The 100109-nt window shown below is 39.4% G+C and carries 93 protein-coding genes and 2 pseudogenes; 39 read left to right on the plus strand and 56 right to left on the minus strand.

All coding sequences use genetic code 11. The features are described from left to right. Positions 1-104: 104 nt before the first annotated feature. From MMP72_RS10635 to gloB, 5 genes and pseudogenes are all read right to left on the minus strand, one after another. Positions 105-710 (minus strand): annotated as a pseudogene (locus tag MMP72_RS10635) (16S rRNA (uracil(1498)-N(3))-methyltransferase); the annotation flags it as partial. A 22-nt stretch (positions 711-732) separates the two neighbouring features. Next, a complete protein-coding gene (gene metF / locus MMP72_RS10640) occupies positions 733-1569 on the minus strand; it encodes a methylenetetrahydrofolate reductase [NAD(P)H] (protein WP_241317103.1) in 837 nt (278 codons plus the stop codon). 74 nt (positions 1570-1643) lie between these two features. Next, entirely contained in the window at positions 1644-3026 is a 1383-nt protein-coding gene (gene ahcY, locus MMP72_RS10645) for an adenosylhomocysteinase (RefSeq protein WP_241317105.1), read from the minus strand. 293 nt (positions 3027-3319) lie between these two features. Next, positions 3320-3526 (minus strand): hypothetical protein, encoded by a 207-nt coding sequence (locus MMP72_RS10650; protein ID WP_004670577.1) that lies wholly within the window; start codon positions 3524-3526, stop codon positions 3320-3322. Positions 3527-3825: 299 nt separating this feature from the next. Then, positions 3826-4557 (minus strand): hydroxyacylglutathione hydrolase, encoded by a 732-nt coding sequence (gene gloB / locus MMP72_RS10655; protein ID WP_241317107.1) that lies wholly within the window; start codon positions 4555-4557, stop codon positions 3826-3828. A gap of 444 nt (positions 4558-5001) precedes the next feature. Here gloB and MMP72_RS10660 point away from each other — a divergent pair, with 444 nt between their 5' ends. Further along, the gene (locus MMP72_RS10660) at positions 5002-5985 is read left to right on the plus strand and encodes a hypothetical protein (RefSeq protein WP_241317109.1); all 984 of its coding nucleotides are present in this window, start codon (positions 5002-5004) and stop codon (positions 5983-5985) included. Next, positions 5979-6845, plus strand: a complete 867-nt coding sequence (locus tag MMP72_RS10665; protein ID WP_241317111.1) for a histone deacetylase — start codon at positions 5979-5981, stop codon at positions 6843-6845. The genes MMP72_RS10660 and MMP72_RS10665 overlap by 7 nt, the downstream gene beginning before the upstream one ends. 56 nt (positions 6846-6901) lie before the next feature. On the opposite strand, the gene MMP72_RS10670 is transcribed toward MMP72_RS10665, so the two are convergent. From MMP72_RS10670 to MMP72_RS10710, 9 genes are all read right to left on the minus strand, one after another. Continuing rightward, positions 6902-7597, minus strand: coding sequence for a methionine ABC transporter permease (locus MMP72_RS10670; RefSeq protein WP_241317112.1), 696 nt, complete (start codon positions 7595-7597; stop codon positions 6902-6904). Next, a complete protein-coding gene (locus tag MMP72_RS10675) occupies positions 7594-8619 on the minus strand; it encodes an ATP-binding cassette domain-containing protein (protein ID WP_241317114.1) in 1026 nt (341 codons plus the stop codon). The genes MMP72_RS10670 and MMP72_RS10675 overlap by 4 nt, the downstream gene beginning before the upstream one ends. A gap of 75 nt (positions 8620-8694) precedes the next feature. Beyond that, positions 8695-9570 carry a MetQ/NlpA family ABC transporter substrate-binding protein gene (locus tag MMP72_RS10680; protein WP_241317116.1) on the minus strand — a complete coding sequence of 292 codons (876 nt, stop codon included), beginning with the start codon at positions 9568-9570 and terminating at the stop codon, positions 8695-8697. Positions 9571-10180: 610 nt separating this feature from the next. Further along, on the minus strand, positions 10181-11467 hold the full coding sequence (gene purD, locus MMP72_RS10685) for a phosphoribosylamine--glycine ligase (RefSeq protein WP_241317118.1): 1287 nt from the start codon (positions 11465-11467) through the stop codon (positions 10181-10183). Between the two features lie 110 nt (positions 11468-11577). Beyond that, complete coding sequence (purH, locus tag MMP72_RS10690; RefSeq protein WP_241317120.1) at positions 11578-13152, minus strand: bifunctional phosphoribosylaminoimidazolecarboxamide formyltransferase/IMP cyclohydrolase; 1575 nt, start codon at positions 13150-13152, stop codon at positions 11578-11580. An 81-nt stretch (positions 13153-13233) separates the two neighbouring features. Continuing rightward, positions 13234-13503, minus strand: a complete 270-nt coding sequence (fis, locus tag MMP72_RS10695) for a DNA-binding transcriptional regulator Fis (RefSeq protein WP_001086304.1) — start codon at positions 13501-13503, stop codon at positions 13234-13236. Positions 13504-13879: 376 nt separating this feature from the next. Continuing rightward, positions 13880-14743 (minus strand): zinc-ribbon and DUF3426 domain-containing protein, encoded by an 864-nt coding sequence (locus tag MMP72_RS10700; RefSeq protein ID WP_241317122.1) that lies wholly within the window; start codon positions 14741-14743, stop codon positions 13880-13882. A 14-nt stretch (positions 14744-14757) separates the two neighbouring features. After that, entirely contained in the window at positions 14758-15663 is a 906-nt protein-coding gene (gene prmA, locus MMP72_RS10705) for a 50S ribosomal protein L11 methyltransferase (RefSeq protein ID WP_241317124.1), read from the minus strand. A gap of 193 nt (positions 15664-15856) precedes the next feature. Continuing rightward, positions 15857-16252, minus strand: coding sequence for a hypothetical protein (locus MMP72_RS10710; protein WP_241317126.1), 396 nt, complete (start codon positions 16250-16252; stop codon positions 15857-15859). 250 nt (positions 16253-16502) lie between these two features. On the opposite strand from MMP72_RS10710, the gene mnmG reads away from it, so the two are divergent. Both mnmG and MMP72_RS10720 read left to right on the plus strand, forming a co-directional pair. Continuing rightward, the gene (gene mnmG / locus MMP72_RS10715) at positions 16503-18383 is read left to right on the plus strand and encodes a tRNA uridine-5-carboxymethylaminomethyl(34) synthesis enzyme MnmG (protein WP_241317128.1); all 1881 of its coding nucleotides are present in this window, start codon (positions 16503-16505) and stop codon (positions 18381-18383) included. Between the two features lie 111 nt (positions 18384-18494). Beyond that, the gene (locus tag MMP72_RS10720; protein WP_241317130.1) at positions 18495-18827 is read left to right on the plus strand and encodes a multidrug efflux SMR transporter; all 333 of its coding nucleotides are present in this window, start codon (positions 18495-18497) and stop codon (positions 18825-18827) included. Positions 18828-18908: 81 nt separating this feature from the next. Here the strand turns inward: MMP72_RS10720 and MMP72_RS10725 are convergent, their stop codons facing one another. From MMP72_RS10725 to MMP72_RS10735, 3 genes are all read right to left on the minus strand, one after another. Further along, a complete protein-coding gene (locus tag MMP72_RS10725) occupies positions 18909-19532 on the minus strand; it encodes a sterol desaturase family protein (protein WP_241317132.1) in 624 nt (207 codons plus the stop codon). A 96-nt stretch (positions 19533-19628) separates the two neighbouring features. After that, complete coding sequence (locus MMP72_RS10730; RefSeq protein WP_241317134.1) at positions 19629-20624, minus strand: AraC family transcriptional regulator; 996 nt, start codon at positions 20622-20624, stop codon at positions 19629-19631. A 114-nt stretch (positions 20625-20738) separates the two neighbouring features. Then, a complete protein-coding gene (locus tag MMP72_RS10735) occupies positions 20739-21626 on the minus strand; it encodes a DUF4198 domain-containing protein (RefSeq protein WP_241317261.1) in 888 nt (295 codons plus the stop codon). Positions 21627-21726: 100 nt separating this feature from the next. Here MMP72_RS10735 and MMP72_RS10740 point away from each other — a divergent pair, with 100 nt between their 5' ends. From MMP72_RS10740 to MMP72_RS10750, 3 genes are read left to right on the plus strand one after another with little or no spacing between them, the layout of a single operon-like run. Then, positions 21727-23298, plus strand: a complete 1572-nt coding sequence (locus tag MMP72_RS10740; RefSeq protein ID WP_241317136.1) for a DUF2271 domain-containing protein — start codon at positions 21727-21729, stop codon at positions 23296-23298. A gap of 34 nt (positions 23299-23332) precedes the next feature. Continuing rightward, on the plus strand, positions 23333-23923 hold the full coding sequence (locus MMP72_RS10745; RefSeq protein ID WP_241317138.1) for a PepSY-associated TM helix domain-containing protein: 591 nt from the start codon (positions 23333-23335) through the stop codon (positions 23921-23923). A 9-nt stretch (positions 23924-23932) separates the two neighbouring features. Further along, a complete protein-coding gene (locus MMP72_RS10750) occupies positions 23933-25411 on the plus strand; it encodes a sulfite reductase flavoprotein subunit alpha (RefSeq protein ID WP_241317140.1) in 1479 nt (492 codons plus the stop codon). 17 nt (positions 25412-25428) lie between these two features. On the opposite strand, the gene MMP72_RS10755 is transcribed toward MMP72_RS10750, so the two are convergent. Together MMP72_RS10755 and MMP72_RS10760 are read right to left on the minus strand one after the other, a co-directional pair. After that, positions 25429-25650 (minus strand): DUF6500 family protein, encoded by a 222-nt coding sequence (locus MMP72_RS10755; protein WP_241317142.1) that lies wholly within the window; start codon positions 25648-25650, stop codon positions 25429-25431. A gap of 132 nt (positions 25651-25782) precedes the next feature. After that, positions 25783-27846, minus strand: coding sequence for a TonB-dependent receptor (locus tag MMP72_RS10760; RefSeq protein ID WP_241317144.1), 2064 nt, complete (start codon positions 27844-27846; stop codon positions 25783-25785). A 542-nt stretch (positions 27847-28388) separates the two neighbouring features. On the opposite strand from MMP72_RS10760, the gene MMP72_RS10765 reads away from it, so the two are divergent. From MMP72_RS10765 to MMP72_RS10780, 4 genes are all read left to right on the plus strand, one after another. Beyond that, a complete protein-coding gene (locus MMP72_RS10765) occupies positions 28389-30602 on the plus strand; it encodes a TonB-dependent siderophore receptor (RefSeq protein ID WP_241317146.1) in 2214 nt (737 codons plus the stop codon). Positions 30603-30931: 329 nt separating this feature from the next. Continuing rightward, positions 30932-31117 (plus strand): hypothetical protein, encoded by a 186-nt coding sequence (locus MMP72_RS10770; RefSeq protein WP_241317148.1) that lies wholly within the window; start codon positions 30932-30934, stop codon positions 31115-31117. Positions 31118-31442: 325 nt separating this feature from the next. Next, a complete protein-coding gene (locus tag MMP72_RS10775; RefSeq protein WP_241317150.1) occupies positions 31443-32762 on the plus strand; it encodes an NCS2 family permease in 1320 nt (439 codons plus the stop codon). 124 nt (positions 32763-32886) lie between these two features. Then, positions 32887-33885 carry an adenosine deaminase gene (locus tag MMP72_RS10780; RefSeq protein ID WP_241317152.1) on the plus strand — a complete coding sequence of 333 codons (999 nt, stop codon included), beginning with the start codon at positions 32887-32889 and terminating at the stop codon, positions 33883-33885. 41 nt (positions 33886-33926) lie between these two features. Here MMP72_RS10780 and MMP72_RS10785 read toward each other — a convergent pair whose 3' ends face one another. Then, positions 33927-34481 carry a cytochrome b gene (locus MMP72_RS10785; RefSeq protein ID WP_241317155.1) on the minus strand — a complete coding sequence of 185 codons (555 nt, stop codon included), beginning with the start codon at positions 34479-34481 and terminating at the stop codon, positions 33927-33929. Between the two features lie 221 nt (positions 34482-34702). Here MMP72_RS10785 and MMP72_RS10790 point away from each other — a divergent pair, with 221 nt between their 5' ends. Next, positions 34703-35086, plus strand: a complete 384-nt coding sequence (locus MMP72_RS10790) for a hypothetical protein (RefSeq protein ID WP_241317156.1) — start codon at positions 34703-34705, stop codon at positions 35084-35086. A gap of 41 nt (positions 35087-35127) precedes the next feature. Then, positions 35128-35697 carry a ribonuclease HII gene (gene rnhB, locus MMP72_RS10795; RefSeq protein WP_241317158.1) on the plus strand — a complete coding sequence of 190 codons (570 nt, stop codon included), beginning with the start codon at positions 35128-35130 and terminating at the stop codon, positions 35695-35697. A gap of 77 nt (positions 35698-35774) precedes the next feature. Here rnhB and csrA read toward each other — a convergent pair whose 3' ends face one another. The 3 genes from csrA to alaS form a co-directional block, all read right to left on the minus strand. Continuing rightward, positions 35775-36044 (minus strand): carbon storage regulator CsrA, encoded by a 270-nt coding sequence (gene csrA, locus MMP72_RS10800; protein ID WP_241317160.1) that lies wholly within the window; start codon positions 36042-36044, stop codon positions 35775-35777. A 236-nt stretch (positions 36045-36280) separates the two neighbouring features. Further along, on the minus strand, positions 36281-37561 hold the full coding sequence (locus MMP72_RS10805; RefSeq protein WP_241317163.1) for an aspartate kinase: 1281 nt from the start codon (positions 37559-37561) through the stop codon (positions 36281-36283). Between the two features lie 63 nt (positions 37562-37624). Continuing rightward, positions 37625-40315 (minus strand): alanine--tRNA ligase, encoded by a 2691-nt coding sequence (gene alaS, locus MMP72_RS10810; protein ID WP_241317164.1) that lies wholly within the window; start codon positions 40313-40315, stop codon positions 37625-37627. A gap of 223 nt (positions 40316-40538) precedes the next feature. On the opposite strand from alaS, the gene MMP72_RS10815 reads away from it, so the two are divergent. The 5 genes from MMP72_RS10815 to MMP72_RS10835 all read left to right on the plus strand — a co-directional run bounded on the left by MMP72_RS10815 (position 40539) and on the right by MMP72_RS10835 (position 45199). After that, a complete protein-coding gene (locus tag MMP72_RS10815) occupies positions 40539-41561 on the plus strand; it encodes a glyceraldehyde-3-phosphate dehydrogenase (RefSeq protein ID WP_241317166.1) in 1023 nt (340 codons plus the stop codon). 42 nt (positions 41562-41603) lie between these two features. After that, entirely contained in the window at positions 41604-41909 is a 306-nt protein-coding gene (locus MMP72_RS10820; protein ID WP_241317168.1) for a hypothetical protein, read from the plus strand. Positions 41910-42266: 357 nt separating this feature from the next. After that, positions 42267-43433, plus strand: coding sequence for an ATP phosphoribosyltransferase regulatory subunit (locus MMP72_RS10825; protein WP_241317171.1), 1167 nt, complete (start codon positions 42267-42269; stop codon positions 43431-43433). A gap of 58 nt (positions 43434-43491) precedes the next feature. Further along, entirely contained in the window at positions 43492-44811 is a 1320-nt protein-coding gene (locus tag MMP72_RS10830) for an adenylosuccinate synthase (RefSeq protein ID WP_241317173.1), read from the plus strand. An 82-nt stretch (positions 44812-44893) separates the two neighbouring features. Beyond that, entirely contained in the window at positions 44894-45199 is a 306-nt protein-coding gene (locus MMP72_RS10835; protein WP_241317175.1) for a putative quinol monooxygenase, read from the plus strand. A 339-nt stretch (positions 45200-45538) separates the two neighbouring features. Here MMP72_RS10835 and MMP72_RS10840 read toward each other — a convergent pair whose 3' ends face one another. Beyond that, positions 45539-46471, minus strand: coding sequence for a hypothetical protein (locus tag MMP72_RS10840; RefSeq protein WP_241317177.1), 933 nt, complete (start codon positions 46469-46471; stop codon positions 45539-45541). 105 nt (positions 46472-46576) lie between these two features. Continuing rightward, positions 46577-47581, minus strand: coding sequence for a WYL domain-containing protein (locus MMP72_RS10845; RefSeq protein WP_241317178.1), 1005 nt, complete (start codon positions 47579-47581; stop codon positions 46577-46579). Between the two features lie 212 nt (positions 47582-47793). Between MMP72_RS10845 and MMP72_RS10850 the strand changes: the two genes are divergently transcribed. The 4 genes from MMP72_RS10850 to MMP72_RS10865 all read left to right on the plus strand — a co-directional run bounded on the left by MMP72_RS10850 (position 47794) and on the right by MMP72_RS10865 (position 51566). Beyond that, complete coding sequence (locus MMP72_RS10850) at positions 47794-49344, plus strand: circularly permuted type 2 ATP-grasp protein (RefSeq protein WP_241317180.1); 1551 nt, start codon at positions 47794-47796, stop codon at positions 49342-49344. A 92-nt stretch (positions 49345-49436) separates the two neighbouring features. After that, positions 49437-50039, plus strand: coding sequence for an alpha-E domain-containing protein (locus tag MMP72_RS10855; RefSeq protein WP_241317182.1), 603 nt, complete (start codon positions 49437-49439; stop codon positions 50037-50039). Next, entirely contained in the window at positions 50036-50815 is a 780-nt protein-coding gene (locus tag MMP72_RS10860) for a transglutaminase family protein (RefSeq protein WP_241317184.1), read from the plus strand. Before MMP72_RS10855 ends, MMP72_RS10860 begins: the two co-directional genes overlap by 4 nt. Before the next feature lie 16 nt (positions 50816-50831). Further along, on the plus strand, positions 50832-51566 hold the full coding sequence (locus tag MMP72_RS10865) for a proteasome-type protease (protein ID WP_241317186.1): 735 nt from the start codon (positions 50832-50834) through the stop codon (positions 51564-51566). A 57-nt stretch (positions 51567-51623) separates the two neighbouring features. On the opposite strand, the gene MMP72_RS10870 is transcribed toward MMP72_RS10865, so the two are convergent. The 14 genes from MMP72_RS10870 to ppsA form a co-directional block, all read right to left on the minus strand. Further along, the gene (locus tag MMP72_RS10870; protein WP_241317188.1) at positions 51624-52091 is read right to left on the minus strand and encodes a DoxX family protein; all 468 of its coding nucleotides are present in this window, start codon (positions 52089-52091) and stop codon (positions 51624-51626) included. 68 nt (positions 52092-52159) lie between these two features. Beyond that, entirely contained in the window at positions 52160-53233 is a 1074-nt protein-coding gene (gene alr / locus MMP72_RS10875; RefSeq protein WP_241317190.1) for an alanine racemase, read from the minus strand. Positions 53234-53291: 58 nt separating this feature from the next. Then, positions 53292-54737 carry a replicative DNA helicase gene (dnaB, locus tag MMP72_RS10880; RefSeq protein WP_241317191.1) on the minus strand — a complete coding sequence of 482 codons (1446 nt, stop codon included), beginning with the start codon at positions 54735-54737 and terminating at the stop codon, positions 53292-53294. Positions 54738-54914: 177 nt separating this feature from the next. Next, positions 54915-55232 (minus strand): TM2 domain-containing protein, encoded by a 318-nt coding sequence (locus tag MMP72_RS10885; protein ID WP_241317192.1) that lies wholly within the window; start codon positions 55230-55232, stop codon positions 54915-54917. Positions 55233-55366: 134 nt separating this feature from the next. Further along, entirely contained in the window at positions 55367-55813 is a 447-nt protein-coding gene (gene rplI, locus MMP72_RS10890) for a 50S ribosomal protein L9 (protein ID WP_241317193.1), read from the minus strand. A 9-nt stretch (positions 55814-55822) separates the two neighbouring features. Then, positions 55823-56050, minus strand: coding sequence for a 30S ribosomal protein S18 (gene rpsR, locus MMP72_RS10895; protein ID WP_004648825.1), 228 nt, complete (start codon positions 56048-56050; stop codon positions 55823-55825). An 11-nt stretch (positions 56051-56061) separates the two neighbouring features. Next, positions 56062-56445 (minus strand): 30S ribosomal protein S6, encoded by a 384-nt coding sequence (gene rpsF, locus MMP72_RS10900; RefSeq protein WP_241317194.1) that lies wholly within the window; start codon positions 56443-56445, stop codon positions 56062-56064. A gap of 203 nt (positions 56446-56648) precedes the next feature. Further along, positions 56649-57527 (minus strand): heme o synthase, encoded by an 879-nt coding sequence (gene cyoE, locus MMP72_RS10905; RefSeq protein ID WP_241317195.1) that lies wholly within the window; start codon positions 57525-57527, stop codon positions 56649-56651. Positions 57528-57537: 10 nt separating this feature from the next. After that, a complete protein-coding gene (locus MMP72_RS10910; protein ID WP_004670633.1) occupies positions 57538-57867 on the minus strand; it encodes a cytochrome o ubiquinol oxidase subunit IV in 330 nt (109 codons plus the stop codon). After that, positions 57867-58487, minus strand: coding sequence for a cytochrome o ubiquinol oxidase subunit III (gene cyoC, locus MMP72_RS10915; protein WP_004670634.1), 621 nt, complete (start codon positions 58485-58487; stop codon positions 57867-57869). The genes MMP72_RS10910 and cyoC overlap by 1 nt, the downstream gene beginning before the upstream one ends. Before the next feature lie 4 nt (positions 58488-58491). Beyond that, positions 58492-60474, minus strand: coding sequence for a cytochrome o ubiquinol oxidase subunit I (cyoB, locus tag MMP72_RS10920; RefSeq protein WP_241317196.1), 1983 nt, complete (start codon positions 60472-60474; stop codon positions 58492-58494). A 3-nt stretch (positions 60475-60477) separates the two neighbouring features. Next, positions 60478-61521 (minus strand): ubiquinol oxidase subunit II, encoded by a 1044-nt coding sequence (gene cyoA / locus MMP72_RS10925; RefSeq protein ID WP_241317198.1) that lies wholly within the window; start codon positions 61519-61521, stop codon positions 60478-60480. 299 nt (positions 61522-61820) lie between these two features. Then, positions 61821-62597, minus strand: coding sequence for an RDD family protein (locus tag MMP72_RS10930; RefSeq protein WP_241317200.1), 777 nt, complete (start codon positions 62595-62597; stop codon positions 61821-61823). Positions 62598-62663: 66 nt separating this feature from the next. Further along, positions 62664-65042, minus strand: a complete 2379-nt coding sequence (gene ppsA, locus MMP72_RS10935; RefSeq protein WP_241317201.1) for a phosphoenolpyruvate synthase — start codon at positions 65040-65042, stop codon at positions 62664-62666. Between the two features lie 158 nt (positions 65043-65200). Between ppsA and MMP72_RS10940 the strand changes: the two genes are divergently transcribed. Further along, entirely contained in the window at positions 65201-66037 is an 837-nt protein-coding gene (locus tag MMP72_RS10940; RefSeq protein ID WP_241317203.1) for a pyruvate, water dikinase regulatory protein, read from the plus strand. A 335-nt stretch (positions 66038-66372) separates the two neighbouring features. After that, on the plus strand, positions 66373-68424 hold the full coding sequence (locus tag MMP72_RS10945; RefSeq protein ID WP_241317205.1) for a bifunctional diguanylate cyclase/phosphodiesterase: 2052 nt from the start codon (positions 66373-66375) through the stop codon (positions 68422-68424). Positions 68425-68492: 68 nt separating this feature from the next. Here the strand turns inward: MMP72_RS10945 and MMP72_RS10950 are convergent, their stop codons facing one another. Together MMP72_RS10950 and MMP72_RS10955 are read right to left on the minus strand one after the other, a co-directional pair. After that, positions 68493-69494 (minus strand): LLM class flavin-dependent oxidoreductase, encoded by a 1002-nt coding sequence (locus MMP72_RS10950; protein WP_241317263.1) that lies wholly within the window; start codon positions 69492-69494, stop codon positions 68493-68495. A 140-nt stretch (positions 69495-69634) separates the two neighbouring features. Beyond that, positions 69635-70123 (minus strand): hypothetical protein, encoded by a 489-nt coding sequence (locus tag MMP72_RS10955; protein ID WP_241317207.1) that lies wholly within the window; start codon positions 70121-70123, stop codon positions 69635-69637. 250 nt (positions 70124-70373) lie between these two features. Between MMP72_RS10955 and MMP72_RS10960 the strand changes: the two genes are divergently transcribed. Next, positions 70374-71078, plus strand: a complete 705-nt coding sequence (locus tag MMP72_RS10960; protein ID WP_241317209.1) for a pseudouridine synthase — start codon at positions 70374-70376, stop codon at positions 71076-71078. 7 nt (positions 71079-71085) lie between these two features. On the opposite strand, the gene MMP72_RS10965 is transcribed toward MMP72_RS10960, so the two are convergent. The 3 genes from MMP72_RS10965 to MMP72_RS10975 form a co-directional block, all read right to left on the minus strand. Further along, complete coding sequence (locus MMP72_RS10965; protein ID WP_241317211.1) at positions 71086-71529, minus strand: GNAT family N-acetyltransferase; 444 nt, start codon at positions 71527-71529, stop codon at positions 71086-71088. Positions 71530-71628: 99 nt separating this feature from the next. Next, a complete protein-coding gene (locus MMP72_RS10970) occupies positions 71629-71937 on the minus strand; it encodes a type II toxin-antitoxin system RelB/DinJ family antitoxin (RefSeq protein ID WP_241317213.1) in 309 nt (102 codons plus the stop codon). Between the two features lie 109 nt (positions 71938-72046). After that, positions 72047-72955, minus strand: a complete 909-nt coding sequence (locus tag MMP72_RS10975; RefSeq protein ID WP_241317216.1) for a pseudouridine synthase — start codon at positions 72953-72955, stop codon at positions 72047-72049. Positions 72956-73071: 116 nt separating this feature from the next. Here MMP72_RS10975 and tsaE point away from each other — a divergent pair, with 116 nt between their 5' ends. From tsaE to MMP72_RS11010, 7 genes are all read left to right on the plus strand, one after another. Further along, positions 73072-73548, plus strand: a complete 477-nt coding sequence (gene tsaE, locus MMP72_RS10980; protein WP_241317218.1) for a tRNA (adenosine(37)-N6)-threonylcarbamoyltransferase complex ATPase subunit type 1 TsaE — start codon at positions 73072-73074, stop codon at positions 73546-73548. After that, positions 73538-75484, plus strand: coding sequence for a DNA mismatch repair endonuclease MutL (gene mutL / locus MMP72_RS10985; RefSeq protein ID WP_241317220.1), 1947 nt, complete (start codon positions 73538-73540; stop codon positions 75482-75484). The genes tsaE and mutL overlap by 11 nt, the downstream gene beginning before the upstream one ends. A gap of 6 nt (positions 75485-75490) precedes the next feature. Next, a complete protein-coding gene (gene miaA / locus MMP72_RS10990; RefSeq protein WP_241317222.1) occupies positions 75491-76435 on the plus strand; it encodes a tRNA (adenosine(37)-N6)-dimethylallyltransferase MiaA in 945 nt (314 codons plus the stop codon). Between the two features lie 90 nt (positions 76436-76525). Further along, positions 76526-77050, plus strand: a complete 525-nt coding sequence (gene hfq, locus MMP72_RS10995) for an RNA chaperone Hfq (RefSeq protein WP_241317224.1) — start codon at positions 76526-76528, stop codon at positions 77048-77050. An 84-nt stretch (positions 77051-77134) separates the two neighbouring features. After that, a complete protein-coding gene (locus MMP72_RS11000; RefSeq protein ID WP_241317226.1) occupies positions 77135-77992 on the plus strand; it encodes an EamA family transporter in 858 nt (285 codons plus the stop codon). Between the two features lie 42 nt (positions 77993-78034). Next, the gene (locus tag MMP72_RS11005) at positions 78035-78631 is read left to right on the plus strand and encodes a TetR/AcrR family transcriptional regulator (RefSeq protein WP_241317228.1); all 597 of its coding nucleotides are present in this window, start codon (positions 78035-78037) and stop codon (positions 78629-78631) included. Between the two features lie 68 nt (positions 78632-78699). After that, on the plus strand, positions 78700-79326 hold the full coding sequence (locus tag MMP72_RS11010; protein ID WP_241317230.1) for an NAD(P)H-dependent oxidoreductase: 627 nt from the start codon (positions 78700-78702) through the stop codon (positions 79324-79326). A gap of 112 nt (positions 79327-79438) precedes the next feature. On the opposite strand, the gene nfsB is transcribed toward MMP72_RS11010, so the two are convergent. The 3 genes from nfsB to MMP72_RS11025 form a co-directional block, all read right to left on the minus strand. After that, on the minus strand, positions 79439-80092 hold the full coding sequence (gene nfsB, locus MMP72_RS11015) for an oxygen-insensitive NAD(P)H nitroreductase (RefSeq protein WP_241317231.1): 654 nt from the start codon (positions 80090-80092) through the stop codon (positions 79439-79441). 170 nt (positions 80093-80262) lie between these two features. After that, complete coding sequence (locus tag MMP72_RS11020; RefSeq protein ID WP_241317233.1) at positions 80263-80979, minus strand: UDP-2,3-diacylglucosamine diphosphatase; 717 nt, start codon at positions 80977-80979, stop codon at positions 80263-80265. Between the two features lie 21 nt (positions 80980-81000). Further along, entirely contained in the window at positions 81001-81510 is a 510-nt protein-coding gene (locus MMP72_RS11025; protein WP_121929691.1) for a peptidylprolyl isomerase, read from the minus strand. A 167-nt stretch (positions 81511-81677) separates the two neighbouring features. Here MMP72_RS11025 and MMP72_RS11030 point away from each other — a divergent pair, with 167 nt between their 5' ends. Beyond that, entirely contained in the window at positions 81678-83405 is a 1728-nt protein-coding gene (locus tag MMP72_RS11030) for a glutamine--tRNA ligase/YqeY domain fusion protein (protein ID WP_241317235.1), read from the plus strand. 459 nt (positions 83406-83864) lie between these two features. On the opposite strand, the gene MMP72_RS11035 is transcribed toward MMP72_RS11030, so the two are convergent. From MMP72_RS11035 to MMP72_RS11040, 3 genes and pseudogenes are all read right to left on the minus strand, one after another. Then, a complete protein-coding gene (locus MMP72_RS11035; RefSeq protein WP_241317237.1) occupies positions 83865-84578 on the minus strand; it encodes a glutamine amidotransferase in 714 nt (237 codons plus the stop codon). 111 nt (positions 84579-84689) lie between these two features. After that, positions 84690-84836 (minus strand): annotated as a pseudogene (locus MMP72_RS15915) (ethanolamine ammonia-lyase); the annotation flags it as partial. Positions 84837-84963: 127 nt separating this feature from the next. Continuing rightward, a complete protein-coding gene (locus MMP72_RS11040) occupies positions 84964-86475 on the minus strand; it encodes an aldehyde dehydrogenase family protein (RefSeq protein WP_241317239.1) in 1512 nt (503 codons plus the stop codon). Between the two features lie 142 nt (positions 86476-86617). Here MMP72_RS11040 and MMP72_RS11045 point away from each other — a divergent pair, with 142 nt between their 5' ends. Continuing rightward, positions 86618-87808 carry a transcriptional regulator gene (locus tag MMP72_RS11045; protein ID WP_241317241.1) on the plus strand — a complete coding sequence of 397 codons (1191 nt, stop codon included), beginning with the start codon at positions 86618-86620 and terminating at the stop codon, positions 87806-87808. Here the strand turns inward: MMP72_RS11045 and MMP72_RS11050 are convergent. Both MMP72_RS11050 and MMP72_RS11055 read right to left on the minus strand, forming a co-directional pair. After that, complete coding sequence (locus tag MMP72_RS11050) at positions 87805-88776, minus strand: alpha/beta hydrolase (RefSeq protein WP_241317243.1); 972 nt, start codon at positions 88774-88776, stop codon at positions 87805-87807. The genes MMP72_RS11045 and MMP72_RS11050 overlap by 4 nt on opposite strands. 197 nt (positions 88777-88973) lie before the next feature. Beyond that, positions 88974-90146, minus strand: a complete 1173-nt coding sequence (locus tag MMP72_RS11055; RefSeq protein WP_241317245.1) for an iron-containing alcohol dehydrogenase — start codon at positions 90144-90146, stop codon at positions 88974-88976. Positions 90147-90373: 227 nt separating this feature from the next. On the opposite strand from MMP72_RS11055, the gene MMP72_RS11060 reads away from it, so the two are divergent. Both MMP72_RS11060 and MMP72_RS11065 read left to right on the plus strand, forming a co-directional pair. Then, entirely contained in the window at positions 90374-92086 is a 1713-nt protein-coding gene (locus MMP72_RS11060) for an AAA family ATPase (RefSeq protein WP_241317246.1), read from the plus strand. A 9-nt stretch (positions 92087-92095) separates the two neighbouring features. Further along, a complete protein-coding gene (locus tag MMP72_RS11065; RefSeq protein ID WP_241317249.1) occupies positions 92096-92458 on the plus strand; it encodes a 5-carboxymethyl-2-hydroxymuconate Delta-isomerase in 363 nt (120 codons plus the stop codon). A 104-nt stretch (positions 92459-92562) separates the two neighbouring features. On the opposite strand, the gene MMP72_RS11070 is transcribed toward MMP72_RS11065, so the two are convergent. The 3 genes from MMP72_RS11070 to MMP72_RS11080 all read right to left on the minus strand — a co-directional run bounded on the left by MMP72_RS11070 (position 92563) and on the right by MMP72_RS11080 (position 95369). After that, on the minus strand, positions 92563-93285 hold the full coding sequence (locus tag MMP72_RS11070; protein WP_241317250.1) for an AAA family ATPase: 723 nt from the start codon (positions 93283-93285) through the stop codon (positions 92563-92565). An 81-nt stretch (positions 93286-93366) separates the two neighbouring features. Next, complete coding sequence (gene thiM / locus MMP72_RS11075) at positions 93367-94191, minus strand: hydroxyethylthiazole kinase (RefSeq protein ID WP_241317252.1); 825 nt, start codon at positions 94189-94191, stop codon at positions 93367-93369. Between the two features lie 17 nt (positions 94192-94208). Beyond that, on the minus strand, positions 94209-95369 hold the full coding sequence (locus MMP72_RS11080; protein WP_241317254.1) for a hypothetical protein: 1161 nt from the start codon (positions 95367-95369) through the stop codon (positions 94209-94211). A 273-nt stretch (positions 95370-95642) separates the two neighbouring features. Here MMP72_RS11080 and MMP72_RS11085 point away from each other — a divergent pair, with 273 nt between their 5' ends. Together MMP72_RS11085 and MMP72_RS11090 are read left to right on the plus strand one after the other, a co-directional pair. After that, a complete protein-coding gene (locus MMP72_RS11085; RefSeq protein ID WP_241317255.1) occupies positions 95643-96119 on the plus strand; it encodes a DUF2147 domain-containing protein in 477 nt (158 codons plus the stop codon). Between the two features lie 154 nt (positions 96120-96273). Continuing rightward, the gene (locus MMP72_RS11090; RefSeq protein WP_241317257.1) at positions 96274-96735 is read left to right on the plus strand and encodes a DUF2147 domain-containing protein; all 462 of its coding nucleotides are present in this window, start codon (positions 96274-96276) and stop codon (positions 96733-96735) included. Positions 96736-96805: 70 nt separating this feature from the next. Here the strand turns inward: MMP72_RS11090 and MMP72_RS11095 are convergent, their stop codons facing one another. Further along, positions 96806-97063, minus strand: coding sequence for a hypothetical protein (locus MMP72_RS11095; RefSeq protein ID WP_004671629.1), 258 nt, complete (start codon positions 97061-97063; stop codon positions 96806-96808). A 333-nt stretch (positions 97064-97396) separates the two neighbouring features. Between MMP72_RS11095 and pepN the strand changes: the two genes are divergently transcribed. Continuing rightward, the gene (gene pepN, locus MMP72_RS11100; RefSeq protein ID WP_241317259.1) at positions 97397-100003 is read left to right on the plus strand and encodes an aminopeptidase N; all 2607 of its coding nucleotides are present in this window, start codon (positions 97397-97399) and stop codon (positions 100001-100003) included. The last annotated feature ends 106 nt before the right edge of the window (positions 100004-100109 follow it).

Consider the following 100109-nt stretch of genomic DNA (forward strand, 5'->3'; position numbering starts at 1 on the left):
CTGGAAAGCTGCAATGAGCCGTTTTAGCATCTTGTTTGAACAACGTATGGCTGACTATATCTAAGGTGTGTTTACACAGAATTATTTACAACCTCTGCAGTTTCGATTTCTGCCTCACTAAGACCACCTTCAGGGCCGATTAATAATGCTAAATCGGGAGGGCTATCCAATAATACATTTTCTTGCGTTTTGTTTGGTGCGAGAACAAAACGTGATGGGGGGAGTTGTGCTGATTTGACCCAATCCGTTAATGCGATCGGCGCTAAAACCTCAGGAACTCGGTTCATGCCACATTGTTCACATGCCGCGATTGCGACAGATTGCCAGTGATCTAATTTCTTTTGATCGCGATCATACTTGAGTCGCATCTCGCAGCGTTCGCTGGTCAAGAGTTGAATCGTTGTAACACCCAGTTCAGTCGCTTTTTGAATCGCATAATCCATGCGATCACCTTTGCTCATCACTTGACCTAAAACAATTTGAAAAGGAGCTGTACGATCTATTGGATCAAATTGATCAATCGATACAAATGCATTTTTCTTGTTGATTTCAGTGAGTGTTACCACGTGTTCACCACCTTTTCCATTGAAAAAGATAGCTTGTTCTTGCGCTTTTGCACGAAGTACCCGTACCCAATGATGAAACACCGATTCTGTTAATTCAATGGTATGGCCAGTATTTAATTCAGTTTCGATATAAAAACGATTCATGCTTGGATAGGGCTCGTACAAATTAATTTAAACCAAGGTCAACTACAAGTTGTCGCGTCGGTTCTATTTGGTTCATTGTATAGAAGTGAAGTGTAGGTGCACCACCTGCGATTAAACGTTCGCAGAGTTTAACAATCACTTCATGACCGAATGCTTTGATACTTTTGCTGTCATCGCCATAAGCTGCAAGCTGCTTACGAATCCAACGTGGAATTTCTGCCCCTGTGCCATCAGCAAAACGAATCAAGTTACTTGCATTGGTAATCGGCATAATACCGGGAGCAACAGGAATATTCACACCTGCTTTGTCAAGACGCTCCATGAAGTAAAAATAAGCATCGGGATTAAAGAAGAATTGGGTGATCCCTGCGTTTGCACCAGCATGTACTTTTTCAACAAAACGTTGAATATCGACATCAAAGCTTTCGGCTTGCGGATGCATTTCAGGATAAGCAGCGACTTCGATATGAAAGTGATCGCCTGAATATTCACGGATAAAGCGAACCAGATCTTGTGCATAAGGAAGCTCACCTAGACCCACTTGACCAGAAGGTAAATCACCACGCAATGCCACAATACGATTAATGCCTTGAGATTTATATAAATCTAAAAGCTCGGCGATACGCGCTTTATTATCACCAATACATGAAAGGTGAGGTGCAACTGGCGTACCTTTACCATTGAAGTCATTAATCGCGGCTAAAGTACGTTCACGTGTAGAACCACCAGCACCATAAGTAATCGAGAAAAACTCAGGATTCAATAGTTGTAATTCTTGGTGGACAGTACGTAATTTTTCTGCACCAGCATCAGTCTTAGGTGGGAAAAACTCAAAAGAAATAGGAACACGTTTCGTCATTTCAAATCCTTTTTAAAATCGCGTAGAAATTTTTAGAAAAAAGGGCAGTCCGTAAAACGTCTGCCCTGATTTTCTTAGTATTTATAAGCGTCAGATTTGAACGGACCTTCAACAGGAACGCCAAGGTAATCTGCTTGTACTTGAGTCAATTGTGTTACCACACCACCAAAGCCAACAACCATCGCAGCAGCAACTTCTTCATCTAATTTCTTAGGAAGTACTTCTACACGAATCGCTGCTTGTTTTTGATCAGCAGGTAAATCTGCAAATTTCTCAGCGAATAAATGCATTTGACCTAATACTTGGTTTGCAAAAGAACCATCCATTACACGTGATGGGTGACCTGTGGCATTACCAAGGTTCACTAAACGACCTTCAGAAAGAAGGATCAAGTAGTTGTTTTCATCTTCTGAACGATATACTTGGTGTACTTGTGGCTTCACTTCAACCCACTTGTAGCCACGTAAGTATGCTGTGTCGATTTCTGTATCGAAGTGACCGATGTTACACACTACTGAACCTGCTTTTAAGCTATCGAGCATCGCAGCATCACATACATGGTAGTTACCTGTTGTGGTCACAACGAGATCAGTATTTGCTAACAAATCGTGGTTGATGTCTTCTTTTTTGCCTGTTTGTACGCCATTTTTATATGGAGAAACGACTTCATAACCGTCCATACATGCTTGCATCGCACAGATTGGATCAACCTCAGTCACACGAACGATCATGCCTTCTTGACGTAATGATTGTGCTGAACCTTTACCCACGTCACCGTAGCCAATCACAAGGGCACGACGACCAGAAAGTAACATGTCTGTACCACGTTTGATTGCATCATTTAATGAATGACGGCAACCATATTTGTTGTCATTTTTAGATTTGGTGATTGAGTCATTGACGTTGATCGCTGGAACTTTAAGTGAACCATCTTTCCACATTTCTAAAAGACGTTGAACACCCGTCGTTGTTTCTTCTGTAATCCCGTGGATACGCTCTAAAAGCGCAGGGTATTTTTCATGAACAAGAGCAGTTAAGTCACCGCCATCGTCCAAGATCATGTTGGCAGCCCAAGGCTGACCATTGACATTGATTTGCTGCTCTAGACACCAAACATATTCTTCTTCAGTTTCACCTTTCCAAGCGAATACAGGAATACCACGCGCAGCAATTGCAGCAGCAGCGTGATCTTGAGTTGAGAAAATGTTACATGACGTCCAGCGAACTTCAGCGCCTAATTCAATTAATGTTTCAATTAAAACGGCTGTTTGGATTGTCATATGGATACAACCCAAGATTTTTGCACCAGCAAGCGGTTTAGCCGCTGCATAACGCTTACGCAAACCAATCAAAGCTGGCATTTCAGCTTCAGCAAGTTTGATTTCTTTACGGCCGTAGTCAGCAAGGGAAATATCGGCAACTTTATAATCTGTAAATGAAGCATTCACCGCGTTCATCAGGATCTCCTAGAAAAAATAGTATGGATCATTTTGTTCGCGGATGCCGTTGTCTTGGAAGCATTGCTTCTTACGCCGAGCCTAGCAAATTGATCTTTAGTGCCGATCAATTGTCGCAGCATCCCTCGACTAGGGCATTATCATACTTGGAAATCAGTTGAGTTCCAATGAAATTTTGTGTGAGATGGTGAGAAAATGAGGGATTAAATAAAGGCAAATAGATCAGTAAAAATTTTATATGGATGTTTTAGGATTTCTTCTCCATTTGAAACCCTAAATTCTCAAAGTTAACATTATGCTTTCAAGTGATCTTCAAATTCTTCACCAAGTTGCATTGCTAAAGAATTTCCAGATAAATCACAAGTTACTAAACCATATTCTTTTTTAAAGCTAAAAGTGAAACCGCGGTTATCTGTCAGATTTTTAACTGAATATCCTAATTTTTCCAACCAAATACGAAAAGCCAATAAATTTTTTGCTTTAACAACTCTGTTTTTCATAGTGAGACTCCTTGTGAACCTGTATTCATTAATAAGGGTTGGTTAAATTTTTTTAAAGGGCGATTACATAGATTTATTTTGCTGCGTGTAACTAATGTAAAAATAGAGTAATTTTAAAGTGATATGTTTTTTATTTGGTTTTCTTATATGATTGTATTTTATATGAAAAAATAGATTTGTTTATTTGAGTAAGTCGTTTTAAGCTTAAAAATAATTTAATTATAAATGTAAAAAATGATTTCAGTTTCCAACTTGGTTCAGTGTGGGAAATGAAATCATTTTCGATTTGATCGAATTGGTTAAAACTGATCTTTTAGGCTACGGATTCGAGCAAAGTCCTCGGCACTTTCAGTTCGGAGAAATGGATTGGTTTCGAGCTCTAATTCAATACTACTAGGTAGCGTGATTTGATCTGCTTCTCTTAATCGTTTGACCTGTTTGATGCGCTCTTGCAGCGCTACATTGTGAGGCTCAATGGTTAAAGCAAACTCAGCATTTGCGAGTGTGTATTCATGGGTACAATATACTTTGGTTTGGATGGGTAAGGCCGCCAGTCTATTCAAAGAATGATACATTTGTTCGGCAGTTCCCTCGAACAGACGTCCACAACCCATTGCAAATAGTGTGTCACCACAGAATAAACTATCAATCTCTTCAATAAAATAAACAATATGCCCTAAGGTATGCCCCGGTGTTGCAATGATTTCAACCTTTAAATCATTGAAATGGAAATGATCATTGTGTTGTAGTGGATTTGAAATATAAGTAATCTTACTCAATTCGTCACGTGGTCCATATACCGTAAGATTCTGGTCTGCTAACAGCTCAGGAACACCACCCGTATGGTCGGGATGCCAATGGGTGAGCCAAATTTGTTTGAGTTTTAATTGATGTTGTTCGCAGAAGTCAGTCACTAGACTCGCCTCAGTCGGGTCAATTGCAATAACTTCATTTGAGCGAGTATCTTCCAATAACCAGATATAGTTTTTTAAGGCATTTTTTACGTCAATGACATGAATCTTATAATGCATAGCCGATTCCTAAATCTTGTTGTCGTGCAGTTATTATAAAGGTACTGATAACTGCTTTTGAGGATTCCTAGTGTAAGTGTAAATGAGTAACAGTGCAAAATGCCTGCTGCTGATCATCGCAGAAACATGACTTTTTAGGGCAGATTTTGACAGCTTACATCAGGCATATTTTTATGATTGACAATAACGCTATTTTCCATAAAGATGAAATAAAAGTTTTATAAGTTAATACTTTATCGTATTTTAATTCGCATTAAACAGAGAATAACTTAAAAGTGAAATCATCAAAATGATGGGGTCAACTTGTCTACTTTGCCGAATGTTGCTATAGCGTTGGATGTTAATCATTTGAGGGCAGTGTTTAAAATAGATAAATCATTGTAAATAAATATAATTTACTCAGAGTAAAGCGAAAACAAATCACAATAAGACAGAGAGGGAATTATGTCAGATCTGGTCGATCATGAAGTGGTCGTTATCTTTAGAAAGTACTTATATCCTCTATCTGCCAAGCTTACAGAAATGCTCAATGAGCATTTTAGCCATCAAACAGAGCGGCGGGGTTGTGGGTATACTCAGGCGACACGTGTAATCGCAGAGTTTGTTTCGCAAGCTCGAGATGCGCTTGGTTTTCAGGATTTACGTATCTTTGATGATTATGAAACCAAAGGACTCAAGAATATTCTCAATCAAAGTTCATCTTATGGGCTGGAGCTGACAACTTGGCGAAATCTAGATATTAATGCTGAGGTACAACAATGTTTGCAGCAGCTAAATTTGCAAGAAACCTTTGTGCAGAATTTGCAACAAGAAGTCGATTTTCAAGCCAAACTTAGAACAATCTATCAATATGCAGAGCTTGAAGAAAGTGTGCTGATCTGTCAGTTACTTGCAGATATTATTCTTCCTCAAAGTGCCAAGAATGGCATGATTAAATGTAATGCTTTGTTAGAAAAGCCTAAGGTTGGTTCTTGTCCAATGGCAGAAAAGTTCTTTCTGCGAATTGCGCATCATCGCTTGCTTAGACAAGGCGAAATTAATATTTTTGTCGATGAACATGAACAACCGATAATGATGGAAAAAATGAATATGGGAGACAATCACTCCTGTATTAGCCTCGTTCCATTATTGATGAATGGTGTGCGTTTACCCGCAGGAAGTCTTTTTTCTGCAAATTATGAAATTGAGCAACTCGAAAAGCATCAGAATAAACACTATAAGGGCTATGTCATTCCCATTTCAGCGATCAATGGTTTCTGGTTTTTAAGATTAACCACGTTAGCGGTTTCACCCAAAAATCGTGCCCGCGCATTTGGCTATCATTTTAAGCAACAGGTGGATAATGGATTATTTAGACCTGATATCACTGAACTGAATCAGCTTATGGAAATAGCACAAGATCAAATCTATGTAGGACATCCATGCTAAAAGCCTGTTATTCGCCACGCTATTATGCGCAAACGCATACCAATAGTATGGAAAAACTCACTGCCGTTGCTGATGTTCTACGTGTGAATCAAATGGTCGAGTTGATTGATCCGGGCTTAATTGACGTTGAAATTCTTAAAAAGTTACATAACCCTCAATACGTTGAGGCTTTTCTTTCAGGTGAGTCAGCATTTGCAACTGTTCAGGGTTTTAAACCGTGGAATGCACAATTGCGTGATGCAATTTTATCGGTGCAAGCAGGGCAGTTGATGGGCGCTGAAATTGCTTTTCAAGAGGGCATCGCTGCCAATATTGCACAAGGTTTTCATCATGCCAGTTATGAATCGGGTGCTGCCTACTGCACTTTTAATGGTTTGGCTTTGGTCGCAAAACAATATCCTGAAAAACGTATTTTTATTTTAGATTGTGATCAGCATGGTGGTGACGGCACAGCTATATTTGCCAATCGAATGACCAATCTGATGAATTTTGGAATCTTCGGTATCCGTTTTGGCTGTAAAGCCAGTGAGCGCAGTGTGACGCGTTATATTCATCCCAAGCAAGGGAATTTTGATCTGTACCGAGAGGCCGTTTTAGAGGCATTTCAATACGCCACACGTTGGGAAGCCGATTTAATCATTTATCAAGCGGGGATGGATTGTCATCAGCATGATAAATATGGATCGAAGTGGTTTACGACTGATTTGTTGTTTGAAAGAGATCGCTTGGTGTTTGAAATGGCGAAGAAAATGAAAATTCCTTTGTTATTTGTACTAGCGGGAGGGTATCAGCCTTTGCAAGATTTGGTCCCTTTGCATGTCAATACTTTTAAAGCTGCGAATGAAATCTATTTTCCTTAGCTAAAATGATCGAAATAAAAAAGCCCTCAAATTGAGAGCTTTAAATTTGGGGAGGATTAGCGCAGTTTTGCTAACCAATCGCCTAAGGTTTGAACAAACTGAACCAAGAGTAAGAGCACGATCACGGTCAGGATGACCACACTACTATCAAAACGTTGATAACCATAAGAAATCGCGAGATCACCAATTCCTCCTGCGCCAACAGCACCCGCCATTGCAGTTGCACCAATCAAACTGATCGTTCCTGTGGTTAAATTGAGGGTAAGCGAACTGCGTGCTTCAGGAACAATAAACTTAAATACGATTTGCCAAGGTGTTGCACCCATCGCTTGTGCTGACTCAATGATTCCTTCATTCACTTCGAGTAGGGAAGTTTCAATCAAACGCCCTAAATACGGACCGACATAAATCGTGAGAGGAACAATAGCAGCCCACGTCCCGATAGATGTGCCAACGAGGAATTTAGTAAATGGAATGACGGCGATCAGCAAAATGATGAAAGGAATCGAACGTAATGCATTGACGATCGGATTTAGAAAATAATAAATCGCTCGATTTTGTAGAATACCACCTGTACGTGTCACCACTAAGGTGATGCCTTGGATGAAGCCCCAAATACAACCAAAAAGCAGTGAGAAAAATACCATTTGCAAGGTTTCTTGCAAGGCTGTCACAAATTGATCCATCGACAACGAACTTTGCCAAAAAGGCGCAGTGATTTCAGTCAGCCACTGTACGATTAAGTCTCTCATTGGCTTACTCCAGACTGTTCAACTTTGACACCTTGTTGTTCTAGAAATTGGATTGCTGCTTGAATCGTGTGTGGCTCACCTAACAATTGAATAAACATTTGCCCAATCACCGTTCCATTAATTTCGGTCATGTTGGCAAAGAGGATATTTAAACTAATATCAAACTGTTTAATCACAGATTGAATCACAGTTTCTTGAGCCGATGTTCCTAGAAATTGCAAGTTGTAGATACTGTTATGGTGCTTATGTTCGAGATTATTCAGAATATTGATCGGCAGTTGTTGCTGTAATACGGTTTGGATAAATGTCTTGGTAGTTGCATGTTGAGGTTGGCTGAAAATGTCCAAGGTCGAACCTGACTCAATCACGTGACCTGCTTCCATAACCGCAACATAATCACAAATGGATTCGATCACATCCATTTCATGGGTCACCATCACGATGGTAATATTTTGTTCTTGGTTAATTTTTTTCAGCAATGCTAAAACAGACTTGGTGGTTTGTGGATCTAAAGCAGAGGTTGCTTCATCACAAAGTAAAATTTTAGGATGACTGGCAAGTGCCCGTGCTATACCAACACGTTGTTTTTGCCCGCCCGAAAGCTCATCTGGATAAGCATCTTTTTTATGTTTGAGGTCAATGAAATCAAGCAGTTCTGCTAAACGCTTTGCTCGCTCAGCTTTACTATGACCAAGCAATTTAAGTGGCATTTCAATATTTTCAGACACAGTTTTGGTCTGTAATAAATTAAAGTGCTGAAAAATCATGCCGATATTTGCACGTTCTTGACGAAGCGTACGCGCATCCATAGCAGTAAAGTCTTTTTGATGAATAATCACTTGTCCCTGAGAAGGGCGCTCAAGCAAATTAATCATACGAACGAGTGTACTTTTACCTGCACCACTATAACCAATAATGCCAAAGATACTGCCTTCTGGGATCTCTAAATTGATTTGATCCAATGCATTAATGGTTTGGCCATTGAGCTGATAGTGTTTGGAAATATTTTTAAATTCGATCATATCGTCAATACTAAATTAAAAAGAAAAACAGGCAAAATCATTTGCCTGTTTTGTGGAGCGCCGGAGCGTAGTATATTACGAATTCGCTTCAGTGAGATAGCTTGTCGGTTTGTTTACATCAACCTTAGTGCCATCAAAGTGCTCTTGTACATATTTCTTCACTGCTTCTGTATGATAAAGCGCACCAACTTTTTGTAGCACAGCATCATCTTTACGTGATTCAGCAGTCGCTAAAACATTGACATTAAGTTTGGTGCTTTGATCAACAGGTTCATAAAAGACAGCATCTTTCAGAACGTTTAAACCACCTTCCATTGCCAGTGTATTACCCAATAAAATCGCATCTACTTCGTCTTTAACACGTACAGCAGTTGCCATTTGAATTGGTTTAATCACGATTTTTTTGCTGTTTTCAATAATATCAGCAGGCGTGCCTTTTACTGGATCAAAGTCAGCTTTTAACTTGATTAAACCAGCACTTTGTAAAAGTAATAACGCACGAGATTCATTGGCACCGTCATTTGGAATCGCAATGGTTGCGCCTTCAGCAAACTCTTCAACGGTTTTCACTTTGCTTGAATAGATACCCATTGGCTCTAAATAAGTCGTTGAAACAGGTGCAATCTTATCTTTATTTGCAGCATTGAATGCAACAAGGTAAGCGTAAGATTGGAAAGCATTCAGGTCAACTTCTTTATTCGCTGCTGCTGTATTCATTGCAACATAGTCAGTGAAGTTTTTAATTTCTAGTTTAAGGCCAGCATCTTTGGTTTCAGGTAAGGTTGCAATATAACGCCAGATGTCAGCGTCAGAACCTGTAGACGCGATGACAACAGTTTGTAATGCAGCAGCATCACCTTTTTGCTCGGTTGATGCGGTATCTGGTTGTTTACTGCAAGCTGCAAGTAATAACACCGATACACTTAAAAAAAGACTAATCAGCTTTTTCATGTATAAATCCTAATCGGAATAATGTCGAGAAAATCATTATTTCTCTAGCATTAATGATTGCAATAGGTTTGTATGTTGTAAATTGGCAGCATACTCAAACAACCCATAAATTATTTTTGAGGCTTGAATGCGTGTGATGTCTACAACATAAGATAAAGTAGATGAATATTCATGTTCCAATTCAGTATATACATATGGGAACGAATGGTTCATCTCATTTTCAAATCAAATTTGGATTTAGCTGCAATTTGTTTTGTTAGGGTAAATATTCCAGTCATTTCAAAATAATGAAAAAGAATATGGAGTTAACATAAAAACAACATCTAAAATTTCGGCAATCATAACAACAATTTGGGGTGGGTTATAGTAGGACAAATTGTCCTTTGGCGGTTGAAAGGCTGATTTTTTGTAATAAATTACATTATAAGTAAATATAAATGAATGATAGTTTTATGAATTTTTAAAAAAAGATAGTGAGATGAATCAGTTGAATAGTAAATATATATTTTTCTGAATTTTATATTTAAATAATGAATATAGAAATCATATTTATGCAATTTATGGAATAAAAAAGCCTTCCGAAGAAGGCTTTCATTTTTAGTCAAAAAACTTATTCAGCTTTTTCACGTGCAATTGCACGATAGCCAATGTCACTACGGTATTGCATACCAGTGAAAGTCACCTGACCACAAACTTCTAAAGCATTGATTTGGGCTTCAAGAACGGTATCGCCAAGTGCGGTAACACATAGCACACGACCACCCGCAGTTACAATATGCCCATCATCGGTCATCGCTGTACCCGCATGAAAGATTTTGGTGTCTTCAGGAGATTGACCGATACCCGAAATCACGTCACCTTTGCGTACGGTTTCTGGATAACCCTCGGCAGCCAGAACGATACCGATGGATTTACGCTCATCCCATTCTGCTTTGTTTGGTAAGTTGCCTTCAATACCTGCTTCAACCAAATCAACGAGAGATGATTTCAAACGCATCATGATCGGCTGCGTTTCAGGATCACCAAAACGGCAGTTGAATTCAATAACACGCGGTTGACCTTGTTCATCGATCATTAGACCCGCATATAAGAAACCTGTATAGACATGACCATCTGCAGCCATACCGTCAACAGTCGGACGCATGACTTCATTCATGACACGTTCGAAGACTTCTGTAGTCACGACTGGAGCAGGTGAGTATGCACCCATACCACCTGTGTTTGGACCTTGGTCACCTTCAAAAATACGCTTATGGTCTTGTGAAGTTGCCATTGGCAAGATGTTGTTACCATCAATCATACAAATGAAAGAAGCTTCTTCGCCAGCAAGGAATTGTTCAACCACAACACGTGAACCTGCATCACCAAACTTATTGCCTGCAAGCATGTCATCGATTGCAGCAAACGCTTCTTGGTTGGTCATGGCAACGATCACGCCTTTACCCGCAGCTAAGCCATCTGCTTTAATAACGATCGGTGCACCATTTTTCTCAACGTAGGCCTTGGCAGCATCTACTTCGGTAAATACATCATAAAATGCAGTCGGAATGTTATGGCGTTTTAAGAAATGCTTTGCAAACGCTTTTGAACCTTCAAGTTGTGCTGCGTATTGTGTTGGCCCCCAAATTTTTAGACCTGCTTCACGGGCAGCATCTACCACACCATTGACTAATGGTGCTTCTGGACCAACAATCACCAATGCCACATCATTTGCTTTTGCAAAAGCAATCACTGCTGGATTGTCTAAAATATCGAGTTCGACGTTTTTACATTTATCTTCTGTTGCTGTGCCTGCATTACCCGGAGCAACAAAAACTTGAGTCACTTTTGTATCTTGTGCGATTTTCCATGCAAGTGCATGTTCACGGCCACCGCTACCCAAAACTAAAATATTCATTATTAAGTTATTTCCTTTTTCAGTATTTAAGAATATACCTGTTCAGAATAAAAAAGTCCCCCTGAGATACGATGATTAAGGCATCGCAAAAAAGGGAGACTTGGGTGTTCTTAATGACGGAAGTGACGCATGCCTGTAAAGACCATTGCGATGCCAGCTTCATCGGCCGCTGCAATTGTTTCTTCGTCACGCATTGAACCGCCCGGTTGGATGATGCATTTGATACCTGCTTTGGCAGCATTATCAATACCATCACGGAATGGGAAGAATGCGTCAGATGCCATGACAGCACCTTCAACCACTAAACCTGCATGTTCAGCTTTAATTGCTGCAATACGTGCTGAGTTAACGCGGCTCATTTGACCTGCACCAATACCTACGGTTTGGCGATCTTTTGCATAAACAATCGCATTAGATTTCACATACTTCGCTACTTTCCAAGCAAAGATTAAATCATCAATCTCTTGTTCAGTTGGCGCACGTTTAGTCACAACCTTAAGATCATCTTTGGTGATCATGCCCAAGTCTTGGTCTTGAACCAATAAGCCGCCATTCACGCGCTTATAGTCAAGTTGTGGTGCACGTGCGTCAATTGCTGGAAGTTCGCCGCATACCATGACACGTACATTCTTCTTCGCGCCAGTCACCTCAAGCACACCATCTGCAATACTTGGTGCAATAATCACTTCAACGAATTGACGATCCACAATCGCTTGTGCAGTTGCAACATCTAATTCACGGTTGAATGCGATAATGCCGCCGAATGCAGATTCAGGATCCGTTGCATAAGCGAGGTCGTAAGCCGCTTTGATACCATCCAGTGAAACCGCAACACCACATGGGTTTGCATGTTTAACGATGACACAAGCAGGTTTCACAAATGATTTCACACATTCAAGTGCGGCATCTGTATCTGCAATATTGTTATAAGAAAGTTCCTTACCTTGTAGCTGTTTCGCCGTTGAAACAGATGCTTCTTGTGCATTTGCTTCTACATAGAACGCTGCGTTTTGGTGTGGATTTTCACCATAACGTAAATCTTGTGCTTTATTCAGTTGCGTGTTGAATGTGCGAGCGAATCTATCCGCATCACCTTCAGTTTTACCCACTCGTGCGCCCAAGTAAGATGCAATCATGCCATCATATTGTGCTGTATGTTCATATGCTTTTACAGCTAAGTCGAAACGAGTGTCGTAAGAGAGCGTTCCATTTGCTTTTAATTCAGCAACGACCGTATCGTAATCCGAGGCGTTTACAATAATACCCACTGATGCGTGGTTTTTTGCAGCGGCGCGAACCATCGTTGGGCCACCGATGTCGATATTTTCAATCGCATCAGCAAGTGAACAATTTGGTTTTGCTACGGTTGCCGCAAATGGATAGAGATTTACCACAACGAGATCAATTGGATCGATATCGTGTTCTTGCATCACAGCTTCGTCTAGACCACGACGAGCCAAGATACCGCCATGAATTTTTGGATGCAGTGTTTTGACACGACCATCCATCATTTCAGGAAAACCAGTATGTTCAGAAACTTCTACAACGGCGATATTGTTGTCTTTAAGCAACTTATATGTACCGCCAGTAGATAAAATTTCTACCCCTAGAGCTGCAAGATTTTGAGCAAATTCAACGATTCCAGTTTTGTCTGAAACAGAGATTAAAGCACGTTTGATAGTCATGATTTTAGTCAACAGTTTGAAGTCTACAGATTAAAACAAAGGCATAAAAAAATGCCCACGAGAACGTGAGCATTTTATCAATTATTCACTCATTAAACCGTGAGCTTTTAACTTTTTGCGTAAAGTTCCACGGTTAAGGCCTAGAATCTCAGCAGCACGTGTTTGGTTGCCACGAGTATATTCTAAGACCACAGATAAAAGAGGTTTCTCCATTTCTGCTAAAACCATGTCATACACTTGAGATGGTTGCTCACCTTGCAATTGTGCAAAATAATGACGAACTGCGCGATCTACATGGATGCGAAGAGCGACATCAGATTGAGCCGTAAAAATAGGAGATTTGCTATTCATGCGTTTTAATCCGAAAAATAAAAATATCACTTGGATAAAGTGATATATAAATGTGGTCTGAATTACTGAGCCCTGTTTTAGATCCTAAAACAGTGACTCTAAAACAATGCGACTATTAGCTTGCCACAAATCCTCGAATTGTGTAAAAAATAAGCGTAACAATAGTTAAATATTTGTTACAGCCTACTTTCAAAAACAAAAAAACCGACAATGCGCTTATGGGGTAGAAGCACAGTTCGTTTAACTATATTTTGTCTTTAAATAACGAGGAGTATGTAGGTCAAAGCTTTCGTGGCGCGTATCATACCACTGTCAGCGAAAAAGTGAGCAAATTAACTGCACTTTTTTTATATTTTTTTGTCTTTTTTTTACGTTTTTAGGGTTGTACAATTTCTAAACTATAGTCATTAAAGCTATTTTTACTATTTTGGATGGTAAATTCAAATCGAAATGGATTATTGCTTGGGATGCGTTGAATGGTCTTTAAACTATCAACCAAATAGTTTTGTGGTGTTAACACCGTATTTGAAATGACTTCGCCATTGTTTTTCAAAGTGACTTTAATGGCTGGCAGCACAACACTGTTTTGGTGTCGATTGACGAGCGTACCTGAAAAACGTGTTGAATCTCGATCGGCAGATCTAACGTTCACTTTCTCAAAGTTTAAATATTTATACGGCTCATCTCTTGTTTTACATGTCAAAACACCACACGCATAATTAAAGATTCGGTTTAACGCAGGGCTTTCATGCATTAAGTTGGGGTTGAACCATAAAATTTGGAAGGCAAATACCAATATAAGGGTGATATTACCTAATCCCCAAAGGGTGTAATACAGCCAACCATGTTGTTTTTCATTTGAGCTCTCATCAATGATAAGCGTGTCTTCTGAAAGGTTTAAGTTAGGTAAAGCTGTTACAGGCTCGGTATTAAAATAATTCAGGTTGTTTAAATAAGTCAGTAGATCGATATTTGAGTTTTCAATTTTCTGATCAAAGATACTTAAAATTTGCATTTGCTTTTCTGCAAATGAGCTATTGGGCTGGATCGAAGAAAATAATGAGCGACTTGCAGGCGCTACAATGGTCTCATCTTGTTCAGACGCTAATAAATTCGTGAGTGCATTAAAATTAATCACACATTTTGGACAACAAACCATACCCTGTGCAACGCTGAGTTGTGAAAGGGTCACTTTGTACACGGTTGAGCATTTAGGGCAGCGGGTTTGTTTTTCACTCATAAGTTATAGAGATCTCAAGTTGTTGTTTTGCGTTTTCCTGAAATACGACACCAGTTTTCTTCACGCTTTTCAATCTCTAATATATCAAAAAACTGCGAGTAAACACTAGAAACATCAGCAACTTGCTCTTCTATTACGCCAGCAAGTGCGAACTCGCCCTCGTTTTTTAATAAAGTTGAGAATTCAGGCGCAAGTGCCATTAACGGTGCTGCCAAAATATTTGCAACCAGTACATCAGCGTGTTGTTGTTTAAATTCTTGATCAAACTCTTCTGGTAATCCTACATAAAGGCGATCCAGTACACCATTCAATTCTGCATTTTGTTTGGTTGCCAATACGGCTTGTGGGTCAATATCGGTTGCATAGACTTTCTTTGCACCGAGTAACAATGCTGCCACACCTAAAATCCCTGAGCCACACCCATAGTCAATCACGACTTTGTCTTTGACATCGGTTTTGCCTAACCATTGTAAGCATAGGAATGTACTGGCATGGTTGCCTGTACCGAAAGCTAAACCTGGATCAAGTTTGATATTGGTTGCATCTGCCTCAGGTGGTTCTAGCCATTCAGGTACGATCCAGTATTTTTCACCGATTTGGATTGGCTCGTAATAATCCATCCATGCTCGTTCCCACACTTGGTTTTCTAGATATTCATGACGCATCGGAACATCAGGAAGTTGTGCTTTTAAGAATGCTTCTAAAGTATCAACATCAATTGGATCATTTTCTTCTTGCTGATAGATGCCTGTAACAATGACTTTATTCCAAAGCGGTGTTTCACCTGGTAATGGTTCAAGTAAAGCCTGATCTTCGGCATCATCTAAGGTTACACTTACCGCGCCTAAAGATAAGAGTAGGGTTTCAGTAAGTTCAACTTGATCTTGATCGACAGTAATATGAATTTGTAGCCAGTTCACAGGACAACCTAAGTAAATGTATTTGGGAATATTGTAATGGATTCAGACTTATTAAAGGGCCTATAAAATAGACAGATTACAATTTTAAGATGAAATCTATGTGGTTTTTTGGAATTCAGTATTTAAAAATAAGAAAGGATGCCACATAACGCGGCATCCTTTCTTGGATATTCATTCAAGCACTTGAATAGATTTAAGGTGCTTCTTGGTTCAGAATTGGTTGTTCGGTATTTTCGATTGGCGCAGCAAGTTCGGCTGGTACTGCTTCTACTGGTATTTCATCCGTAGGTGAACTGACAGGGCGTGGTTCAGATTGAGTTTCTGAAATTTTACTTTGTGTTTCTGGTGGTGCTTCTGATGCAGGAGTAGGAGGCTGGAAGCTTAACTTGCCATTTTCATCACTTTCACAAGCGCCGTTAAAAACAACACCTTTGTAGGCAAATGAAATCGCATCACCTTGTTTTTTACCTTTACACACTTGCTGATACTTTTGAGTCAGTTGATCAGCAGAAGTTTTGGCATTTGCTTGAGCCGTTACAGTAAAACATAAACTACAGATGAATGATGTTAGTAAGAGCTTCGAGTTCATTTCATTTTCCTAAGTATTTGTTCTGTATGTTTAGGATAGAAATATTCTGAGATAAAACAGTGGTGATCAGGTTAGCGATTTTGGAGCACTTTGTTAAAAGTACAGGGAAAATGCAACATAAAGTTTCTTTTTGTGTCTTCTGTAGTCTTATCAATCTTTTGTAAGCAGTAACAATCTCACTGCTTTTTTTCAAATAACAGGGAAAATCCTGTATAATGCTCTGTCATTTTTTGAATACACATTTACCACTATGCACTATCCTAAAGTTTACGACGTTATCGTAATTGGTGGCGGTCACGCTGGTACGGAAGCGGCGCTTGCGGCTGCACGTATGGGAAGACAAACATTATTGTTGACGCATAATATTGAAACTTTGGGGCAGATGAGCTGTAACCCTGCGATTGGTGGTATTGGTAAATCACATCTGGTCCGTGAAATTGATGCGCTGGGCGGTGCAATGGCACTGGCTGCGGATAAAGGTGGTATTCAATTCCGTATTTTAAATTCTCGTAAAGGTGCAGCGGTTCGTGCTACACGTGCGCAGGCTGACCGAGTACGTTTTAAAGCTGCGATTCGTCATATTTTAGAAAACCAAGCGAACTTGGATATTTTCCAGCAAGCGGCAGATGATCTGATTGTTGAGGGTGATACGGTTAAAGGTGTCGTCACGCAAATGGGGATTCGTTTTGATACCAAAACGGTGGTATTGACGACAGGAACTTTCTTGGGTGGTGTGATTCATATTGGTTTACAAAACTCAAGTGGTGGCCGCGCAGGTGATCCGCCATCAATTGCATTGGCACAGCGTTTACGTGAACTTAAATTACCAGTAGGTCGTTTGAAAACAGGTACGCCACCACGTATTGATGCGCGTACAGTTGACTTTTCTGTTATGACTGCGCAACCGGGCGATTTCCCATCTCCTGTGATGTCCTTTATGGGTGATGTGTCGATGCACCCAGAACAAGTGAATTGTTATATTACGCATACCAGTGAAAAAACCCATGAGATTATTCGTGGTGGTTTGGATCGTTCACCGATGTATACAGGTGTGATTGAAGGTGTTGGGCCTCGTTACTGTCCATCGATTGAAGATAAAATTCATCGTTTTGCAGATAAAGATTCACATCAGGTTTTCTTGGAGCCTGAAGGCTTGGATACCCATGAGCTTTACCCAAATGGTATCTCGACTTCATTGCCTTTTGATGTTCAGTTCAATTTGGTTCGTTCGATTCGTGGTATGGAAAATGCGCATATTTTGCGTCCTGGTTATGCGATTGAATATGACTACTTTAATCCACAAGCATTGAAATTTACCCTTGAAACCAAAGCCATCCAGAACTTGTATTTTGCGGGTCAGATTAACGGTACAACAGGTTATGAAGAAGCTGGCGCACAAGGTTTGCTTGCCGGCTTAAATGCGGCACGCCGTGCTTGGGAACAAGAAGAATGGACACCAAAACGTGATCAAGCCTATATGGGGGTATTGGTTGACGACTTAATCACTTTAGGTACTAAAGAGCCATATCGTATGTTCACCTCACGCGCGGAATATCGTTTGATGTTGCGTGAAGACAATGCGGATCAACGTTTAACGCCGATTGGTCGTGAACTTGGTTTGGTGGATGATGAGCGTTGGGCTGCATATAGCGAGAAAATGGAAGCAGTTGAACGTGAAACTTCTCGTTTACAGCACTTATGGGCAGCACCAAATAACCCAATGGGTAAAAAATTCGTTGAGATGACGGGTGCTGATTTGAGTAAAGAGTGCAGCGCAATTGATTTACTGAAACGTCCAAATATTGATTTCAGCCAAATTGCAGAATTGACAGGCTCGGATGTGGCTCAGCATGTGGGTGAGCAGATCGAAATTGCGGTAAAATATCAAGGCTATATTAATCGTCAACATGAAGATGTTGCACAGTTAAAACGTCTTGAGGAAACCAAGATTCCTGCTGATTTTGATTATGATATTGTCTCGGGCTTATCTCGTGAAATTACCCAGAAATTGAAAACCGTTCGTCCCGAAACATTGGCTCAAGCCAATCGTATTCCGGGCGTGACCCCAGCCGCAGTTCAGTTGGTGATGATCACCATTCGTAAAAATAATATGGCGAAGAAATCAGCGTAATTTTTTGCTATAAAAGATAGATACTAAAAACACCCTTTTACCAAAAAGGGTGTTTTTCTTTGAGTCTCATATCTTACTATTCAATATGTGCTGGGCTAGGTATATAAATTAATGAAGAATTGGATGTTTTTATTCATCGCAATTATTGCAGAAGTGATTGCAACTTCAGCCTTAAAAAGTAGTGAGGGTTTTACTAAACCGCTTGCTTCAATTGTGGTTGTTTTGGGTTATATGATTGCTTTTTATTGTTTGTCTTTGACTTTAAAAACCATTCCAGTTGGTATTGCTTATGCGATTTGGTCTGGGTTGGGAATTGTCCTCATCTCAGCTGTGGCTTGGATCGTATTTGACCAAAAACTAGATGTCTGGGGTATAGTGGGTATTGTATTGATTATGAGTGGCGTACTGATATTAAATTTGCTGTCAAAAACGAGTGCACATTAGTTGAATAAAAAACCGAGCTAAAGTGATAGCTCGGTTTGATAAAATATTTTCTAATCAACAGTCAGGCCAATACACCGACATTTATAAAGCCACTTCAATCCCTTGACGTAAATTGCATTGGTCAAGTTTAGAATTCGCATCAATTTTTGCATAGGCTTTAGGCAGTAAGCGACGTGCTATTTTATTCACTCTTTTCTCTAACCACAGCGGCATTTCTATTCCGAGCGGATTTGTTTCTGTGACAGAGGCATCGGTCATCACGCGTGTTCCCATGATGTAATCGAACCAAGGGCGAGTTACGCACCAGTTTGCATTTTGGTTGCTGGTCATGTGGTGATCATAGTGCCAAGGGATGCGTTTTTGGGCGTACTCTGGATCTAAATGTGATTTGGCGTGGACGCTCCAATAATTCCAAATGCCGTAGTACAAACCTGCTGTAAAGAAGGGTGCAATGGGTAGAAAAATAGTTGATGCAGCAGCTAGGCCTATTAATGCTGATTTTTCATTATACATTTCAGAATTTTTAAACATCGACTCAGCGTAGCCTTCGTCATGGAAGCCATTTAAACGCGCACGTTTATGATGTGCAATATGTGTAAAGAATGGACTGTTTCTATTTTTACTTGGGAACTCATGTAGCCATACTTTATGAAAATACCATTCCATGCCATTTGCAACAAAAATACCTACTGGAAAACCGATCATGTGAGGTTACCTCATAAAACATGAATCAGATTTTATAAACTTAATGATGAATTTTTTTGACTGAACTGGCAGATTTAATCTGCCGATCAAATCAAATTATTGTTGTTTTCGTTGTCGATAGGCAGTAGGTGTTTCACCAGTCCAGCGTTTAAATGCTCTGGAAAAAGCAGATGGTTCAGAAAACCCCGTGAGATACACAATTTGATCAATTGACTCTTGGGTCTGAGAGAGTAAGCGTCGAGCAAGTCGTTCACGATATTGTGCAATCACTTTTTCATAGCTGGTATTTAAAAGCTGTAAATCTGCTCTTAAACTACGGGCACTACGGTTTAATCGTCTAGCAACAATATTCTGATCAAATTCACCGGATTCCAATAAGCCACTGGCTAAAATCTTTTCTATTTCATCTACAAGTTGGTGTTTCTGTAACAGTTCAAGTTGTGAGGCGGCATGGTGTTCATGGATTTTGAGTAGTTCGGGTTCATAAGCAGGTGAGGGATAGTTTAATAATCTTGCATCAAAGCAAATACGACCTTCCGTTCCAAGTTTGACATTACATCCCCAGACTTTTTGATATTCTTCATGCTTGGCACCTTCAGTGTAAGGGAGCCAAATTTCAGAAGCTGTAAAAGTATCGTCACTGATATATTTAAAGAAATTAAGCAAAATACCAATCGCACATTCTAAATAATGTCTGACAGGGTGATTGAGTCCTGAAATTGAGACCGTCTTTTCGTCAAATTCCAGTTTAAAAGACATCGCATCGGTGAGTAATGCTTGATAGCGAATAGTGCGTTGTAATCCCTCACCAAAGGTCGGGCTACTGAGAAAAAGATATTCAATCACTTGTCCCCGAAAGGGCGGAACATTGCTACCTACATGTAATCCAATATCCTGATCTTGACTAAAATGCTCCGCAGCGCGCCAAAAGCGTTGTTGAGTAGCATTATCACGACGGACGAATTTATCAGGTGGTTGGTCAGGTAAGTGAACGCTGGCAAAGATAGCGGCTGCATCTAAATTCATCTTTTGCATGGTTTGATAAACCATCCATAAAAAGATGCCTGCATCACTGGTTTTTCGAGAAAGCATATAAACAAAGTAAATATAAGTTTTAAAACAATATACGCTGTTCTTTTTAGGATAGAAATGGAGAATATCGAATAAAAGGAAAGGCACTCACAATCAAGTAAGTGCCTGATGTGCTTATTCAGTCACTTCTACTGTCACGCTGTAGGTATAACTTTCAGCGATAGGCGGCTTAGTGTTATCACTATTTGCTTCAGGATAAGCTGTGGTAATTAAATAGATACCCGCTTGTTCTAATTTAATGTCTAATTCACCTTTTGCATTGGTTTTAACATGTGGAAGTTCACGTCTTTCATTTGCCGTGTAATTGCTTGCACCTTTGAAAATATCAAATTCAACGTTCGGTACTGGTTTACCATTCATTAACACGACTGCTTTTAATGCTTCGCCTGCATAAAGTTCATTTGGATGTGTAATAAATTTAAGCTCGAAACCTTTGTTGCTCACTGCTGGAATAGCGCTCGGCTTGCCTTTAGTGACAAAGCTTTCAGCAATATAATGATTGATCGTTTGTGCTGTTTTCGCTTTTGCTGGGATTTTATCTTCGGTAATGAAGCGAGGTGGTTGATTGCTTGGTGCTTGAGCAGGAGCTTTTTGTTCAGTATTTGCTTGTTGTGGCATTGGGTTGGCATTGGCAGGGCGAGGTGCGCGAACACGTAACCAGCGACCATCAACCAGTGCATATTTGCTTGGGTTGCCAGTGGCATTTTGTGTGCGAATACGATATGTCCCTTCGCCATCAAGACTAAATTCAGCAATATTAAAAGCTTTAAGTTCGGCAGCTGCGTTCACTTGCTGAGTATGACCATTGGGTGCTGTTATTTGATAGCTCGTTTTAAAATTACGGCTAGGCACAAAGAACTTTTCTATAGTTATACCACTTTGGAAACTGACGTTATCGGATTTACTATCGAATACTTCTGGTAATATAAATGGGCTAGCCGTATGGGCATGGCTTAAAATAGGTAACACAGATAATAACGAAATGGTCAGTAAATGACGCATCATATACCTCAGCTTACAAATAGATAAAAGATTTTAACAATCTACTTGATAACGAGTATCAATTGCAATATTATTTTTACTAAATTTGGGAGTTAAAGCTATGTCATCAGGTGTTGTATTACTTCGTCCAATCAATTTGGTTTTTCGTTTATCTCCACTGATGGCTGCAATGGCAATAATGGTTTCTCCCGTACAGGCGACTGTACCTACAACTGATTCAGCAATCACCCCACAGGTTATTACTACAGATGCGCAAGCACCAAGTTATCGTTTTCACCAAGACCATATCTTAGGAACTTCACTCGATGTGATTGTGACCACATCTGAGCAGCAGGATGCAGAAAAAGCTTTACAAGCCATTCAAATAGAGATTGCTCGATTGGATCAAATTTTATCAGTGTGGCGTGATGATAGTGAAATCAGTCAGTTGAATCGTGAGCGACAAATTTCTGCTTCATCAGAACTTTATGATGTAATTGCTGCTTGTGAGCAATGGCGTAGTGCAACATGCGGTGGTTTTGATGCACGTTTAGGGCAATTGATCCAACTCTGGGAACAAAGTAATGATGTTCAACGCTTGGATGACAATACCCAAGAAACATTACTACAGCAGCTTAAGACGCAAAGTATTGAATTAAATCCACACACCAAACAGATAATCACAAACTCAGCCATTGATATTGTTCCAGATGCATATGCAAAAGGTTATGTAATTGATCGTGCTTTAATTGCTGCAAAACAAGCCGTGCCACATTTACAAGGGATCTTGATTGATATTGGTGGGGATATGCGCGTTTGGGGGCAATCACCAAACCAAACTGCTTGGAAGATTGGAATACAAAATCCAAATGAACATTTTGATAATGCGCCACCTGCACAAATTCTAAATATTAAAGATCAGGCTGTCGCATTTAGTGGTCAGGGCTATCGCCAACTTGCTGGACAGTCACATTTGCTCAATCCACAAACGGGTATGCCAATACAGCAGGTCGAACAATGTGTCGTTGTTGGACAATGTGCTGCCGATTCAGATGCATTAGCAACAGCTTTGACGGCAATGGCACCGCATGATGGCATGCAATTGATTGAGCAGTTAGTTGGCTATGAAGCGCAGCTTGTCACACGTGATGGTACACATTATCAAAGCTCAGGTTGGTCATCGTTATTGGATGCAAATCAACCTGCAATCATGCGTCATGTGGCTGCCAGCGGTGATGCGACAGCTTGGCCAAAAGGCTATCAGGCACAGTTGGAAGTAAATATTCCAAAGCTTGCAGTCGAGAAATACCGAGCGCCTTATGTTTCGATTTGGGTGACTGATGTTGATAAAAAGTTGGTACGTACACTTGCTGTATGGGGCAATGATGAAAAATGGATCAACTCTAATTATGTGTGGTGGCGTCGTTATGGTCGTCAGATGCAAAATTTAGATGCAGTTGCCAAACCATCTCGTCAACCAGGACAATATAAATTAGCTTGGGATGGAAAAGATGATCAAGGAAAAGTGGTTAAGGCTGGGCAGTATGTGATTCACATCGAAACTTCACGTGAGCATGGTGATCGTTCATATCAAACTTTTGAATTGGATGTTGCGCCAAAAGCCGTCAATAAGACACTGCCAGCTCAAGCTGAAATTGGTACACTTAAACTGAATTTCCAACGTGGTATCTAAGTCGATTCACCACTAAATCAATGGGGCTTGTCTCTTGTATCAACGCCGTGATTTTTACCGCCATGCACGTTATGTGCATGGCTGGCTCTCCGCTTTTGCCTTTATTGCGCTTATTTTCTTCTCAGTGACAGGGCTGTTATTAAATCATCCAGAGTGGTTTAAACCTGCACAACAGGAACAAAGTAATACCATTATTTTACCTGAACCGTTGATGCAGACAATTGTTGAGCAAGAAAACCCCACGCAAATCATCCTAGATTATTTACGCCAACAGCAGTCTTTGGTTGGGCGTTATCAGAGCAGTGAAATATTGGACGGTGAAGTGATGATTCGTCTCGATAGTCCTGCGGGTTCAACTGATATCTGGGTACTTTTGGATACAGCAGAAGCTGAAATCACGATGAAGCCAGCATCGACAGTTTCATTGTTGAATGATTTACACCGTGGTAAGAATGTCGGGGCTGGATGGAGCTGGTTAATTGATATTAGTGCGGTAATCATCGTGTTATTATCGCTGGCTGGGTATATTCTGTTTTTAACTTTAAAAACTCGCTTGTTGACGCATTTAACGCTCACGGCTGTGAGTTTAGCGCTCATTACTCTGCTTATTTGGTCAGCGGTGTAATGTGGTAGCATGACTCAGGCATTGTTCTTGGTAATGTGTGCATTACTGTTTCTATTGTTACTGCATCTATTCATTATTATTTATTTATTCTGGCGGCAGTTGTCGAGTCGTATCGATACTGACGTCACAGCACAACAATATTTAGTCGTTTATGCCAGTCAAACTGGCCAAGCAGAGACTTGGGCTAAACATACTGCTGAACAATTAAAAATCATCCATGAAGAAAAAGTTGAGTTGTTGGATATTCAGCAACTCAATCAGCAACATTTACAGCAGCCGAGTACGATATTGTGGGTGGTGAGTACGTATGGAGAGGGTGATGCACCTGACACTGCTCAAGATTTTGTACATAAAATTCTTGCTCAGTCTCTAGATTTATCGCATTTATCTTTTGCCGTCTTGGCTTTGGGTGATAGACGTTATTCAAATTTCTGTCAGTTTGGAAAAAGACTTGAACACTGGTTATTGCAGCGCGATGCCCACGTTTTATTTCCGACAGTATTGGTCGATCAACTGAATAGCGATGATTTAGAACAATGGCTATGCGGTTTAGAGCAATTAACTTCAACGAAATTCAAGACAATTCAGACCGAGAAAGCAAGAGTTGCATTAAAATTCGCCCATCGCCAGTGTTTAAATGAAGGTGGAACTGGCGAAGCAATTTATAAAGTTCAGTTGATTGCTGATCAAAATTTGCAGTGGTCATCGGGTGATATTTTAGAAATCCAGTGTGAAAATGACAGTGCGGAAATTCAGCACTTTTTAAAATCTCAGCAGCAGCAGGAATGCTCAGATGATTTTGTTGCTAAATTACGTAAATTAAATTTAAGAAAATGTCCCAGCCGAGAAGATCGTCCATTTGCTGAGTGGATCGAACAGTTTGAGTTACTCCCTCAGCGTGAGTATTCAATTGCCAGTTTAGCTGAACAAGGTCTGATTGAATTGGTGGTGAGACAACAACGTTCTGAAGCTGGTTTTGGTTTAGGCTCTGGTTGGTTAACGATCGGTTTGGAGCAAGATCAACTTGTTCAAGCATCTATACACAATAATCCAAGTTTCCATTTGAGACAGGATGACAAACCCTTAATTTTAATCGGTAATGGTACAGGTATTGCGGGTTTGGTTGCACATTTGCGTCAAAGAGAATATTGGGGGCATCAGAAAAATTGGCTTATTTTTGGTGAGAGACAACAGCAATTTGATCATTTATATCATGCTGAAATAGAGTATTGGCAGCAACAAGGTTTCTTAGCACAAGTTGATTATGCCTTCTCTCGTGATCAATCAGAAAAGATCTATGTACAAGATCGTTTAAGACAACAATCATCTCATTTACAAGAATGGATTGCACAAGGTGCAGCGATTTACGTTTGTGGTAGTTTAAAAGGGATGGCGAGCGGTGTTGATCAGGTACTACAAGAGATTCTAGGTACTGAGCAATTACAACAACTTAAACGGGAACAACGCTATCAACGTGATGTTTACTAGGAGCTATATTCTGGATTCTAAGTTGACTGTTTTAAGATCAGCGCTTTGATCTTTGTGGCTTTCTCAAAATGATCTAATTTATGTTCCATAATCCACCAGTGCGCTGCTTCCATCAGGCGCTCAGGATCATCATTTTTGTTGGCGAAAAAAGCATAGAAAGATAGTCCAACATTACTGCCTTTTTTCTCAATTTTCTCATCGCAAATCTGCAAGATTTTTGCTTTTAGTTCAGCTCTCATTTAGCGCTCTCGCATTTTCACGAAATAAATCGCATCTATCATATCAGTCAATCGTTCTTATATTTGAAAAATGCCAGTGTTTTTTGATCACTGGCATTGAGTTATCAAGCTACTTTTAGGATAAGGTTCATATTAGAACTTTTTTTCAAGTGTGAATTGAAAGCTAGGAATATTTTCGTTGCTTCTTGCTTGATATAGGCGACCATCAGATTGATGGGTTAAGCGTTCTTTATAATCTGTGCTGAGCACATTGTTTAGGTTTAAACTTGCTGCCCAACCCTCTGTAAAACGTTTGGTTGCACTTAGATTCAGACTAAAACGTTCATTGGTGGTTCGATCATAAGGTTGACCATCTAAAGCACGTGTAAATTTTGGCGTGTAGCTGACATTGGCACTGCTAGAAACTTGCCAAGGTTTAAAACTATAAGACAAACCTGTGGTTGCGTTGTACGGTGCAACATCACTTACCAGACGTTCATTTTGCTGTCCATCTTCGATCTTGGCGCGGATGCTAGACACTTGTCCATTCAACATAAATGAATGACCTGCATCAGTTTGTTTTAATGCATAGCGTCCAGAAAGTTCAATCCCATAGGTCGTGGCTTTATCTTGGTTTTGTGGGCGCTCCACATAGCGAGTGTCTTCAAGCGCGATGACTCTTTCGATATAGTCTTTAATTTCACGATGATAGGCCGTGAAACTCACGCCACCACTAGCAGAATCGTATGCAAGTGTTGATTCAACAGCACGGATTTTTTCTGCTTTGAGGTTCGGATTCCCCCCGCGATCAGGATTGTTTAATGAGCCTGCATCACTATCTGTTGAAACAGTTACATTAGAAATCAAACGGTCTGATTTGGGACTACGGAAAGCTTGACTTAAATTACTTTGAATCGACCACTGATCGGTTAGGTTAAGTCGATAGGCGAGTACAGGACTTAAATGTTGATCTTGATAATCAACTAAACCTGAACGATTTACCCACTCTTGTCTTGCCCCTAAAGTAATCGTTTGGTGGTTGGTAAAACGCCAGCTTCCTTCGCCATAAGCAGCATAACGTTGTTCATTGAGGCTTTTACTAACATTGCTATCGAGTTCATTCAGACGAGAATCAAAGCCAAATTTGATTTGACGATTTGCATCCAGTTTTCTTACGCCATCATAAGCCAGACCATATTCATTAATGCTTTCATCCGTATAAATTCGATCTTGAGTGGAACGTGTTAGCTGAGTTTCTGTTTGACGTTCTACAGATAAGCGGATTTTGTCACTGAGGTCTTTGTCTTTACGCTCATAGCGCGTATTCAGACGAATACTGTCATTTTTATCATCTTGTATTTGATTAGCTGAGTATCCTTCCATTTTGGTATTGCGATAAAATAACTCAGCAATTAATTTTTGTTGATCGTCTAAATCATATTGTAAACGTGGTGAAAACATTTGCATGCTGCGATTTACAGTGCGTAAATTTTCGCGTGTCCCCGTTTCAGATTCGGTTTTTGAAATTGAGGTGTTATCAATCCACATTTGATTGGCGGAGATACTATAAGACCACTGGTTTTCACGACCATCTGCTTGGATATTGATTTGCTTTCGTTCGGATTCTTGCTGCTCACTATCGCGTAAGCCATAACCTAATTTAACCGTACCATTTAAGCGAGTGTTCAGCGGTTCTTTTAAAATAATATTAATGACTGCTGAAGAAGCGACTGAAGATTGAGCAACACTTGGTTGTTTTATAACTTCGATCCGTTCAATCATTTCAGACGTAATGGTGTCAATAACAGACATACCACCACGTGGTCCACCTTGTACAGGTTCACCATTAATCAAAAATGTTGGTGCGCCACCCCCACGAAAGCGCATACCTGAAGCACCACCGCCACCGCGGGGACCTTGACCAAAGCTTGGTAATTGAAAACCCGCAGCACGACGTAATGCATCCATAACCGTTTGATCACCATATTGGAGCATTTCTTCACGGCTGATAATTGTTTTTGGTACCGCACTCATATCATCGTCTTGTTGTTTTTGAGGATCTACGGTGGCATGAATGCTCAGTGCTGGTAGTACATGAGTTACTGGTTCCACAGAAGTGGCAATGGGATCAACATCATTTGCAAAAAGAGGGGTACTCATACTGAATAGCGCAGAACTGAGAACACTTAGTTTTCCATAATCGCGTGGATGCTTCATTTTCAATACCCCAAAAGAGACCAGATCAAATTGTTTTGTGTAGCTTAATGTAATATTGTGTAGAAAAATGGAATATTGAATGGATAAACATTTGAATTCATCTTTTTTTACGCACATAAAAAGTTGGGGTACATCTAAATGCACCCCAAACAAGATTAGAAATAAATAGTTAAGTTCTAGTCATCATCTGTAAGATCTCTGTCCCCAGATAAAATCTCTTTTCCTCAGTGTCCAATTTGTTCGAGTGGAGTTTGTGGCGGAGGTGTATAGGTGTGTTTTATTGAGAATAAGTAGGGATGTGATATAGACCAAAATACTCTAGAAAATTAATTGAATGAGAAAGTATTAATCAACGTAAAAATACAAAATTGAGCCTTAATAGCGTTCACTAGACTTTTTAATCTTGAATGGATGAAAAACAATCCGTAGTTTGAAAATTAATACGAAATATGATGAAAATGAGAATTATTTTTATTAAAATTGTATCGTTTTTTTTAATATTTATTTTTTTAATTTTTGTCTGAACTGTTTTTTGGAATTTTATGAGTCTTTTACCTTCGAATATGTATCGCAAGCCGATCTTCAAATTTAGCTTGTTAACCATGATGGTGTTTCAAGCGCAGTATGCAGTTGCTAATGATGTGAATGTAGCACCGACAGCCGTGATGCCAACCATCAAGATTGAAGCGATGAGTGAACTTGATCCAATCAAAAGCTATATTGATTATGATCAGGCAAGTGTGACGCGCAACGGTTTAAAGAAAAAAGATATTCCCCAAACTATTGATACGATTGATGTTCAAAAGTACAAAATCTATGGTTCAAATGATTTAAGCGTCATGTTACAGGGTACGCCAGGCGTATCAACAAATTATGATACTCGTGGAGATGGTATTTCACTTCGTGGTTTTAAAGCTGATGAAGGTGATATTTATCGCGATGGAGTTCGTGAAAGTGGTCAATTGCGTCGCAGCACCGCTAATGTAGAGCGTATTGAAATTTTAAAAGGACCAGCTTCTGTACTTTATGGACGTGGTGCAGGTGGTGGTGTAATCAATATGGTCACCAAGTTTGCCAATTTTGATTCTAAGAGTTCGGTTGGTATCTATGCAGGTTCATACGAAAATATTGGTGGGACTTTAGATTTAAATCAAGTTCTTACAGATAATTGGGCTATACGTTTGACCGGAGAAAAAGCTGATACCAATAGTTTCCGTAAAGGTATTGGTTCACAAATAGAAATGATATCTCCTAGCGTGACATATCGTAGCGATGATGAAAAGTTACTTTGGACGACTCAATATACCTACGATAAATTAGATCGGACACCAGATCGAGGTCCATCATATGAAAATTTGCCAAAGGGAGTTTCGATTAAAAATGCCTTTGCTCGGAGTACAGATTTTATTGAAGACGAATTACAGACAGTTCGTACAGATGTGAAATATGAGTTTGCGCCTGATTGGAAATTCCACTGGGCTGCTAGCTATCGTCAAGCCTATCAAAATTTTGATAATTTTTTTGGTGGAACGTATTGTGATAATAATTTAACTTTAGAAAGCAAACCTGTTGCATGTGAGTGGAATGGTTATCTTCGTCAAAGTTATGCTTGGCAAGAAACCATGAATAAAACTGTGATGAATACTTTTGATATTACAGGTAAATTCAAAACTGGCTCATTTGAACATAATATCATGGTGGGAAGTGACTGGACTCACGAAGACCGTGATCCAAAACTAGGAAACTATTCTAGTGGTCAATATGCTGGTAAATATTACGGATATATTAATCCATACAATCCCAATGATAATTACGTGTCTGAGTCATTTAGCCTAGCGACTGGTCGGACACCAATGACCTCCTATAGTCAGCATAATGCAGAAAATAGGGCTATTTTTATTCAAGATTTAATTAGTCTAACCTCAACCATTAAAATGATGCTTGGAGCGCGTTATGACCAATTTGAGTTCAAAACCCGTAACATGATGACTGGTATAGAAAAGTCATACGATGGTGAAACTTTTAGTCCAAATATAGGATTCGTATGGCAACCTGTAGAGAGTCAGAGTTTTTATGCTTCTTATAGTAAGAGTTTTGCGCCGTATGGTGGTCGAGGAATGATCAGTATTGATCCAACTTTAAATCCAAGTGTTTATGACGCTGAGCCACAATACAATGAACAATATGAAATTGGTGTTAAAAGTGATTGGTTTAATGAGAGGCTAAATACTCAATTCTCTATTTATGATATTACGAAGAACAATATTCGCTATCGTCCAAATGCTACAGAATTTCCTGAAAATTGGGAAGTTGGTCAGCAACAACGTTCTAAAGGGGTGGAGTTCAGTTTCATTGGCAGAGTCCTTGATAATTTATTTGTTCGGGGTGGCTATGGTTATACCGATGCGAAATGGACGAAAGATGTGCGAAGTAATGTAGCAGAAGCATCTCGTTTGAAAGATAACCAATTGGCTAAAGTTTCAGAAAATACAGGTAATTTATTTATCCGATATTTACCTATAGAGAAAGTGTATGGTGAGTTAGGTGCAACATATGTTGGTTCTTTTTATACAAATGATGCAAATACAGCCAAAATTGATAGTTGGACACGTTTAGATGCAGCAATTGGTTATAAAGATGAACGTTGGGGAGCAACTCTCGCTGTAAATAACATTACTGATAAGGAATATTGGAGAGATCCAACTATGCCAGGAACGCCACGCAATTTCTTGCTACGTTTAAATTACCAGTTCTAATAAGTTAATTTAATACCATTAAAGAGCACCTTAGATTACGCAAAGGTGCTCTTTTTAATATGTAACAGTGTATAAGTCGGGAAATACCTCGAGTATTGTTCATTTGAACTGAAATAATAAAACTTATAGTTTCTATATAATTGAAAATCATAAATATAAAAACTCCGTGCTAATTATCTTATTGTGTATAAGCACAATGATAAGGTCGTAAAATTGCGATAATGAATGACGTTGTAATGACGTTAAATTCGCCATTTATCCTTAAAAGAGTATAATGTTTCACATTCTTTGTTAACGTTAAAGAAAACTGTGAAGCAGAGATAATAATAATGAAGATACTACTTATACTATTACTCATATTCGCCATCGGTATCTTGGGTTATTCAACATATGTTGATGCCCAAATGAAGAAACGCCAAGAGCTTATGAAAATTGTTCATGATGCTGAGCATAGTTTGAATGAGATTCAGCATAGTCCACATACAAATTTACCTACACTAAAACCGAGTCATTAGTGTCTGAATATCGTGATGCTTAGATGGTCCAATTTGATGCATTGTAGCTTGTGACCAAATGTTCTTTTTTAATTTTTGATAGTCAAGTTTTCAATAGAATCTGTTAAAATATTTACCATTAAATAAAAAGCTGCATCTTCTCATGCGGCTTTTTATATTTTTGATTGCGGAATTCGATTTTATCCATGTTTTAGATGTAACACGTATCAAGCTGGCATATAGATTGCTTTTAGCTTTGTATACCTTTTGGTTTAAATTCAAAAAATATTTGAAACACAAAGGTATATTTCATCTCCTACGATCTTAGATTTTGACAGGTGCTATTATGGCAATGCCTAATGCTTCGGCTGGTTTGTTAGAACGCTTATTTAAATTAAGTGAAAACAAAACCAACTTTAGAACGGAAGTTCTAGCAGGTGTAACTACATTTTTGACCATGTGTTACATCATTATTGTAAATCCAATGATTCTTTCTGAAACAGGAATGGATCATGGTGCCGTATTTGTTGCTACCTGTTTGGCTGCTGCAATTGGCTGTTTAGTGATGGGGTTAATTGCAAACTATCCAATTGCACTCGCACCTGGTATGGGGTTGAATGCATATTTTACCTATTCTGTTTGTTTAGGTATGGGCGTTCCTTGGGAAACTGCTTTGGCTGCGGTGTTTATTTCAGGGATCGTATTTTTAGCGATTAGCTTTATGAAGATTCGTGAAGCGATTGTGAATGCAATTCCGATGTCACTGAAGTTAGCCATTGGTGGTGGTATTGGTTTATTCCTTGCCTTAATTGCGCTAAAAAATGCAGGTATTATTGTTGATAATCCAGCAACCTTGGTGGGTTTAGGCGATATTAAGCAACCGTCTGTATTGTTGGCTTTATTTGGCTTTTTAATGATTGTGGTGTTACACCAGTTTAAAATCCGTGGTGCGATCATCATCAGTATTTTAGTCATTACTGCGATAGCAACCGCTTTGGGCCTAAATGAGTTTAAAGGTGTTGTTGGTCAAGTTCCGTCTCTAGCGCCGACCTTTATGCAAATGGACTTTGAAGGCTTATTTACTGCAAGCATGATTGGGGTTATTTTTGTTTTCTTTATTGTTGACTTATTTGACAGTACGGGAACTTTGGTCGGGGTTTCTCATCGCGCTGGTTTGTTGAAAGATGGTAAATTACCACGTTTGAAAAAAGCATTGTTTGCTGATTCTAGTGCGATTGTGGCGGGTGCGGCATTGGGTACTTCATCAACGACGCCTTATATTGAATCGGCTTCTGGTGTAGCAGCGGGTGGACGTACAGGTTTAACGGCTGTTGTGGTTGCTGTATTATTTGTCGGATGTTTATTTCTAGCGCCACTTGCGCAATCTGTACCAGGTTTTGCGACTGCACCAGCATTATTATTTATTGGTGTGTTAATGATTCAGGGCATCACTCATATTGATTGGGATGATATCACTGAGGCTGTTCCAGCATTTTTAACCATTGTATTTATGCCATTTACCTATTCAATTGCGGATGGTATCGCAATGGGTTTTATTAGCTATGCATTGGTTAAACTACTTACTGGCAAGGCAAAAACAGTTCCGTATATGGTTTGGATCATTGCTGCACTATGGGTATTTAAGTTTGCTGCATTTGGCGGTTAAGCTCAGTATTTTTAACATTCTCTTTTTTGAGCTGCTTTTATCGCAGCTCATTTTTCAAAGAGAATCATAAAAAGGGGTGTACCCATTTTGGCAACACCCTTTTTTCTTTAGACGTGGAGTTAATATGAATCAAGTCGAGCTGATTCGTGCTTTACCCAAAGCCGAGTTGCATGTGCATATTGAAGGGACTTTTGAACCAGAACTGATGTTTGCAATTGCACAGCGTAATCAGATTCAGATTCCTTACCAATCTGTTGAAGAAGTGAAGCAAGCTTATAACTTTCATAATCTTCAATCATTCTTAGATATTTATTATGCAGGCGCAAATGTGCTTGTGCATGAACAAGATTTTTATGATTTGGCTTGGGCATATTTTGAAAAATGTGCTGAAGATCGTGTGGTTCATACAGAAATGTTCTTCGACCCACAAACGCACACTGAGCGTGGTGTCGAGTTTGCGATCGTCATTGCAGGTTTAAAACGTGCTTGTACAGATGCAAAAGAGAAACTAGGGATTAGCTCACAGTTAATCATGTGTTTCTTACGCCATTTAAGCGAAGAGAAAGCCTTTGAGACGCTTGTGCAAGCATTGCCATTTAAAGATGACATTATCGCAGTGGGGCTAGATTCAAGTGAAGTTGGGCATCCGCCAGCGAAATTTGAGCGCGTGTTTGCCAAAGCACGTGAAGCAGGTTTCTTGATTGTTGCACATGCCGGTGAAGAAGGACCTCCAGAATATATCTGGGAAGCCCTGGATTTGCTCAAAGTCAATCGTATTGATCATGGTGTACGTTCTGAAGAAGATGAGCTGTTAATGGCTCGCCTAATTGACGAGAAGATGCCTTTAACGGTTTGCCCACTCAGCAATTTAAAGTTGTGTGTGGTCAATGATATGAAAGAACACAATATCCGTCGCTTACTGCAAAAGGGCGTTCATGTGACAGTAAATTCAGATGACCCTTCGTATTTCGGTGGTTATATGAATGATAACTTCGTTGCGATTCAACAGGCTTTAGACTTAAGCCATGATGAATTAAAACAACTCGCAATCAACTCTTTTGAGGCTTCATTTATTTCTGATGAAGACAAGCAAAAGTGGATTGAAGAAGTAAAGAAAATCTAAATTAAAAAAACCGCGTAAAGCGGTTTTTTTATGATCAATCTTTACTTCGGGCGACGTAACATACTCAGTAAGACGTTATCTTTATCAATAAAATGATGTTTAATCGCTGCTAAAGCATGTCCAACAATGAGTAAGCCAGCAAACCAAGAGATATAAATATGTAAGGGTTTGACGATTGCCAAAAGCTCAGGATTGTCTTGAACTAAGCGGGGTATTTCAAATAAATATAAAACTGGGGCAGGGTGTCCAGCACTCCAACTAAATAAACAACCTGTAATGGGTAGAGTCAAAAGCATTAAATAAAGTAAGAAATGCCCAACATGCGCCAGAGTTTTCATCATCGGTGACATGGTGTTTGGTAATTGTGGGACGGGATGGGTGTAACGCCAAAAAATACGAATGACAACTAAGAAGATAATTATAGTTGCGATATTTTTATGTAATGTAATTACGCTTCCTTTAAAACTACCATCAACGTCATAGCTGAGAAAATTGCCGCTATAAAAGCCGATAAGCCAAGCGACAATAAAAATAGCAGCCATGAGCCAATGCAAAACTTGTGCTGTGCGTGTGTAGTATTGTGCTGAGGTTGACATCGCAACATCCTAGCTGTGATATATGAGTCATTTGATTTTAATTATCACTATTTATTCCTCATACAGTGTAAATGTAACAGAGCGTTTTATAGTTAGAACGGTCAAGCCGAAAATAGAAAATGATAACTGTTATATTATGTAAAGTGCTCGTTCAGTCATATCATAAAGTTTTTCATTTAGGCACAATACGCCTGCCAAAATTTAGATACAGGTTAGAAATCATGAAAAAGTTGGTGCTTATTGTTGCCCCTATTGTTTTAGCCTTAACAGGATGTGTTACCCCAGATGGGAACAACTCGGTTGGAACAACGTCTCAGCAATTGGGTATGGCTGCGTTAAAGGTTGCTGTAAATGCAAAATGTATAAATGAAATTAATGCTTTACCAGCATGGAAAACTGCAACTCGTTTAATGACTACAGAACAACGTGAAAATATTCAGACTGAGGTTTGTGGTTGTGTAAGTGAAAAAGCACCGAATAGTGTTACTGCAATAGAATTAGCAACAGCAGCAATTGATCCCACTGCACGTGCTACGATTGTGACTCAAATTGTTTCACAAACAGTAAATGCATGTGTTGCTGAAACCTTAAAGAAAGCAGGTTAAAAAGATAAGGCTGATTCATCAGCCTTTTTGAGAGTTTGAATATGTTTATTGCTGGTGTCGATGAGGCGGGGCGTGGGCCACTTGTGGGTTCTGTCGTCGCTGCTGCTGTGATCTTGGATCCGAACAATCCAATTGAGGGTCTAAATGACTCTAAAAAGTTGACGGAAAAAAAGCGCGAAAAACTTTTTTTAGAGATACAAGAAAAGGCGATTGCGTGGTCAATTGCTGAAGCAAATCATCATGAAATTGATGAGTTTAATATTTTACAGGCAACTTTTTTGGCGATGCGCAGAGCCGTTGAAACGTTAACAACGCAGCCGATGAAAGTTATTGTAGATGGCAACCAAATTCCGAAAGGAATCACCATTCCATGTGAAGCAATTGTGGGCGGTGATGCGAGTCATGCAGAAATTAGTGCAGCCAGTATTCTGGCGAAAGTTACCCGTGATCGCCAAATGCATGTCTTAGATCAGCAATATCCTGCTTTTGGTTTTGCCAAGCATAAGGGATATCCAACCAAAGCACATTTTGAGGCAATTGCGGCTCACGGTGTTATTGATGAACATCGTCGCAGTTATGGGCCTGTTAAAAAAGCTTTGGGCTTAGCTTAAATGAAGAATACGTAGCGTAAAAATAATTAAAGCGACTCAGATGAGTCGCTTTAATTATTTGAGAAGAGTTTTTCATATCAACGATTAAAATTATTATGTTGAGTGAAATCGGTAGTATTCTCTTCTTCATAAGAAGGATGTTGATAGTCTTGATCAAGATGTTGTAAATGCTCATGCATGGCACGTTCATGTTGGATACGTTGGTAAATTTCCTCACGATGCACAGAGACTTCTTTTGGAGCATTTACACCAATACGCACCTGATTGCCTTTTACGCCAAGCACAGTAACACTGACTTGATCCCCAATCATTAATGTTTCTCCGACACGACGGGTCAGAATCAGCATGTTTATCTCCTTGCTAAACGCTTAAAACTTGCGACAGGGAATTCATTGTTTGAAAGCACAGCCTAATATACAGAAAATTCTAACAAAAATATGTAAAAAAATTTTTTTCGTAAGTTTTGTGAGAACTTTCTTAAAAACCTCAAGGCTAATATAACAGAGCCACTATAAAAAAAACTATAGTGGCTCTGTTTTTTTTACTATTTACATGAAAGTAAATATGTTTAACTAGCTATTAATTAAGCACGTACACTACTTTCGCCGTGTTCGCGGTCTAAACCAAAAGCTGTATGTAAACAACGAACTGCTAACTCAAGATAGTTTTCTTCAATGATGACAGAAACTTTAATTTCTGAGGTAGAAATCATGAGAATATTAATGCTTTCTTCAGCCAATGCTGTGAACATTTTGCTTGCAACGCCAGCATGAGAGCGCATGCCAACACCAACGATAGATACTTTAACAATATCATCACGCGTTACAACTTCACATCCTTCAATGCTACTCGCTGTTTGATCTAAAATAGCTTTAGCTTTAGCAAGATCATTACGGTTCACAGTAAAAGTAAAATCAGTTGTTCCATCTTCTTCTACATTTTGGATAATCATATCCACTTCGATATTGGCATTACTGATTGGTGACAAGATTTTAGACGCAATACCTGGTTCGTCAGGAACACCCAAAATCGTTAATTTTGCTTCGTCACGGTTAAATGCAATACCTGCGATAATTGGTTGTTCCATATCGTCTTCCGCCTCAGTGGTAATTAGTGTGCCTACATTTTGTTTGAATTCTTCATCAAAAACACCATCATCATCATTGTCAAAACTTGATAATACGCGCAATGGAACTTGATATTTACCTGCGAATTCAACAGAGCGAATTTGTAAAACTTTTGAACCTAAAGATGCCATTTCCAGCATTTCTTCAAAAGAAATACGATCAATTTTCTTTGCTTTAGGTGCAACACGAGGGTCAGTGGTATAAACACCATCGACATCGGTATAGATTTGGCATTCATCAGCTTTTAATGCGGCAGCAAGGGCTACACCAGAAGTATCTGAACCACCACGACCTAAAGTTGTGGTATTGCCATTCGCATCAAAACCCTGAAAACCAGCGACAACCAATACACGACCAGCATCTAGGTCTTGGGTCATGATATCGGTATCAATTGATTCAATACGCGCCTTGGTAAATGCGCTATCCGTTTTAATACCAACTTGACGACCAGTATATGATTTAGCGTCTACACCAATTGAATTTAGTGCCATAGCTAACATGGAAATCGTTACTTGTTCACCCGTTGACACCATCTGATCAAGTTCACGAGGGTCAGGGGTGCTGGTAATGGCTTTTGCAAGCGCAAGTAAGCGGTTGGTTTCACCACTCATTGCAGACACGACCACGACCACTTTGTGACCATGATCATGCCAACGCTTGACACGATGAGCAACATTTAAAATGCGCTCAGGAGTACCCATCGAAGTACCGCCATATTTTTGAACGATTAAAGCCATAGTTATTCCATATAAGCCATGACCCTGAGAGGCATCAGGGTCAGTTACACAAAAGTGAAGTTTTTATTGCTCAAGCCAAGCAGGCAGTGCTGCAATCACTTGATCAAACTTCTCGTTTAGTGGCGCGCCACCTTGTGCTAAGTCAGGTTTACCACCACCTTTACCACCCAGCTCTTGAGCCAAGTGTTTGATGATGTCACCTGCTTTTAGGTTTGCAGCATGTTGTTTAGCGACAGAGGCGATTAAACTCACTTTATCACCATCAACGCCAGCTAAAATAATGACTGCATCTTCCAGTTTTGATTTTACGCTGTCATGTAGATTGCGTAATGATTTGGCATCCAAACCTTTTACCGTGGTGATCAGCGTTTGACGACCCGCGATCTCTTTCACTTGATCCAGTAAATCAGCAGCTTGGAAGCTTGCTAATTTTTGATTTAATTGCTCGATTTGCTTTTGCAGACTTGAAGCCGTTTCAACAATTGCTTCAACTTTCTCGACGGTTTGATCTTTTTGTGCTTTTAACAAGCTGTTGATCGTTTGAATGTCATTATCTGCTTTTTGCACGGCTTCAACTGCTTGAGTACCTGTGATTGCTTCAATACGACGAATACCCGCAGCGACACCACCTTCGGAGGTGATTTTAAACAAACCAATATCGCCAGTACGTTTAACATGAATACCGCCACAAAGTTCGATTGAGAAATTCTTTTCATCAATCACAGAACCCATTGAAAGTACACGAACTTCATCACCATACTTTTCACCAAAAAGCATCATTGCGCCTTTTGATTTAGCCGATTCAATATCCAAAAGCTCAGTGCTGACAGGGGTGTTGGCAATCACTTCAGCATTGACTAAACGTTCGATCTGTTGAAGTTGTTGAAATGAAACTGGCTGATCATTGGCAAAGTCAAAACGTAAAATATCGCTCGCAACCAAAGAACCTTTTTGCTGTACATGCTCACCAAGAATTTGACGTAAAGCAGCATGTAGAAGGTGGGTAGCAGAGTGATTACGTGCTGTTGCTGCACGAATGTCTGCTTTAACGGTTGCTTCAACACTTTGAGTTGCTTTGAGGCTACCCATGGTGACGATACCTTGATGCACAAATGCGCCACCAGATTTCTTGGTATCTTGTACTTCGAAAATACCAGTATCGTTTTTGAAGATACCTGTATCACCGATTTGACCACCGCTTTCAGCATAGAAAGGAGTTTGGTTTAAAAGAATAAGTGCTTCATCGCCTTCATTGATTGCATCAACTTGAACGCCATCTTTGTAGATTGCAACAATTTGACCTTGACCCTGAGTTGCATCATAGCCATCAAATTGAGTTTCACCTTCAACTTTGACGATGCTGTTGTAGTCAACTGCGAATTTGCCAGCATCACGCGCACGTTGGCGTTGTGCTGCCATTTCAACTTCAAAACCAGCTTCATCAATGGTGAGATCACGTTCACGTGCGATATCAGCAGTTAAGTCTGTTGGGAAGCCATAAGTATCGTAAAGTTTAAATACGGTTTCACCCGCAATCACGTTCCCTTTAAGTTGAGTCAGTTCAACTTCTAATAACTTCAAACCTTGCTCTAGTGTCTTTGCAAATTGCTCTTCTTCTTTGAGCAGTTGTGCTTCGATACGTGCTTGTTGTGCAGCAAGCTCTGGATAAGCTTCGCCCATCACTTCAATGAGTGGCTGTAACATCTTGTAGAAGAATGCACCTGTTGCACCCAACTTGTTACCATGACGTACCGCACGACGAATGATGCGACGCAATACATAGCCACGACCTTCGTTTGAAGGATTTACACCATCCGCAATTAAGAATGAGCATGAACGTGCATGATCGGCAATCACTTTTAATGATGCTGGATATTCGACAGGTTTATTATTTTCTTTCGCTTCAGTTTCGATCGCTGTGGTATCTAAACCAATGATTTCAGCAGCAGCTTTTAATAAGTGTTGGAACAGGTCAATTTCGTAGTTTGAATTAACGTGTTGTAAAACAGCAGAGATACGCTCCAAGCCCATACCTGTATCAACAGAAGGTGCTGGAAGAGGGTGCATCACGCCATCCGCAGTACGGTTGAACTGCATGAAAACGTTATTCCAAATCTCAATAAAGCGGTCGCCATCTTCTTCAGGTGTACCCGGTAAACCACCCCAAATATGATCGCCATGATCAAAGAAAATCTCTGAACAAGGACCACAAGGACCTGTATCGCCCATTGCCCAGAAGTTATCTGAAGCGTATTTTCCGCCTTTATTATCACCAATACGGATAATACGGTCGGTATCTAAGCCAATTTCTTTATTCCAAATATCAAAGGCTTCATCATCAGTATGATAAACCGTCACATATAAGCGATCTTTAGGGAGAGCTAACCATTGTTCGCCAGTCAAGAAATCCCAAGCAAACTTTAATGCATCACGCTTGAAATAATCACCAAAAGAGAAGTTACCTAACATTTCAAAGAAGGTGTGGTGACGTGCGGTATAACCGACATTATCAAGGTCGTTATGTTTACCACCTGCACGGACACATTTTTGTGATGAAACTGCACGCACGTAGTTGCGCTTTTCTAAGCCTAAGAAGCAATCTTTAAACTGGTTCATACCAGCATTGGTAAACAGTAAAGTTGGATCGTTGGCGGGAACGAGTGAGCTCGAAGCGACACGTGTATGCCCTTGCGATTCAAAGTAACGCAAAAATGCTTCACGGATTTCAGCGGATGTCATAAAACGAGTACTCACAACCAAGCGTCCATAATTTTGAAAGTGCTAAATTATAACGGAAAATACCTGCCCGACCAACGATTTTACAAGCAATATCATATAAAACTGTGATTAAGCTAAAAATCTATATTCAACAATGCCATTCATGTTTTACCATAGAGGCGTTTGTTGATACTTAATAAATAGAGTGTCAGTAGATATTGATACACTAAGATGATGTTTTGATGAATAAGGGTTCTACATGCAACGTATCGCGATTAATGGCTTTGGAAGAATTGGTCGGAATGTATTACGTGCTTGGTTTGAAAACCCTAAACAATTTCAATTTGAAATCGTAGCGATTAATGATATTGCTGACGTACAAACTTTAGTGCATTTGTTTAAATATGACACCACACATGGGCGTTTTGCTGGGCAAGTCGAAATTCAAATTGAAAATGAACAGATTTTTCTCAATATTCAGTCCAACCAACGTCAGTTAAAATTACAAATATTTAAACAAGCCGAGCCAGAATTGTTGCCGTGGGCGTCTCTAAAGATTGATGTGGTGCTTGAGTGTACTGGCTTATTTCGTTCAAGAGCGGATGCAACTCGTCATATCGAGGCGGGGGCAAAGCGAGTCATCATCGGCGCTGCTCCATTTGACTCTGTGGACGCTGCGATTGTGTATGGTGTCAATCATGCCGAAGTAAAAGCAACAGATCAAATTATTTCCAGTGTGTCGTGTACTACGCAAGCCTTGGTTCCATTGGTCAAAATTATCGATGATGCCTTTGGAATCGAAACTGCATTAATGACTGAAATTCATGCGGTAACAGCAGATCAATCGGTACTCGATCATGCGCATCGAGATTTACGTCGTGCTAGAGCTTCGGGACAAAATATCATTCCAACCACATCCAGTGCATTGGGTGCGCTCAAACGTGTCATGCCGAAAATGGAAAATCGAATCGATGGTTATTCGATTCGTGTGCCCACGATAAATGTCGCGGCTATTGATTTAACCTTTATATCTCAATCTCCGATTACCGTGCACAAGGTCAATGAAGTATTAAATAAGGCAGCACAATTTGATTATGCACAGATTATGCAAGTCACGGATGAAGACCTTGTATCAAGTGATTTTAATCATTCGCCTTATTCTTTAATTGTTGATTTAACTCAAACCATCGTTGTTGGTCATCAAGCTAAAGTTTTTGCTTGGTATGATAATGAGTGGGGATATGCAAATCGCTTGCTGGATTTGTGCGAATCATTTGTGTGAATCGTTTAATTTAAAACTTATAAAATTAATTTGGGGATTTAAATGACATTGATGTTGATTTGGGGATTTATTGTACTGCTATTATTGGCGGTTATTTTCTTATTTTGGTTTCAGTTTAAAAACAACGAAGCGCCAAATTATGATGCTCAGGTTTTACAAGTAGAAGAAAAAGTTTTGCATTTAGAGCTACATCTTAAAAAGAGTTTGGAAATTATGCAGGACTTAGCCAAGAAAATGCATACTCAGCAAGAAGTGCTAGATAAGATGATTGCGAATGTTGCTGCGTTGGAAAAACAAAATGTTGAGTTGGTTAAAGTATTGGAGACTTTGGTCAGTTATCGAAAATAATTATTCATCACAAACGTTTCCATTTGGTGAGGAAATGGAAACGTTATTTTGTGTTCAGTATTCAGGTTATTCAAAATTAAATAACAAGGCGATAGTTCAGGTATTGGGCAGTTCTTTGGGCTGCGAACTTTGCTTTTTGAGCCAAATGTATAATATTAATCTATTGAAATTATTGGTTAATTATATAAAATCTGTTTGATTTTTAGAGAGTGGAATAAGCAGTTTTTATTCAAATTCTCAGGTGCATCGCATAAATCTTCATGCTACACTACGCTGAATCGGGCATTCACCCGATTTTTTTATGTGGCTGCTTTTTGTGTGGATGCTTCCACGGTGAACAGATTTTAGGTTTGAAACATGACCATTTCAGAGACATGGTTGCTCCCTGACGGGGTGGCAGATGTATTACCCGAACAAGCGCAAGTGGTTGAAACACTGCGCCGAGAAGCTTTAGATTTCCTTGCAGTTCGAGGTTATCAATTGGTCTATACGCCATTTATTGAACACATCGAATCGTTGTCCTCACTTTCCGAATCCAATCAAGATTTAGATTTAGTTACTTTCAAAGTAATTGATCAACTATCTGGTCGTTTGCTTGGAATTCGTGCAGATATGACACCGCAAGTTGCACGTATTGATGCACATGTTCTTCCAGTTGAAGGCGTTGCGCGTTATTGCTATGCAGGCACAGTATTACATACAAAACCACAGAACTTTAATGCCACGCGTGCACCTTTACAGTTAGGTGCGGAATTGTATGGTCATGATAGCATCGAAGCTGATGTTGAAATGATCGATGTAATGTTGGCTTTGATAGAGCACACGCATAATCTAGATGGTGTTCACTTAGATTTAGGGCATGTTGGTTTATTCCGCAGCTTGGTCAAACGAGCAGGGTTAAATAAAAATATTGAAAACCAACTGTCAGATTTATATCAACGTAAAGCTTTGCCTGAGTTAGAAGAATTTACTCAAGATTTGGCAATGGGCGCTGACTTTTATGCGCTTGGGCGTTATGCAAGTGATTTAGATGCATTACAAACGCATTTAAGCCAAGATATTTTAAATGATGTTGATTTTAAAAATGCATTTGATGCATTAAAAACAACATTTGCTCAAATTCAATCACAGTGGTCTAACCTGAATATTGGGATAGATGTGATCGAATTACGCAGTTATCACTATCATACAGGTTTAATGTATGCCATTTATGCGCCTAATCGTGCTGCACCACTGGCACAAGGTGGGCGTTATGATGGAATAGGTGAGCATTTTGGACGTGCACGTCCAGCAACAGGATTTAGTTGTGACTTATATGCTTTAGGCGCGGCACAGTTTGTAGCAATAGAAACTGTGGTTGCACCTAAGGGTTATGAGCATGAGTTATTAAAGGCAATCGCAGATGCACGAAGCCAAGGTCTACGTGTGGTGCAATTGTTAGGTAATGATGATCTAAGCTCGGTACCTTATGCGACCCATCAAATGGTGTCGCAAAATGGACAATGGGTGATTGAAAAAATTTAATTGCTAGGTTGTAACAGCTTAGTTTCCAATTTTAACAGCATGATGTAATGAGGCTATTATGGGCAAAAATGTTGTGGTACTTGGTACCCAATGGGGCGACGAAGGCAAAGGCAAGATCGTCGACCTGCTCACAGATCAAGCGGCTGCGGTCGTACGCTATCAAGGTGGACATAACGCGGGTCATACGCTTGTGGTCGGTGGTAAGAAGACTGTATTACACCTCATTCCATCAGGTATCTTACGTGAAAACGTATTGTGCTTAATCGGTAATGGCGTAGTTCTATCTCCTGAAGCATTAATCAAAGAAATGGCGATTTTGGAAGCGGAAGGCGTACCTGTTAAAGATCGTCTACGTATTTCACCAAACTGTCCGTTAATTTTGCCAAACCACATTGCACTTGACCAAGCACGTGAGAAAAAACGTGGCAATGCCAAAATTGGTACAACAGGTCGTGGTATTGGTCCGGCTTATGAAGATAAAGTTGCACGCCGTGCTGTGCGTGTAGCGGACTTGATTCGTGGCGGTGCATTGCTTGAAGAAAAACTTCAGGAAATGCTTGAGCTGCATAACTTCCAACTTTCTCAATTCTATGGTGTTGATGAAGTTAAGTTCGAAGACGTACTTGCACTTTGCAATGAATGGCGTGAAGTGCTTGTACCATTAGTGATTGATGTAACCAAAGTGTTACATGATTACCGCAAAGAAGGTAAGGCAATCATGTTTGAAGGTGCGCAAGGTTCATTGCTTGACATCGATCATGGTACTTATCCGTACGTAACCAGTTCAAACACAACTGCTGGTGGTGTGAGCTCAGGTTCTGGTATGGGACCACTTCATTTAGACTATGTACTTGGTATTACCAAGGCTTATACCACTCGTGTTGGTGCAGGCCCATTTCCAACTGAGTTGCACTATGATGCAGTGACAGATCAAGGTGATGCGATTGGTCGTCATTTGGGTACGGTTGGGCACGAATTCGGTGCATCTACTGGTCGTCAACGTCGTTGTGGTTGGTTCGATGCTGAGATTTTACGTCGTTCAGTTGAAGTCAACTCATTGTCTGGTATTTGCTTAACTAAACTTGATGTTTTAGATGGTTTGGAAGAAGTGAAGATCTGTGTTGGCTATGAAGATGTAGATTCTGGTTGTGTTGGTTCATCTGATGCGATTTCATTTGAAAGCTTAAAGCCGATTTATGAAAGCATGCCCGGTTGGAGTGAGTCTACCGTTGGCTTAACTCAAATTGATCAACTTCCAGCGAATGCATTGGCTTATGTGCGTCGTATTGAAACGTTAATTGGTTGCCCAATTGATATCGTTTCAACTGGTCCTGACCGTGCAGAAACAATCGTATTACGTCATCCATTTTCAGCATAAGCTGAATCGGTGATAAAAAAGCTCTCAAATTTGTTTTGAGAGCTTTTTTTATGGAAAATTTTTGAAAAAGAGAGATGATTGCATGACTTTAAAACTGATAGCTGAGGACTTTATTCAACCAGATAAAATTGAAATCGTTTTACCGCTTTATCAGGAGCTTGTTGAGAAAACAAAAGCTGAAGTAGGATGCATCGCCTATGATCTTTATCATGATATAAAGCAGAAAGGGCATTTTGTTTTTATTGAAGAATGGGTTGATCGAGCTGCTTTAGATCAGCATGTTCAATCAGAGCATTTTCAAAGGCTTGTAGATCAAATTGATCTATATCAAGTTCGTGCAGGTCGTTTTACTCATTTACATGGTTTTGAGACATTATTACAAGAATAGTTTTTTGTGCATTTAATATATTGATCAAAGCGGCGACGATAGCAAAAAATCAGATTTTTATTCCTATCTTTGTTATTTCACAGCTTGAAAGATACCCGTTATATTTGTTTTACGTTCAAACAAAGAGGGTCTTTAGCTATGACGAAAAAGAGTATTCGCTACAATGGATATGAATTAGCATGCCGATGTTAAGTTATATCAGAGCGATTAAAAAGGTACGAACCAATTCTGATCAGGCGGGGAGCAGCGTTGGTTTGAACATTTTAATATAATAAAAACAATCCTATTTATAAATAAAAAATTCTAAAAAATCTGAGAGAACCGAAAGGTTCTCTTTTTTTATAAACCAGTCGATCCATATAGATAGATATAACCCAACATTAGGCTATGTAATTTTGTATTATTAAATATGACACTATAATCATTAGGATTATAAACTCCATTAGTACATTTTAGATCATAAATTCCACACGAAAATGGGTAAAGTATTAAGTTGGGCGGGGTTAAAGAAACGTATTGAACTTGATTGTTTTGGATACCTATACTTAATTCTTCAAGTTGAAAAGCTGCTTGATTGTGGTTGGTAAATGAAAGTTTTTTATATTGAGTTGATAAAGATGATTTTTGGTCTAGTTCTGATGGAAGAGCTGATACATTCAAGGTACGGGATTGACTTGAGGGTAATTGAACTTTAGTAGGAGCTTCTGTAAGAATACCCTCAATAAAGCCTGAAAGAGTGATTGTATTAGGCAATTCGTTTGTCCATGCTGACTTACTTAATAAGAGGTTATTAAAGTTAAGCATTGCTTGACCAGTTTTTATATTGATTGAACTTATAATAGTAGGGCATGGGTTGTCATTTTTAGAACAGCGAAACTCTTGCTGTATGCTTAACTGCCTCCCATTTTTCTTAAATTGTATAAGTTTAATAGAGTTTGGCGTTGAGTTGATTAGCTCATCGTAGTTGGCTTCTAGACGATAAAGTGTATTTGTATCAATATTAAAATCAAATTCTAGCTGATAACTTTGTTTAAATTGATTGTTCTCTTTAGTAAAAATTTGAGTGTAGCGATATACAGGCTCATTTACATTTTTGGACTGAGCAGAAGGTAGAGGTGTGTTTAAAAATTTTAAGTCTGTTTTAACCTCAGTCTCTACTTTCGGCGTAGTGTAGTTGGTATCTGAATTTGAAGAACCACCTCCACAGGCAGATAAAAATATAATTGTGCTCAAAAGACCAAGAATAGATATACGCTTATTGTGGTTATACATTTGAATTCTACCAATAGAGATATTGTATAAATTATCTGTATTTGATTAATGATAATTTTTCAATGCCATTATATAGAATGTTATGTGCACATGACCATTTATTTATTATTCGTCATTAATTTCCTTCACTGCATTATAAACAACAGTAGGTTCAATATTTAATAATTTTTTACCAAAGCTTCTTAACCACCACACCAGTTGTGAAGTAAAAGGGACTGTGGCACAAACCACAACGATATTTTCCTCTATAGGCTCAATAACCTGATCCTTGCTTAGCTGACTTTCATAGAAACTTTGAGCTGTGCTTTCAGTCATGGTGAGTTTCAACTCAACTTGCTCAGTTGCTTTACTATAATCAACACGGAAACCCAGTGCACCAGAATCAATATAGCTATCAATATCGAAATTCACAGGATGTAATGCACGATTATCTAATACCTTTGCTGCTTTAAAACGGTGCAGTGCAAAAGTTTGTACATCAGTTTTGTCATTTCGTGTACAAATCAAATAAATCACAGCACCTTTTTGGACCAAAGCTAAAGGATTAAGGATATAGCTTTTGTCTTCACCTTGATTGATTCTTGCTCGGTAAATACACTCAATTTGTTTGTCTTGTAATAGCCCTTCATAAATCGCTTGTTGCGCGTTTTTATCCACCATAGGTGGAATTAATGGTTGATTGGCAGGGACAATACGAACTCGGTTGATCCATTGTCTGACGTTGTTTTGAGTCGATAGACTGCGCTTTGCAAGATCAAACCAAGGTGTCATTTCTTCAAGTAAACTCGGTGGTAGTAGATGGCGTAAATGTTCTTCAACCATCATAAACGTTACCGCTTGCGAGCTGGTCATATGTGGCAAGCTTTGAATTGGCGCATCTGAACGCCAGCGCCAGCCTTGTGGAACAGTTTTATTGCTCTCAATAGGGAAACGTTGTGCAATCTGATTTAAATCACGTTGGATGGTACGAAGACTGATTTCAATTCCTTCACGTTCCAATATTTCTTGTAATTCACGTGTACCCATCCATTTTCCTGTGGAGAGACGGGATAAAATCTGCCATTGGCGATAAAGGCTATTCGAGGTTTCTTTTTCTTGTATGGATGACATAAGCTGGTTACGTAATTTAATGATCTAAAGCAGACACAATAAAAAAACTACATCTATTTAGCAAGCCCCTCATATTTAGATTACCTATTTACGACTGAAATGTACTCAAACTTGCTTAAGTATTTTAGATCTGATCAAAAAACAAGCTCCTTGTGTGAGTGGCACTGAAATTGCTTATTCATAGTATAAATAAACGATGAGACGAGGTTTATATGTCAGAACAAGAACACAACCTAGATATCAGCACAGACTACTACACAGCTGATCAAACAGCGACAGTCTCGGTACATTCATCTACATTTACCCCACAGCTCAATGTCACAAAGAATTTATTTGAGCAACTTAAATCACAGTTCTTTAATGAAATGCTAGACGATAAAAGTTTTAACGGTGAAGCATCAAAAAAAATTGAACAATGGTTAAGCCGCCATAGTCTTGACGAGTTGAAGGTGTTCGGTGCTGAGGCAAAACAACATTTTTTATATCAAGGTATTACTTTTAATGTTTATGCGGATCAGGAAGGGGTAGAACGAACGATTCCTTATGATTTGATTCCACGTGTGATTGAAAAAAAACAATGGGAGAAGATAGCAGCAGGCTGTACTCAGCGAGTCAAAGCACTGAACTATTTTTTAGACGATATCTATCATGGACAAAATATTTTAAAAGAAGGTTTAATTCCAGCGCATCAAGTGATTACACATGAAGCCTTTCAGCCCTTTATGCTAAACCATCACTTACAGGGCAAGGTTTATTCACAAATTAGTGGGATCGATATTGTTCGAGATAGTCAGGGAGATTTATTTGTGCTTGAGGACAATTTAAGAACACCTTCTGGAGTGTCTTATATGATGGAGAGCCGTAAGATTAGCCAAAAACTGATGCCTGATTTGTGTATAAGTAATAATTTACAGGGCGTAGAGCACTTCCCCAGCGTATTGCGAGAAATTTTAGAAGAAAATGCATATGTGGATCATCCCTTAATTGTTGTTTTAACGCCAGGTCGCTTTAATTGTGCCTATTATGAACATGCATTTTTGGCACGTGAAATGGATGTACCTTTGGTGACGAGTCGAGATTTATTTGTAGAAGATGACAAAGTTTTTGTCAAAACGATTCGTGGTCGTCAACAAGTTGATGTGATTTATCGTCGGGTGGATGATGATTTTTTAGATCCATTAATCTTTAGACCTGATAGTTGTTTAGGTGTTGCTGGTCTTATGGCGGCATATTTAGAAAATAATGTTGTGATTGCCAATGCGCCGGGAACAGGAGTGGCAGATGACAAGTCTATCTATCCTTATGTGGATCAGATGATTCAATTCTATTTAGGTGAAACACCGATTTTAAATAATGTTCCGACTTATCAATGCCGAGATGCTGAGCAGCTTGATTATGTGTTGAGTAATTTGGAAAAATTGGTTGTAAAAGAGGCACAGGGTTCAGGTGGTTATGGCATGTTAATTGGCCCTCAGGCGAATGAACAACAAATTGAGAAATTTAGACAAAAAATCATTGAAACACCACATTTATATATTGCACAAACAACTTTAGCTCTGTCCGTTGCACCGACGCTGACTGCTGAAGGCGTGGCAGAACGTCATATTGATTTACGTCCATTTGTGCTGAGTTCGCCTCATCGTACTGAAATTGTTCCCGGTGGTCTAACCCGTGTTGCGATGCAAGAAGGTTCGCTGGTGGTCAATTCTTCGCAGGGCGGAGGAATTAAAGATACATGGGTGGTTGAAACATTACCTTCTTAAACGTCTTCCTTACGAAGCTTTAGTCTAAAACACGAATCTGTATTTTATCGGAGCGTGTTTTAGAGGATTTTATAATATAAGGGAGGACATATATGGTTTTACTTCGCTCAAATGCCGAACATATTTATTGGTTAGGTCGTTATTTATTTAGGATTGATCATGTTGCTCAACAGTTGCCATTAACAAATGACCAGCAAGCTGCGGCGTTTGCTCAAGCGCTTTATTTGCAGATCGAGGATGCTGAAAGTTTAAATCAGTTTATGTTAGATCGAAAGCAGCCCTATTCATTGTTAAGTCAACTTGAGGTTGCACGAGATAATATTCAAGAATTAAGAGGATTATTATCGTCACAAGCTTATGCTGAACTCAATCACCTCATAAAAAATGCGCCGTCAGATGCTTTGATGATTAGTGATATAGTGAAGCAATGTTGTGCGATTTTAGACGCTGAGCAAGAGGAAGTTTGCTTATTTCTACACATTGGACAGAACGTGGAATGTATTGATACGTACTTCCGTTTTCAACATGATATTAACAATGTACTTGATACGATTGAACCTGTCATTGAGCGATTATTTCATATAGGTTGGAGCGATTTGCAGCCAAGTTGGGAAATATTGAAAGATCAGCCTTATTTAAATCAGTTTTATGCATTTACTTATAAGCTGGAAAATCAATTCGAGGTAAGCTCATGAAGTTAATGGTGAACCACCAAACCCATTATCGCTATACAGAGACTGCACGGAATAGCGTGCAGTCTATAAAAATGATGCCTCAAAGTTCTCAGCATCAAATCGTTGAGACTTGGCATGTGAGCGTGCCAGGACAATATACCTGTAAGCGAGATGCTTTTAATAATTTATGGATTACTGCAACTCAACGTCATGATTATCGTTATTTAACCATCATGGCGCAGGGGATTGTTGATTTATTGGATACTGAGCTTGGTTATTTTGAAAGTGATCTTAGCCCGATGCTGTTTCAGCAACGTACCGCAATAACCTGTTGTGATTTAGCCATGTCAGATTTTGCTCATTCGGTGGTTAAGGTTAAAGATCGTCAACATTTAATTCTTCTATCAGAGAAAATATTACAGCAAATCGCTTATCAACCAGCAAGCACATCTGTCACAACCTCAGCGATTGATGCATTCTATGCAGGCCAAGGTGTCTGCCAAGATCATGCACATGTATTGATTGCGATGTGTCGGGTGTTACAATTACCTGCACGTTATGTTTCGGGATATTTATACGATCGAAATCAGCCACACCTTGCCAGTCATGCATGGGCAGAAGTTTTTTTGGATAATCAATGGTATTGTTTCGATGTAAGTAATCAAATATTTACACCTCAGAATCATATCTATGTTGCAGTTGGACGTGATTATCTAGATGTTGCGCCGATTCGTGGTGTCCGTGAGCAAGGTGGCGTTGAAAGTATGATGTCTACGGTTCAGGTACTGGCTTGTTGAATGTAAAGAGAGAAAGATGACCTATTGTTGTGCATTAAGATTAGAGCAAGGTTTGGTGCTGATTAGTGATACTCGAACCAATGCGGGGGTCGATCATATTTCTGTATTTCGTAAATTACATACCTTTGGGGTCGAGGGTGAGCGTTTTATTGCACTACAAACAGCAGGGAACTTGGCAACCACTCAAGCGGTCATTGGACATCTTCAAAACGCTTTAACTTTACACCAAGAGCCAAATCTTTATACGGTAAATACCATGTTTGAAGTAGCTGAACTGGTGGGTAAGACCTTGCGTCGTGTTTTAGAGGATGTTACGAGCAATACACATGAACAAATGAATTATTCATGCAGTATTTTGGTGGGTGGTCAAATCTTGGGTGAAGATATGCAACTCTATAATGTTTACCCTGAGGGTAATTTCATCCGTGCAACCACGGATACACCGTACTTCCAAATCGGCGAAAGTAAATATGGCAAACCAATTTTAGATCGTGCACTCCACTATACGATGCCTTTAAGTGAAGGTTTACGGTGCTCATTAATTTCTTTTGACTCAACTTTGCGTTCCAATGTTTCCGTGGGGCTACCTTTGGATGCGTTGGTTTATCATAAAGATAGTTTTAAAAGCCCTGCTGCCAAGCGGATAAATGAAGAAGATCCATATTTTACTCAGATCAGTAAACAGTGGTCAGAAACCTTGCGCCGTGGTTTACAAGAGTTGCCTGAGCCAACAAATGATTATGGTTTATAAGAATCTGAAAAATCCAAGTCACCTTAATCAGTATTTCTGTTGTGAGTCATTTTTAAATTAAGGTGTCATTTTTTTGATCAGGATATGATCCAATGCCATAAATTGAGGCTTTGATGTAATCAGTATAGCTAAGATCAGCATATATAGAAGATCGTGAATATAAAACAACCAACTGAACCAGCTAATCGAATCTAGATGAGGTGGGATCGTATGGATTCCAACCGTATAAAGTGCGGTAAGACAAATGATCAATAATAAAATACTGCTGATTTGGGTCAATAATCCAATAATCAGTAATAAGCCCGCTAGCATTTCGGTTGCAGAAACAAATGTACTCATGATCTCGGGAAATGGTATCCCTGCGTCAATAATGGTTTCCAGCATAATGAGTTGATTTTTCTCAACGAAAAGTTTATTGAAACCCGTTGTGAAGAAAAAGATGCCGATAGAAATTCGTACCAAAAAAAGAACAAATTGCGGTATCGGCATTTTATAGAGAGGATTATCGTAAATAAGTTTCAACATTCTTTTTCAATTAAATCGTCAAAACTGTATTAAAGATAAAACAAAAAAGGAGAACAAGCGTTGTTTGGTTACGCGTATATTCGCCGTGATGGTCTTTGTGTTAAACGACAGAGTAGTTCATATCCAATAGTACCATTGGCATCTGCAACCTCATCGACTAAACGTGTTTTCCCCCAAAGCTCAACCTGAGTTCCTATTTCGGCTTGAATGTCTGTGACATCAATGGCCATCATATCCATACTGACACGCCCGACAACTGGAACAAGTTGTTGATCAATGGCAACAAAGTTTGGCTTGATATAAGCGCGAGGATAACCATCACCATAGCCAATAGAAACGATGGCGATATTCATATTTTTTGATGCTGTGAAGAGGGAGCCATAACCAACATGTTCACCCTGTTGAATATGATTTAATGCAATGATTTCAGCACGAAAAGTCATGACTGGTTTTAAATCTAGTTCATGTGCATTTTTATCCGCAAAAGGGGTGGCACCATAAAGCATGATGCCTGGACGGACAAAATCAAAATGTAGTTCTGGGTATTTATAAATGGCTGCGGAATTACAACAAGAAGCCATAATTGGCTCACAGGCTTGTTTTATTTGTAAGAACTGATCTATTTGCTGCTCGTTTAAAGGGTGATCAGCATCAGCATTGGCGAAGTGCATTGCCAAAACACAAGTGAAACCTTCAGATTTTAAGCGTTGAATGACATCAATGATTTCAGTACGTTTGAAGCCTAAACGGTTCATGCCACTATTGAGTTTGATCCACACTTTTAAGCCGAGTGTGTTATAAGCATTTTTATGTTGAATCAGCCATTCGACTTGTTGGGCGTGATGAACGATGCATTCAAGTTGATATTGAATCACATGTGCCATTTCATCTTCAGAAAAAACGCCTTCAATTAATGTAATGGGTTGCGTATATCCCAGTTGCCTGATTTCTAAGGCCTCTTCTAAGCAGGCGACACCAAAGGCATCTGTGGTTTCTAAGGCGGCTAAGCAGTCTTTGATTCCATGTCCGTAGGCATTGGCTTTAACCATGCTTACAATTTTTGAATGTGGAGCTAGTTGTTTGACACGGTTTAAATTATATTGCAGCGCAGAACTGTCAATATAAACTGTTGCTTGGCGCACCCTGATTTCTCCTTTGGGACGACTTGGAAAGTATATAAAGCAAGTATTAAATTAGATGTTATTCATCGTTATCATATTGGGCATAGAACTCTGGTGAGAGATTACTAAAACGAGTGTACTGTCCTTCAAAAGCCAGACGCACCGAACCAATCGGGCCATTACGTTGCTTACCGATGATGATTTCAGCGGTACCAGCTTCTTTAGATTCTTTGTTATAGACTTCATCGCGGTAAATAAACATGATTAAGTCCGCATCCTGCTCGATCGCTCCAGATTCACGTAAGTCAGACATAACAGGGCGTTTGTTTGGTCGGTTCTCCAAACTACGGTTAAGCTGGGACAGTGCGATGACAGGACATTGCATTTCTTTTGCTAATGCTTTCAAACTTCGAGAAATTTCAGAAATCTCACCGACACGGTTATCTCCCATACCAGGGACTTTCATCAACTGTAAATAGTCGACCATGATACAGCCAATTTTGCCGTCATGCATTTTGGCGATACGACGTGCACGTGCTCTGAGTTCCGTTGGTGGCAAGGCAGAGGAGTCATCAATATACAATTGCATTTGTTGTAATTGCAGAATTGTTCCAGTGACCTTGGTCCATTCGTCAGCATCAAGATTACCCGATCGTAAATGTCCTTGATGAACTTTCCCCATTGCGGAAATCAAACGCATGGCGATGGAGTCGGCTGGCATTTCCATAGAAAAAACCAGTGCAGGCAGTCGGTTGTATTGCAGTACGCTTTCAACCAAGTTCATTGCAAATGTGGTTTTACCCATAGATGGACGCGCTGCAACAATAATTAAATCTCCTGCTTGCATCCCAGAGGTTTTATTATCGAGTTCTAAGAAGCCTGTGGTTAAACCTGTGATACTTCCCTCTAATTTAGAAAGCTCATCAAGTTTCATAATGACATCGGCAGTCACTGAACTGATCGATTTTGGGCCTGAATCTTTTTTATTATTGTTGTGTTGTTCAGCCAGTGAAAAAATTTGGGTTTCAGCAAGATCAAGAATTTCGCTCACTGGACGACCTTTGGTGTCATAAGCATTTTGCAGAATATCGGTACTTACTTTGATCATTGTACGCAGAGTAGAAAATTCTTTGATTTTATTGGCATAGGTTTCAAGATTATAAAAACTTGAAGGGGAGTCAGCCATCAATTGCATTAAATATTCTTCACCACCAATCGCATCGAGTAGATTTTGTTTGAGTAACCAATCATTGACTAAAACAGCATCATAAGGTGAGTTTTCTTGTGCAAGTTTCTCAATTGCTCGATAAATATATTTATGCCGCGTCGCATAAAAATCATTTTCTTTGAGCATGTCGCTGACTTGTTCAAATGATTCAGCAACCGTCATCAATGCCGCTAAAACTGCCTGCTCAATGGCAAGATTATGGGGTGGGGTACGGAATTCCTTTAGTTGACCTGAGTCACTCATTTTACTCTCTGTATTTTGAGTATTTTTCGTAAAATTGGCATTCGCCTGTGACATAACAAGACCTAATAAAAAGATGAAACTAGTAACAACTGACTATCTTAATCCAAATGAATCGCATCCAGTGAACTTAATTTAGAAAAATTGTTTAATTGGTGAAAAAGTGCAATAGACGCTTATTTTAGAGCCATATGATCTTTTACAAGTACTCTGCGAAGTGCCAGCAGACCTTCATTATAGTGAATGTATATTCTCGGCTTTTACAAACCAGTCTTGTTCAAGGCGTCCATTTTTTAAACGGTATAGTGAAAGACCATAACGAAGATCATTGTTCTTGGCATCTTTTATAAACCCATTCTCTCTACCTAGAGAATATAAAAAGGCGTCAATTAATAAAAGGGCTGCATCTAAAAACCACCAGAAACCTAAACCACCGAAAGTGATCAATTTCAAAATGCCAGTTTTCTTTTTTCCTAGATAAAAACGATCGAATCCGAGAAGTCCAAAAAACATGGCTAAAATTAAGGCAAATAAACGGTTCTTCTTTTTCATTTTATACCTCTATACGGATAAGAATTTTTGTAAAAATTAAAAACTTAATTTATGTGATTTTATTTTCAGATTGATTATGCTTTGCATAGACATAAAAAAAGAGCATGTTAAACATGCTCTTTTCTTTGCAGAAATTACTCAGATACGATAGTAACGAGAACTTCAGCAACAACATCATGATGCAATTGAATTGCGATGTTGAATTCACCAGTGTGACGAAGCGCACCGTTTGGTAAACGAACTTCTGCACGATCTACAACTAGACCAGCATTCGTTAAAGCGTCAGCAATATCACGAGTACCGATAGAACCGAAAAGTTTACCTTCATCACCAGCTTTAGCAGTGATTACGATATTAACTTCGTTCAATTGTTCAGCACGTGCATTTGCAGAAGCTAAAATGTCAGCTTCTTGTTTCTCAAGTTCAGCACGACGTGCTTCAAAAGCAGAAGTGTTTGCTTCAGTAGCAGCTACTGCTTTACCTTGAGGAATCAAAAAGTTACGACCATAACCAGCTTTTACTGATACTTTGTCGCCTAATTTACCAAGGTTTTTAATGCGTTGTAATAAGATAATATCCACAGCTCAACCTCACTTATGATTGTCAGTGTAAGGGATCAACGATAAATAGCGAGCTTGTTTAATAGCTAATGCTAATTGACGTTGATAACGAGCTTTAGTACCTGTAATACGGCTAGGAACAATCTTGCCGTTTTCAGTGATGTACTGTTTTAAAGTGTCGATATCTTTATAGTCGATGTACGCAACTTTCTCAGCTGTAAAGCGGCAGAACTTGCGACGACGGTAAAAACGTGCCATTGAGGTTCTCCTTATTCAGCTTCTTGAGTGACGTGTTGTGCTTCTTCACGTTGAGCTTTACGCGCACGTTTTTCTTCAGCACTTTTCGCAAGTAAAGATTCTTCAGTAATTGCGTGTTCACGACGAATAATGATGTTACGGAGAATTGCATCGTTATAACGGAACAATTCTTCTAATTCATCAAGAGTCGTTTGACCACATTCAACATTCATAAGAATGTAGTGCGCTTTATGAATTTTGTTAATCGGGTAAGCCAATTGACGGCGGCCCCAATCTTCTAAACGGTGAATTTGACCTTCAGCTTCTTTGATCTGAGAGATATAGCGTTCTACCATACCTACAACTTGATCGCTTTGATCTGGGTGTACTAAAAGTACGATTTCGTAATGACGCATTGTCAGCTCCTTACGGTTTAAACAGCCCCTAACAACAATGTTAGAAGCAAGGAGTCATAACTTGAAAAGTTAAGTCGCAAATTGCGAAGCTGCGATTTTAGACAGGTTTAGTCGAAATCGCAAGCGATATTCGTTGTTTGGCGTGAAGTAAGGCGGTAAAGCCTAGATCTGGGAATAAAAAGATAGAGTTGGTCTCTATCTTTTTAAAAAATGGGGAGGAAAGGTGCAGGGCTATTAAAAGTAAAACTAAAGCTCAAACTAATGACAGTAATTAAAATCACTGAAAATAAGAAAAATCGTTTTGCCCAAAGCTGATCATCTTCAGCTTTAAACCCTAAAATACCAATGTAGAACCAGTACGCGCAAAGTGCATTACAGATCACCAAGAAACTAACATCGGTGTATCCATATACATATAAAGCATTCATCGCTAGGGTAAACAGAATCACATAAATAAGTGATTCTATTTTCGTTCTAAGAATAGAACGAGCTACAGGTAAAATAGGAACTCCTGCATTTTTATAATCGTCAAAGCGATAAATTGCGATTGCCCATGAGTGTGGCATTTGCCATAAAGCATATGCGACAAAAATTAAAAGAGCAGCCATATCGAATTGATGACTAACAGCCGTATAACCAATAACAGGAGGACTCGCCCCAGAAATACTACCAATCACGGTTTGATGGATTGTGGTGCGTTTCGTCCACAAACTATAAAAACCGACATAGACTACAAAACCAATCACTGCGAATAAAAATGCATAAGCATTGACATAAAACCAGAGAATGCTAAAACCAATTACACCAAGCACCAATGCATAAAGTAATGCAATAGGAGAGGAGATGGTTTTTTTAACAAGTGCACGGTTCATGGTGCGTTGCATTTTTTGATCGATGTCTTGATCAATTACATTATTCACAACACAACCAGACGCAACCACGAAAGTTGTTCCAATCAGCGTAAGTAATAATAAGAGGTAGTCTATAGAGCCTTGAGCGGCTAGAAAAAAGCCGCCCAAGGTGGTAATGAAATTACCGAAGAGAATTCCTGGCTTAGTCAGGAATAAGTATTTTTTCAGCATGACAATCAGTTTAGATCATCATGTTGTAGTGTAGGTAATTCATAATCCACACAGAGCCGACTAAAAGTACAGCGATACATAAAATTGTGTAGATAAATGCAATTAGATTCCAACGTTGATCAGATGATGTATTCATGTGTAGGAAGTACACAAGCTGTACAAGTACCTGAGCCACGGCAGTGATTGCAATCACTGTAACTAAAACGCCACGACTGAAACCGCCAGCCATCACCATCCCAAAAGGGATGATGGTGAGCAGAACAGAAAGGATAAAACCAACCGTGTATTGTTTTACATTACCGTGTGATGCGCCAGCAGCATTATGATCATGACTACTCATTAGAGAACTCCCAGTAAGTAAACGACGCTGAATACACAGATCCAAACGATGTCAAGGAAGTGCCAGAACAAGCTTAAGCAAGCAAGACGACGTGTATTCGGTAGTGTCAAACCATTCTTCTTGATTTGATACATGAGTACGATCATCCACACTAAACCAGAAGTTACGTGGATACCGTGTGTACCAACCAAAGTAAAGAACGCTGATAAGAATGCACTCTTAGTTGGGCCATAACCTTCATGAACAAGGTGATGGAATTCATAGATTTCCATCCCAATGAACGTCGCACCAAAAATAAAAGTAATGATTAACCATAAAAGGACTTGGTTAACATTCTTTTTATAAGATGCGAGCACTGCAAAACCAAATGTCACAGATGAAATAAGGAGTGCAAAGGTTTCAGCTAATACGAATCCCAAAGAATCATGGAATAAGTCGTATGCACTAGGTGTACCTGGTGGAATATGACTGCTTAATACAGCAAATGCGATGAAGAGTGATCCGAAAAGGATCAAGTCACTCATCAAATATGTCCAGAAACCAAAGACCGTTATATCTGTATCATCATGTTCGTGATGACCGTCATGTCCATGGTTATCGTGATGAAGTACTTCAGCCATATCCTTAGTCCTTCTTCAAGTGTTTTTCAAGTAACGCATAGCGTTCATTCTCAATACGTTCTACTTCAGCAGCAGGGACATAGTAATCCACATTCTTGGTGAATGAGCTTACGATGAAGCTGATAATAGCAGCGATGAATGAAACGACAGCAAGCCACCAAATATGCCAGATGAGTGCAAAACCAAGGATGGTAATGAACATGGCAATGACGAAACCAGCAGCACGATTTGTCGGCATGTGGATATCTTCATATTTAGTATCACGAGCGTAAGCGACACCATTTTCTTTGTCAGTCCAGAAGCGATCGATACCATCAGCAGCAGGAACATGCGCAAAGTTATAAAATGGAGCTGGAGACGAAGTTGCCCATTCTAACGTACGGCTATCCCATGGGTCGCCAGTGTTGTCCATATTGTCTTTGCGTTGTAAGAAGCCAACGATGATTTGCATTAAGAAACATGCAATACCGATTGCAATCAAAACAGCACCAAACAATGCAATCGCTAAGTATGGATCCCATTCAGGGTTGTCATATGTATTCAAACGACGTGTCATACCCATGAAACCAAGGATATAAAGTGGCATGAATGCAAAATAGAAACCGATGAACCAGAACCAGAATGATGCTTTACCCCATGCTTCATTGAGCTTCCAACCAAACATTTTTGGCCAGTAGAAAATGATGCCGGCAAACATACCAAACACCACACCACCGATAATTACGTTATGGAAGTGAGCAATCAAGAATAATGAGTTATGTACAAGGAAGTCCGCAGGTGGAACCGCCATCAGTACGCCAGTCAAACCACCGATACCAAAAGTTACGAGGAAGCCAAGCGTCCATAACATTGGTGTCGTGAAAGTGATACGACCTTTATACATGGTGAATAACCAAGAGAAGATCTTCACACCTGTAGGAATCGCAATAACCATGGTCATGATGCCAAAGAACGCATTTACGTTCGCACCAGCACCCATGGTAAAGAAGTGGTGAAGCCATACAACAAACGCAAGTACAGTAATCGCGATCGTTGCATACACCATAGACTTATAACCGAACAACGCTTTACGAGAGAAGGTTGCTACGATTTCTGAGTATAGACCAAATGCTGGTAATACTAAGATATATACTTCAGGGTGGCCCCATGTCCAAATCAAGTTCACATAAAGCATTGGACTACCGCCAAGCTCGTTTGTGAAGAAGTGGAAACCGAAGTAACGGTCAAGCGTCAGCATTGCAAGTGTACCTGTTAATACAGGGAACGATGCAATGATGAGTACAGCCGTACAAAGTGAAGTCCAAGTGAAAATTGGCATGTCCATCAGTTTCATGCCTGGCGCGCGCATTTTAATGATGGTAACAAAGAAGTTAACACCCGTTAAAAGCGTACCGAGACCAGAAACCTGAAGTGCCCAAATATAATAATCAACACCGACACCAGGCGAATACTCAATACCTGATAATGGCGGATAAGCCATCCAGCCTGTTGCTGCGAACTCACCAAGCGCAAGCGATGCCATCATTAAACCAGCAGCACCAGCGAATAACCAGAAGCTTAAAGAGTTTAGTAATGGGAAGGCCACGTCACGCGCACCAATTTGCAATGGCACAGCAATGTTCATCATACCAACAACAAGACCCATCGCTACGAAGAAGATCATGATTACGCCGTGCGCAGTGAAAATCTGATCGTAGTGCTCTGGGTGTAAATAACCTTCACCACCGCCTTTAGCGAGGAAAAGTTGTAAACGCATCATAATTGCATCAGCAAAACCACGCAGAAGCATGACGACTGACACAAGGATATACATGATACCAATTTTTTTATGGTCTACAGAGGTGAACCATTCGTTCCACAAGTAGCCCCATTTTTTGAAATAAGTAATACCAGCAAGAAGTGCGATACCACCTAAAACCATTAATGCAATAGTCACCAACACGATTGGATCGTGTGGAATTGCATCCAACCCTAACTTTCCAAACATGTCTTATTCCTCTGTAGAAGCTGTCGCATGTTCAACATCAGTGGCGTGGTCAGCAGAAGATGCTGAGTGATCTGCACCATGATAGTTGCTCATGTATTGATTGATTACAGATTCGAACAATTTAGGCTCAACCGAAGAGTAATAAGTCACAGGGTGTGGGGCAGTAGGATATGCTTTCATTTCCTCAGCCGCTTGTTTCTCTTCTGGTGTTTTTGCTTTGGCGATTAGAACTTCAATCTGATGTGCAGAACGGTTACCATCACGTAAAGTTGCCAATTCAGCTTGGTCAAGTGTACCTTTTTGAATTGCTTCAGGATTGATACTTGTACCATTACCAGCTTTAACCGTTTCAACCCACTGTGCAAATTCTGCTTCAGTCACACTATGCGCAAGGAAACGCATTTGTGAAAAACCATAACCTGAATAGTTCGCAGAAATACCACGGAACACACCTGGCTCATCTGCCAATAAATGAAGATGAGTTTGCATACCTGCCATTGCATAAATTTGACCGCCTAACTGTGGAATGAAGAATGAGTTCATTGTGAAGTTAGAGGTAATTTTAAAGCTAAGCGGTGTTTGTTCTGGGAAGCGTATTTCATTTACCGTTGCAATTTCTTGCTCAGGATAGATAAATACCCATTTAAACTGTTCAGCGATAGCTTGAATTGTTAATGGTGCTTTATCTGATTCTAACGGACGGTAAGGGTCGTACTTGTGGGAACCCCACCAAGTTAACCAAGCTAAAATACCAATAATAATGACTGGAACACCCCAAACAACGATCTCAATTGTCGTAGAGTGTGCCCAAGTAGGTTTATAGTCTGCATCTTTATTTGACGCGCGATATTTCCAACCAAACCATAATGCCATAATGATTGATGGAATGACCACCAATAGCATTAGATAGATCGCAGTCATCATCAGGCTACTTTGACCCTGACCAACTGGACCTTTATTGTTTAGAAGTACCATATCACCACCACACCCAGTTAAGAGTACGGCAAGCGTTGATAAAGACAATACAGCTAAAATCGTTTGTCTCATTTTACAACCTCGGTGAAGAGTCCCATTCCCTAATTAAATTATGGGATAGCGAATAAAGTGTCGCATGGTTGATAAGAATTTCTTTTAATAAATGCTTAGCAACCATGCGACACCGCTACGTTGTTGGGCATTATGCCTCATATTGAAAAACTAAGCTACTGATAAAGTGGTCTGAAATGCTTGTTTTAAAACCCGATTTATTTTGTAGGGATTATTGTTTTGCGCTCTGTTTTTTCTATAAATATCAGCTTAATATAAAGAAAAGAGGATTTAGTCCTCTTTTCTTTATTGATTTGTAATTATTGCTTAATCACTTTGGTTTTTGCGAATTTATCGTGTAGTGTTTGGCGGTTTTTGCCAAGCGCAAATGCGTAATCAATAATTGTGATAATTGGAACTAAAAGGGCGTTTAAGAAAATAAATAAAATGCTACGTAACCAAAACGAGCGAATTAAACTGACTTGATTATTGCTTTCAACATCAACAATTTTAATCCGAGCAAGCTTTTTGCCGATACTTTGACCAGATCTAGCAATAAAATAAGCTTGAAGCATGAGCATAACGACGATATAGATCATGATGCTTTGCCATGCTTCAACTGGAATGAGTTGAAACAATTGTTGTTGCAGTTCCGCTGCTTTAGACGATGCGAATTCAGTCGCCTGCATTTGCTTTTGTAACTCAAAGAGCTGTTCATGTTGTTCATCATTGAAATAAAATGATGGAATAGCTATGGCAGGTAGCCACAACATGAGATCAATCACTTTGGCCAATGCGCGTGAACCAATCGATGCCAATTCGACATTATTGTCTTGAACCGGAGCTTTAGATTGATACTGTTGAGTAGGAGATACTGTTTCAGTTTGAATCGGTGCTGGAAATGGAGATGATGTATGACCAATTGGTTCATACACAAGTTTTCCTTGGGTTAATTCACCAAGCGTTTTCCACTCAGCCATCCCTTCATGCCATGCAAGATCAGTAAGAAGAACTTGTTGACTAGCAAGCATTTGATTAATTTGTTCTAAGGTATATGGACCAGCTTGCTGATTATTACGAGCCAAGTAAATTTGCATATGTTTTAAATCTCTATCACAAATGATGAAAAAAGACCCCACCAGTGGGGTCTTTTACAAAAGTGGTTAAGCTTGTTTAATTTTTTCTTCGGCCAAGAAGAACCAAGTATCAAGAACTGAATCAGGGTTAAGTGAAACAGATTCAATGCCTTGCTCCATGAGCCATTTTGCAAGATCAGGGTGATCAGAAGGGCCTTGACCACAAATACCCACGTATTTTCCTGCTTTACGGCAAGCATGAATTGCCATGGAAAGTAAGGCTTTCACTGCTGGATCACGCTCATCAAATAAATGAGACACGATGCCAGAGTCACGGTCTAGACCGAGTGTTAATTGTGTTAAGTCATTTGAACCGATTGAGAAACCATCGAAGTGCTCAAGGAATTGTTCGGCCAATAAAGCATTGGTTGGTAATTCACACATCATGATGACTTTCAGGCCATTCTCACCGCGTTTTAAACCATTTTGAGCAAGTAGTTCGATGACACGCTTCGCTTCAGAAACAGTACGAACGAATGGGATCATGATTTGAACATTGGTTAAGCCCATTTCATCACGTACCTTTTTCAAGGCACGGCATTCAAGCTCAAAACAATCACGGAAGTTGTCAGAAACATAACGACTCGCACCACGGAAGCCCAACATTGGGTTTTCTTCTTCGGGTTCGTATAACTTACCACCGATTAAGTTTGCATATTCATTTGATTTGAAGTCAGACATACGAACGATGACTGGCTTCCCAGCAAACGCAGCAGCAAGTGTTGAAATACCTTCAACCAATTTTTCGACATAAAACTCGATTGGAGAGGTGTAACCCGCAGTACGTGTCAGAACGGCAGCACGTGTTTCACGTGGTAAGCTTTCGATGTTTAATAAAGCCTTTGGATGTACACCGATCATGCGGTTGATGATGAACTCAAGACGTGCAAGACCAATTCCTTCATTTGGAATTTGAGCAAAGTCAAATGCGCGGTCAGGGTTACCCACGTTCATCATGATTTTGAACGGAAGTTGAGGCATTGAGTGAATAGAGTTACGTTGAACTTCAAAGTCTAACGCGCCTTCATAGATAAAGCCCGTATCACCTTCAGCACAAGAAACAGTTACTTCTTGACCATCAGTAAGCACTTCTGTTGCATTACCACAACCTACAATTGCAGGAACACCAAGTTCACGAGCAATAATTGCTGCGTGACAGGTACGACCACCACGATTGGTCACAATCGCAGCCGCACGCTTCATAACAGGTTCCCAATCTGGGTCAGTCATGTCGGAGACAAGTACATCACCGTCTTGGACTTTGTCCATTTCTTTGATCGAGGTGACAACACGAACTTTACCAGAACCAATACGCTGACCAATTGAACGACCTTCACAAATCACAGTACCGCGTTGTTTGAGTAGATAGCGTTCCATTGTGCCGACATTTTGACGGCTTTTTACTGTTTCTGGACGTGCTTGAACGATATAGATTTGACCATCATCGCCATCTTTCGCCCATTCGATGTCCATTGGCGAACCATAATGTTCTTCAATGATCAGCGCTTGTTTTGCTAATTCATGTAACTCATGATCATTTAATGCAAATTGTTGACGTTCTGGCTTTTCGACATCAACAACAACGACTGATTTACCCGCAGCACCTTCTTCACCATAAATCATTTTTTGGTGTTTAGAACCGAGATTGCGACGTAAAACAGAGTGTTTACCATTATTTAATAATGGTTTCGAGAGGTAGAATTCGTCAGGGTTAACAGCACCTTGTACAACCATCTCACCTAAACCGTATGATGCAGTAACGAATACAACATCACGGAAACCAGATTCTGTATCTAGTGTAAACATGACACCAGCAGCGCCAGTTTCAGAGCGAACCATACGTTGTACGCCAGCAGAAAGAGCAACCACACTGTGCTCAAAACCTTGGTGTACACGATAAGCGATGGCGCGGTCATTATACAGAGAGGCAAAAACTTCTTTAATCGCAATAAGAATGTTATCAATACCGCGAATGTTTAAGAAAGTTTCTTGTTGGCCTGCAAATGAAGCGTCTGGTAGGTCTTCAGCAGTAGCAGATGAACGTACAGCAACAGCGATGTCTGGATTACCGTTTGAAAGTGCAGCAAATGCTTCACGAATTTCTTGTTCTAAAGTTGCAGTAAGCGGAGTATCAACAATCCATTTACGGATTTTCGCACCAGTTTCTACAAGTGCATTTACATCATCAACATTGAGTTGAACCAATTCAGCCTGAATTCGAGCGTTTAAACCGCTTTGATCTAAGAACTCACGATAGGCAGCAGCAGTTGTTGCAAAACCACCCGGTACCGATACACCAGCATTGGATAAATGGCTGATCATCTCACCTAGAGATGAGTTTTTCCCACCTACAAGTTCAACATCGTGTTTCCCTAGTTTTTCCAGACCGATTACGCGCGCTTCCAAAGTATTTACTCCACTTTTTTTGCAGTATGAATGACCATCATTGGTATGAAATTATACGAAAGTGCTTAGAATTAGTATTTTACTAAGCGACAGTCATGTTAGATGAGTTTACTATAAAGATTATAGAGCACTAAGACAAATGTTTAAGGAGAATTTTGATGCCCGAAAGTAAACAAATTAAACGGAGCGTATTTTTTATTTCAGATGGGACGGCAATCACTGCAGAAACCCTTGGGCATTCACTACTTGCGCAATTTCCGAACGTCGATTTTGACATTCATATTATGCCTTATATCACCACTGAAGAAGCGGCAATGAATGTGGTGACAGAGATCAATGCATCTCAAAAACGCGATGGTTCTTTACCGCTAGTTTTTGATACTTTGGTTGATCCAAATGCTCGTGAAATTATCAATACTGCTAAAGCCGTAAATTTGGATGTATTTGAAGGCTTGATTAGTAAACTTGAACAAGAGTTAGGTATTCCACCAACGACATTGGTTGGGCAAACGCATGCAGTAACAGATTCAGAGTCATACAAGGCGCGTATTGATGCTGTACATTTTGCGCTGGACAATGATGATGGCGCGCGAACACGTCATTATGATAAAGCTGATTTGATTTTAGTGGGGGTTTCACGCTCCGGAAAAACGCCGACTTCGATTTACCTGTCACTACAATTTGGGATCCGTGTTGCAAATTATCCCTTAACTGAAGAAGATTTGGACGATAACCGTCTACCTACAGTTTTGAAGTCACATAAAAACAAGCTATTTGGCTTAATGATTGATGCTGAGCGTCTCGTTGCAATTCGTAGTGAGCGCAAAGCCAATAGTCGTTATGCAAGTTTTAGTCAGTGTCAAATGGAATTACGTGCAATTGAGGGGATTTATATTTCAGAAGGTATTAAATATTTAAATGTCACTGAAATGTCGATTGAGGAAATCTCCACACGTATTTTACAGTCAACAGGTTTAAAGCGTCGTATTGGTTAATCAAATAGGCTACCTAAATCATGCAAACTAGGTAGCCTTTGGTTGAAATTTTCTTTTAATTTATGACACAAAGTTTGTAATAAATATTTAATTAAAAATAAACAATTGATGTTAAATAATAAAATCTAATGAATAGAAAATGCCGTTAGGGTGTTAAATTTTATACGTTTATGCTACAATATTGTGACATAGATCTCACTTCTGCTGTTATTGATGGTATATGGTTTTTATTGCAACTGAATATCTTGAAATAAAGAATTTTGTTGGAAAGCAAAGCCAATAAAGTTACTTAAAAGCATGTGAATTCGGCTTTAACTTTTTAATCAAACCATCAAATGAACGCAGTCCAGCAAAACATTTTCAATAGTATACCGAGTCTAGTCTGGTTGATTTCAGATATGGGTGATGCTTATTTTTTCAATAGTGTCAGCCAAGAATATATCGGTTTAACTGAACTAGAGAAGTTCGAAAAAAATTGGATGGATTTGATCCATTTTGAGGATATTTCTGTCTTTCAAAATGAATGGCAACAAGCATTTTCATATAAAACTCCTTTTCAAATTGAGTGCCGATTGAGACATCGATCAGGTGCATATCGATGGTTTTTATTATCTGCAAAATTTGTAGACGGCAACGCTGGGGATCATGGATATTGGTTTATGAATAGTGTCGATATTCATGAAACAAAGCAGTATCAACAAAACCTAATGCAATGTATTAATGCGCAAACCATCATGCTTGATAATAGTATGGATTGCATCAAACTGTTAGATATCAATGGCTCTTTGTTGCATGTAAATAAAACGGGATGTATTGCACTCAATATTCCTGAAAGCAATCATCGATTTGGTATGAAGTGGGCAGAGCTTTTAGCGCCTGAAGTGCGATCGAAAGCGAATTATGCTTTAAAAATGGCAATAAAAGGTAAGACTGCTCGTTTTCGTGGCATGAGTGGTCATGGGGCAACTAGACAATATTGGGATAATTTACTCACACCGATATTAAATGACACCGGTCAAATCGTTCAGATCTTATGTATGTCTCGTGATGTAACCGCACAAAGACAAACAGAAATTCAACTGCGTATTTCGAGTGAATTGGATGAATTGACTGGGTTGTACAATCGTCGTTTTTTTAAACTACAGCTTAAACGTTCACTGCAACGCCATAAAAAGAGTGAAAAGTTTCTTGGTCTGATGTTATTGGATTTAGATTATTTTAAACATGTCAATGATACGCTTGGGCATGCCGCTGGTGATCATTTATTGCGTATTCTATCTAAGCGAATAGAAAACGTTTTACCTGAAAATACTTTTGTGGCTCGTTTAGGTGGTGATGAGTTTGCTATTTTAGTGAATGGAATCGATGCTGAATTTGACCTTGAAAAAATTGCAATTGAGGTGAGTCGGCAGCTAGATGCGCCAATCACTTATGCAGGTAATTTAATTAATGGCAGTATGAGTATTGGATGTGCTATTTATCCACGCGATGCAAAAGATTCTTCAAATTTAATGAAATGTGCAGATACGGCATTAAATGATTTAAAAGCCACTGGGCGAGGTGGTTTTCGCATGTTTAATCAACAGATGCAGGTTACAGCGCAAAATATCGCCATTCAATTAAATCAAGCACGTCATATTATTCGTGATGATCTTATTGTTCCATTTTATCAACCTAAAGTGCGATTGGCTGATGGTAAGGTTATTGGCTTTGAGGCATTGTTGCGTTGGCAAACGGATGATAACCGTATTCATTCACCTTGTAATATTGAGCAAGCTTTTCAAGATTACATGTTGGCAACGCGAATTAGTGATGCGATACAGACTAAAGTTTTTAAAAATATTGCCATGTGGATTGAGCAAGGGCTAGATGTTGTTCCTGTCTCGATTAACGTCGCACCTGTTGAATTTCTTAAAGATAATTATGCTGAGCGCTTATTGCAGCGTTTGAGTCTATATAAAATTCCTCATCATTTGGTTGAAATAGAAATCACAGAACATATTTTGGATGATCGTGGTTCTGACTATGTGATTCGAGCATTAAATTTACTCAAACAACGAGGCGTTAAGATTGCACTTGATGATTTTGGAACAGGACATTCATCCCTTACGAGATTAAGGGATTATCCAGTAGATTGTTTGAAAATTGACTGTGATTTTATTCGTCAGATGAATAGTGATGAGGCGATTTTAGCCATTGTGCAAGCAATTATTGCTTTAGGACCAAAGCTATCTTTGGATATTGTGGCAGAAGGAATTGAAAATTCTGAGCAATTAGATTTGCTGAAACAATCTGGATGTTCAATTGGACAAGGTTATTTATTCAGTCGGGCTGTAAATGCTCAACAAGCAACACACATGCTGAAACGTGGAATGCGGCTCTATTGATTTATTTAATAAGTATATAAAATACAAGGCTTAGATTGAAATAAGCCTTGTAGATTTAATTTTAGATATTAATCATTCTTGATATCCATTAATAAACTAAAATTGTCTAAGCGCTTTTGAGTATCGTAAATATCACAAGTGAAGATAAACTCATCTACGTCATATTGAACCGCTATTGTATTTAAGCCCGCTTTGACGGTCGCTTGAGAACCAATTTGTGCCATTGCATAAAAATTCTGAATTGCCAATTGCTCAGCACTGGTTGCAAGACCTTGGGTAGATTCAATGGGTGGTTTAAGTTTTAGGCTATGACCACGAATCAGATTCAAAATACGTTGATAAGAGCTCGTAGCTAAATATTGAGCTTCTTCATCGCTTGCTGCGACTACTGTTGGCACACCCATCGACACATAAGGTTTATCCAAATATTCAGAAGCTTGGAAATTATCACGATAAATCTCGATCGCTTGCCCTAACATTCTTGGAGCGAAGTGCGAAGCAAATGAATAGGGAAGTCCAAGCTTTGCAGCAAGTTGTGCACTAAATAGGCTTGAACCCAATAACCAAACAGGCACATGCGTATTTTGTCCGGGTGTGGCAATAATTCTTTGGTTGGGTTGTGGTGCTTTAAAGTATTGTAAAATTTCCATTATATCTTGAGGAAATTGATCCTCAGTTTCTTTACGTCCACGACGTAATGCACGCATAGTCAGTGGGTCAGTTCCGGGTGCGCGTCCTAAACCGAGTTCAAAACGGTTTGGATAAAGTGTCGCTAATGTCCCAAACTGTTCCGCAACAACCAACGGAGCATGATTGGGCAGCATGATGCCACCTGAACCCAATCGAATATGTTGAGTATTTGCTGCGATAAAACCTAATAGGACTGCCGTTGCTGAACTGGCGATACCATCCATATTGTGATGTTCAGCCAACCAAAACCGTTCATAACCTAACTTTTCAGCATGTTGGGCAAGTTCGAGTGCATGTCGAAGTGAAAATTCAACACTTTTATCATCTCGAACGGGCGCTAATTCTAGAATAGAAAAATTAATGTCTTGCAATGATTTCATCATCGATTCTCATAAGCATATATCGATATAATACGATATATGCTGGGATCTGTATATCTGTTTTATTCGATATAATATTTCTATTCTATAGATCAAAAAAAGCACCCGAAGGTGCTAAAGAGGTATAGCGTATTGTTATATTAACGGTTTTTGTACCAACCACGATGTAAACCATTGTCATGACGAGATTTTTTGCGTGAATTATAGTGACGACGATCATCATAACGGCGGTTGTCATAAGCGCGACGATTATCAGCATCACGATCCTGTCCAACTTTTTGCCCAAGTGCCGCACCACCTGCTGCGCCTACAGCTGCACCGATGTATCCACCATTGGTGCCAGCCATGTTTCGACCGACAGTGTAACCACCAACACCACCTAAACCACCACCAATTGCGGCTTCTGTACGGTTACGTTTATTACTAGAAGCGGCTGCTCCACCAGCCCCACCAACTGCTGAGCCAATCATTGCACCTGTTTGGCCGCCAATTTGTTGTCCAATCGCAGTACCCACAACACTACCTAAAGCCGATGTTGCTGCAACTCGTGTCGTATTGTTCGCATGAGCAACAGACATCATTGAAGCGGTTGTAAATAGAATGCTACATAACCAAATATTCGATTTCATGGTGAAACTCCCTGTCCTTTATTTGAGGGACAATCTTCTTGCTAACTTGAGATAAATGTAACAAGACTTGTGAGTAAAAATATGGAGTGCAATCTCTAGATTGATAGCGTTTAACGATAGTTTTGTAGGGCTTCTATTACATATGAAGAAATTGTGAACAAATTATAAAAATAAAGAATGAATGGAAAGCAAACACCAGCATGTGCTGCAATCAAGTACAATAGCCAGAGTTTCGATTTAGGGTTTAGTTATGCTGTTGGAAAAAATATTGCAATCTCAAGGTTTTGGTTCCCGTAAATATTGCCAGCAGTTGATTAAAAATGGTTCTGTATTCATTGAAAATAAGATCTGTGATAATCCCAAACAGAACTTTAATCTTGATCAGCTCACTTTTCAGGTGTTTGGTGAAGACTACCAATATCGAGAGCATGTTTATATTGCACTCAATAAACCACAAGGTTATGAATGCTCACACCAAGCGACTCATCATAAAAGTGTCTTTAGTTTATTGCCTGAGATATTGATTCACCGTGGTATTCAGTGTGTGGGACGTTTAGATCAAGATACAACGGGGCTGTTATTGTTGACAGATGATGGCCAGTACTTACAGTCTCTGACTCATCCACGTAAACATGTGCCTAAGGTTTATCATGTGACCACAGCAGATTTAGTCACTCCTGAACAATTACAAGCATTGGAAAGTGGGGTGGAATTACGCAATGAAAAAGGGATCTTTGCCGCAACTGATGTTCAGTTCATCTCAGAAAAGCAGCTTGCAATGACCATTCACCAAGGGGTTTATCATCAAGTTAAACGCATGTTAGCGGCAGTGGGGAATAAAGTGGATTCCTTGCATCGGCATCAAATTGGGTTGCTTGAGCTTCCTGAGCTCAATGAAGGCGAGTATATTTATTTAACACCTGCACAAAAACAGCTCAGTCAAAATATGCAATAGACCCTGATTATTTTAGAAAACAATGGAAGGTTTTAAATTCATCATCATGGATAAATCCCATTTGTTCATAGAGCTGATGGGATTGGTAATTGTTCTTTTGCGTTTCTAGGCTAATGCGTTGCGCATTTTCATGGCGGGCAAACAGAATTGCGGTATCAATAAGTTGTTTGGCAGAACCTTGTTTACGATAGGTTGGTGTAACGTAGACATCATCTAATACATAGTAGGTTTCACAAGCGACAGAAGAAAAAGCAAGATAAAGTAGAACAAAGCCTGTAAAAATTTCATCTTTAACATGAATAAAAATGACACTGTCTTTATTGTCAAATCGGTGATTTAAAAATTGCAAAGACTGCACAACATTGGATGAAGCACCGTAGAACTGACGATATTCATCAAATAAGACTGCCAATTGATGGAGGTCTTCTTTGGTTGCTCGCTTAACAATCATTCTTAATTCATCCTTAGACTTATAGTTTTATTTGGACTGTCAGAATAGCGAAAAAAATTCAGCTTAAAAATTAAAAACTTGTGTATAAATGCGACATTGTTAAGTTTTGTCACTTTCACCTAAAAGTGCATTGAGCTCTTCAAACAAATCCTCGTGATCATCTTCGGTATCCACAGCCGAGGGATTCTCTGTTGTTGCTATTGCTTTGGATTTACGAAGTTTTAGCAATTGCTCCATATTGATGTTCTGGTTTTCAATTGCAAAGGGAATAGATTTGGTTAGCACCACCTGTTTAAAGAAAAGGCGAACTGCTTGAGCAGGGGAGATACCAAGCTGTTTAAAAACGGCAAAGGCTTGTTTCTTTTCCTGTGAATCAAGTCGAACCTGATAAACTTCTGTTTTTCGCATGAAGAATAAGACCAAATATTTTTAGTTATGGTCATGTATTTTAAACGATCACAATGTAATTTCAATATTTTTGAAGTGAAAAAATAGAATTTTTGTCATTACGTTGTGTTTACAGTGTTAGTTCATAGTTAGAACTAAAGCTCATTTGTGTATGTGAAATGGGATCTATGAAGTGAATTTCTTTTGCAAGTAATTGTAAAGGATGACTAAAGTCTTCATCTGCTTTGTGCACAACGGTTGGATAAAATGAATCATGCAGGATTGGAATACCAAGATAATTGAGATGCACACGTAACTGATGTTGTTTGCCTGTTTTCGGTTTGAGTAAGTATTTTGCGTATTCTTGATTATGATCTAATAATTCTATCCATGTCTCAGTGTTACTGGGTTTCTCCGTATTGACTTGCATGGTGTAGAAAGGTGTGCCTTTTTCTAAGTGGAGTTGCAAGGTCTGTGGGAGTTTGAGTTCAAGATGATAAGCTGCAATGGCGTGATAGGTTTTCTGCACTTTTCGATCAGCGAATAGCTGTTGATAAACGCCGCGTGATTCAGCCCGTTTACAGAATAAAACCACACCTGCTGTTTCACGATCAAGTCGATGGATTGGGGTTAAATCTGCATAGCCAGTTTGTTTTTTCAATCGAACCAATAAAGTTTCTTGAACATATTGGCCTGTTGGGGTCATGGTTAAAAAATGAGGTTTGTCGACCACAAGCAAATCATCATTTTCAAATAGAATTTCATGTTGAAATGGCACATGTATTTCGTGTGCAAGGAAACGATAATAAAAAATATGGCTATTTGGCGTATAAGGACTATTGAGTTGGAGCTTTGAACCGTCAGCCGCATAGATTAATTGATCTTCAAAACGTTGTTGCCACTCTTGTATTTGAATATGTGGAAAGTGCTGGCAGAGATAATCAAAAACTGTATTTGCTACTACCACATTTGGTAAAAAAACTTTACTGGCACTTACCCCATCAATCAGTGGAGGTATAAATTCAAGAGTTGATGACATGCAGCGATATAGACTCAATATAAACGATGTAAAAAAAGTCAGTTTAAAGGGACTTTATTAGGCTTTAAAGCAGTGCAATGTTATCATAGCCACATCCCAATTTTGTTTTATTTGCCATGTCATATTCAGTGAAATTTACCTTAAATCATGAACAAGACACTCAACATTTTGCGCAAGTGCTTTCTCAACATGTGCATTCAGGCATTATTTATTTAATTGGGGATCTCGGTGCAGGAAAAACCACATTCACACGTTATTTTCTACAAAATTTAGGGCATCAGGGTTCGGTCAAAAGTCCAACTTATACGCTGGTAGAACCTTATACCATTCAGGGTAAAGAAATTTTCCATTTTGATTTATATCGTTTAGATGATCCTTATGAACTAGAGCTGATGGGTATTCGTGACTATTTAGAAACGCCTGATGCTTTATTTTTGTTTGAATGGCCATCGAAAGGTGGTGATGAAATTCCCAAAGCGGATGTTATTGTTGATATTCAAAAATCGGATGACGAACTGACCCGATTTGTGACTTTAACAGTCAACTCAGACTTGTTATTCCAAACTTTGCAGGAACAATTGAATGGTGCATGATTCAACGCGTCGTATTCATACACTCAATGCCGCTTTAGCCAATCAGATTGCTGCGGGTGAGGTGATTGAACGTCCATCCTCCGTGGTCAAAGAATTATTAGAGAACTCGATTGATGCAGGTTCGACTGAGCTGATTATCCGCATTGCTCAAGGTGGTTCGACACTGATTGAAATCATTGATAATGGCAACGGTATTCATGCTGAAGATTTACCGTTGGCAGTGATGCGTCATGCCACCAGTAAAATTCAGACGGCTGAAGATTTACATGCCATTGTCAGTTTAGGTTTTCGCGGTGAAGCGTTAGCATCTATTGCTGCGGTTTCACGTTTGACTTTAACCAGTAGTCAAGTTGAAGACGGGGTTGGTTATCAAGTTGAAGTCAATGGAATGGCTTTTGATCATCAACAAGTACAAGCCGTTGCTGCACAAAAAGGCACACATATTCGAGTACAAGATTTATTTTTTAATGTGCCTGCACGGCGCAAATTCTTAAAAAAGCCAAGCACAGAATTTGGTCACATCGAAGAAATTGTACGCCGTTTGGCTTTAACCCATTTCGATATTCGTTTTGTTCTCGAACATAACGATAATATCCGTTTGAATTTACCCATCGCGGATAGTGGTGAATTACGTTATCAACGCGTACAACAATTACTCGGTCAACAATTTATTCAAAATGCCTATTGGATTGATGCTGAAAGTATCAATATGCGTTTATCAGGTTGGTTAGGGCATCCTTCTGATGCAAGAGCACAGGCCGATATGCAATATGTCTATGTGAATGGCCGTATTGTGAAGGATAAAACCATTTCCCATGCGTTACGTATGGCCTATGAAGGCATTTTGCATGGGCATCAGCATTCTTCTTATTTGTTATTTTTAGAAGTTGATCCTGAAAATATTGATGTCAATGTTCATCCAACCAAGCATGAAATCCGCTTTTTGAATCAGCGTGAAGTGCATGAATTTGTACGCCATTATGCCAAAGCAACCTTATCTCAGTTTCAAACTGCCAGTGCGGATTTAGCCCAAGCGATGAAAGTGGATGAGCTGGCAACAGAGAATGCCCAATATCAGCCACAGCCTAAGTATCAAGAGCAATTTCCTTTACATCGTGCAATTGTAGAATCTGAACCGCAAGCTAATCAGCAAGTCACTGTGTCGACAGATTTGTTGACGGACTTTAATCAAAGTCGTCCACAAGCGGTGCAGTACAATTCAGCACCGCAAGAGCCTCGTTATAACGGTTCTGCGCAGTTGAATAATGCACTAAAAACCTATTTAGCACCTTTGCGTGAAGATGCTGAAACTGATGTACATGATCAGGCTGGCCCATCACGAGTAGATGAATTTCCATTGGGTATTGCGATTGCGCAATTACATGGTATTTATGTTTTGGCACAAAATACCGAAGGCTTGATTATTGTTGATATGCACGCCGCCCATGAGCGGATTTTATTACAGCAAATGAAAGCCGCATGGGATAAACCTGAGTTTTGGACATCACAACAATTACTGATCCCTAAAATAGTTTCAATTACCCGAATGCAAGCGACACGTGTAGATGAGTTGCAATCACAACTGCAACGTTTGGGGTTGGAAGTCGATCAATATGGTGATGAGCAAGTTATTGTTCGTGGCGTGCCTGCAATTTTACACAAAGCAAATTTTGAAAAACTTATCCCTGAACTACTCAATGATCTTGATCCAAATGATGAAGCGAGAGGGTTATTGCAAAAGCGTGATGAGCTATTGGCAGGAATGGCGTGCCATGGTGCTGTACGAGCGCATCGGCAACTCAGCTTGTCAGAGATGAATGCCTTATTACGTCAAATGGAACAAACTGAGTTTGCCAGCCAATGTAATCATGGTCGTCCTACTTGGCGAGCATTTCCATTGCATCAATTAGATAAATTATTTGCTCGAGGAGAGTAGCTTTACATGTCAAATCAATTGCCCGTGATCAATTTAATGGGGCCTACCGCAAGTGGTAAAACAGCATTGGCATGTGAACTATATGAACGTGGTAATTTCGAGTTAATTTCTGTTGATTCAGCCTTGGTTTATAAGGATATGGATATTGGCACTGCGAAACCGACCAAGGAAGAGCAAGCACAATATCCACATCACCTGATTGATATTATTACGCCGTTAGAGGTGTATTCTGCTGCTCAATTTGTTGAAGATGTTTGTCCTTTAATTGATGATATGCATGCGCGTGGCAAAACACCAATTTTGGTCGGTGGAACCATGCTGTATTTTAAAGCTTTGCTTGAAGGTCTTGCAGATAATTTGCCCAATGCAGATCAGGCAATTCGCGATGCGATTGTTACAAAAGCTGAGTTGGAAGGTTGGCAGTCAGTTTATGATGAGCTGGTTGCAGTTGATCCTGTAGCTGGTGAAAAATTTAAAGTCTCTGATAAACAAAGAATTATTCGGGCTTTAGAAGTCTATCGGATTACAGGTGAGCCGATAACAAAATTACAAGCGGAGCAGCCTAAAAATCAACCGTATCGTTACATATTTCATAACTACGCGCTGATGCCTGATCGGTTAGAATTACATCAACGAATTGAGCAAAGATTGAGCAAAATGTGGAGCATCGGTTTTTTAAATGAGGTGGAAGAATTAATTAAAAAATACGATTTAAATGATAATTTACCCTCTATGCGGTCTGTTGGTTATCGACAAGCTCTAGAATTCCTGCTAAAAGGTGACTTAAGTCTCAAAAATAAAGTGGAAATGGAGAACAAAGCGTTATTTGCAACACGGCAACTTGCCAAACGTCAATACACTTGGTTACGTTCTTTGCAAGAAATACACGATTTTAAAACTTATGTGACGATAACGCAGGCGAAAGAAGACTTGCGAAACTTCTTGGGATAAAGCAAAATTCGCAGGCTGTCTTTTTATAATTTTTAGTTGAAAAATAAAGATAGTTTTTTTGCGCTGATTTAAAAATTTTTGGAGTTAAAAATGTCTAAAGGTCAAACTTTACAAGATCCGTTCTTAAATTCTCTCCGTAAAGAACGTATTCCAGTTTCTATTTTCCTTGTGAACGGTATTAAATTGCAGGGTCATATTGAGTCTTTTGACCAATATGTCGTTTTATTAAAGAATACAGTAAGCCAAATGGTTTACAAGCACGCGATTTCTACAGTCGTTCCTGCACGTAATCCACGTCCAGCTGGTGCTCAAGGCACTGGTGGCTTCCCAGCACAAGCTGGTACTACTGGTGGTTTCGGTGGTCAAGGTGGTGCTGCTGGTGGTTTCGGTGGTCAAGGCGGCGGCTTCGGCGGTCAAGGTGGTGGCTTCGGTGGTCAAGGCGGCGGCTTCGGTGGTCAAGGCGGCGGCTTCGGTGGTCAAGGCGGCTTTGGTAGTCAAGGTGGTTTTGGCGGTCAAGGCGGTGGCTTTGGTGGTCAAGGTGGCTTCGGTGGTCAAGGTGGTTTTGACAGCGAAACTAAATTTGAAGATGGTCAAGAAGACGAAAATAATCGTTAATTGATTGATGATCTTTAAAAAATGCCAGTCTTAAAATAGACTGGCATTTTTGTTTGTGATTTTAATCTAAGTACAAGAATTGCTATGGAAATTATTTTTGCTGCGGCGTGTTGTAGTGTCATCGTTTCAATTTTGCTGAAATTTCTTAAAACCAAAGGTTTTGATGTTTTACAAATGATTGCGTGGAATTATTTCAGTGCAAGCATTTTATGTTTTTATTGGTTTAAAACCGATATTACTCATATTTCATTGGCGCATACACCGTGGTGGTTGATTCTACTTCTCGCGGTGTTATTGCCGAGTATTTTCTTATGTTTAGCAAAGTCATTACAATACGCAGGGATTTTAAAAACAGAAATTGCTCAACGCTTGGCCGTGATACTTTCTTTATTCGCTGCCTACTTTATTTTCGCTGAACAGTTTAGCCAATTAAAAATAATTGGTGTTGTTTTAGGGGTGATTGCGATATTGGCTATTATTTTTGGTCAAGCCACAGAGAATAGCAATAGAAGTTTGAATTTGAAATCGGCACTGTTTTTATTTTGCGTTTGGGGTGGCTATGCAGCAATTGATGTATTGCTGAAATATAGTAGCAGCCTAGGTTTACAGTTTGCTGTTACGCTGAATTTAACGTTCATTGCTGCGTTTATTTTATCGATTAGTTATCTTGCGATAACGCAATCAAATTGGCAGCCTAAAAATATTTTTATGGGTTTGATTTTAGGTGGGCTTAATTTTGCCAATATTGCGTTATATGTCAAAGCTCATATGATCTTTAAGGATACACCTGCTATTGTCTTTGCAGGAATGAATATTCTTGTGGTGGTTTTAGGGGTATTGAGTGGTGTGGTTTTATTCAAAGAGCGCTTAAAACTCTATACTTGGATTGGGTTACTTTGTGGGATTGTTGCGGTACTGTGTTTAGCAAAAGCAATGATGTAAACCGTAGAATAAAGTTATTAGCCAATATTGATGAGATCACACATGACGGGAAAGAGACTGACCAAGGAAGACCGTAGACAGCAACTTTTGCATGTGGCTCGATCTATTATTCGTACCGAAGGGGTGGAAGCGCTGACATTAGGTTATCTGGCAGAACAAGCAGGAATAACCAAACCGATTGCTTATCGGCATTTTATTGATAAAGAAGGTTTGTTAATCGCGATTTATAAAGAGTTTAGTGATAAGCAAAAACAGGATCTATCCAGCTCATTAGCACAGAATGCGAATAGCTTTGATTCGACCATTCATATTTTCTGTAGCGCCTGTTTAAAATGTTATATCGCAATGGGACCAGAAGTTGGTTTGGTTATGGCAGCACTTTCTGGTACGGATATATTGCAAACGTATCTACAGCAATGTCAGCAGGAGTTTATTGATATTTTTACGAATAGTATTCATCCCTTTGTTCGATTCGAGGATCAAGAGGGTGAGGCGATTCTCATTGCAATCACAGGATTGATGGATGCTGTATGTGTGGCTGCAAGTAATCACATGCTTGATCCGTCAATTGCAGAAAAAGTGATGGAAAATGCGATTGTTCTTATTCTGAATGATTACTTAAATCCAGCAAATATTTAACAGGGACTATTGTTTGCATAAGTTACTAATGGTAACTTATTAAGCATAATATCCTTGGAAGAATATTTATGTCTATTTTAGAACAAAAGAAAAATGCATTGATTGTCATTACCCATCCTGACTCAACATCCTTATCGCATCAAATCTCAAACCATATTGCGAATCTTTTGATCCAACAGGGCATGAATGTTGAGATTGCAGACTTATATCAAGAAGAGTTCAAGCCAGCAATCACTATTCCTGATCTTGGGGCATATCGTGGCCAGCAAGCTTTAGGTGCTGATATTTTGTTTGAACAAACTCGCTTTGATCGTGCAGATATCGTTTATTTTGTTTTTCCAGTTTATTGGTGGTCTGTACCTGCGCTTTTAAAAGGCTGGTTTGAACGTGTGTTTACGCATGGTTGGGCTTATCAAATAGATGATCAAGGAACCTTGGTTGGTCAGCTTAAAAAGATACCTGTAAAACTGATCGGAACGGGTACAGGTGATCAAGCTGGATACGATAAGCATGGTTATAGCAAAGCAATACATACCCAGATCGTTGAGGGTATTTTTGGATTTTGTGGCAATCAAGATGTTCAAACATCAATTCTTTATCATGCAGATTTTATTCAGGCTGATGGCCTACAGGCATTTTTCAAGGAAATTGATACAACGGTATTAGATCTAAATCAGCGAAGTGTGAGTTGCTGAGTAAATGATTTTATATTGGTCAAGGAAATGCCACTTTAAGCCGTGCTTACTTGACCAATATATCCTCATGTTATGAATTAAACGAGCGAGGTTTTATGCTGAAACTTAGAGTTTATAAACGAGTAAAAATGACATCTTCAGGAAGTCGTGATTTTGGCAAATTCGCATTGAAATCTTGTTCACTACGATAGCCCAAAGCGACGATGACAGAGGCTTTTAGACCTTTTTCAGTTAAACCAAATTCTTGATCAATGGTATTTCTATCAAAACCTTCCATTGGTGTTGCATCAATCCCTTCAAGCCCAGCAGCGAAAAGGAGTTGTCCCAGTGCTAAGTAAGTTTGATTTTCCATCCACGCAGAAAGATTTTTCAGTTCATTGCGATAAAACTCAACGTAGCCCTGACGAGTATCACGTTGACCTTGTTTGGCTATTTCATCTTTAAAGCGACCACTGACATCATCTTGTTGAAGGAGTTGTTCTAAGTATTCTGGTGAAATATCGGTGCGGGTACAAAAGATTAAGGTATGTGAAGAGTTCAAGACTTTAGCCGCATTATAGACATAGTTGCCAGTTAAGCCAGCAGCAATTCGTTGTTTCGCTTGATCCGTTTCTGCAACGAGAAAATGCCAAGGTTGAATATTCACAGAAGATGGGCTAAAGCGTAAAACTTCTAATAACTTATCAAATTGTTGCTTGGGAATTTTTTTATTTGCATCATACGCTTTAGTTGCATAACGCGTTTTTGCTGTAAGTAGGGTATCCATGTTTTTTGAATCCAATAAAAACTCGCTTTATTCTACTGGATATATATTTCACTGAAAGTATCTAAATGTGATTTTCTATATAGATTTAAGTCGTATATGAATATAGCAGTTATATTTTTAAGCGAATGAGTGTAAGTGTAAAATACGGACAGGGATGATGATTTATAGGGTCAATATGACCACTGTTTAAAATCTAATTTATAATTTTCTTGTTCGTCGATTTCCAAAATCCATGCCGAATCTGCGCGCCAATCACCTAACACTAGACGTTGTTTATTGCCTAGTGGATGGATTTCTGGACGATGCGTATGCCCATGAATTAAAAAATCAACTTGCCCCATTGCGTCGTCTACAGCTTGAGCATTGACATCCATAATGTCATAACTTTTCAGTTGCTTGGTTTCGCTACTTTTTTTACGAAAGCCATTGGCAATTTTTTGCCTAAAGCTTAAAGGTGTACGTTTTAAAAAACCGAGTAAAATTGGGTTGCGTATCACAGCTCTAAAACGTTGATAAGCAATATCATCGGTACACAAAGCATCGCCATGTTCTAAGCGAAACTTTTTATGATTAATTTCTAGATGATAAACATCAGGCAGTAAAATACCATTAAATAAATTTAAGAACTTTTGACCTAAAGCAAAGTCACGGTTACCGACTTGGAAATAAACTGCATTCCCAGCATGAGTGAATTCCTGTAAGGCATTTACAATTTCGTCTAACCATTGGGCACTGTAATCATCACCAATCCAAGCGTTAAACCAATCGCCTAAAATGTAGAGTTGGGTATTTTTATCTTGATATTGTTTTAATAAATCTAAAAACCCTCGAACGAGTCGAGGGTGATCAGGTGACAAGTGTAAATCTGAGATAAACAGATAAGTCACAAAGAATCCTAGAGGCTAAAATTATTCAGAGATGATTTTAGCAGATTCGATCACAACGTTCTCTAAAGGAACATCTGCATGATAACCACGGTTACCAGTACGTACGCCTTTAATGGCATCTACAACATCAAGACCTTCTGTCACTTTACCAAATACAGCATAACCCCAGCCTTGAGCTGTTTTGCCAGTATGGTTTAAGAAAGAGTTATTTTTAACGTTAATGAAGAATTGAGCTGAAGCAGAGTGCGGTGCTTGGGTACGTGCCATTGCAACAGTACCTTCATCGTTGCTTAAGCCATTGTCAGCTTCGTTTTCGATTGAATCACGCGTTGCTTTTTCTTTAAAGTTTTCGTCCATGCCACCGCCTTGGATCATAAAACCTTCAATCACACGGTGGAAAATTACGCCATCATAGAAACCGTCACGTACATATTCTAAGAAATTTGCAACCGTTTTTGGTGCTTTTTCAGCATTAAGCTCAAGAACAATACGGCCTTTATTGGTATTTAATTCGACTTGAGGAAAACTCATTACATTAATCTCCTAAACATGGGCAAATTGACCATGGGTTTTTGGTTGAGAGAAGCATAAGCAAACTGTAAACTACAAGGCAAGTAAAAAACGTTAAAATCTTTGAGAAAAAGTAAAGATTGCGTTTTTATTCCCTATTTTTAACTGTAAGAAGCGATTTACACCCTATGAAGCCAAATGATGTTGTTTCAGAACTGCCAAAGACCCCGACACCGAATACTCATGCCTCTGTCGATGCTGCGCAGCAAGAACAACAGGCCGGCTTAGATTTTGTACGCCAAGTAATTACTGATGATTTAATAGAAGGGCGCACCCAAAAAGTGGTGACTCGTTTCCCACCTGAGCCGAATGGTTATCTTCATATTGGTCACGTAAAAGCGATTTGTTTAAACTTTGGTATTGCTGAAGAGTTTAACGGTTTATGTAATTTACGTTTTGACGATACCAACCCTGATGCTGAAGAGCAGGAGTACGTTGATGGTATTGCCAACGATGTGAAATGGTTAGGTTTTAACTGGAATGGTGAACCGCGCTATGCTTCGAGTTATTTTGATCAATTGTATGCATGGGCCGTTCAACTGATTGAACAAGGTGATGCCTATGTGGATTTGCAAACACCCGAGGAAATTAAATTAAATCGTGGTAATTTCGTTGAAGCTGGTAAAAATTCACCTTATCGTGATGCCAGCATTGCAGAAAACCTAGCACACTTTGAGCAAATGCGTAATGGTGAGCTTCAAGAAGGTACCGCAGTTTTACGTGCCAAAATTGATATGGCAAGTCCGAATGTGCATATGCGTGATCCGATTCTTTATCGTGTGTTGCATTCAGAACATCACCAAACCGGTGATAAGTGGAAAATGTACCCAATGTATGACTATGCTCATCCATTGTCTGATGCGATTGAAGGCATTACCCATTCGCTTTGTACATTAGAATTCCAAGATCACCGCCCATTTTATGATTGGATTGTAGCAAAGGTTCATTCTCAAGCTGTACCGCGCCAGTACGAATCTTCACGTTTAAATATTGACTACACCATTACTTCAAAGCGTAAGCTACGTAAGTTGGTTGAAGGTGGTCATGTCAATGGATGGGATGATCCACGTATGCCTACTGTTGTGGGGATGCGTCGTCGTGGTTTTACTGCTGAAGGATTACGTGATTTCTGTAAGCGAGTTGGCGTATCAAAAACTGATGGTATTGTTGATGTGGCAATGCTTGAGTTCTGTATTCGCCAGTCTTTGGAAAATACCGCTGCGCGTGGTATGGCAGTATTGAATCCATTAAAAGTAACATTGACCAATTTACCTGAAGAGTTGGACTTAACCCATGCACGTCATCCAAATGTAGATATGGGTGAGCGCATTATTCCTCTAACACGTGAAATTTATATTGATCGTAAAGATTTTGAAGAAGTGCCACCTAAAGGTTTCAAGCGTTTAATTCCTGAAGGCGAAGTGCGTTTACGCCATGCTTATGTGATTAAATGTGATGAAGTGATTAAAGATGCCAATGGTGAAGTGATTGAACTGAAATGTTCAATTGATCCAAATACTCTAGGTAAAAATCCTGAAGGGCGTAAGGTCAAAGGGGTGGTGCATTGGGTATCGGCAAGCAAAGGTATTCCAGCGGAAGTTCGTATTTATGATCGTTTGTTCACAGAATCAGACCCTGAAATAGGCGATGATTTCTTGGCAAATCTCAATACAAATTCACTGCAAATCGTTCAGGCGGTCGTTGAGCCTGCTTTAGCGCAAGCGAGAGCTGAAGATCGATTCCAATTTGAACGTGAAGGATATTTTGTTGCTGATCAATACGATCATCATGCAGAAAAACCAGTGTTTAACCGTATTCTTGACTTAAAAGATAGCTTTAAAGTTGAGAAAAAGTAAAAAATCTGTATGAACTTTCATTTAATATTTGAATAGTTGATTCAGCAGCAATAAAAAAGCCCAATGATCATGATTGGGCTTTTTTCTGCCTTGTTTACGGATTGATATAAAAATAAACAACAATAAAAATCAATAACATCGTCGATGAAATTAAATACGTATTAATGGTATGAAAACTTTTTATGAACTTTAGCATAAGGCTACCCACCGATTTAAAAAAAACAAAATGTAAAAATATATAATATTTATATTTTATTGTTTATCTGGGATTTTTTCACATTATCTTGTAGATTGTTGATAGGCTTAGTGTTTACATTTTGTAACACTGGCTTTGTGGATATCATGATTTTTAAGTTTGTCTTAAAAGGGATTTAATTTTCTTATTGGTTTAGTAGGATAACCTCTCACAGGCTAAGTTTATATGACCTAAACCTGTGATTTTTTAGCTAGGCTTAATTTTTAAAGCTGAATATTTTCTATAAAATTTTGCATAATTTTATGAGATTGTTGTTCTGATTGTGCTGCATAGTTTAGGTTATCTTGTCGAAGCTGCGGAATGGAAAGGCCTGCATGACGTATTTCACAGGTATGACCAATTAACCATTTTTCAAAACTCTGCGCTGCAATTTCCAAGTGGAATTGCAAAGCTAAGATATTATGGCCAATCGAAAAGGCCTGATGAGGGTAAATTTCAGAACTGGCCAGTAAGGTTGCACTTTCCGGTAGATCAAAAGTATCACCATGCCAATGTAAGACGTGAGTGTCTTTAAGTGGCAATAAAATATTAGGCTCAGCAGTTTTGATGTCTAATCGCCCCCAACCAATTTCTTTTTGATGTCCTGCATAAACGTTGGCGCCTAGTGCATGTGCAATGAGCTGAGCGCCGAGGCAAATACCCATTGTTGGCTTATTGGCTTTTAAACGTTGTTTGAGTCCTTCAATTTCATCGACTAAAAAAGGGTAGTCCGTTGTTTCATAAACACCAATAGGGCCACCCAAAATGATCGTTAGTCCATCATAATTTAGTGCAGGACTGAGATCATCTACACCAGCTTCAAAATAGCGAACTCGAAAACCAAGTTGGTAAAAGGTATCTTCCAATGAACCTAAATCTTCAAAAGCAAGATGTTGGATGGCATAAATGGTTTTAGGTAAAGATTCAGTATTTATCATCGAGTTTTATCTAGTCATGATTAACATCAATGCAAGTATAAACATTCCATGCTCAAAGAAAAGTGGATGAGAAATAAAGTATCTATCGCATTTTTGAATATGGGTGCCGCGCTAATTATTGCTTGAGTCAAGGAAAAAGAGTTGCCTTTTTTGATGCCGTTCTACAACTGGAATTTGATGCTCATCTTTTAACGCAACGCCAGAGAGTTGTATCTGCTTTGACTTTTTCATCAGCGCGAATAAGCGTTGTGCAGCGATACAGGTCTGAAAATGAAATAGCCATGAAAACGGAAAAGCAAGCAGTATTACCTGCTTGCTTTTTGGCTAAGAGAAATTAGAATGGATCATAAGCGTGAGTTGATATGTTCCACGTTAGTGCAACATCTTAAAAGAAGCCCATCGGTTTGGTTGAATAGCTCACCAACAGATTTTTGGTTTGTTGATAATGATCCAGCATCATGCGATGATTTTCTCGACCTATACCTGATTTTTTATATCCACCGAAAGCAGCATGTGCAGGATAAATATGATAACAATTGGTCCAAACACGGCCTGACTCTATCGCACGTCCAGCACGATAAGAGGTGTGTGCGGAGCGTGACCAGACTCCAGCACCTAAACCATACATGGTGTCATTCGCAATTTTGATTGCATCATCGAAATCTTTAAAGGTGGTTACGGAAAGAACAGGGCCAAAAATTTCTTCTTGGAAAACTTGCATACTGTTATGACCTTTAAATATGGTCGGTTCGATATAAAAACCGTTGCCCACTTCTTTTCGATCACCGCCACCCACTAAAATTTCAGCACCTTCTTGTCGGCCTGTATCAATACAGCGTAAGATTTTCTCTTGCTGTTCCTGTGAGGCTTGAGCGCCAATCATCGTTTCGGTATCAAGCGGATGACCTGTTTTAATACGTTTGACTCGTTCAATGGCTTTTTCGAGGAACTGATCTGCGATACTTTCTTGTACCAGTGCACGAGATGGACAAGTACAGACTTCACCTTGGTTTAAGGCAAACATAGCAAAACCTTCAAGTGTTTTCTCTAAAAAGTCATCGTCTTTATCCATTACGTCTTCAAAAAATAGGTTCGGTGATTTACCTCCCAATTCTAAAGTTACTGGGATGATGTTTTCAGTTGCATATTGCATCACCAACTGGCCAACTTGGGTTGACCCTGTAAATGCAATTTTGGCAATACGAGGACTGGTTGCCAGTGGACGACCAACTTCAGTACCATAACCATTGACGATATTAATTACACCTGCAGGTAAAATATCTTGAATAAGTTCAGCTACCAACAAAATACCTACTGGAGTTTGTTCAGCAGGCTTCAGCACCACACAGTTACCTGCAGCTAAAGCCGGTGCAAGTTTCCAAGCCGCCATTAAGATTGGGAAGTTCCAAGGAATAATTTGTCCAACAACACCGAGTGGCTCATGGAAATGATAGGCAATGGTATCTTCATCGATTTCCGAAATGCCGCCTTCTTGAGCACGAATACAGCCAGCGAAATAGCGGAAATGGTCTATGGCTAATGGAATGTCGGCAGCAAGCGTTTCGCGTACAGGTTTACCATTGTCCCAAGTTTCTGCAACAGCAAGCATTTCTAAGTGAGCTTCTAAACGATCTGCTATTTTAAGCAGTAGGTTAGAGCGTGTGGTTGGAGAGGATTTGTTCCATTCGATTTTGGCTTTATGAGCTGCATCTAAAGCCAATTCTATATCCTCTGCCGATGAGCGAGGAATGCGGGCAAAAGCTTGGCCATCAACAGGTGAAATATTGTCAAAATATTGACCTTTTACAGGTGCAACCCATTGACCGCCAATAAAATTTTCATATTGAGATTTGAATTGAATTTTTGAACCAGATTGGTTCGGATCGATATAACGCATATATATATTCCTTTGCATTTTAGGACTAAAGACTAACAAGAACCCTGTCAATAGGTACTTTCGTACTCTGTGTATTTAGTATATAAATAAGAAGGTTGGAGAAAGGTTGGAATACCAATGTGGATATATAAGGAACTTACAAATGTTCACAAAAAAGGATTTAGTGCAGCAAAGGGCATTGATTGATCAACTGCGCGCGCAAAATAGTCTCTCTCCTCAAAACGCCGCCAAACTTGATCAAAGTATAGCCAGTTCATGGGAACGTTCCATATCGGCTGATATTCCGAAAGAACGTATGGCAGCACCATTACTCGAAAAAAAATCTACTTCACAGAATACTTTAGATTTAGCATTACAACGATGTGCTGACGATTTACGTCATATTGCAGAACAATCTTCTATGGTGATCGCTGTGGGAGATATTGGCAGTACCATTATTTGGACGGCACCAAGCCCTCAAATGCAAAGTGCTGCTGAACAGGTTCATTTTGTGAAGGGTGGACAGTGGCGTGAAGAATTAGTTGGTACCAATGCTTTGGCACTGTCACTCAAAACACAGCAATCGAGCTGTGTTTTTTCTAATGAGCACTATATGGAGTCGGTGCATGATTGGGTGTGTTATGCCGCACCAATTATTGACCCATATTCAAAACAGACACTAGGTGTGGTTGATTTATCTACCACGTGGAAGAATCATAATACTTTTGGGATTTTAGCGGCTGAACGCTGTGCATCCATTATCCAGTCAGCTTTACTTGAGCAACAACGCCAGCATTTATATATTCGTGCATTTGCAACACCACAAGTCAAATTTAATGGTAAAAGTCTGTTATTAACGCCTCGCCAAATTGAGATCCTGGCGATTTTGGCTTTATGTCCTCATGGTCTAACACTTGAACATTTATATCAGGCGCTTTATGGCGAACGTAAAGTGAGTATGGGAACGTTAAAAGCTGAAATGTCGCAATTAAGAGATGTTTTAGGTGGTTTATTAGGTTCACGTCCATACCGCTTACTGGTTCATATTGAAGCTGATTTTTTACAAGTGGAACAAGCCTTAGATGCTGGATATCTCAGCTCAGCGTTACAATTGTATAGTGGGGTGTTTCTAGCGAAAACAGAAAGTCCATTTTTATCTGCTTGGCGAGATTGTCTCGAATCTCGGTTGAGTGATGCGATTTTTAAGACGCAAGAAACAGATTTATTGCTTAAACATTTAGCGCATTTTCCAGAAGCAATTGATGCGGTAGAGCGTTTAATGGAGTTATTACCCATTGAACATCCTGCACATCAATTACTTGCTAAATATGATGAACAATTAAAAAGAAGTTAGTTGATTTTCTGCTCTAGCCATTGAAAAAGCTCTTGATAAACTTGTTTACGCACGGGGAGGGCGGAAAGGACTAAATCATGTAAGCCATTGTGAATTGAGATAATAGAGATATCTCCTTTCATTTTCTTCGCGTATTTTTTAATGTGTTTAACATCTAAAATGACATCACTTTGAGTTGCATCTATGCCCCATTTTTTCGGGTTCTTGGTTTGATGCGAGTGCATAATTAATGCTGGAATATTCAGTTTTACGCCACGATGAATCTCTTTTTGTGCCGTATGAATTGCATGTACAAAACTGAGCTGTACTGTTGGTGCGCTGGTCGGTTTCCAGTCCAAATTGAAATCCCATTCACCTTTGAGATCTTTATGCAAACTGGCGGTATACCAACGATTAAGCTGGCTTGGAAATTTTACTTTAGGTAGTTTTTTTCCTATACGGCTGAGCATCGGGATACCAAATTTTCTTTCTACCAGACTGAGATTAAAATCATAAAAAGGACTATTTGCCCAGAGACCTTTAATCAAAGGATGATCAGGGTGGTGAGCAGTATACAGTGTTGCGGTTAATCCACCTGTTGAATGTCCAGCAAGTAAAACTTTGTCGTGCTTTTCTTGGGCAATAATATCTAAGGCTTGGTTAATATCAGCATCATATTCATGTAGATCTAATACGTTGTAAAAAATTTGATGCGCTAACTTGGAACGTCCGTATTTTCTTAAATCTAATGCATAAAAATCATAACCCTGTGCATTAAACTGTGCTGCCATTTCAGTTTGAAAGAAATAATCTAAAAAGCCATGAATATAGAGCACCGCTTTGGTGGTTGGTTGTTTTGCTTTTTTACGGATGAGCGTGGCGACGACTTTGCCTTCATAATCATCAGGATAATTCAGGACTTGTTGTTCATAGCCATCTCCTAAAAGATCAGGAGTGTAAAGATTTGAAGAAAGCTGGGTTGTATTCATTTTTATTGAGACTTTGTATTAAGACATGCTGAGTATCCTTTAATGAATTTGGCGAATTGTCAATCGATTTTGTTTTTTGAAGCTAAGTGTGGACAAAAAGGGGGATGCTAGCAAGGAGATTCCCCCCAAAAGTAAGTCAATGGTCGGAGAGGTTTGACTTACCATAAAGTGGTTTTGTGACTCGAGTTTGGTTGGAGTTATAAGGCTGCTTTAAAGATCTCTACGACTTGGGCATGGTTCGCTTTACGAGGGTTAGTCAGCATGCATGCATCTTTTTGGGCATTTTCAGCCATGATTGGTAGATCTTCAGGTTTAACGCCAAGTTCAGTCAGACCAGATGGAATGCCAATAGAACTTGAAAGCTGCTGAATGGCATCAATTGCGGCATATGCGGCTTCAGCAACGGTTAAACCTTGAATATTAACACCCATTAATTCTGCAATCTTGGCATAACGATCTTGGCAGGCAATCAGATTAAATTGGCTTACATGTGGTAATAAAATTGCATTACAGACGCCATGCGGTAGGTTATAGAAACCACCTAACTGGTGTGCCATAGCGTGTACATAGCCTAATGATGCGTTGTTGAATGCCATACCTGCAAGATATTGGGCATAGCTCATTGCATCACGCGCTTCAATATTTTCGCCGTTAGCAACGGCTGGTTGCAGCCATTGGCTGATCATACTGATGGCTTTCTCTGCACAGGCATCGGTAATCGGATTGGCTGCTGTGGATACATAGGCTTCAATCGCATGGGTCAAAGCATCCATTCCTGTTGCTGCCGTTAAACCCGCAGGTTTTGCCACCATAAGTTTAGGGTCATCAATGGCAATGAGCGGTGTACAACGCCAGTCGACGATTGCCATTTTAACGTGTGTGTCCGTATTGGTGATGATGCAGAACCGTGTCATTTCTGATGCTGTTCCAGCAGTTGTATTGATTGCTATTAAAGGGGTCATCGCCACTTTGCTTTTGTCGATACCTTCGTAATCGCGGATATGTCCGCCACCTGCGGTGACCAAACCAATACCCTTTGCGCAGTCGTGGGAGGAACCACCACCCAATGACACAATAAAATCACATTGGTTGTTTATATACGCTGCTACGCCATTATGAACATTGATATCTGTTGGGTTCGGTTCTGCGCCAGCAAAAATGTGGCTTTCTATACCAGCCTCGGTGAGATACTGTGCAATAGTATCTGCGACACCAAATTTAAATAAACCTTCATCGGTCACAATTAACGCTTTTTTTGCATCTAAATCTCGTGCTTTGCTTCCAATTTCTTTGGCGCAACCTGGTCCAAAGAGAGATACGCAAGGAATATAAAAACCGTTTGTTTGATCTGCAATATTTTTAAAAGCCATGGAGTGAATCCTTCTTCCATAAGTCCATTGTTTGTTATAGATGATGCGTTGCACCATGACCCCAGTATTGTGATTGCATTAAATTTTTGCTACCTACCAAAGACCTACCAAAGAATATTCCCGATTTATCTATACGGATCGAATGATGTTTTCTATAAAATTAGGCTTCGCCGTTTCACTTTTTATTGAAACTCGTTAAGCTATGTGCTGTGAGAAGGTAGGTAATTATGAAACAGGAAACCGCACTTAAACTGCTTAAAGCAGGTGAAAATGTATTTTTAACTGGTTCGGCAGGTGCAGGTAAAACCTATACATTGAATCAATACATTCATTATCTGAAAGCACGTAAAGTACCTGTTGCAATTACTGCTTCAACGGGGATTGCTGCAACGCATATGAATGGTATGACCATCCATACTTGGGCTGGGATTGGTATTAAAGATAGTTTGAGTGATGATGATCTCAAACGGATGAAAGAACGAAAATATCTAAAAGAACACTTAGAAAATGCTCAAGTATTGATTATCGATGAAATTTCCATGTTGCATGCCAAGCAACTTAATTTAGTCAATCAAGTTCTAAAATACTTTAAAGAAAGCGATGAGGCATTTGGTGGCATACAAGTGATTGTCGCTGGTGACTTCTTTCAGTTGCCTCCTGTCGGACGTAATGGTGAAGCAAATCGAGATAAATTTTGCTTTATGTCAGATGCGTGGGTGGAGGCAAAGTTTCGAGTGTGTTATTTAACAGAACAACATCGTCAGGACGATGAAATTCTAAATCAGATTCTGAATGCCATTCGCGCACAAAATATTCAGTCAGATCACCTCACTGCCTTACAACAATCACGTCAGCAAGACATTGGTGAAACCTTTACTCGTTTATATACGCATAATATGGATGTCGATAATATCAACTATCAACATCTAAATGGCATCGAGAACGAAAGTCACCAATTCAATGCTGTCATTGATGGTAATGAAAAATTGATCGAAACCTTAAAGTCTTCTGTACGTGCGCCTGAAGAATTGACCTTAAAAAAACATGCCAAGGTTATGTTTGTGAAAAACAACTTTGATATGGGATATATCAATGGCAGCTTAGGTGAGGTGATTGGTTTTGAAGATGATGATAAACAAGGCATGTTGCCTAAAGTTAAACTTACCGATGGCACGACATTATTGGTTGAACCAGAAACATGGTCGATTGAAAATGAGGCGGGTAAAGCCATCGCCAGTTTTCAGCAAATCCCCTTGCGCTTAGCTTGGGCGATTACGATTCATAAAAGTCAGGGGATGACCCTAGAAGCAGCAGAAATTAACCTCAGCAACACTTTTGAAAAAGGTCAGGGTTATGTTGCATTGTCTCGATTAAAGTCGCTCACGGGTCTGAGGTTACTTGGTTTTAATGAGCAGGCTTTAGCGCTTGATAGCTTGGCAATCAAAGCAGACCGCCGTTTTCAGGAATTGTCTGATGAAGCAGAAACCAACTTTGCAAATGTGGATTTAACCACCCAGCATAATGCCTTTATTCGACATTGCGGCGGCACATTAAACGCGACCGAAATCAATCGTAATGAAAAGAAACTGTCAAAGGGCAGTAAACAGAGTTATGCGGCAGCCACGTTAGATGAAACACGTGCTTTATTTGAAGAAGGATATGAGATTGAGGATATTGCACATGAACGTGGGCTAACTCCTGCAACGATTATCAATCATTTGGCGCGATTACATAAAGAACAAAGCTTAGATATTTCTGTGGCAAGCCCCGGCGAAGAGGTGATTGAAGAAGTACGCAAGATTTATAAACGTTTGCACAAGAGAAAGAATCCAGAGCATTTTACCGATGATGGCTCCATCAAACTACGCCCAATCGTGGAAGCAACGAGTCCAAGAATGGCGTATGATCAGGTACGATTAGCATTGTTGTTTGTAGAGTAGGATGAAAAGATGCCACATATCATTGCAAACTATTCAGCAAATCTAACAGCGTTAGATCAACAGAAATTACTGCGAGAAGTAAACACTGCTTTGTTTGAAACAGCACTATTTAGTGTAGATGATATTAAGTCTCGTATTTTCAAAGATGAGGTTTTTTTGATTGGTTTGGGTGAAACCCAAGAAGCTTATCTGCATTTAAAGCTCTATTTGTTAAGTGGTCGAACGGAGCAACAGAAGAAGACTTTAGGTGACAATCTGCTGGCTGTTCTTGAACAAAAAACATATATGAAATCTGAGGTCGGATTTCCAATCCAGCTTTGTGTTGAGGTGATTGATATGCCGCGAGAACATTATTTCAAGGCAACAGCTTAGCTCTGAAGAATATCGGCTTCATTATGGTGTGGAGTCGATGAGTTCTATGTGTATTGGAAAGACAAATGACTTTGAATGGTGAATAGTTTTGGATAAATACAAAATCACTCTATATCAATAATTTGTTTAATAAACTCACCCTTTGAATTAAGGATTTCTTTATACATATAATAAATATGTGTGTCGCTGAAATTTACTTCTCTAAAACTATTCTCGGTGAGTTGCAACAATTGAATATTTGGCATTAACATCATGATCGGTGAATGCGTTGCAATGATAAATTGTGCACCTGCTTGACTCAGTTGGATTACTTTTTCGATAAAATTGATTTGATTACTAATCGAAAGCGCGGCTTCAGGTTCATCTAAAATATATAAACCCTCAGCTCGAAAACGATGATCAATGAGTGCTTTCATTGCTTCACCATGAGACATCAGGTGTAAATCTTTGCCACCGTATGCGTTTCGAATAGGTGGTCCAAAACTGGCTGCTGCATCGAGTTGGCGCATTTCCGTGAGAAAGTTATAGTACGTTTCCGATCGATAGAAAAAGATATCTTTGATCCTGCGTGCAGATTTATGGATACGCAGGTGCGGGCTATAATCAAAATGTGTATCTTCAGTTTTATAATTAAAATTGATACTTCCACCTTCTGCCGCACAACCAAATTTTAGCGCTAAAGCCTCTAAAATCGTTGATTTCCCACTTCCATTTTCACCCGTAATGACGGTGATATTTTTTTTAAACTCTATTGGATAAAGATGTAAGAAAGGAAAGTCATCGGGAATGCTATTGAGAAGTTCAACTCGAGTGAGAAATGGTTTCATAATTCAAAAATATTAATATTGAATAATCATAGATAAAATCTTCTCATTCGAGTGATATAAATCTGTAAATGCCTAAATCTATTATGCTGATTCAAGACATTGGATACTGTGGTATTGCCGTATTAAGTTTTCATCTAACATATGGACATAATCTAAAAACATCACATTAAAACTTCCTACATTTTGCGCTTGATCATAGGCCAGTCTGCCAGCAATAGAGAAATGAATATGTGAGGCAAGTGCTGCAATGGTTGGCGAACTTACCGCACTGTAAGCTGCTGTTAATGCACCCAATGCACAACCAGTTGCAGTAATCTTCGGCTGTAAATGACAACCGCCATTCACCTGAATCACCATGTCTAGTTGTTTTGAAATGATGAAGTCAGCTTCACCTGAGATGGCGATACATTCAGCATGTTGTAATAAACTTTGTGCTTGAGCATATACATCTTGACTATTGAGCGTACTGTCTACGCCTTTGGATTGCGTTAAATTACCTGCTAGAGCACTTATTTCTGAGGCATTGCCGCGGATAATGGTGGGTTGATATTGTAGAAGTTGATCCACGGTTTTACTGCGCCATTTTAAAATTTCACCATACCCGACTGGATCAAGCACCCAAGGCACTTGATGCTGTTGGGCTGTTTTCGCTGAAATGAGCATTGCTTGGGTTTGTTCAGTGGTGGGGGTGCCGACATTAATATTTAAGGCTGAACTTATTTGGGTAAAACTTTCAGCTTCAAAGGGATTGTCAATCATTGCTGGAGACGCACCTGCGGCCAAAAGCACATTCGCCACATAATTGTTGGCTACGCTATTTGTAATACATTGAACCAATGGAGATTGTTGCTGTAAAGCGTGCCAAGCTTGAATGACTTGATCAATCAGTTGTTGTTTTTGTGACATAGTAAATCCTAAAATTTTTAACGTGTAAAATAATGATCTTGATGTTTACACTGGCGGCAGATGAGAGAAACATAATCTTCGGCATCATAATCCACAATAAGATCATTTGAACCACAATACATGCAACGTTTTATCGAATAGAAATTTAACCGAGGTTCTATTTTTCGCCAAGACTTCCAGACAGGTTGAAAAAAGACACTTTCATCATAACCCAAGAATTTAAAGAGTAAAATTTCACTCATTTTACTCAATGGGATGTTATGTGGTCTTGGTAAGGTTGAGGTTTCCCAGCGCTCGGTTAAAGCACGTTCGCGATATTGCTCTAGGGTTTTTTTTAATAAATTGGTATTAATAAACTTATCATTGCGAGGTTGTAAAACTTTTTGTTTATAAAGGTATTCGAGCGCGGTTTGAATTAGATAATAAATCTGTCCCACTGCGAGACCTTCCATCAAACGAAAGCAGAAGGTTTGGAAAGGGCGATTGCCTGCAATCTGAATGCCCCAAGTTCGGCAATAGAATTGCGTGAACTGAATGATCTCCTGATATAGCACCATATAGAGTGTATCTTTCACTTCATCCGTGCTTTTAAAGGGGATACCCGCACTCAGATTTTCATAAAACCAATAGCGTAATTGTTGAGTTACGCTAAACAGGCTAGGGTCTGAATAACCATCTAAACGAATATTGATGTAAAAGTGTTCTGTCTCTATATCTGAATCTTGTGGTCTTAGAACACCCAGCTTTAGTAATTCCTGAACGATCTGATGTTGAAATAAGTAGTTGGGTGTAAAGTGATGATATTTAATCTTCTTCCAGTGGATGAGTTCATCATGCTGAACATCTTCACGGGCATAATTATCCAATAAGCTCAACAAGAACAACTTTTGTAAAAAACTAAGCTGATTGAGGCCATAAATAACGTCATCTTTTATTTTGTATTTACGCTTTTCTTGTAGCAGGGTCTGTTGCGTTTGTTTTTTACGCTGAGCTGTGCACTGGGCACAGTGACAATTTAATTTACTATCGCTGCTAAAAACCCGATGTTGACAATGACTACACTCATGAAATTGGAATTCTTGGGTGTATTGTTCTGCCTCTATCCAAAACATAGATGCTTGGCATAAAGGACAATGGCTACTTTCATCTAACTGTTTTTGTAGAATCTGTAACTCCATTGATACTCAACTTGCAATATGTAAAAATCAGATTATACATTGCTGACAGCAGAAGTGATGCAAAGATTATATTGCGATATAAGTGTTGGCACTTTGCTGTTTGCATTGAATGGTAGAATGTAAACCTATGATTGTTTGTCTATAAATGTGTGAATTAATTAATATTTCTCTTGGATTTAAGCCGTTAAATATTTTTATATTTGGTTGACTGAATCTAAGTATTGGCATGAAAATATAGAACAGATGGATCTGTGCCGCATAATGGAGCAATGTATGCAAAAAAAATTACTCGTGAATGGAATCATGGGGATCTCTTTGATGTTATTTACCGCAATAGGTCATGCTGCAACGCCAGAAGGTTTCTGGAAAAGTATTGATGACCGTAGTGGTGAGCTACTTTCTATTATTGAAGTCAAAAAGAAAACGGATGGAACTTACACGGGCACAATTGCCTATCGCTATCCGGTCCCTGGTGGTGGCACCATTCTAGCGAACTGTGTTAAATGTCCTGAGCCTTTTAAAAATAAACCCATATTGGGGTTACAAATCGCTTGGGGATTGAAACAAGACCCGCAAAATCCACATCAATATATTGATGGACGAGTTCTTGAACCAAAAACAGGCAATATTTATAAGGGCAAAGCTCAGCTAAGTGTAGATGGTAAGCGTATGCGTATGCGTGGATATATGGGGATTTCAGCACTTGGACGCACACAGGTTTGGATTCGCACAGACAGTGCTAACCCTTAAATTATAATTTTAAAATTACACTGTACGTATTTGATTTTTAGAAAATTTATATAGTCAAGTACTGGGGCGTACAGTGTAAGCTCTCTTTAAATATGCTATTTTTTTAATCATTAAATCTATAAATATAAATAGGTTACTTTTTAACGGGGTTAATATGTATAAGCATGTCTTCATGGGGCTTTGTATTGCTTTCGCAAGTACAACGACTTTCGCTGCCGCTATCGAGGGTTATTGGAAAAGCATCGAAGAGAGAACGGGTCAACAGCTTTCAATTATCGAAATTCGAAAAGGTGACAATGGGCGATTTAATGGCAAGATTGTGTATCGTTATCCAAATGCGCATGGGATCTCGTTGAGCAATTGTACCAAATGTCCAGCACCACACACGAATAAGCCGCTTCTTGGTTTAGAAATTTTGTCAGGGTTTAAACAAGATCCAAATGATCCAAATGCATATATTGACGGTCTTGTATTGGAAGCAACCAGTGGCCGTGTATACAAAGGCAAAGGCGTGGTGTCTGGTGAAGGTAAGCGTCTCCGTATGCGTGGTTATATGGGCGTGTCAGCTTTAGGACGTACTGTGGTTTGGATTCGGACCAACAGCGCAAATCCATAAGTTATTCTTGAAAAAAAACCTCAAATCAGACGTTGATTTGAGGTTTTTTTATTAAGTCAGAACGGAAATGTTAAACAGGGCATGGTAAGTTTTCATCCTCCTGACTGATTTTCTTGGCAGCGATGAGTGCTTGTACTTTTTTACTCGGCACTTTTTCTTTCCCAAGTGCGTCATAGGTATTTACAATATTGGTTACTTCTAAGGTGGTAAGTTCAATCCCTTCTGCGGACAAAAAAACAGAGATCACATGATGATCAACACCTGCGGTTGCAAGATCATGGATTGCTTTAATGTTTTCTAGACGATACAAATGTGCTTTTAATTCCATCGTTATAGCCCTCGCTTTTATTTTATTCACCTAGATTGGCATAAATACATAAGCAATAACCGTGCACAAAATGTATAACTTAAGCAAAGAATGTAAGTTGAGCAGGCAAATATCATGGATTTTGTCATTTTTATTTAATAGTAGAAAACGATGTTGTAATTTTGTCTAAATTATAAGCGTGTTTGCTACTTCAGTTTGAAAACTAAATGGGGAAACCCAATAAAATGCACAGTGGTTCTAAAGACAGATTTTATAAGTTGGCGTATGATCGACTGATCAAGAGTCTTGCCAACAAGACCGTCTATATGAAATGACGAAAGATAAGGAATACTGATGAATATTGCGGCACAACCTCCTGTACAAGCAGATCAAACCATTTATTTAAAAGACTATCAAAAACCCTCATTCTTAGTAGAGTCTATTCATTTAGATATCCAAGTCTATACGGATCACACGATTGTTGACGCAACGCTTGTGATGAAGCGCCAAACCGCTGGAGCATTGGTGTTATTGGGGCGTGATTTGGAGTTGAAATCAATTCAACTGAATGGGCAGTTACTAAGTGCTGACCAATATCATTTAGATGATGAACAATTAGTGATCGCTGATGCACCAGATGAGGTCATTGTGCAAACTCAAGTGATCATTCATCCTGAGTCTAATACCCAACTTGAAGGTCTATATCAAGCAGGCGATTTATTCGTTACCCAGAATGAACCTGAAGGCTTCCGTAAAATCACTTTCTATCCTGATCGTCCAGACATTTTGGCTGAATTTACCACCCGTGTTGAAGCAGATAAAAAATATCCAGTTTTGCTGGCAAACGGTAACTTATTGGAAACAGGTGAGGCAGGTGAAGGCCGTCATTTTGCGATTTGGCAAGATCCAACCAAAAAACCAAGCTATTTATTTGCTTGTGTGATTGGTGATTTAGCGGTTCTAAAAGATCGTTACACCACTTCAGAAGGTCGTGATGTTGCATTAGAAATTTATGCAATTGAAAAAGATATTCCTAAATGTCATATCGCCATGGAAGCCTTAAAGCATTCGATGCGCTGGGATGAAGAACATTATGGCCGTCCTTATGATCTCGACAATTATATGATTGTGGCTGTGAGCCAATTCAATATGGGCGCAATGGAGAATAAAGGTTTAAATATCTTCAATACTTCATGTGTGCTTGCAGATGAAGAATTCACCACGGATGCAGCGATTATGCGTGTGCAGTCGGTGATTGCACATGAATATTTCCATAACTGGACAGGCAACCGCATTACCTGTCGTGACTGGTTCCAGTTGTGTTTAAAAGAAGGATTAACGGTTTTCCGTGATCAGTCTTTTTCAGAAGATTTACAATCAGCCGCCGTACAACGGATTGATGATGTTGCGGTATTAAAATCGCATCAATTCCCTGAAGATGCAGGACCATTGTCGCATCCGCCACGCCCAGATCATTTTGTTGAAATCAATAACTTCTATACCGCAACAGTCTATGAAAAAGGTGCGGAAATTAACCGCATGATGGCGACTTTATTAGGTAAAGAAAAATACCGTCAAGGAACGGATGAGTACTTCCTGCGTCATGATGGACAAGCTGTGACGGTTGAAGATTGGGTAGCAGCACTTTCAGCCGGTTCAGGTGTTGATTTATCAAACTTTTTAACATGGTATAACCAACCAGGGACACCAAAGTTAGATGCCAAAGGTGAATATGATGCGGCGACACAGACCTATAGTTTGAGCTTAAAACAAAGCCTTAAAGCACATCCTAAATATCCGAACTTAAAAGCAGTGCCAATTCCTGTGGCTTTGGCTTTGTTCAATGCCCATACAGGCGAACAATACACTTTGCATAGTGCTGATCTGTTTGTAAATGATGTCAAAGATGGCGTGTATTTGTTTGATCAAGATGAAGCAACGATCGAATTTACTGGGGTGACTGAACAACCTGTTGCATCGTTGTTGCGTAATTTCTCTGCGCCAGTCAATTTGGTATTTGACTATTCAAATGATGATCTTGCATTTTTGATTCAACACGAAACCAATGGTTTTAACCAATGGCAAGCGACTCAAACCTTATTAGAGCGTATTCTGTTAGAAGATCATCAGGTGGATACTTATATTCAGGCGATTAAAAACACATTGCCTGAATTGGTAAACAAAGATCCATTGCTCGCATCACGTTTGTTTGATGTGCCAAGTGAAAATTATTTAGGTAGTCGTATTGATCAAGACTACGAACCTGAACTCATCCGTGAGAAACGTGAAGCGGTATTGAATCGTTTAGCACAAGAACTAGGTTCTTTCTGGAAAGATACTTATTTAGCTTTAGACCCAGATATGCAAAAAGAATTTTCTTTGGCAATGGGTGTCCGCGCATTGAAAAATATCATGTTAAGTATGTTGGCACGTCAAGGGGATGCTTCGGTATTTGATTTGGCGGATGCGCAATATAAAAACACGCGGAATATGTCAGAACGTTTAGGTGCATTACGCGTACTGGTATGGAATGATGCGCCACAAGCACAAGCAGCATTGGACGATTTCTATAATCGCTTTAAAGATGAAGCCTTATCTTTAGATCAATGGTTTACGATTCAAGCATCCAATCCTTGTGCGACAACGAAAACGATTGAATATCTCACTCAACATGCAGATTATGATTTAACGACTCCGAATCGTATTCGTTCAGTCAGCGGTGGTTTGGCCAATAATCCAGTCAATACATGGAGTTTTGGTGTAGATCATTTTATTCAGCTCGCTGCATATTTAGATGAGAAAAATCCAATTTTGGGTTCTCGTTTATTACAGGTGCTTTCGCGTTGGTATACCTTGGCTGAACCGCAACGAGGTCAGGTGCAACAGGCTTTAAGCGATTTACAGCCGAAAGTGAAATCGAAAAACGTGTCTGAAACATTAAATAGTTTATTAAGTATTTAATTGGCTTGGTTTGTCACGTCCTGAAATAGATTGACAGTATTTCATTTAAAACCGAGTTAAACCATTAGCTCGGTTTTCTCTTTCTCATACATCTGATTCGGTGTGA

Source organism: Acinetobacter sp. NIPH 2699 (assembly GCF_022549355.1).
GTDB lineage: Bacteria > Pseudomonadota > Gammaproteobacteria > Pseudomonadales > Moraxellaceae > Acinetobacter.

Excerpts from the sequence above, each read along its gene's own strand:
- MMP72_RS10885 (WP_241317192.1), bottom strand. The coding sequence starts at position 55,232 with ATGAAAAAGAAGAACCGTTTATTTGCCTTAATTTTAGCCATGTTTTTT.
- rpsR (WP_004648825.1), bottom strand. The coding sequence starts at position 56,050 with ATGGCACGTTTTTACCGTCGTCGCAAGTTCTGCCGCTTTACAGCTGAG.
- hfq (WP_241317224.1), top strand. The coding sequence starts at position 76,526 with ATGTCTAAAGGTCAAACTTTACAAGATCCGTTCTTAAATTCTCTCCGT.
- purD (WP_241317118.1), bottom strand. The coding sequence starts at position 11,467 with ATGAATATTTTAGTTTTGGGTAGCGGTGGCCGTGAACATGCACTTGCA.
- MMP72_RS10770 (WP_241317148.1), top strand. The coding sequence starts at position 30,932 with ATGAAGATACTACTTATACTATTACTCATATTCGCCATCGGTATCTTG.
- MMP72_RS10790 (WP_241317156.1), top strand. The coding sequence starts at position 34,703 with ATGAAAAAGTTGGTGCTTATTGTTGCCCCTATTGTTTTAGCCTTAACA.
- MMP72_RS10850 (WP_241317180.1), top strand. The coding sequence starts at position 47,794 with ATGTCAGAACAAGAACACAACCTAGATATCAGCACAGACTACTACACA.
- cyoC (WP_004670634.1), bottom strand. The coding sequence starts at position 58,487 with ATGGCTGAAGTACTTCATCACGATAACCATGGACATGACGGTCATCAC.
- MMP72_RS10945 (WP_241317205.1), top strand. The coding sequence starts at position 66,373 with ATGAACGCAGTCCAGCAAAACATTTTCAATAGTATACCGAGTCTAGTC.
- MMP72_RS11005 (WP_241317228.1), top strand. The coding sequence starts at position 78,035 with ATGACGGGAAAGAGACTGACCAAGGAAGACCGTAGACAGCAACTTTTG.
- MMP72_RS10710 (WP_241317126.1), bottom strand. The coding sequence starts at position 16,252 with ATGAACTCGAAGCTCTTACTAACATCATTCATCTGTAGTTTATGTTTT.
- MMP72_RS10965 (WP_241317211.1), bottom strand. The coding sequence starts at position 71,529 with ATGATTGTTAAGCGAGCAACCAAAGAAGACCTCCATCAATTGGCAGTC.
- MMP72_RS10735 (WP_241317261.1), bottom strand. The coding sequence starts at position 21,626 with ATGCGTCATTTACTGACCATTTCGTTATTATCTGTGTTACCTATTTTA.
- nfsB (WP_241317231.1), bottom strand. The coding sequence starts at position 80,092 with ATGGATACCCTACTTACAGCAAAAACGCGTTATGCAACTAAAGCGTAT.
- MMP72_RS10675 (WP_241317114.1), bottom strand. The coding sequence starts at position 8,619 with ATGATCGAATTTAAAAATATTTCCAAACACTATCAGCTCAATGGCCAA.
- MMP72_RS10785 (WP_241317155.1), bottom strand. The coding sequence starts at position 34,481 with ATGTCAACCTCAGCACAATACTACACACGCACAGCACAAGTTTTGCAT.
- MMP72_RS10750 (WP_241317140.1), top strand. The coding sequence starts at position 23,933 with ATGACTCAGGCATTGTTCTTGGTAATGTGTGCATTACTGTTTCTATTG.
- MMP72_RS10975 (WP_241317216.1), bottom strand. The coding sequence starts at position 72,955 with ATGTCATCAACTCTTGAATTTATACCTCCACTGATTGATGGGGTAAGT.
- MMP72_RS10840 (WP_241317177.1), bottom strand. The coding sequence starts at position 46,471 with ATGTATAACCACAATAAGCGTATATCTATTCTTGGTCTTTTGAGCACA.
- MMP72_RS11070 (WP_241317250.1), bottom strand. The coding sequence starts at position 93,285 with ATGAAACCATTTCTCACTCGAGTTGAACTTCTCAATAGCATTCCCGAT.
- miaA (WP_241317222.1), top strand. The coding sequence starts at position 75,491 with ATGTCAAATCAATTGCCCGTGATCAATTTAATGGGGCCTACCGCAAGT.
- MMP72_RS10910 (WP_004670633.1), bottom strand. The coding sequence starts at position 57,867 with ATGAGTAGTCATGATCATAATGCTGCTGGCGCATCACACGGTAATGTA.
- gloB (WP_241317107.1), bottom strand. The coding sequence starts at position 4,557 with ATGCATTATAAGATTCATGTCATTGACGTAAAAAATGCCTTAAAAAAC.
- cyoB (WP_241317196.1), bottom strand. The coding sequence starts at position 60,474 with ATGTTTGGAAAGTTAGGGTTGGATGCAATTCCACACGATCCAATCGTG.
- ahcY (WP_241317105.1), bottom strand. The coding sequence starts at position 3,026 with ATGAACGCGGTGAATGCTTCATTTACAGATTATAAAGTTGCCGATATT.
- MMP72_RS10765 (WP_241317146.1), top strand. The coding sequence starts at position 28,389 with ATGAGTCTTTTACCTTCGAATATGTATCGCAAGCCGATCTTCAAATTT.
- MMP72_RS11045 (WP_241317241.1), top strand. The coding sequence starts at position 86,618 with ATGTTCACAAAAAAGGATTTAGTGCAGCAAAGGGCATTGATTGATCAA.
- fis (WP_001086304.1), bottom strand. The coding sequence starts at position 13,503 with ATGAATAGCAAATCTCCTATTTTTACGGCTCAATCTGATGTCGCTCTT.
- MMP72_RS10855 (WP_241317182.1), top strand. The coding sequence starts at position 49,437 with ATGGTTTTACTTCGCTCAAATGCCGAACATATTTATTGGTTAGGTCGT.
- csrA (WP_241317160.1), bottom strand. The coding sequence starts at position 36,044 with ATGCTGATTCTGACCCGTCGTGTCGGAGAAACATTAATGATTGGGGAT.
- MMP72_RS11050 (WP_241317243.1), bottom strand. The coding sequence starts at position 88,776 with ATGAATACAACCCAGCTTTCTTCAAATCTTTACACTCCTGATCTTTTA.
- MMP72_RS10950 (WP_241317263.1), bottom strand. The coding sequence starts at position 69,494 with ATGAAATCATTGCAAGACATTAATTTTTCTATTCTAGAATTAGCGCCC.
- MMP72_RS11060 (WP_241317246.1), top strand. The coding sequence starts at position 90,374 with ATGAAACAGGAAACCGCACTTAAACTGCTTAAAGCAGGTGAAAATGTA.
- purH (WP_241317120.1), bottom strand. The coding sequence starts at position 13,152 with ATGACTATCAAACGTGCTTTAATCTCTGTTTCAGACAAAACTGGAATC.
- MMP72_RS10760 (WP_241317144.1), bottom strand. The coding sequence starts at position 27,846 with ATGAAGCATCCACGCGATTATGGAAAACTAAGTGTTCTCAGTTCTGCG.
- MMP72_RS10820 (WP_241317168.1), top strand. The coding sequence starts at position 41,604 with ATGACATTGATGTTGATTTGGGGATTTATTGTACTGCTATTATTGGCG.
- MMP72_RS10660 (WP_241317109.1), top strand. The coding sequence starts at position 5,002 with ATGTCAGATCTGGTCGATCATGAAGTGGTCGTTATCTTTAGAAAGTAC.
- MMP72_RS11000 (WP_241317226.1), top strand. The coding sequence starts at position 77,135 with ATGGAAATTATTTTTGCTGCGGCGTGTTGTAGTGTCATCGTTTCAATT.
- MMP72_RS10700 (WP_241317122.1), bottom strand. The coding sequence starts at position 14,743 with ATGAGTGAAAAACAAACCCGCTGCCCTAAATGCTCAACCGTGTACAAA.
- MMP72_RS10955 (WP_241317207.1), bottom strand. The coding sequence starts at position 70,123 with ATGAAATCGAATATTTGGTTATGTAGCATTCTATTTACAACCGCTTCA.
- pepN (WP_241317259.1), top strand. The coding sequence starts at position 97,397 with ATGAATATTGCGGCACAACCTCCTGTACAAGCAGATCAAACCATTTAT.
- rpsF (WP_241317194.1), bottom strand. The coding sequence starts at position 56,445 with ATGCGTCATTACGAAATCGTACTTTTAGTACACCCAGATCAAAGCGAT.
- metF (WP_241317103.1), bottom strand. The coding sequence starts at position 1,569 with ATGACGAAACGTGTTCCTATTTCTTTTGAGTTTTTCCCACCTAAGACT.
- MMP72_RS10755 (WP_241317142.1), bottom strand. The coding sequence starts at position 25,650 with ATGAGAGCTGAACTAAAAGCAAAAATCTTGCAGATTTGCGATGAGAAA.
- MMP72_RS10865 (WP_241317186.1), top strand. The coding sequence starts at position 50,832 with ATGACCTATTGTTGTGCATTAAGATTAGAGCAAGGTTTGGTGCTGATT.
- MMP72_RS10830 (WP_241317173.1), top strand. The coding sequence starts at position 43,492 with ATGGGCAAAAATGTTGTGGTACTTGGTACCCAATGGGGCGACGAAGGC.
- MMP72_RS10780 (WP_241317152.1), top strand. The coding sequence starts at position 32,887 with ATGAATCAAGTCGAGCTGATTCGTGCTTTACCCAAAGCCGAGTTGCAT.
- MMP72_RS10680 (WP_241317116.1), bottom strand. The coding sequence starts at position 9,570 with ATGAAAAAGCTGATTAGTCTTTTTTTAAGTGTATCGGTGTTATTACTT.
- MMP72_RS10970 (WP_241317213.1), bottom strand. The coding sequence starts at position 71,937 with ATGCGAAAAACAGAAGTTTATCAGGTTCGACTTGATTCACAGGAAAAG.
- mutL (WP_241317220.1), top strand. The coding sequence starts at position 73,538 with ATGGTGCATGATTCAACGCGTCGTATTCATACACTCAATGCCGCTTTA.
- tsaE (WP_241317218.1), top strand. The coding sequence starts at position 73,072 with ATGTCATATTCAGTGAAATTTACCTTAAATCATGAACAAGACACTCAA.
- MMP72_RS10805 (WP_241317163.1), bottom strand. The coding sequence starts at position 37,561 with ATGGCTTTAATCGTTCAAAAATATGGCGGTACTTCGATGGGTACTCCT.
- MMP72_RS10940 (WP_241317203.1), top strand. The coding sequence starts at position 65,201 with ATGCCCGAAAGTAAACAAATTAAACGGAGCGTATTTTTTATTTCAGAT.
- MMP72_RS10720 (WP_241317130.1), top strand. The coding sequence starts at position 18,495 with ATGAAGAATTGGATGTTTTTATTCATCGCAATTATTGCAGAAGTGATT.
- MMP72_RS10930 (WP_241317200.1), bottom strand. The coding sequence starts at position 62,597 with ATGCAAATTTACTTGGCTCGTAATAATCAGCAAGCTGGTCCATATACC.
- mnmG (WP_241317128.1), top strand. The coding sequence starts at position 16,503 with ATGCACTATCCTAAAGTTTACGACGTTATCGTAATTGGTGGCGGTCAC.
- MMP72_RS11065 (WP_241317249.1), top strand. The coding sequence starts at position 92,096 with ATGCCACATATCATTGCAAACTATTCAGCAAATCTAACAGCGTTAGAT.
- thiM (WP_241317252.1), bottom strand. The coding sequence starts at position 94,191 with ATGTCACAAAAACAACAACTGATTGATCAAGTCATTCAAGCTTGGCAC.
- MMP72_RS10835 (WP_241317175.1), top strand. The coding sequence starts at position 44,894 with ATGACTTTAAAACTGATAGCTGAGGACTTTATTCAACCAGATAAAATT.
- MMP72_RS10960 (WP_241317209.1), top strand. The coding sequence starts at position 70,374 with ATGCTGTTGGAAAAAATATTGCAATCTCAAGGTTTTGGTTCCCGTAAA.
- MMP72_RS10845 (WP_241317178.1), bottom strand. The coding sequence starts at position 47,581 with ATGTCATCCATACAAGAAAAAGAAACCTCGAATAGCCTTTATCGCCAA.
- MMP72_RS11030 (WP_241317235.1), top strand. The coding sequence starts at position 81,678 with ATGAAGCCAAATGATGTTGTTTCAGAACTGCCAAAGACCCCGACACCG.
- MMP72_RS11035 (WP_241317237.1), bottom strand. The coding sequence starts at position 84,578 with ATGATAAATACTGAATCTTTACCTAAAACCATTTATGCCATCCAACAT.
- MMP72_RS10870 (WP_241317188.1), bottom strand. The coding sequence starts at position 52,091 with ATGTTGAAACTTATTTACGATAATCCTCTCTATAAAATGCCGATACCG.
- MMP72_RS11080 (WP_241317254.1), bottom strand. The coding sequence starts at position 95,369 with ATGGAGTTACAGATTCTACAAAAACAGTTAGATGAAAGTAGCCATTGT.
- MMP72_RS11095 (WP_004671629.1), bottom strand. The coding sequence starts at position 97,063 with ATGGAATTAAAAGCACATTTGTATCGTCTAGAAAACATTAAAGCAATC.
- cyoE (WP_241317195.1), bottom strand. The coding sequence starts at position 57,527 with ATGCTGAAAAAATACTTATTCCTGACTAAGCCAGGAATTCTCTTCGGT.
- MMP72_RS10740 (WP_241317136.1), top strand. The coding sequence starts at position 21,727 with ATGTCATCAGGTGTTGTATTACTTCGTCCAATCAATTTGGTTTTTCGT.
- cyoA (WP_241317198.1), bottom strand. The coding sequence starts at position 61,521 with ATGAGACAAACGATTTTAGCTGTATTGTCTTTATCAACGCTTGCCGTA.
- MMP72_RS10725 (WP_241317132.1), bottom strand. The coding sequence starts at position 19,532 with ATGATCGGTTTTCCAGTAGGTATTTTTGTTGCAAATGGCATGGAATGG.
- MMP72_RS11055 (WP_241317245.1), bottom strand. The coding sequence starts at position 90,146 with ATGGCTTTTAAAAATATTGCAGATCAAACAAACGGTTTTTATATTCCT.
- MMP72_RS11090 (WP_241317257.1), top strand. The coding sequence starts at position 96,274 with ATGTATAAGCATGTCTTCATGGGGCTTTGTATTGCTTTCGCAAGTACA.
- MMP72_RS10665 (WP_241317111.1), top strand. The coding sequence starts at position 5,979 with ATGCTAAAAGCCTGTTATTCGCCACGCTATTATGCGCAAACGCATACC.
- MMP72_RS10650 (WP_004670577.1), bottom strand. The coding sequence starts at position 3,526 with ATGAAAAACAGAGTTGTTAAAGCAAAAAATTTATTGGCTTTTCGTATT.
- MMP72_RS10825 (WP_241317171.1), top strand. The coding sequence starts at position 42,267 with ATGACCATTTCAGAGACATGGTTGCTCCCTGACGGGGTGGCAGATGTA.
- dnaB (WP_241317191.1), bottom strand. The coding sequence starts at position 54,737 with ATGTCACAGGCGAATGCCAATTTTACGAAAAATACTCAAAATACAGAG.
- MMP72_RS11010 (WP_241317230.1), top strand. The coding sequence starts at position 78,700 with ATGTCTATTTTAGAACAAAAGAAAAATGCATTGATTGTCATTACCCAT.
- MMP72_RS11040 (WP_241317239.1), bottom strand. The coding sequence starts at position 86,475 with ATGCGTTATATCGATCCGAACCAATCTGGTTCAAAAATTCAATTCAAA.
- MMP72_RS10775 (WP_241317150.1), top strand. The coding sequence starts at position 31,443 with ATGGCAATGCCTAATGCTTCGGCTGGTTTGTTAGAACGCTTATTTAAA.
- MMP72_RS10860 (WP_241317184.1), top strand. The coding sequence starts at position 50,036 with ATGAAGTTAATGGTGAACCACCAAACCCATTATCGCTATACAGAGACT.
- MMP72_RS11025 (WP_121929691.1), bottom strand. The coding sequence starts at position 81,510 with ATGAGTTTTCCTCAAGTCGAATTAAATACCAATAAAGGCCGTATTGTT.
- MMP72_RS10815 (WP_241317166.1), top strand. The coding sequence starts at position 40,539 with ATGCAACGTATCGCGATTAATGGCTTTGGAAGAATTGGTCGGAATGTA.
- rnhB (WP_241317158.1), top strand. The coding sequence starts at position 35,128 with ATGTTTATTGCTGGTGTCGATGAGGCGGGGCGTGGGCCACTTGTGGGT.
- MMP72_RS11085 (WP_241317255.1), top strand. The coding sequence starts at position 95,643 with ATGCAAAAAAAATTACTCGTGAATGGAATCATGGGGATCTCTTTGATG.
- MMP72_RS10670 (WP_241317112.1), bottom strand. The coding sequence starts at position 7,597 with ATGAGAGACTTAATCGTACAGTGGCTGACTGAAATCACTGCGCCTTTT.
- MMP72_RS10730 (WP_241317134.1), bottom strand. The coding sequence starts at position 20,624 with ATGCTTTCTCGAAAAACCAGTGATGCAGGCATCTTTTTATGGATGGTT.